The organism is Phormidesmis priestleyi BC1401, assembly GCF_001650195.1.
In the GTDB taxonomy this organism is placed as follows: Bacteria; Cyanobacteriota; Cyanobacteriia; order Leptolyngbyales; family Leptolyngbyaceae; genus Phormidesmis_A; species Phormidesmis_A priestleyi_B.
Map to the genome: position 1 here is coordinate 1 of NZ_LXYR01000014.1, position 108,525 is coordinate 108,525.

Annotated in this window: 107 protein-coding genes, 1 tRNA gene and 2 pseudogenes; 64 read left to right on the forward strand and 46 right to left on the reverse strand. The window is 49.3% G+C overall.

The window, feature by feature from the left end; all coding sequences use genetic code 11:
- Window positions 1–602: 602 nt before the first annotated feature.
- The gene (locus tag A8707_RS09745; protein WP_068816626.1) at window positions 603–1,205 is read right to left on the reverse strand and encodes a hypothetical protein; all 603 of its coding nucleotides are present in this window, start codon (window positions 1,203–1,205) and stop codon (window positions 603–605) included.
- Between the two features lie 210 nt (window positions 1,206–1,415).
- On the opposite strand from A8707_RS09745, the gene leuC reads away from it, so the two are divergent.
- Window positions 1,416–2,819 (forward strand): 3-isopropylmalate dehydratase large subunit, encoded by a 1,404-nt coding sequence (gene leuC, locus A8707_RS09750; protein WP_068816627.1) that lies wholly within the window; start codon window positions 1,416–1,418, stop codon window positions 2,817–2,819.
- An 89-nt stretch (window positions 2,820–2,908) separates the two neighbouring features.
- Here leuC and lipB read toward each other — a convergent pair whose 3' ends face one another.
- Window positions 2,909–3,583: a lipoyl(octanoyl) transferase LipB gene (gene lipB / locus A8707_RS09755; protein ID WP_068816628.1), complete on the reverse strand. Its 675-nt coding sequence runs from the start codon at window positions 3,581–3,583 to the stop codon at window positions 2,909–2,911.
- A 234-nt stretch (window positions 3,584–3,817) separates the two neighbouring features.
- On the opposite strand from lipB, the gene hpf reads away from it, so the two are divergent.
- Both hpf and A8707_RS09765 read left to right on the forward strand, forming a co-directional pair.
- A complete protein-coding gene (hpf, locus tag A8707_RS09760; RefSeq protein WP_068816629.1) occupies window positions 3,818–4,468 on the forward strand; it encodes a ribosome hibernation-promoting factor, HPF/YfiA family in 651 nt (216 codons plus the stop codon).
- A gap of 45 nt (window positions 4,469–4,513) precedes the next feature.
- Window positions 4,514–4,702 carry a hypothetical protein gene (locus A8707_RS09765; protein WP_068816630.1) on the forward strand — a complete coding sequence of 63 codons (189 nt, stop codon included), beginning with the start codon at window positions 4,514–4,516 and terminating at the stop codon, window positions 4,700–4,702.
- 203 nt (window positions 4,703–4,905) lie between these two features.
- Here the strand turns inward: A8707_RS09765 and A8707_RS09770 are convergent, their stop codons facing one another.
- The 4 genes from A8707_RS09770 to A8707_RS09785 all read right to left on the reverse strand — a co-directional run bounded on the left by A8707_RS09770 (window position 4,906) and on the right by A8707_RS09785 (window position 10,641).
- Window positions 4,906–6,009: a tetratricopeptide repeat protein gene (locus A8707_RS09770; protein ID WP_068816631.1), complete on the reverse strand. Its 1,104-nt coding sequence runs from the start codon at window positions 6,007–6,009 to the stop codon at window positions 4,906–4,908.
- A 114-nt stretch (window positions 6,010–6,123) separates the two neighbouring features.
- Window positions 6,124–7,701 carry an MDR family MFS transporter gene (locus A8707_RS09775; protein ID WP_231947999.1) on the reverse strand — a complete coding sequence of 526 codons (1,578 nt, stop codon included), beginning with the start codon at window positions 7,699–7,701 and terminating at the stop codon, window positions 6,124–6,126.
- Between the two features lie 12 nt (window positions 7,702–7,713).
- The gene (locus A8707_RS09780; protein WP_068816633.1) at window positions 7,714–8,991 is read right to left on the reverse strand and encodes an MFS transporter; all 1,278 of its coding nucleotides are present in this window, start codon (window positions 8,989–8,991) and stop codon (window positions 7,714–7,716) included.
- A 258-nt stretch (window positions 8,992–9,249) separates the two neighbouring features.
- Window positions 9,250–10,641, reverse strand: a complete 1,392-nt coding sequence (locus tag A8707_RS09785) for an HlyD family secretion protein (protein ID WP_068816634.1) — start codon at window positions 10,639–10,641, stop codon at window positions 9,250–9,252.
- A 447-nt stretch (window positions 10,642–11,088) separates the two neighbouring features.
- Here A8707_RS09785 and A8707_RS09790 point away from each other — a divergent pair, with 447 nt between their 5' ends.
- Together A8707_RS09790 and A8707_RS09795 are read left to right on the forward strand one after the other, a co-directional pair.
- Window positions 11,089–11,439: a histidine kinase dimerization/phosphoacceptor domain -containing protein gene (locus A8707_RS09790; protein ID WP_197484712.1), complete on the forward strand. Its 351-nt coding sequence runs from the start codon at window positions 11,089–11,091 to the stop codon at window positions 11,437–11,439.
- A 9-nt stretch (window positions 11,440–11,448) separates the two neighbouring features.
- The gene (locus A8707_RS09795; protein ID WP_068816636.1) at window positions 11,449–12,828 is read left to right on the forward strand and encodes a response regulator; all 1,380 of its coding nucleotides are present in this window, start codon (window positions 11,449–11,451) and stop codon (window positions 12,826–12,828) included.
- 92 nt (window positions 12,829–12,920) lie between these two features.
- Here the strand turns inward: A8707_RS09795 and moeB are convergent, their stop codons facing one another.
- Window positions 12,921–14,093, reverse strand: a complete 1,173-nt coding sequence (moeB, locus tag A8707_RS09800; protein WP_068816637.1) for a molybdopterin-synthase adenylyltransferase MoeB — start codon at window positions 14,091–14,093, stop codon at window positions 12,921–12,923.
- A 75-nt stretch (window positions 14,094–14,168) separates the two neighbouring features.
- Window positions 14,169–14,657, reverse strand: coding sequence for a M67 family metallopeptidase (locus A8707_RS09805; protein WP_068816638.1), 489 nt, complete (start codon window positions 14,655–14,657; stop codon window positions 14,169–14,171).
- 129 nt (window positions 14,658–14,786) lie between these two features.
- Here A8707_RS09805 and A8707_RS09810 point away from each other — a divergent pair, with 129 nt between their 5' ends.
- The 8 genes from A8707_RS09810 to A8707_RS09845 all read left to right on the forward strand — a co-directional run bounded on the left by A8707_RS09810 (window position 14,787) and on the right by A8707_RS09845 (window position 21,459).
- Complete coding sequence (locus tag A8707_RS09810; protein WP_082906312.1) at window positions 14,787–15,062, forward strand: hypothetical protein; 276 nt, start codon at window positions 14,787–14,789, stop codon at window positions 15,060–15,062.
- Window positions 15,063–15,127: 65 nt separating this feature from the next.
- Window positions 15,128–15,796, forward strand: coding sequence for a ribosomal protein L7/L12 (locus tag A8707_RS09815; protein ID WP_068816639.1), 669 nt, complete (start codon window positions 15,128–15,130; stop codon window positions 15,794–15,796).
- A 14-nt stretch (window positions 15,797–15,810) separates the two neighbouring features.
- On the forward strand, window positions 15,811–16,188 hold the full coding sequence (locus A8707_RS09820; RefSeq protein WP_068816640.1) for a DUF423 domain-containing protein: 378 nt from the start codon (window positions 15,811–15,813) through the stop codon (window positions 16,186–16,188).
- A gap of 184 nt (window positions 16,189–16,372) precedes the next feature.
- Entirely contained in the window at window positions 16,373–17,164 is a 792-nt protein-coding gene (gene egtC / locus A8707_RS09825) for an ergothioneine biosynthesis protein EgtC (protein WP_068816641.1), read from the forward strand.
- On the forward strand, window positions 17,133–18,383 hold the full coding sequence (locus A8707_RS09830; RefSeq protein ID WP_197484713.1) for an SUMF1/EgtB/PvdO family nonheme iron enzyme: 1,251 nt from the start codon (window positions 17,133–17,135) through the stop codon (window positions 18,381–18,383). The genes egtC and A8707_RS09830 overlap by 32 nt, the downstream gene beginning before the upstream one ends.
- A gap of 211 nt (window positions 18,384–18,594) precedes the next feature.
- Window positions 18,595–19,656, forward strand: coding sequence for an L-histidine N(alpha)-methyltransferase (gene egtD, locus A8707_RS09835; protein ID WP_068816642.1), 1,062 nt, complete (start codon window positions 18,595–18,597; stop codon window positions 19,654–19,656).
- Window positions 19,657–19,927: 271 nt separating this feature from the next.
- The gene (locus A8707_RS09840) at window positions 19,928–20,551 is read left to right on the forward strand and encodes a hypothetical protein (RefSeq protein ID WP_068816643.1); all 624 of its coding nucleotides are present in this window, start codon (window positions 19,928–19,930) and stop codon (window positions 20,549–20,551) included.
- Window positions 20,552–20,562: 11 nt separating this feature from the next.
- Window positions 20,563–21,459: a carbohydrate ABC transporter permease gene (locus A8707_RS09845; RefSeq protein ID WP_068816644.1), complete on the forward strand. Its 897-nt coding sequence runs from the start codon at window positions 20,563–20,565 to the stop codon at window positions 21,457–21,459.
- Window positions 21,460–21,507: 48 nt separating this feature from the next.
- Here A8707_RS09845 and A8707_RS09850 read toward each other — a convergent pair whose 3' ends face one another.
- On the reverse strand, window positions 21,508–22,404 hold the full coding sequence (locus A8707_RS09850) for an alpha/beta fold hydrolase (RefSeq protein WP_068816645.1): 897 nt from the start codon (window positions 22,402–22,404) through the stop codon (window positions 21,508–21,510).
- Between the two features lie 282 nt (window positions 22,405–22,686).
- Window positions 22,687–23,463: a rubrerythrin family protein gene (locus A8707_RS09855; RefSeq protein ID WP_068816646.1), complete on the reverse strand. Its 777-nt coding sequence runs from the start codon at window positions 23,461–23,463 to the stop codon at window positions 22,687–22,689.
- A gap of 142 nt (window positions 23,464–23,605) precedes the next feature.
- Between A8707_RS09855 and A8707_RS09860 the strand changes: the two genes are divergently transcribed.
- A complete protein-coding gene (locus A8707_RS09860; RefSeq protein ID WP_231948000.1) occupies window positions 23,606–25,210 on the forward strand; it encodes a bifunctional pantoate--beta-alanine ligase/(d)CMP kinase in 1,605 nt (534 codons plus the stop codon).
- An 8-nt stretch (window positions 25,211–25,218) separates the two neighbouring features.
- On the opposite strand, the gene A8707_RS09865 is transcribed toward A8707_RS09860, so the two are convergent.
- Both A8707_RS09865 and A8707_RS30595 read right to left on the reverse strand, forming a co-directional pair.
- A complete protein-coding gene (locus A8707_RS09865; protein ID WP_068816647.1) occupies window positions 25,219–25,485 on the reverse strand; it encodes a BrnA antitoxin family protein in 267 nt (88 codons plus the stop codon).
- Window positions 25,469–25,744, reverse strand: a complete 276-nt coding sequence (locus A8707_RS30595; protein ID WP_074382484.1) for a BrnT family toxin — start codon at window positions 25,742–25,744, stop codon at window positions 25,469–25,471. The genes A8707_RS09865 and A8707_RS30595 overlap by 17 nt, the downstream gene beginning before the upstream one ends.
- 87 nt (window positions 25,745–25,831) lie before the next feature.
- Between A8707_RS30595 and A8707_RS09870 the strand changes: the two genes are divergently transcribed.
- The 3 genes from A8707_RS09870 (at window position 25,832) to glcD (ending at window position 28,829) form a co-directional block, all read left to right on the forward strand.
- A complete protein-coding gene (locus A8707_RS09870) occupies window positions 25,832–26,431 on the forward strand; it encodes a cytochrome b/b6 domain-containing protein (RefSeq protein WP_068816648.1) in 600 nt (199 codons plus the stop codon).
- Window positions 26,432–26,439: 8 nt separating this feature from the next.
- The gene (locus A8707_RS09875) at window positions 26,440–27,138 is read left to right on the forward strand and encodes a molybdopterin-dependent oxidoreductase (RefSeq protein WP_068816710.1); all 699 of its coding nucleotides are present in this window, start codon (window positions 26,440–26,442) and stop codon (window positions 27,136–27,138) included.
- 221 nt (window positions 27,139–27,359) lie between these two features.
- Window positions 27,360–28,829: a glycolate oxidase subunit GlcD gene (glcD, locus tag A8707_RS09880; RefSeq protein WP_068816649.1), complete on the forward strand. Its 1,470-nt coding sequence runs from the start codon at window positions 27,360–27,362 to the stop codon at window positions 28,827–28,829.
- Between the two features lie 4 nt (window positions 28,830–28,833).
- Here glcD and A8707_RS09885 read toward each other — a convergent pair whose 3' ends face one another.
- On the reverse strand, window positions 28,834–29,097 hold the full coding sequence (locus A8707_RS09885; RefSeq protein WP_068816650.1) for a TIGR02450 family Trp-rich protein: 264 nt from the start codon (window positions 29,095–29,097) through the stop codon (window positions 28,834–28,836).
- A gap of 143 nt (window positions 29,098–29,240) precedes the next feature.
- Here A8707_RS09885 and A8707_RS09890 point away from each other — a divergent pair, with 143 nt between their 5' ends.
- Together A8707_RS09890 and A8707_RS09895 are read left to right on the forward strand one after the other, a co-directional pair.
- The gene (locus tag A8707_RS09890) at window positions 29,241–30,008 is read left to right on the forward strand and encodes a pentapeptide repeat-containing protein (RefSeq protein ID WP_068816651.1); all 768 of its coding nucleotides are present in this window, start codon (window positions 29,241–29,243) and stop codon (window positions 30,006–30,008) included.
- Window positions 29,977–30,201, forward strand: coding sequence for a DUF2283 domain-containing protein (locus A8707_RS09895; protein ID WP_068816652.1), 225 nt, complete (start codon window positions 29,977–29,979; stop codon window positions 30,199–30,201). Before A8707_RS09890 ends, A8707_RS09895 begins: the two co-directional genes overlap by 32 nt.
- Window positions 30,202–30,244: 43 nt before the next feature.
- Here A8707_RS09895 and A8707_RS09900 read toward each other — a convergent pair whose 3' ends face one another.
- Both A8707_RS09900 and A8707_RS09905 read right to left on the reverse strand, forming a co-directional pair.
- A complete protein-coding gene (locus tag A8707_RS09900; protein ID WP_068816653.1) occupies window positions 30,245–30,556 on the reverse strand; it encodes a hypothetical protein in 312 nt (103 codons plus the stop codon).
- A gap of 22 nt (window positions 30,557–30,578) precedes the next feature.
- A complete protein-coding gene (locus tag A8707_RS09905; protein ID WP_068816654.1) occupies window positions 30,579–31,262 on the reverse strand; it encodes a glutathione S-transferase family protein in 684 nt (227 codons plus the stop codon).
- A gap of 68 nt (window positions 31,263–31,330) precedes the next feature.
- On the opposite strand from A8707_RS09905, the gene A8707_RS09910 reads away from it, so the two are divergent.
- The 6 genes from A8707_RS09910 (at window position 31,331) to A8707_RS09930 (ending at window position 35,881) form a co-directional block, all read left to right on the forward strand.
- Window positions 31,331–32,080 carry a Uma2 family endonuclease gene (locus tag A8707_RS09910; protein WP_068816655.1) on the forward strand — a complete coding sequence of 250 codons (750 nt, stop codon included), beginning with the start codon at window positions 31,331–31,333 and terminating at the stop codon, window positions 32,078–32,080.
- Between the two features lie 237 nt (window positions 32,081–32,317).
- Window positions 32,318–33,034 (forward strand): hypothetical protein, encoded by a 717-nt coding sequence (locus A8707_RS09915; protein ID WP_068816656.1) that lies wholly within the window; start codon window positions 32,318–32,320, stop codon window positions 33,032–33,034.
- A 286-nt stretch (window positions 33,035–33,320) separates the two neighbouring features.
- On the forward strand, window positions 33,321–33,485 hold the full coding sequence (locus A8707_RS26780) for a type II toxin-antitoxin system HicB family antitoxin (protein ID WP_074382485.1): 165 nt from the start codon (window positions 33,321–33,323) through the stop codon (window positions 33,483–33,485).
- A 32-nt stretch (window positions 33,486–33,517) separates the two neighbouring features.
- Window positions 33,518–33,691 (forward strand): type II toxin-antitoxin system HicA family toxin, encoded by a 174-nt coding sequence (locus A8707_RS30600; RefSeq protein WP_414858396.1) that lies wholly within the window; start codon window positions 33,518–33,520, stop codon window positions 33,689–33,691.
- 357 nt (window positions 33,692–34,048) lie between these two features.
- Window positions 34,049–35,137 carry an alkene reductase gene (locus A8707_RS09925; RefSeq protein WP_068816657.1) on the forward strand — a complete coding sequence of 363 codons (1,089 nt, stop codon included), beginning with the start codon at window positions 34,049–34,051 and terminating at the stop codon, window positions 35,135–35,137.
- 45 nt (window positions 35,138–35,182) lie between these two features.
- Window positions 35,183–35,881: a glutathione S-transferase N-terminal domain-containing protein gene (locus tag A8707_RS09930; RefSeq protein WP_068816658.1), complete on the forward strand. Its 699-nt coding sequence runs from the start codon at window positions 35,183–35,185 to the stop codon at window positions 35,879–35,881.
- Window positions 35,882–35,957: 76 nt separating this feature from the next.
- Here A8707_RS09930 and A8707_RS09935 read toward each other — a convergent pair whose 3' ends face one another.
- From A8707_RS09935 to speA, 10 genes are all read right to left on the reverse strand, one after another.
- Window positions 35,958–37,289 carry a serine/threonine protein kinase gene (locus A8707_RS09935; RefSeq protein ID WP_068816659.1) on the reverse strand — a complete coding sequence of 444 codons (1,332 nt, stop codon included), beginning with the start codon at window positions 37,287–37,289 and terminating at the stop codon, window positions 35,958–35,960.
- A gap of 3 nt (window positions 37,290–37,292) precedes the next feature.
- On the reverse strand, window positions 37,293–38,093 hold the full coding sequence (locus A8707_RS09940) for a serine/threonine protein kinase (RefSeq protein ID WP_068816660.1): 801 nt from the start codon (window positions 38,091–38,093) through the stop codon (window positions 37,293–37,295).
- A gap of 231 nt (window positions 38,094–38,324) precedes the next feature.
- Window positions 38,325–39,254: an N-acetylmuramic acid 6-phosphate etherase gene (gene murQ / locus A8707_RS09945; RefSeq protein WP_068816661.1), complete on the reverse strand. Its 930-nt coding sequence runs from the start codon at window positions 39,252–39,254 to the stop codon at window positions 38,325–38,327.
- Between the two features lie 2 nt (window positions 39,255–39,256).
- Window positions 39,257–39,655 (reverse strand): DUF3110 domain-containing protein, encoded by a 399-nt coding sequence (locus tag A8707_RS09950; RefSeq protein ID WP_068816662.1) that lies wholly within the window; start codon window positions 39,653–39,655, stop codon window positions 39,257–39,259.
- A gap of 346 nt (window positions 39,656–40,001) precedes the next feature.
- Window positions 40,002–40,613: a phycobiliprotein lyase gene (locus tag A8707_RS09955; protein ID WP_068816663.1), complete on the reverse strand. Its 612-nt coding sequence runs from the start codon at window positions 40,611–40,613 to the stop codon at window positions 40,002–40,004.
- Between the two features lie 183 nt (window positions 40,614–40,796).
- Window positions 40,797–41,417, reverse strand: coding sequence for a hypothetical protein (locus A8707_RS09960; RefSeq protein ID WP_068816664.1), 621 nt, complete (start codon window positions 41,415–41,417; stop codon window positions 40,797–40,799).
- A 341-nt stretch (window positions 41,418–41,758) separates the two neighbouring features.
- Entirely contained in the window at window positions 41,759–41,965 is a 207-nt protein-coding gene (locus A8707_RS09970; RefSeq protein ID WP_068816665.1) for a DUF6887 family protein, read from the reverse strand.
- On the reverse strand, window positions 41,962–42,114 hold the full coding sequence (locus tag A8707_RS30605) for a DUF6888 family protein (protein WP_414858397.1): 153 nt from the start codon (window positions 42,112–42,114) through the stop codon (window positions 41,962–41,964). The genes A8707_RS09970 and A8707_RS30605 overlap by 4 nt, the downstream gene beginning before the upstream one ends.
- A 91-nt stretch (window positions 42,115–42,205) precedes the next feature.
- Window positions 42,206–43,132 (reverse strand): restriction endonuclease, encoded by a 927-nt coding sequence (locus A8707_RS09975; RefSeq protein ID WP_068816666.1) that lies wholly within the window; start codon window positions 43,130–43,132, stop codon window positions 42,206–42,208.
- A gap of 250 nt (window positions 43,133–43,382) precedes the next feature.
- On the reverse strand, window positions 43,383–45,422 hold the full coding sequence (gene speA, locus A8707_RS09980) for a biosynthetic arginine decarboxylase (RefSeq protein ID WP_331711696.1): 2,040 nt from the start codon (window positions 45,420–45,422) through the stop codon (window positions 43,383–43,385).
- 169 nt (window positions 45,423–45,591) lie between these two features.
- Here speA and ndk point away from each other — a divergent pair, with 169 nt between their 5' ends.
- Window positions 45,592–46,041: a nucleoside-diphosphate kinase gene (ndk, locus tag A8707_RS09985; RefSeq protein ID WP_068816667.1), complete on the forward strand. Its 450-nt coding sequence runs from the start codon at window positions 45,592–45,594 to the stop codon at window positions 46,039–46,041.
- Between the two features lie 66 nt (window positions 46,042–46,107).
- On the opposite strand, the gene A8707_RS09990 is transcribed toward ndk, so the two are convergent.
- Window positions 46,108–46,863, reverse strand: coding sequence for a TerC family protein (locus A8707_RS09990; RefSeq protein ID WP_068816668.1), 756 nt, complete (start codon window positions 46,861–46,863; stop codon window positions 46,108–46,110).
- A 246-nt stretch (window positions 46,864–47,109) separates the two neighbouring features.
- On the opposite strand from A8707_RS09990, the gene psaM reads away from it, so the two are divergent.
- The 3 genes from psaM (at window position 47,110) to A8707_RS10000 (ending at window position 48,880) form a co-directional block, all read left to right on the forward strand.
- Window positions 47,110–47,205: a photosystem I reaction center subunit XII gene (gene psaM, locus A8707_RS26790; RefSeq protein ID WP_074382486.1), complete on the forward strand. Its 96-nt coding sequence runs from the start codon at window positions 47,110–47,112 to the stop codon at window positions 47,203–47,205.
- 368 nt (window positions 47,206–47,573) lie between these two features.
- Entirely contained in the window at window positions 47,574–47,975 is a 402-nt protein-coding gene (locus A8707_RS09995; protein WP_068816669.1) for a slr1601 family putative cell division protein, read from the forward strand.
- A gap of 530 nt (window positions 47,976–48,505) precedes the next feature.
- On the forward strand, window positions 48,506–48,880 hold the full coding sequence (locus A8707_RS10000; protein WP_068816670.1) for a Mo-dependent nitrogenase C-terminal domain-containing protein: 375 nt from the start codon (window positions 48,506–48,508) through the stop codon (window positions 48,878–48,880).
- 119 nt (window positions 48,881–48,999) lie between these two features.
- Here A8707_RS10000 and A8707_RS10005 read toward each other — a convergent pair whose 3' ends face one another.
- Window positions 49,000–50,016 carry a branched-chain amino acid transaminase gene (locus A8707_RS10005; protein ID WP_331711697.1) on the reverse strand — a complete coding sequence of 339 codons (1,017 nt, stop codon included), beginning with the start codon at window positions 50,014–50,016 and terminating at the stop codon, window positions 49,000–49,002.
- Between the two features lie 66 nt (window positions 50,017–50,082).
- On the opposite strand from A8707_RS10005, the gene A8707_RS10010 reads away from it, so the two are divergent.
- The 4 genes from A8707_RS10010 to A8707_RS10025 all read left to right on the forward strand — a co-directional run bounded on the left by A8707_RS10010 (window position 50,083) and on the right by A8707_RS10025 (window position 54,163).
- Window positions 50,083–51,423, forward strand: coding sequence for an adenylosuccinate synthase (locus A8707_RS10010; RefSeq protein ID WP_068816671.1), 1,341 nt, complete (start codon window positions 50,083–50,085; stop codon window positions 51,421–51,423).
- A 69-nt stretch (window positions 51,424–51,492) separates the two neighbouring features.
- A complete protein-coding gene (locus A8707_RS10015; protein WP_068816672.1) occupies window positions 51,493–52,092 on the forward strand; it encodes a 50S ribosomal protein L25/general stress protein Ctc in 600 nt (199 codons plus the stop codon).
- Between the two features lie 81 nt (window positions 52,093–52,173).
- Window positions 52,174–53,700 (forward strand): bifunctional aminoglycoside phosphotransferase/ATP-binding protein, encoded by a 1,527-nt coding sequence (locus tag A8707_RS10020; protein WP_068816673.1) that lies wholly within the window; start codon window positions 52,174–52,176, stop codon window positions 53,698–53,700.
- Between the two features lie 202 nt (window positions 53,701–53,902).
- Entirely contained in the window at window positions 53,903–54,163 is a 261-nt protein-coding gene (locus A8707_RS10025; protein ID WP_197484714.1) for a hypothetical protein, read from the forward strand.
- A 176-nt stretch (window positions 54,164–54,339) separates the two neighbouring features.
- Here the strand turns inward: A8707_RS10025 and aroC are convergent, their stop codons facing one another.
- From aroC to A8707_RS10040, 3 genes and pseudogenes are all read right to left on the reverse strand, one after another.
- On the reverse strand, window positions 54,340–55,428 hold the full coding sequence (gene aroC / locus A8707_RS10030; RefSeq protein ID WP_068816675.1) for a chorismate synthase: 1,089 nt from the start codon (window positions 55,426–55,428) through the stop codon (window positions 54,340–54,342).
- Window positions 55,429–55,507: 79 nt separating this feature from the next.
- A tRNA-Lys gene (locus A8707_RS10035) sits at window positions 55,508–55,579 on the reverse strand.
- 45 nt (window positions 55,580–55,624) lie between these two features.
- A pseudogene (locus A8707_RS10040) lies at window positions 55,625–55,888 on the reverse strand (DUF2087 domain-containing protein); the annotation flags it as partial.
- Between the two features lie 127 nt (window positions 55,889–56,015).
- Here A8707_RS10040 and A8707_RS10045 point away from each other — a divergent pair.
- Window positions 56,016–56,897, forward strand: a complete 882-nt coding sequence (locus A8707_RS10045; protein WP_068816676.1) for a DMT family transporter — start codon at window positions 56,016–56,018, stop codon at window positions 56,895–56,897.
- A gap of 203 nt (window positions 56,898–57,100) precedes the next feature.
- The gene (locus tag A8707_RS10050; RefSeq protein WP_068816677.1) at window positions 57,101–58,243 is read left to right on the forward strand and encodes a glycosyltransferase; all 1,143 of its coding nucleotides are present in this window, start codon (window positions 57,101–57,103) and stop codon (window positions 58,241–58,243) included.
- 238 nt (window positions 58,244–58,481) lie between these two features.
- Here the strand turns inward: A8707_RS10050 and gcvP are convergent, their stop codons facing one another.
- The 3 genes from gcvP to A8707_RS10065 form a co-directional block, all read right to left on the reverse strand.
- Window positions 58,482–61,454, reverse strand: coding sequence for an aminomethyl-transferring glycine dehydrogenase (gcvP, locus tag A8707_RS10055; protein WP_082906314.1), 2,973 nt, complete (start codon window positions 61,452–61,454; stop codon window positions 58,482–58,484).
- A 114-nt stretch (window positions 61,455–61,568) separates the two neighbouring features.
- The gene (gene gcvH, locus A8707_RS10060; RefSeq protein WP_068816678.1) at window positions 61,569–61,952 is read right to left on the reverse strand and encodes a glycine cleavage system protein GcvH; all 384 of its coding nucleotides are present in this window, start codon (window positions 61,950–61,952) and stop codon (window positions 61,569–61,571) included.
- 114 nt (window positions 61,953–62,066) lie between these two features.
- Window positions 62,067–62,369 carry an RNA recognition motif domain-containing protein gene (locus A8707_RS10065; protein WP_068816679.1) on the reverse strand — a complete coding sequence of 101 codons (303 nt, stop codon included), beginning with the start codon at window positions 62,367–62,369 and terminating at the stop codon, window positions 62,067–62,069.
- A gap of 354 nt (window positions 62,370–62,723) precedes the next feature.
- On the opposite strand from A8707_RS10065, the gene A8707_RS10070 reads away from it, so the two are divergent.
- Window positions 62,724–63,722, forward strand: a complete 999-nt coding sequence (locus A8707_RS10070) for a Gfo/Idh/MocA family protein (RefSeq protein ID WP_068816680.1) — start codon at window positions 62,724–62,726, stop codon at window positions 63,720–63,722.
- On the opposite strand, the gene A8707_RS10075 is transcribed toward A8707_RS10070, so the two are convergent.
- Both A8707_RS10075 and A8707_RS29030 read right to left on the reverse strand, forming a co-directional pair.
- A complete protein-coding gene (locus tag A8707_RS10075; RefSeq protein WP_074382487.1) occupies window positions 63,723–65,027 on the reverse strand; it encodes a pentapeptide repeat-containing protein in 1,305 nt (434 codons plus the stop codon). It lies immediately after the preceding gene.
- 57 nt (window positions 65,028–65,084) lie between these two features.
- Complete coding sequence (locus A8707_RS29030) at window positions 65,085–65,234, reverse strand: hypothetical protein (RefSeq protein ID WP_197484716.1); 150 nt, start codon at window positions 65,232–65,234, stop codon at window positions 65,085–65,087.
- A gap of 278 nt (window positions 65,235–65,512) precedes the next feature.
- On the opposite strand from A8707_RS29030, the gene A8707_RS10080 reads away from it, so the two are divergent.
- Complete coding sequence (locus A8707_RS10080; RefSeq protein ID WP_068816681.1) at window positions 65,513–66,859, forward strand: UDP-N-acetylmuramoyl-tripeptide--D-alanyl-D-alanine ligase; 1,347 nt, start codon at window positions 65,513–65,515, stop codon at window positions 66,857–66,859.
- 320 nt (window positions 66,860–67,179) lie between these two features.
- Here the strand turns inward: A8707_RS10080 and A8707_RS10085 are convergent, their stop codons facing one another.
- On the reverse strand, window positions 67,180–67,569 hold the full coding sequence (locus tag A8707_RS10085) for a hypothetical protein (protein WP_068816682.1): 390 nt from the start codon (window positions 67,567–67,569) through the stop codon (window positions 67,180–67,182).
- A gap of 144 nt (window positions 67,570–67,713) precedes the next feature.
- Here A8707_RS10085 and A8707_RS30185 point away from each other — a divergent pair, with 144 nt between their 5' ends.
- The 4 genes from A8707_RS30185 to A8707_RS10100 all read left to right on the forward strand — a co-directional run bounded on the left by A8707_RS30185 (window position 67,714) and on the right by A8707_RS10100 (window position 71,948).
- Window positions 67,714–67,848 (forward strand): hypothetical protein, encoded by a 135-nt coding sequence (locus A8707_RS30185; RefSeq protein WP_269452698.1) that lies wholly within the window; start codon window positions 67,714–67,716, stop codon window positions 67,846–67,848.
- Window positions 67,849–68,002: 154 nt separating this feature from the next.
- On the forward strand, window positions 68,003–71,050 hold the full coding sequence (locus A8707_RS10090; protein ID WP_074382488.1) for a leucine-rich repeat domain-containing protein: 3,048 nt from the start codon (window positions 68,003–68,005) through the stop codon (window positions 71,048–71,050).
- Between the two features lie 178 nt (window positions 71,051–71,228).
- Window positions 71,229–71,552, forward strand: a complete 324-nt coding sequence (locus A8707_RS10095) for a hypothetical protein (protein WP_068816683.1) — start codon at window positions 71,229–71,231, stop codon at window positions 71,550–71,552.
- 3 nt (window positions 71,553–71,555) lie between these two features.
- Window positions 71,556–71,948 carry a hypothetical protein gene (locus A8707_RS10100; protein WP_068816684.1) on the forward strand — a complete coding sequence of 131 codons (393 nt, stop codon included), beginning with the start codon at window positions 71,556–71,558 and terminating at the stop codon, window positions 71,946–71,948.
- A gap of 182 nt (window positions 71,949–72,130) precedes the next feature.
- Here A8707_RS10100 and A8707_RS10105 read toward each other — a convergent pair whose 3' ends face one another.
- Window positions 72,131–72,490 (reverse strand): type II toxin-antitoxin system PemK/MazF family toxin, encoded by a 360-nt coding sequence (locus A8707_RS10105; protein ID WP_068816685.1) that lies wholly within the window; start codon window positions 72,488–72,490, stop codon window positions 72,131–72,133.
- Window positions 72,491–72,492: 2 nt separating this feature from the next.
- Entirely contained in the window at window positions 72,493–72,771 is a 279-nt protein-coding gene (locus A8707_RS10110; RefSeq protein ID WP_068816686.1) for a hypothetical protein, read from the reverse strand.
- Between A8707_RS10110 and A8707_RS29635 the strand changes: the two genes are divergently transcribed.
- From A8707_RS29635 to rnc, 9 genes are all read left to right on the forward strand, one after another.
- Window positions 72,770–73,282 carry a DUF6972 family protein gene (locus tag A8707_RS29635; RefSeq protein ID WP_231948002.1) on the forward strand — a complete coding sequence of 171 codons (513 nt, stop codon included), beginning with the start codon at window positions 72,770–72,772 and terminating at the stop codon, window positions 73,280–73,282. The two genes, A8707_RS10110 and A8707_RS29635, sit on opposite strands and share 2 nt — an antisense overlap.
- On the forward strand, window positions 73,251–73,499 hold the full coding sequence (locus A8707_RS26795) for a hypothetical protein (RefSeq protein ID WP_074382489.1): 249 nt from the start codon (window positions 73,251–73,253) through the stop codon (window positions 73,497–73,499). The genes A8707_RS29635 and A8707_RS26795 overlap by 32 nt, the downstream gene beginning before the upstream one ends.
- Window positions 73,500–73,959: 460 nt before the next feature.
- Entirely contained in the window at window positions 73,960–77,142 is a 3,183-nt protein-coding gene (locus tag A8707_RS10125) for an MFS transporter (RefSeq protein ID WP_068816688.1), read from the forward strand.
- Window positions 77,143–77,242: 100 nt separating this feature from the next.
- Window positions 77,243–78,073 carry a Uma2 family endonuclease gene (locus tag A8707_RS10130; protein WP_068816689.1) on the forward strand — a complete coding sequence of 277 codons (831 nt, stop codon included), beginning with the start codon at window positions 77,243–77,245 and terminating at the stop codon, window positions 78,071–78,073.
- A gap of 155 nt (window positions 78,074–78,228) precedes the next feature.
- The gene (locus tag A8707_RS10135; protein ID WP_068816690.1) at window positions 78,229–80,049 is read left to right on the forward strand and encodes an aspartate kinase; all 1,821 of its coding nucleotides are present in this window, start codon (window positions 78,229–78,231) and stop codon (window positions 80,047–80,049) included.
- Window positions 80,050–80,095: 46 nt separating this feature from the next.
- Entirely contained in the window at window positions 80,096–80,281 is a 186-nt protein-coding gene (locus A8707_RS10140) for a hypothetical protein (RefSeq protein ID WP_068816691.1), read from the forward strand.
- Window positions 80,266–80,562, forward strand: a complete 297-nt coding sequence (locus A8707_RS10145) for a type II toxin-antitoxin system RelE/ParE family toxin (protein ID WP_068816692.1) — start codon at window positions 80,266–80,268, stop codon at window positions 80,560–80,562. Before A8707_RS10140 ends, A8707_RS10145 begins: the two co-directional genes overlap by 16 nt.
- Before the next feature lie 357 nt (window positions 80,563–80,919).
- Entirely contained in the window at window positions 80,920–81,153 is a 234-nt protein-coding gene (locus A8707_RS26800; RefSeq protein ID WP_082906315.1) for an HNH endonuclease, read from the forward strand.
- Window positions 81,154–81,303: 150 nt separating this feature from the next.
- Window positions 81,304–81,987: a ribonuclease III gene (rnc, locus tag A8707_RS10150; protein WP_068816693.1), complete on the forward strand. Its 684-nt coding sequence runs from the start codon at window positions 81,304–81,306 to the stop codon at window positions 81,985–81,987.
- A gap of 142 nt (window positions 81,988–82,129) precedes the next feature.
- Here the strand turns inward: rnc and groL are convergent, their stop codons facing one another.
- Window positions 82,130–83,803: a chaperonin GroEL gene (groL, locus tag A8707_RS10155; protein ID WP_068816694.1), complete on the reverse strand. Its 1,674-nt coding sequence runs from the start codon at window positions 83,801–83,803 to the stop codon at window positions 82,130–82,132.
- Window positions 83,804–83,865: 62 nt separating this feature from the next.
- Window positions 83,866–84,030, reverse strand: coding sequence for a hypothetical protein (locus tag A8707_RS28030; protein ID WP_156518472.1), 165 nt, complete (start codon window positions 84,028–84,030; stop codon window positions 83,866–83,868).
- Window positions 84,031–84,090: 60 nt separating this feature from the next.
- On the opposite strand from A8707_RS28030, the gene A8707_RS10160 reads away from it, so the two are divergent.
- A complete protein-coding gene (locus A8707_RS10160) occupies window positions 84,091–84,996 on the forward strand; it encodes a DMT family transporter (RefSeq protein ID WP_068816695.1) in 906 nt (301 codons plus the stop codon).
- Window positions 84,997–85,001: 5 nt separating this feature from the next.
- Here A8707_RS10160 and A8707_RS10165 read toward each other — a convergent pair whose 3' ends face one another.
- Window positions 85,002–86,111: a DNA topoisomerase IB gene (locus tag A8707_RS10165; protein ID WP_068816696.1), complete on the reverse strand. Its 1,110-nt coding sequence runs from the start codon at window positions 86,109–86,111 to the stop codon at window positions 85,002–85,004.
- A 542-nt stretch (window positions 86,112–86,653) separates the two neighbouring features.
- Here A8707_RS10165 and hpxZ point away from each other — a divergent pair.
- From hpxZ to A8707_RS10195, 6 genes are all read left to right on the forward strand, one after another.
- Window positions 86,654–87,028, forward strand: a complete 375-nt coding sequence (gene hpxZ / locus A8707_RS10170; RefSeq protein WP_068816697.1) for an oxalurate catabolism protein HpxZ — start codon at window positions 86,654–86,656, stop codon at window positions 87,026–87,028.
- 182 nt (window positions 87,029–87,210) lie between these two features.
- Complete coding sequence (locus tag A8707_RS10175) at window positions 87,211–88,023, forward strand: carbon-nitrogen hydrolase family protein (protein ID WP_068816698.1); 813 nt, start codon at window positions 87,211–87,213, stop codon at window positions 88,021–88,023.
- A 76-nt stretch (window positions 88,024–88,099) separates the two neighbouring features.
- Window positions 88,100–89,563, forward strand: a complete 1,464-nt coding sequence (locus A8707_RS10180; RefSeq protein WP_197484719.1) for a cation:proton antiporter — start codon at window positions 88,100–88,102, stop codon at window positions 89,561–89,563.
- 557 nt (window positions 89,564–90,120) lie between these two features.
- Entirely contained in the window at window positions 90,121–92,052 is a 1,932-nt protein-coding gene (locus A8707_RS10185) for an N-acetylmuramoyl-L-alanine amidase (protein WP_231948003.1), read from the forward strand.
- A 126-nt stretch (window positions 92,053–92,178) separates the two neighbouring features.
- Window positions 92,179–93,078, forward strand: a complete 900-nt coding sequence (gene murI, locus A8707_RS10190) for a glutamate racemase (protein WP_074382491.1) — start codon at window positions 92,179–92,181, stop codon at window positions 93,076–93,078.
- Window positions 93,079–93,240: 162 nt separating this feature from the next.
- Window positions 93,241–93,657 carry an FHA domain-containing protein gene (locus tag A8707_RS10195; protein WP_068816700.1) on the forward strand — a complete coding sequence of 139 codons (417 nt, stop codon included), beginning with the start codon at window positions 93,241–93,243 and terminating at the stop codon, window positions 93,655–93,657.
- A 46-nt stretch (window positions 93,658–93,703) separates the two neighbouring features.
- On the opposite strand, the gene A8707_RS10200 is transcribed toward A8707_RS10195, so the two are convergent.
- From A8707_RS10200 to A8707_RS10210, 3 genes are all read right to left on the reverse strand, one after another.
- A complete protein-coding gene (locus tag A8707_RS10200; protein ID WP_331711698.1) occupies window positions 93,704–94,582 on the reverse strand; it encodes an aldose epimerase family protein in 879 nt (292 codons plus the stop codon).
- Window positions 94,583–94,643: 61 nt separating this feature from the next.
- Window positions 94,644–96,668, reverse strand: a complete 2,025-nt coding sequence (locus A8707_RS10205; RefSeq protein WP_068816701.1) for a CapA family protein — start codon at window positions 96,666–96,668, stop codon at window positions 94,644–94,646.
- A 253-nt stretch (window positions 96,669–96,921) separates the two neighbouring features.
- Window positions 96,922–97,803, reverse strand: a complete 882-nt coding sequence (locus A8707_RS10210; protein WP_156518474.1) for an alpha/beta hydrolase — start codon at window positions 97,801–97,803, stop codon at window positions 96,922–96,924.
- Between the two features lie 127 nt (window positions 97,804–97,930).
- Between A8707_RS10210 and A8707_RS10215 the strand changes: the two genes are divergently transcribed.
- The 4 genes from A8707_RS10215 (at window position 97,931) to cobA (ending at window position 104,839) form a co-directional block, all read left to right on the forward strand.
- The gene (locus A8707_RS10215; protein WP_082906317.1) at window positions 97,931–101,095 is read left to right on the forward strand and encodes a GAF domain-containing hybrid sensor histidine kinase/response regulator; all 3,165 of its coding nucleotides are present in this window, start codon (window positions 97,931–97,933) and stop codon (window positions 101,093–101,095) included.
- Window positions 101,096–101,267: 172 nt separating this feature from the next.
- A complete protein-coding gene (locus A8707_RS10220) occupies window positions 101,268–103,109 on the forward strand; it encodes a putative bifunctional diguanylate cyclase/phosphodiesterase (RefSeq protein ID WP_068816703.1) in 1,842 nt (613 codons plus the stop codon).
- 73 nt (window positions 103,110–103,182) lie between these two features.
- Entirely contained in the window at window positions 103,183–103,929 is a 747-nt protein-coding gene (locus tag A8707_RS10225; protein ID WP_231948004.1) for a sirohydrochlorin chelatase, read from the forward strand.
- Between the two features lie 49 nt (window positions 103,930–103,978).
- Window positions 103,979–104,839 (forward strand): uroporphyrinogen-III C-methyltransferase, encoded by an 861-nt coding sequence (gene cobA / locus A8707_RS10230; RefSeq protein WP_331711699.1) that lies wholly within the window; start codon window positions 103,979–103,981, stop codon window positions 104,837–104,839.
- A 76-nt stretch (window positions 104,840–104,915) separates the two neighbouring features.
- Here the strand turns inward: cobA and A8707_RS10235 are convergent, their stop codons facing one another.
- Entirely contained in the window at window positions 104,916–107,126 is a 2,211-nt protein-coding gene (locus tag A8707_RS10235; protein WP_068816705.1) for an NACHT domain-containing protein, read from the reverse strand.
- A gap of 9 nt (window positions 107,127–107,135) precedes the next feature.
- A complete protein-coding gene (locus A8707_RS30190; RefSeq protein ID WP_269452699.1) occupies window positions 107,136–107,261 on the reverse strand; it encodes a hypothetical protein in 126 nt (41 codons plus the stop codon).
- Window positions 107,262–107,276: 15 nt separating this feature from the next.
- Here A8707_RS30190 and A8707_RS28035 point away from each other — a divergent pair, with 15 nt between their 5' ends.
- From A8707_RS28035 to A8707_RS10245, 3 genes and pseudogenes are all read left to right on the forward strand, one after another.
- Window positions 107,277–107,432 carry a hypothetical protein gene (locus A8707_RS28035; RefSeq protein WP_156518475.1) on the forward strand — a complete coding sequence of 52 codons (156 nt, stop codon included), beginning with the start codon at window positions 107,277–107,279 and terminating at the stop codon, window positions 107,430–107,432.
- Window positions 107,433–107,441: 9 nt separating this feature from the next.
- A complete protein-coding gene (locus tag A8707_RS29640) occupies window positions 107,442–107,570 on the forward strand; it encodes a XisH family protein (RefSeq protein ID WP_231948005.1) in 129 nt (42 codons plus the stop codon).
- A 251-nt stretch (window positions 107,571–107,821) separates the two neighbouring features.
- Window positions 107,822–108,525 (forward strand): annotated as a pseudogene (locus A8707_RS10245) (ISKra4 family transposase); the annotation flags it as partial.

Here is a 108,525-nt window from a genome sequence, read left to right on the forward strand (position 1 = left end):
TCAAGCAAAGTTTATCGAAGAACTCTTTGGAATTAGCGCTTAACGGAACGCGAACGAGATACTTCGTTTGTCACTAAAAAGTATTTGCGACACAACCATCGATCGCGCGTTGACCCGACAGCCTAGAGACGTTCCATCGAAACGTCTCTACCTAATTTTGCGATGACCCACGATCGGGCGCATTCAAAAACAAAATTGGGATTGGTGAAGAGCGATCGCGGATTTTTCTAAAAAGCATCCGGGTTTGTCCCTCATTTTGGGAATAAAGGAATGGTAGATGCACCCTGATTATTCACCCCGGCTTCACGGCTGGGGTTTTTTGTTTTAAAGGCAGAGTCTTAGCGCGATCGCGGATTTTTCTAAAAAGCATCCGGGTTTGTCCCTCATTTTGGGAATAAAGGAATGGTAGATGCACCCTGATTATTCACCCCGGCTTCACGGCTGGGGTTTTTTGTTTTAAAGGCAGAGTCTTAGCGCGATCGCGGATTTTTCTAAAAAGCATCCGGGTTTGTCCCTCATTTTGGGAATAAAGGAATGGTAGATGCACCCTGATTATTCACCCCGGCTTCACGGCTGGGGTTTTTTGTTTTAAAGGCACTTGCCTATCGCATTGCGCCCATCGTGGTTTTCCATGCCAACTCTCGACAGAGCACGATAAGAGCGCGTTCTTCGGCATCTCGGAAGAGTTTTGACTCAATCAATTCTTGCAAAATCTGGTGAGTAAGCTGAGTTGAAAACGTGCCGCCACAGTGCAGAAGGTGACTGTAATAGCAGAACTGCGATCGGCGCTCCTGATTCAAATGAAACTGGTGAACTTCTGCGGATGTCATGGTTGACACAGGCGTATTGACCGGAACCACCACTCGCGGAATGCCCTGCACTCCATAGAATTCGCCATTGTGTTGGTCTAAACAGCCAACAAGAACGGTCCACAACAAAGTGCGAGTCTCGTTGATCAAATCTGGCGTGAAAAGCGGATCGGGTTCGCTCGATAGGCGAGGACCCATATTCATAAACATTGGGTTGAGCAATTGCGAATTGTAGACAATGCCGATCGCCCAATGACGTTCTTCGGTTTCGAGCTTAACGAAGGTGCCGAACCCATAGTCATCGGCTTTAGGGGCATCGATAAAATCCATCTCGTCATCCAACTGCACCACATAATCACAGTGGGAATTTGATTTGACTACTTTACCCAATCGCATAGTGGTTCCTCTCGCATTCACTGGAATTGTACAGTGGTAAGAGTTTTTGTACTACAAAATCTAATCATTGCTGCGTTGGAGTTTGTTGGAGAGCAATTTTGTTCTTTGGGCTTTCGATCGTCATTAATCCCTGACTAAGTGCCTCGAACCCCTTAACTTGTGCGGTAGAATCTAGGCTCAAGGATTCTGTATAAGTCACGACAAAACGCCATGAGTAAAGGGACGCTGTTTGATAAGGTTTGGGACGCGCACACTGTGAGCACTCTTCCATCGGGTCAGACCCAGCTTTTTATTGGGCTGCATCTGATTCACGAAGTCACCAGCCCTCAAGCGTTTGCGATGCTGAGAGAACGTGGACTTAAAGTGTCGTTTTCAGAACGGACGATCGCCACCGTTGATCACATCGTCCCAACTGAAGATCAGTCGCGTCCCTATGCTGACTCGCTGGCAGAAGAAATGATGCAAGCCTTAGAAAAGAACTGTCAAGAGAATGACATCACGTTCTACAACGTCGGGTCGGGCAGTCAGGGAATTGTGCACGTCATTGCCCCCGAACAGGGATTCACTCAGCCCGGAATGACGATCGCCTGTGGAGACAGCCACACGTCAACTCATGGCGCGTTTGGCGCGATCGCGTTTGGCATCGGCACCAGTCAAGTTCGAGATGTGCTTGCGTCGCAAACGCTCTCGCTCTCGAAGCTCAAAGTTCGCAAAATCGAGGTCAACGGTGCTTTAAAGCCCGGAGTCTACGCCAAGGACGTAATTCTGCACATCATCCGCAAATTAGGCGTGAAGGGCGGCGTGGGCTACGCTTACGAGTTCGCCGGGACAACATTCCAACAGATGAATATGGAAGAGCGAATGACCGTTTGCAATATGGCGATCGAGGGCGGCGCTCGCTGTGGATATGTGAACCCCGATCGAGTCACTTATGATTATCTTCAAGGTCGTGATTTTGCTCCTAAAGGCGACGATTGGGACAAAGCGATCGCGTGGTGGAATAATATCCGCAGTGATGTAGATGCCGTTTACGACGACGCGATCGTGTTTGATGCGGCTGACATTGCTCCGACCATTACTTGGGGCATTACTCCGGGTCAGGGCATTGCCGTTGATGAGTTTGTTCCTATGCAGGATGGCATCGCAGACGATGAGAGAGCGATCGCTGAAGAAGCGTATCTCTATATGGATTTAGCTCCGGGTCAACCGATCCGAGGCACAAAAGTCGATGTCTGTTTTGTTGGAAGCTGCACCAACGGCAGAATCAGCGATCTGCGAGAAGCTGCGAAGTTTGCCAAAGGGCGACACGTTGCCAATGGCGTAAAAGCCTTCATCGTCCCCGGCTCCGAGCGGGTGAAGAAACAGGCAGAAGCGGAAGGCTTACACGAAGTTTTCTTAACCGCAGGCTTTGAATGGCGAGAAGCCGGATGCTCAATGTGTTTGGCGATGAACCCTGATAAGCTGCAAGGTCGGCAGCTCAGTGCGTCTTCGTCAAACCGCAACTTTAAAGGTCGTCAAGGCTCATCGTCAGGGCGAACGCTGCTAATGAGTCCAGCGATGGTGGTGGCGGCGGCGGTGACAGGTCAAGTAACCGACGTGCGTGAGTTGATCTGAGATCAACCCTCACCCTAGCCCTCTCCTCAAGGAGAGGGGACAAGAGTTCCAGCTCCCTTCTCCTTGGGGATGAGGGCAATTCATAAACGTCAGGCGTTTACGAGCTTGACCCCAAACACTGCTGCGAACGCGATCGCGACCTCATGCCGCATTTCTTCTACCGTGATTGTGGGGACGAACTGCGCCAAACTGCCCACAGGTTGATCAGAAATGCCGCAGGGCACAATGCGATCGAACCCCTTCAAGTTGGGACAGACGTTTAGCGCGAAGCCGTGCATGGTGATCCAACGGCTGACCTTGATGCCGATCGCCGCCACTTTTTGCCCCTCAACCCAAACGCCCGTTAGACCGGGAATGCGCGTTCCTTCCAATCCGTAAACGCCGACAGCTCGAATGATCACGTCTTCTAACTGCCGCAGATACCAATGCAGATCTTTGCAGTAGTCATTTAAGTTGAGAATTGGGTAGCCGACCAGTTGACCGGGGCAATGATAAGTCACTTCGCCCCCGCGCTCAATGCGGTGTAGTTCATACTCACGTCGGGTCGGGTCAAACTTAAGAAATTCTGTCGTTGCCCCCTGTCCTAATGTGTAGACAGGCGGATGTTCTAACAAAATCAGAACGTCTTTTAGAGCGGGATTGAGCTTACGATCGCTGACTAAACGCTTCTGCCATTCCCAGGCTTCTAGATAAGGCATCAAGCCCCGGTTTTCGAGCAAGCAGCAGCGCGTAGAAGCAAAATCAGAAGATGCGGAGTTGTTCACAAATCGCGGTCAACCTTGCAAACAAACAGAATAAACATTGAGTTATTAGCCCGTTTTCTAGCTTGCGTTAGAGAGTTGCAAAAATCAAGTGGGAAGCACCGTAATTTTGGGATAAATCTGATCAGATTTAGTCAAGAATTATCAAGGGATGCAAAACATCTTGAAGACGAGTGTTTGCCCGAATACAAAGTGTTAATGTGAATCCATCACCCAAATCTTCAGGGGAGTAGCTTTATGAAGCTTGTCATTCACGGCAAAAACATCGAGATCACTGATGCGATTCGTGAGTATGTCAATCAAAAAATTGAGAAGGCGGTTAACCACTTTCAGACGCTTACCACTCAAGTAGATGTGCACTTGTCGGTCGCTCGTAACCCCCGCATCAATCCTCAACAAATCGCTGAGGTCACGATTTATGCCAATGGTTCAGTCGTTAGAGCTGAGGAGGGCAGCGACAGCCTCTACGCTAGCATTGACCTAGTTGCTGACAAGATTGCTCGCCAGCTCCGCAAATATAAAGAGAAGCGCTCTGACAAACGCTACGAGGACACCCTCAAGCTTGAAGAACCCCTCAGCGAAACGCTTGTCGTGTCAGAATTGGCGCTCGATCGCACTCCCGAACTCCCCGCCACAGTTGTGCGAACCAAATATTTCGCGATGCCGCCGATGACAGTTGAAGACGCGATGGAACAGCTAGAACTCGTTGACCACGATTTTTATATGTTTCGCAATGCTGAAACGGGTGAGATCAACGTGATCTACGATCGTAACCACGGAGGTTATGGGGTGATTCAACCTCGCAGCAATAACGGTCACACTCACTCCAACAGCAAAAACGGCAAAGCTAATCATTCTGCTTCAGAGCGAAAAAGCTCTGCGGTTTAGCGAGAGAGTCGGGGCGAGTGATGGAGTGAGAAAGACGATGACGTGATGGTGCTATTGCCTCAGGCTGAGATGCAAAATCTGATTGCGAAGCTACGATCGCTGTCCGTGGGCGTGGGTTATTTTCATTGGCAAGACGATCATCTGCAAGAAGTGCCTGATAAATTAGCGGAACAAGTTTTACACTTAACCGCTAACAGCAACGCGAATGGAAGTCACACCAGTAAATCACAGTAATTCTCACCTGCATTTGATTCCAGAATTATCCGTGAACCCGATCGAGGATGGATTCACCCGATACCGTAGAGACGTTTCGGTGGAACATCTCCCTAACGATTTTGCCACGACTACACATTTACCCGATGCCATAGAGACGTTACGGTTACCCGATGCCACAGAGACGTTCCACCGAAACGTCTCTACCCGATATTGCAATGACCTTAGATGCTCTTGGGATCTATTTTTCTCATGGCTACCGTGCGATTTTGTAGAGCGATCGCGTCGTCTGGTTTTAGGGCTAACACCTTGTCATAGCTGTCAACGGCTTCTGCAAATCGTTTGAGGCTTACTAAGAGACTGCCTCGATTATTCCAGCCGCGAAAATCGTTCGGCTTAAGTGCCAAAGCGCGATCGTAACTGGCGATCGCGTCTTCTAACCGATTCAGCGTTTTGAGAACGACTCCCCGGTTATACCAGGCTTCATAATAGTCGGCGTTGAGATGCACTGCTTGATCAAACTGAGCGAGTGCATCTTCATAGTCACCGAGTTTCATGCACGAGCAAGCCTGGTTATACCAGGTGACCGCGTGATCTGGCTGCAAGTTCAGCACTTTTTGATAGCTCTCGATCGCGGCTTCGTGCCGATTGAGTTGTTTGAACGCGATGCCTCGATAAAACCAAGAATCTGCATCGTCTTCCTCGATCGCCAGAGCTTTCTCGTAGCTAGCAATGGCTGCTTCATAATCTCCCAAACACAATAGCGCATTGCCTCGATTGATCAGCGCGTCTTGATAATCGGGGCGTATCTCTAGGGATCGATTGAAGTGAGTCACCGCCCCTTCATAGCGATGGGTGACATAGAGCGTCACGCCCTGCATACACCAGGCATCTGCAAAAGTGGGCATCTGCTCTAGTGCTTTGCCAAACTGAGAAACCGCCTCGTCGTAGCGTTTGAGCGCAAACAGCGTCAAGCCTTGACTGTAGTAAGCGTGAGGATAATCAGATTTCAGGGTTACTAACTGATTAAAGCTGGCGATCGCCGTCTCAAAATCTCTAGCGACATACGCTGCCCAACCTCTGCTGTATTGAAGATCAGGCGAATTGGGATAATAGACGATCGCACGCTCAAAGCAGGATATTGCGGCTTCGTGCTGCCCCAAGCTAATTAAGACGCTGCCTTTTTCGCTGAGAGCATCATAAAAATCGGGTTTGCGAGAAATTGCTTGGTCAAAGTAGCCGATCGCAGAGGCATAATCTCCGACCTGGCTAAAGTTTAATCCTTCTTGAAAAAGGCTTTCAGCAGTGGCGTGTTCGGTCTGCATCATAGAGCGTCGATCGGGTCTCCCGTCAGTAGAAATCTGGGTATGAGTGCTTTAAATAAAGTACCCGGATCGGTCTTGACGATTGATATCTATTCGATTTGGCAAACTTCTGGGAGTTTAATGCACAGGTGCCCCGCCCGTTGGCTTGACTTTCTTGAGAAAGAGAACTGCAATGCCACTCACCAGCAAAGCACACGCAATGAAATAAAAGCAGTCATTAAATGCCATCACCGATGCCTCGCGACGAACTGTGCTGGCAATCGCTGCGATCGCCTGGTTTTTAGCCGTTGCCAAGTCAGATCCCCGGCTGACAAAAAACTGCGTGTAGCGATTGATCGCTTCTTGAGTCGCAGGGCTGAAGACAGAGACGGCTTCTCCGAGACGGTTGGAATGAAATTGTTCTCGATTGGTGAGTAGTGTGGCGATCGTCGCGATGCCAAACGAGCCGCCCAAATTTCGCATCATGTTAAATAAACCAGATGCAGATCCGGCTTGAGAAGGCGGCAAGCCTGCTGTGGCGATCGAGGAAATCGGCACCATAATTAACGGTTGCCCCGCCGCCCGAACCAACTGCGACCAGCGTAATTGGTCGATTCCAGATAGGTTAGTCAACTCGGAGTTCATAAAGCAGCTAGCGGCAAATAGACTGATCCCAATGCCGATCAAGATTCGCACATCAATGCGCTGCATTAATTTGGGTACGAAGGGAATAATAAACAGTTGCGGAAAGCCAACCCACATCAAGACTTCACCGATCTGCATCGCGCTATAGTCCTGAATTTGACCCAAATAGAGGGGCAGAATATAGACTGATCCATAGAGTCCTAAACCCAACGACACGTTAATGACGCTGGCTAAACCAAAATTGCGTCCTTTGAGCAGTCGCAGATTGATAAACGGTTTTTTGCGCCTTAACTCAATCCAAAAAAAGATTGCTAGAAAAATAGATGACACGATAGCTAACTGGGCAATCAGATTTGAGCTAAACCAGTCTTTACGGCTGCCCTCTTCGAGCACGACTTGCAGAGAACCTAGCCCGATCGCCATCGCTGCAATTCCGCCCCAGTCTCCTTGTTTGAGCAGATTTAACTGCATCGGACGAGCATCGATCGCATACCAAACTGCCGCGACTAGCAAAGCGCCTGGAACGATGTTTAGATAGAAGACATAATGCCAGCTAAAGTTTTCGGTTAACCAACCGCCGAATGTCGGACCAATTGAAGGCGCAAACGTAGCTGTGATTGCAAATAGTGCCATTCCGATCGACTGTTTAGAGGGCGGCAATGTTGTCAACAATATCGTAAACGCCATTGGAATTAAGACACCCCCCGTAAATCCCTGCAATGCCCGAAACACAATCATCGATGGTAGATTCCAGGCTGATGCACAGCACACTGAGAAGAACACAAACAGGATTGCATTGACCAACAGATAGCGACGGGTTGAAAACACTTGAGAGAGCCAACCCGTTAACGGAATGACCACAATTTCAGCAACCAGGTAAGAAGTCGAGATCCACGAGCCTTCTTCGAGTGTTGCACCTAGAGCTGCCTGAATGTCGCGCAGAGAGGAATTGGTGATTTGAATATCCAACACTGCCATAAACGCACCCAGAACCGTACCAAGTACCCCAATCCAGGTTTTAAGAGAGACACGATCGGAGCTAGGTTGAGACATTGCAGAAGAACTGGTCACAAAAACCTCCTGTTAGTGATGCTCGGTTAATAAGCCCATGCGATCGTAGATGGGCAAAACAATCTCGCGCAGTGATGGAAACTGGCGAGAGAAGTAGATCGAAGCCGCAATGCAAATCACTCCACTAATCACGAGCGTATAAGGGGCACCAATACGACTCGCGAGACTTCCAGCAAACAAATTGCCAAACGTCGCCATGCTGATAAACGCGATCGTAAATAAACTCAAGACTCGTCCTCGCTTATCTTCTTCGACGATTGTTTGCAAAATCGTGTTGCTCGAAGTCGATTGCAAAATCAAGCTGCCTCCCAGCACAAACATGGCAATCAGAGACAGCCAGAGAACTTTAGAAAGCGCAAAGACAATCAGGGCGGCTCCAAAGACACTAGGAGCGATCGCGATAATTCTGCCTAGCCCCACGATCGTGCTGCGCGAACTTAGATAAACGGCACTGATCAATGCCCCTAACCCAGAGGATGCCATTAAAAAGCCCAGCGTTTGAGGTCCGCCGTGGAGAATATTAGTCGCAAAAATGGGCGCTAAGACGGTGTAGGGCATTCCCACCAGACTTACCAACCCAATCAGCAGCAGAATCGATCGAATCGGTGGAAACCCAAACGCATAGTCAAAACCCTCTTTGAGTCGATGCAAAATCGTGTCTGACGAGGCGATCGGGTCAATCTTTCGAGGACGGATTCGCATTGCCAGCAGTCCCGCAATCACCGCAATATAACTCACTCCATCGATCAAAAAGCACGTTGAAGCGCCGACTGATGCAATTACTAATCCCGCGATCGCAGGTCCAATCAACCGCGCCCCGCTAAACACTGAGGAATTGAGCGCGATCGCGTTACTTAAATTCTCTCGTCGCTCAACTAATTCGACCACAAACGTTTGACGGGTCGGCATATCGATCGCATTGACGCAGCCTTGAAAGATGCTCAACACAATGATGTGCCAAATGTGAATCGTACCGCTAAACGCCAATGCTGCCAATATCAGAGACTGGATCATTGACAGAATCTGAGTGACAATCAAAATTCGATGGCGATTTAAGCGATCGACTAACACCCCCGCAAATGGACTCAGCAAAAAATTGGGCAACTGTTGGGCGAATCCCACTACGCCCAGCAGCAGCGCCGAATTTGTCAGGCTATAAACTAGCCAAATCACCGCTGTCTGCGTCATCCAAGTCCCGATTAGGGAGATGCCCTGTCCAGCAAAAAACAGACGATAATTTCGAGACGAAAAAGCGCGAAAAACGGGGCTGATCTTCTCCCTGATGTGCATAACGATCGTGGCTTAGTGATGAATTAAGAGATGCCCTATTATTCAAGACTTTCTCAGAGATAAATACCCCCTGAAGAATGAGACCTTAAACGAGAAAGGATGAATTAGCCCTCACCATTAAGTAGACAGACTTAATTAAACACAAAATGCCGGAGATGCCCTCTCCCGCAGGAGAGGGGGTCAGAATCTAGTTCCTCTTCTCCTTGGGGAGAAGGGGTTAGGGGATGAGGGTCTTCAGTTTAATTGTGCCTACCCTACTTACTGCACCGCAACGGTGACTTCTGCCGACATCCCAGGCGTGATCAACGACTCATAGCCTCGAATGCTATCGGCATCTAACGTCACTCTCACCGGAACTCGCTGAACGACCTTTGTAAAGTTGCCCGTCGCATTATCAGGAGGCAGCAGCGCAAACGAGGCACCCGACGCAGGAGAGAGGCTCTCAATGCGACCTCTAAACGTCTGACTCGGAAACGCGTCAAGCTTTACCTCAGCCACTTGCCCCGGACGCATCTTCTCTAACTGCGTCTCTTTAAAGTTAGCAGTCACCCAATATTGGTCATCGACGATCGCCATCAACGGGTTACCAGGCTGAACCGATTGACCCACTTGAACGGTTTTGCGACCGACGCGACCTGCCACCGGAGCCGTAATATTCGTGTAAGAAAGCTGAAGGGCTGCATTTTTGAGAGCAACCTGCGCCTGGTTAATCGCTGACTGTGCGGTCTGATAGTCACTGCGGCTGACATCGGTTTGAACGCTTTTGGCTTGTGCCTCTTGCACATTGCCTTGAGAAGAATTCAACCCAGCTTGAGCAGTCGCAATCCCTTGTTGCGCTTGTGCCAATTTTGCCTGAGCTTGAGCAACGCCCTGATCAGCCCCAGCCTTTTGAGCGCGCGCTACCGCAGATGCCTGTTGAGCGGTATCGAGATCACGACGGGCGATCGCACCCTCCTTAAAGAGTTGCTGAAAACGAGCCAAGTCACTCTGAGCTTTTCTCAAGTTGGCATCGGCTTGAGCCACTTGCGCCTGAGCTTGAGGAATGCCTGACTGGGCTTCGGAGACTTGAGCTTGGGCACTGGCGATCGCGGCGACTGCCCCCCCGACTCCACCTTGAGCTTGAGTGCTGGCAGCCTGAGCGTTTTTAGAAGCGAGATCAATATTCACCTGAGCCGTGTTTGCCTTACGACGAGCCGATTCTAAGTCGGCTTGGGCTTGTTGAAGTTTGATCTGATAATCGCGAGGGTCAAGCTTTAAGAGAGGCTGTCCTACTGTGACTGTCTGGTTGTCATCGACTAAGACCTGATTAACCGTGCCCGAAATGCGCGAACTGATTTGGTGGATGTTGCCCGTCACCGTCGCGTTGTCGGTAGACTGGTGCGTCGAGGCAAACTGCCAGTAGTGATAGCCAAATGTGCCAGCGACGATCGCGCCCCCGATGCCAACACCTGCCAAAATTGCTTTAATCGGTTTTTTACGAGGAGTCTCAGCAGGAGGCTGTGTGTCAGGGGTGACGGGACGATCGGTGACGATCGGAGTCTCTTGAGCAGGCGTTTTGTCTAAAACAACTGTCGGTAAGTTTGAAAGATCGCGATCGTCTTGAACAACTGCCTTGTGACCATTGGTAGATCCAGTGCGAATGCCTTTCATGAAAATGACGTTCCTTGGTGTAGATGAGGATTGAAAGATTGGGATCTTAAAGAATTGAACCGTTAAAAAATTATTTAGTGCTCTAAATATTTCACTTCAATCAGAATATCATATTTTTATTTAGGGTGCGTAGTACTTTAGGAGGAAAGCCGATCTAACCCAGTAGTGTGTTCCATATAGATTCCAATCTTCTTCAAGATTCACCCGGCTAGACTATCCACCCAACTCTCTTTATCCATCTCGACAAAGAGGCACAATCCCAGCAATTTCAAGATAATTAGAAAATCCTCCTTTAGATCTAGCAACCAGAACACTGTAGATGGATTTAAATGAGCTGGCTCAACAAATCAGTGCAGACTTAACTAAAACAGTTGCAGCACACGATCGCCCCCTTGCCTCAGACAGAAACTCAGGCAACGCAGATCAGTCAGAAGTTTGAAGATTTGTTTGCTTGGATCAGAATTTGCGAGGGTGATTCAGTCTGAAGACCGCGATCGAGTCATACCTGAGTGGTTTGCTTTAGCCAAAGCTGGGCAGCAACACGCCGATGAGCTTCGAGTCGTCAATTGCGACGGGGCAGTCTGGGTGCAGGACGGCTCCAATTTGGGTGAGTTGTTGGGACACACAGGCACTGTTGAAGACATCACGAAACAAAAGCAAGCCGAAGCGCAAATCACAGCTTTGAGAGGAAAGGAAGTTCTGCCAAAAGAAGTCCATCACCGAGTTAAAAACAACTTGCAGATCATTAATGGGCAAGTTAATGGTGGAATCAAACGGTTAGAAACTGCTGCACAATAATCTGCGAACATGGCAAAAATATTAGTCGTTGAAGATGAAAGTGTGGTTGCGTGGCATGTTCAAGAGACATTGCAAAAACTAGGGCACGAAGTGACTAAAATTGCGGCAACAGGCAAAGAAGCGATTTTGATCACGGCTCAAACCAAACCGCATCTAGTGTTGATGGATATTGGCTTGCAGGGTGATGTCGATGGAGTTGCAGCCGCAAAGACGATTTACTTTGAATTAGACGTGCCTGTGGTTTATTTGACCGCTCATGCAGACGAACAAACCCTGCAACGAGCAACCGAAACGTCTCCATTTGGGTATCTCGTCAAGCCGTTTCAAGAGGCAGAACTGCACGCAACGATTAAGATCGCTCTTCAGCGACATCAGTTAGAAAAAGCGTTGAAAGAAACTCAGCAGTGGTATGCGACTACATTGATTAGCATTGGCGATGCCACGATCGCGACTGACATTGATGGGTGTGTCACCTTCATGAATCCGACGGCAGAGATTCTCACGGGCTGGAATCAAGAACAGGCACTTGGAGCCTTCATCACGCAAATTTTAGACCTTGTGGATGGAGAAACGAGAGACCTGATCGAGAATCCTCTACTCGCTGCGATGCGCCGAGGTGACACGATGACGCTGCCCCAAGGCGCTCTGCTGCGCGCCAGAGATGGAACTGAACGGGTGATCGGAGACAGTGCCTCCCCGATTCGTAACCGCGATGGACAGATCATTGGCGGGGTAATGGTGTTTCAAGACCTGAGCGATCGTCGCCGCGTTGAAGTCAGTCTCCAGCAGCAAAACCAGTGGCTAGAGCATCGTTACGACCAATTGATGCTTCAGCTACACCAGCGCAATGAACAGCTTCAGCAAGCGATTTCCTGCACTCAACTGCTGCAATGCGTCTTAGAACAGACTCGCGAGACCCCCGATCGACTCCAAATTCTGCAACTCACTTTAAAAGAGTTGGGGCAGACGTTAGAGGCAGATTATTGTTGGGCGACGCTGCACGATGAAGCCTACGAGATCGCGACGATCGTCTGCAATCACAGTCAAGGAGTCGAAACCCCGACTTCTCTGGTGGGCAACCAGATCGAGCTACAGGATTTTTCTCGGTTTTATCTGCGGTTATTTCAGCGTGACTGTTGGGTTGACCCCAGTTTAGATTTGCTGCCGCCCATCTATCAATCCTTGCTAGATTCGACGACTCAGATGTTGATTTGTCCGATCGCAGACGAGCGGCGCGTGATTGGCGAAGTGGGGATTTTGATTCAGGGCAAGCCTGTTTGGTCACGACTTCAGGCAGGATTGGTGGCTCAAGTGGTTAGCCAAGCGACGATCGTGCTGCGACAGGCACCACTCGATCAGATCACTCACACTCAGGTCGGAGATCTGTAGCTTCTCAACAGGTTGATCTGTCTTTTTGATAGGATGCAAAGCCTTCCCAGACTCCCAGCTTTTTTGAGAAGCCGGGAACCTGTTTAGAATCTCTAATACTCTGGCACCGAAGCATCGACTTCCTGGCTCCAGGCAGTGATGCCGCCCTTCACATTCGTTCCCTCGATTCCAGCGTCTTTGAGAATGGCTAGAGCTTTTGCCGATCGTCCGCCCAGTTTGCAGTGAGCGATCAGTTTGTGACCGTTCAGCAACTCTTTGACCTTGGCGACTCCGCTGCCGTTTTCGATATCGGGCAACGGCACCAACACAGAACCCGGAATCCGCGCGATCTCATACTCATTGGGGTTCCGCACATCTAGCAGCACATAATCGTCTGTGTTGCTGTCTAGCAGTTGCTTCAGTTCTTGCACCGTCATCTCTTTCATACCTGCACGCTCCTTTTCTTCGGCTGCTTTTGCTTGTGGAATGCCACAAAACTCTTCATAGTCAATCAACTTCTCAATCACAGGGCGCACCGGGTTGGGTCGCAGTTTTAACTCACGAAACTTCATTTCTAAAGCGTCATACAGCAACAGCCGTCCGCTTAAGGTGTTGCCCTGCCCCAAAATAATCTTGATCGCTTCGGTCGCTTGAATCGTGCCGATAATGCCGCACAGCACACCCAAAACGCCGCCTTCTGCACACGAGGGCACAAGTCCAGGGGGCGGCGGCTCTGGATAGAGATCGCGATAGTTGGGTCCTCCTTCATAGTTAAAGACGGTCGCCTGTCCTTCAAATCGAAAAATCGAGCCATAGACGTTGGGTTTGCCTAGCAAAACGCAAACATCGTTGACCAAATAGCGAGTCGGAAAGTTATCGGTGCCGTCAATCACGAGATCATAAGGTCGGGCAATCTCCAAGGCATTTTCAGCACTTAATCGCGTTTCATACAAATCAACCTGACAGGTCGGATTGATCTCTAGAATGCGATGTTTGGCAGATTCGATCTTCGGCTTATCGACCCAAGAGACTCCGTGAATAATTTGACGATGCAGGTTAGAGGTGTCTACCACGTCAAAATCGACGATGCCGATGCGCCCGATGCCTGCTGCGGCAAGGTAGAGCAACAGAGGTGAACCGAGTCCGCCTGTGCCGACGCAGAGCACACTGGCAGCTTTGAGGCGCTTTTGTCCGTCTAGCCCGACTTCTGGCAAGATAATATGCCGAGAATATCGTGCGTATTCGTCTTTTGATAACTGGATGTCATCCAGATTAGGGTTTAGCATGGCGATTGTGATTAAAACAGAGTTCGAGAGCGGACAGTTTAAACTCAAAATTTAAGCAGGGTAATGGGGAACCGTTCACCGTTGAATGAATCGCCCATTACCCTTGCTCATTCGCTCACCAGCGATCGGCGGCATCCAGATTTCTTCAGGCTGAAACTGATGGGTGTCATCTAAGCTCCAGCTTTGCCAGTCGATCGCGACTCCTTGCTCGACTGACATGATCACATAAGAATAGTGCTGCCAAGCCAGTTGACGATCGCACTCTGACGGCACCGCCGGATTGTCAGGATGCGAGTGATAAATGCCGACGATCGTTAGGTTGCGATCGCGACCTTCTCGCATGGCTGCCAGCATTGACTGGGGTGCAATCTCATAGCGACGAGTTTTGTCAAACGATTCGGCAGGTTCAGCACTCCAATTATTCTCAACGGGCTGCACCTCCACGACTGTATTGCTTGTGGAGTCAGCGATCCCCAACAGCAACCCACAGCACTCTTCGGGGTAGGTGCTTTCTGCGTGAGCGACGATCGCTTGAATCTGAAAAGGGTCGAGTTTGAGAACCACAACAAATGCTGGAGGGTGAGCCAGTAGTCTATTCTATGACACGATCGCGATATATAACCGTTACAAAGTTGTGAAGAGAGTCGCGATCGGGCGTTTGAGTCATCATAGAGAGGTCGCAATTTTCTAAGAATGATGACCATTACTTTGAAACTCAAACCAGAAATTGAACAGCAATTGCTTGAGCAAGCAGCCGCCAAAGGGTTAGCGATCGAACCATTTCTCGAACAGTGGATTGAGACTCAACTGGTTCAATCTCAGCCATCTAGCAAAATAACCTCTGATGACGAGCACGACTCAACCCAAGACGCGTTTATAAACAGCCCTTCTTTTGTAGATAAACCGCTTCTCGCTGAAGAAGAGACAAGCCGCGAAATCCTTTACACCAAAGAAGACGAGCAGCTATAACTCGCTTTCTAACATTCATCTCCAACCGCTAAGATCGCAATAGGACTAGTGTTTGAGTCGAAACCATGAGGCGAGTGAACACGATCGTAGCCGGAATGCTTTTAGGCATTGGATTGCCGATCAGTCTTGTGTGTGTTTTGGATTTGATTCAAGGTAATTTGAACGATTCGGTGCAATCAGACATGATTACAGCGCTAATCTTTTTGGGACTTTTGCCGCTTGCGATCGGAAGTTGGTTGGCGTTTAACAATACTCGTCAAAGCAAAAAATCAGAACGCGATCGTCTCCAGAGAGTATTCTTCAACCTGTTGCGCGACGGAGACGGAAATATTAACGTCTTACGCTTCTCAATGGAGGCAAATATTAGCGGGGCGGAAGCAAAAATCTATTTAGATGAGCGAGCCAAAGAGTTTAACGCAGCGTTTAACGTCAGTGAAGAAGGCAGAGTCTTCTATTACTTCGATGGAGAATTCAAAACGCCGATTTTGAACTCGATCGCGGGTGAAGAAACCTATGATGTCGTTTTAGAGTACGTTCCGCCTCGGACTCGACAAGACGTAATGCGCGTCATTCAGCAGCTTACCGGGTTGGATGAGAAACCTGTTAAACGGGTCATTAAAGGGAGTCGAGCCAGCCCGATTATGATTGCTGAAAACGTAACGCGATCGACGGCTGATCAGTTTCGTCGCCAATTAGAAGCCGTTGGCGCAAGCGTACTAATTGTTTTGAGATAGGATTGCAGAATTTTATGGTAAGAGTTTTCTTAACGATCGCCGCTCTACTCGGTGGGTCAGCCGTTGGGTTTGGGGCATTTGGGGCACACGCCTTAAAAGAGCGATTGAGTGAGCGATCGTTAGAGATCTTTGAAACCGCCGCCCGCTATCAGATGTATCACGCGTTGGCGTTGCTCTTAGTGGGCGTGCTGATGAGTCGATCACAAGTAGAAGAGACGTTTCTAACGGCTTCGGGTTGGGCGTTTATCGTCGGCGTTGTGCTGTTTTGCGGCAGTTTATACGCCCTGAGTTTTTCGGGCATCAACTGGCTGGGAGCCGTTGCACCTTTGGGCGGATTAGCGCTGATGGTGGGCTGGGCTGCGATCGCGGTTGCCGCCTGGAGTTATAAATAATTGTTGTGATGCCAATTTTATTTTTGAAGGTGAGAGATTGTGCGGCGCGATCGACGGGAGACGTTCCACCGGAACGTCTCTACGGTATTGGGTGAATCTGTGATGGGTCGCTATTAGAACCTGCAATGCCCCCTAAATTTAGATTCGTGTGGCAAGATCGGGAAACAAATCTTCATTGACTCAAATGTGCCGTCTTTTAGGCTATCTCGGTTCGCCCATTCAGCTCGATCGGCTTCTCTATAAGCCTGAGCATTCTCTCATCGAGCAAAGCTATCAGCCCCGCGAAATGACCGCAGGGTTAGTCAACGCAGACGGTTTTGGGGTCGGCTGGTATCATCCGCACCGTCAAACCGAACCCTTTATCTATAAAAACACGCTGCCGATTTGGAACGATGTCAATTTGCCCAATCTCAGCCGATATGTTGAGTCGGGCTGTGTGCTGGCAACGGTTCGCAGCGCCACGGCGGGGCTGTCGGTCGATTTGAGTAACTGTCAGCCGTTCCAGGATTCTCAGCTTCTAGGAATGCACAATGGCTTTGTCGAGGGCTTTCGGCAAACGCTCTATCGACCGATCTGCGATCGTCTCAGCGACACTGCTTATCAACTCATTCAAGGCTCGACCGACTCAGAGCATATTTTTGCATTGCTGATTGAGGAGTTGCTGTCTGATCCTAATCTGAGCCTGACAGAAGCGTTACGGCAAACTCTTAACATTCTGACAGAGCTGGGAGAGAAATATGAAACTCCGTTTTCTGCCAATTTGATCATCACCGATGGTCAACAGATAGTTGCCTCGCGGTTTGCCAGTCACACGCCTATTCCGACTCTTTATTGGCTGCGAGATGATCAGTCCGCTTTGCCTGGATCTGTTGTGATTGCCTCTGAGCCTTTGTTTCCAGGCGACTGGAATTTGATGCCCGATCGTAGTCTTCTCACCGTTCATAATGACCTCAATCTTCAAGTCGAGCCGTTCTAAAGACCTCACCCGCACCCAAATCGCTCAGTGGATGCACGACTGCCGCGCTTCAACGTTGGCACTTTTTGACGACATGAACTATGAAACGTTCTGCTGTCAACCACATTCTGATTTCAGTCCAGTAGGCTGGCATTTAGGACACACTGCCTACACCGAGGCGCTTTGGCTGCTTGAACGCAGTGCGGGAAATCGTCCTCTTTTCCCCGAATACCACCGATTGTTTGCTCAAGATGGGATGCCCAAAGGCGATCGGGTCAAACTTCCGCCACTTGCTGAGGTTTGTGACTATCTAGATGCTGTCAGAACAAACGTTTTGGACTATCTAAAAATCGCCCCGATCGAGCAACAAGAACGCCTCTGGCGATGGCTTTTACAACACGAAAGTCAACACTGCGAAACTATTACATTAATATTGGAATTACAGAAAACCACCACGAAACAGGAATCGGTTGGATTCCTCGATCGCACCTCCATTCTCAACATGGTTTGTATTCCTGCTGGATCGTTTGAGCAGGGAAATGAATCACTAGATGCGTTAGATAATGAACGTCCGGTGCATCAGGTTGATTTAGAAACTTATTGGATCGATCGCACACCCGTCACCTGCAAAGCGTATCGATCGTTTATTCAATCAAATGGCTATCAAAATTCGCAATGGTGGTCATCTGAAGGTTGGCAATGGTTACAAGCAAATCCTGTAGTGCAACCGCTTTATTGGAGAGAAGATCCCACTTACGCCAATCATCCGGTGTGTGGAGTCAACTACTACGAAGCAGAAGCGTATGCTCAATTTGTAGGAAAGCGACTCCCAACCGAATCGGAATGGGAAAAAGCCGCAAGTTGGAACCCGATCGCGCACGCTCGATCACTCTATTCGTGGGGCAATCAGTTTCCCGATGCGACTCGTTGCAATCACAATCACGAATGGGGCACGACTACACCTGTCGATCGCTACCCTTCTAATCCCGTTGGCTGCTACGATCTGTTAGGTAACGTCTGGGAATGGACATCCACCTGGTTTGATGGCTACTCAAAATTTGAGAGTTATCCTTATCCAGGCTATTCTCAAACGTATTTTGATGACCAACATCGAGTGCTTAAAGGGGGCAGTTGGGCAACGCGCCCGTGGGCAATACGATCTGCCTTTCGCAACTGGTATCACCCTCATATGCGGCAAATGCTGGCAGGTTTTCGCTGCGTCAGCGATGCCAAAGTCTGAAGATGCCCTCATCCCCCACCCCCTTCTCCCAGGCTTGGGAGAAGGGGAGCCAGATTTCAAAGTCCCTCTCCTAAGCTTGGGAGAGGGATTTAGGGTGAGGGCAGGGACTTTTGCAAGAGGTCTATTAAAGATTCTGCCTCGTGAGAGATTTACTTAACTCTCTCGATCGACCCTTAATTAGAGAAACGTGTGAGGAAGCGAGAAAACGAATATGTCAACATCTCAGTCCGCAGGGCAGAAGACTTCTGCGCGTCAGCCTAAACAGCCCATCTACTCGCCAGAAGCACGAGTGCAGATTGAGCATCTCATCAGCCAAACTGAACCCTCAGAAGAAGAATTGCATCCGGGCAGCGATGTGACTCGGGGGTTGAGCCAACAGCCCAAAACATTGCCGCCTCGCTACTTTTATGACGATCGTGGCTCTCAACTCTTTGAGAAAATCTGTGATCTCCCAGAATATTATCTGACCCGCACCGAAACAGAGATTCTGCAAACCTGTGCCAGCGAGATCGCCGACATCACAGGCACTTGCGAAATTGTGGAACTAGGAAGCGGCAGTTCGACGAAAACGAGACTCTTGCTCGATGCTTATCAGCAGGCGGGGCACGCTCTTTGCTATCGCCCGATCGACATCAGCGCAGGCATTCTCGAAAGCAGCGCTCACAGTTTGCTGCTTGACTATCCGACTCTGCACATTCACGGCTTAGTCGGCACCTACGAACTCGCTTTGCAGCGGTTGGCAACCAGCCATCTGCCTACTCGCATGATCTGCTTTATCGGCAGCACATTAGGCAATCTCAATCCCCAAGAGTGTGACGAGTTTCTTGACCAGATCAAAAACGCGCTGCAACCAGGCGAATATTTCTTATTAGGCATCGATTTGCAGAAGTCTAAAGCCCAACTAGAAGCCGCTTACAACGACAGCCAAGGCATCACTGCTGAGTTTAATCTAAATATGTTGCGGCATCTTAACCAACGATTCGAGGGCACATTTGATCTAACTCGATTTGAGCATTTTGCGTTCTATAACGAGTCTGATCACCAGATCGAGATGCACCTACAGAGTTTAGACGCTCAAACCGTTCAACTTAAAGCATTAGGGTTAACCGTCGAGCTTAGTCAAGGAGAGTCGATTTTGAGTGAAATCTCTCGTAAATTTAGCCTGACCACCCTTCAACAAGATCTTGAGAAAAAAGGACTAAAATCCCGTCAAGTCTGGACAGATGCCAATCAGTGGTTTGGATTAATCCTGTGTCAGTTGCCACTGATCTAAACCGAAAGACAGCTAAACCTCTGCGTGGAATCTGAATCATCTGCCTGCCTAAACCAACTATTTGGGATCAGTTTTGTGAATTCTAGATAAACTTGAGTGGATGTGGGCGTTTGTGTCATTGAATAGAACCAGGCATTTTATTGTCATTGTTCAAGGCAACTGATGTCATCATAGTAAAAGTTTTCCTGGATTGAGTCACCGATCGCTGAACAGACGTTCAGACCCAAGGTTTATCCGTTAAAATTCAATCCAGGTGTGAAGGTGTGAGGAGATGAGCGATACAACTTCGTTTTTAGGAGGAGCTGCGTTAGCAGGGCTAGCCGCCATTATCCTGTTGAAGGGTGGTGTCAGTGCGAACACGCCTATTTTTGCGCCGTCTCAGCCTCTCCCGATTCAGCCTTATCCCACTGCCACTATGCCGACGATCGGGATGCCTCCAACCGCCGCGCCCACAACCTATGATTTAGAGAAACAGAGGCTTGAGACCGATCAACTCAAGGCACAGTTTGAACAGCAGCGCGTTCAAACTGAGCAACTCAAGGCACAGATTCAAAGTCAGCAAACCCTGATAGAAACCTTGACGACTCAGACTAAAAATACGGGCGTGATGCCCATCCCGGCGAGAACTCCTCAAGGGCAACCCCAATCTTTAGATCCATCTAACAATCCTGTGATGACGGGCATTCTCTGGGCATTGGGCGGAATGCTGCTTGCCTTTGGGGGTGGCATTGCTCTCGTCGGAATCTTTGTTTTATTTGCTCGTCAGCAGCGACCGTCTCGCACGATCGAGGTGATTCACGACGACTATCCCAACTATTTGCCTGCTCGACGTAAATCGCAAGTGTTGCCCCAACGTCGCACCATCAAGCGCGTCGATGCAGACGACTGGGAATAGAAATTTTCGACATGGATAAGCAATTGCCCAAAAGCTGGCACATTGATCAACGACAGTTAACCCCTTATTTATTCTTGCTGCCTGCCCTGCTGATTTTGGGGCTGACGGTTTTTTATCCGGCGATCCAAGCGTTTTATCTCAGCTTTACGCGCTATGACTTAATTGATTCACCGCAGTGGATTGGGGTTGCCAACTTTCGCCGCCTGTGGGCTGATCCGATTTTCTGGCAGACGTTGCGAAATACGATTCTTTATTTGGTCTGCGTCGTTCCAATTCTAGTGATCGCTCCTCTAGGATTGGCGATTTTAGTCAATCAAAAACTGCGAGGAATTCGCTGGTTTCGGGTGGCGTACTATACGCCTGTGATTATCTCGATGGTTGTTGCGGGCATCGCCTGGAAATGGCTCTACGCCGATAATGGGTTACTCAATCAGTTTCTCAAGTTTTCTGGGCTGTCCACTGAGGGAATTCCGTGGTTGACAAGTCCTGATTGGTCGATCTTTAGCGTCATGGTCGTCACCATTTGGAAAGGATTAGGCTACTACATGGTGATTTATCTAGCGGGATTGCAGTCTATTCCAGAAGATCTCTATGAAGCGGCAGCGATCGACGGCTCTGACGGGTTCCGCAAACATTGGGACATCACTATTCCGCTGATGCATCCTTATCTCTTTTTGGTTGCTGTGATCTCTGCGATCTCTGCCACTAAAGTCTTTGAAGAGATTTACATCATGACGCAGGGCGGTCCGCTCAACAGTTCTAAGACGATCGTTTATTATGTCTATGAGCAGGCTTTCCAGAGTTTAGAAATTAGCTATGCGTGTACGATCGGGCTTGTGATGTTTATGATAATTCTCGCTCTCTCGGTGCTGCGATTAGGCGTACAGCGATGGGAGCAGAGAGCTTGAAATCGCAGAATCCCGACTTTTTGAAGCAGTCAGGATTCTGTCTGAGACTTATTTAGCCGTCATGACATCCAGTGCCCAATTTTGGATCAACTCATTGATCTGATCAGGAACTTCATCGTGAGGACAATGCCCCGCATCGAGATAATATTCTGTCAGTTGCGGATGATAACTGCGGAATTTTGCGCCTCGCTCTCGTGCATCAATCCAGGGATCGCCTTCACCCCAGAGCATTAAAAGCGGCTTCGTCAGTTGATTGAGCAGTACATCTACCTTTTCGCCTTGGGGTGTGCGAAAGACTGACGCAAACACTTTCTCAGCCCCGACATCACAAGACGGACGATAAATCTCGTCTACAAGCTGGTCTGTGATCGCACTTTGATCGAGATAAACCTTCTCTAACGTCTTGCGAATCACCGATTTTTGCTTAATGTATTGAAACAGCAAAAAGCTCGCCCAATCTTGCCGAAATAGTCCACTTACGATCTCTCCCATCACTTTGCGAATGGGGTCTGGCTTGGTCGTGCCCTGAAGATCGGTAAACGGACCTGCGCTGTTGATCAAAATCAGTCCCGCTGCCGATTCTGGACGCTGAGACGCAACGCACAGTGCAACATATCCTCCTAAAGAATTTCCGGCTATAACGGCGGGTCGCCCGATCACCTCGGTGATGAATTCGTTAATCTGGTCGCGCCAGAGATCGCCGCTATAGCTCCAGTCAGGTTTGCCCGATCGCCCGAACCCCAAAAGGTCGATCGCCCAAACCTCAAACTCTTGGCTCAAGCTGATAATATTTTTTCGCCAGTGATCAGTCGATGCCCCAAACCCGTGAATTAAGAGCAGGGGTGGACGCTGCGGATGCCGTCCCGCTTTGACGTAGTAGATGGACTGTTGCCGCCAACTCCAATATTGACCTGGCACAGAAGTCACTGTGGGCGCTACCTGCATGATGTAAAGATAAAAGTCACTTTTATTATTGTAGAGCTTGCAGAGGATGGACTGTAGATGGGCAAGGAGCAATCCGTAGAAATCCGGCGTTGCTGAATGCAGATATGAAATGCCCCCCTCACGAAGTGGGGCAAGCCCTCGCTAACCCTTCTCCCTGGGAACAGAATTCCTGTCCCCTCTCCTTTTGGGAGAGGGCTAGGGAGAGGGTAGAACCTGTGCTTCATGGATCGATTCAGCAACGTCGAAAATCCTACCTCGATCGCTCCTTGCCAATCTCACGAGTTAAGCCGCGTTCTCTAGAACCCGTTCACGCTGCGGAGTCAAAGATGCCTCCATCTCAACGGGTGCGCCTTCTTCAACCATCGATGCCATCTGACCGCCCTTTTGGACGAAATTTGTCACCATCGCAAGCATCGCATTGACCTTGCGAGTGCGCCATTCGTCGATCGCTTGCTCAGTTGCTGCGAGTCCTAGATGTCTCTCCATCGCGTCGTGCAGATAAGCGGCGTGACCCGTCTCATCTTGAGCAATGCTAGCCATACCTTTCTTGAGATTGGCGCTATGAGATTCATCCTCTGGCAGCGTATTCGCCATGCGAAGAAAATCCTTACTAGCATCTAATTCGAGAATATAGGTGCTGGCGAAAAAGACAGACCACTCCATATTTTCGGGCTTGAGTTGCTCTTGAGAATAGCCTTGAAAATAGGAACTAAAAAACGGACTCTGCTTGCGCTCATCGAGTCTGCCATCGACCATTTTTTGAGGCAGCTTTTTGAAATCAATGACTTGCTTGTTCAGTTGCTTCAACGCATGACCAAAGATTTGACCGTGCCGCTTCTCATCAGAGGCGTGTCGATCAAGCCGTTCAGCCAGCCAAACATTTCCTTCGGCTTGGGCACGATCGCGCAACGCTTCGAGAAATGGCACCGAGCCAGACTCAGCTAGTTGAAACGCAGCCAAAACATTAGGTCGGGTTTGCAAATCTCTCAAACTGCGGGCTGAGATAAACGCTGCCGCTCCAGACCCTGCCAAATGCATGATTTGAGTCAAAAAATTCATAAAGTTTCGTCAAGAATCAATTAAGTGCGATCGTAACGCGCTTTTTACGAGAAGGAAGGGCAAGAAAAAAGAGAATCCTGAATTCGTCCTTTATTATTTTTCCCTCACACGTCATGAAGATGATTCTATACACTGAAGTGAGGTGAAAAGCGAAATCGTTTTGGGGGTTCTGGTGCGCCTGTTTACGACCGTTGCAGCCGTGCGCTGCTATCTAGATCTCTGTAGAGGAAGCCGACCTCATTCAGATGATTCTGTCAGCCCAGGCTATTTAGAAGTCGGACTTGTGCCGACGATGGGTGCCCTACACGCGGGGCATCTCAGTTTGATTCGACGCGCCAGACAAGACAACAAGATTGTGGTCGTCACCATTTTCGTCAACCCTTTGCAGTTTGGACCCAACGAAGACTATCAGCGATATCCTCGACCCTTAGAGCGCGATCGAGCACTCTGCGAACAGGCAGGAGTCGATGCCCTATTTGCGCCATCGGTGAGCGAGCTAGGAGTCGATCGTCCGCACCCAATTCAGGTAATGCCTCCTGCGTCGATGATTTCTGGGCTGTGTGGTGCCTTTAGACCTGGACACTTTGATGGAGTTGCGACGATCGTCACCAAACTCTTAAACTTGATTCAGCCCGATCGCGCTTATTTTGGACGTAAAGATGCTCAACAGTTAGCGATCATTCAGCGTTTAGTGACCGATTTGAATCTACCCGTCGAAGTTGTGCCCTGCGCGATCGTGCGAGAGCCAAGCGGTTTGGCGTTGAGTTCGCGCAATCAATACTTGAGTGTCGAGGAGCGTCAGCAAGCGACAGCTCTCCATCAAGGACTTTCTCAAGCCGAGAAAGCTTTTCGATCGGGAGAGCGCTTGAGTGCTAACTTGATTCAGGCAGTAAAGACAGAACTGGAGAAGGTGCCAGCCATGAAGACCGAATATGTTGAGTTAGTCCATCCGATCACCCTTGCGCCATTAGAAGTGATTGAAGACGCGGGGTTGCTGGCGGTGGCTGCCCGCATCAGTTCCACTCGGTTAATCGACAATGGATTGCTTCGCACTCGCAAGCCGATTTTGGCGATCGACGGTCCGGCTGGAGCCGGAAAATCGACCGTTGCCCGTCAAGTTGCCGAAAAATTGAACCTGTTTTATCTCGATACCGGGGCGATGTATCGAGCGTTGACGTGGCTGGTTTTAGAATCTGGAGTCGCCGTTGATGATGAGCCTGCGATCGCAGAATTGGTGAGCCAATGTCACATTGAGTTTCAAGACCACGAATCCAATCAAGGCTCAAAGCATATTTTCATCAACGATCGCGATGTCACTCAAGAGATCCGCGATGTGGACGTGACGGCAAATGTCTCAGCAATCTCTGCTCATGCGATCGTGCGAAAAGTCTTAGTCAAACAGCAACAGCGCTATGGCAGCAGGGGCGGCATCGTGATCGAAGGTCGTGATATTGGAACGTGCGTCTTTCCCGATGCTGAACTGAAGATCTTTTTAACGGCTTCGGTGCAAGAACGAGCGCGACGCAGACAGCAAGATCTCAAAAATCAGGGCAAAGCTGAAGTCAGTTTAGACGAGCTAGAACAATCGATTTTTGAGCGCGATCGCAAAGACAGCACTCGCGTTATCTCTCCGCTTAGAAAAGCCGATGATGCGATCGAGCTTCAAACCGATCATCTCAGCATTGATGATGTCGTGAGAGCGATCGTTCGGCTCTATCAAGAAAAGACCGATCGGGCTTCTCTTTGACGAAACTGTTAGCTGATTTGCTCCAGTAGCACTTTATTGATCACCGTTTGATAGCCAATCTCTCGTTTCTTTGCCTCTTCTTTCGCCCAGGCTAGAATTTTAGGGTGGAGTCGAATGGAAATCGGCTCGTACTTTTCCTCTTCCTCTTTGGTGGGGCGACCTCGTTTCTTCAGTTTGATCTCGAATTGGTCGGCGATTGCCGCTCTAAATTCTTGGCTTTCTTCTGATGTGACTCGCCTTGCTCTTTCAAATGGAACCTCAGATTCCTGACTCATATCGCTGGCACTCCCTTTTTGTAGCCTTTCTTGCACTAATGATCCTGATCTGTTTAGCTCGCATCGTGAAAACAACGACAACAATCGAGCCGTTCTCTACTTCTCCGATCGCCCATTCTCTCGCCTCTCCCTGAGAATGGTTAGCGTCTTCTGTAAACTGAAGATAAGGATCAGCGAAAACGGTTACAGCTTCCTCAAACGTGATGCCATGCGCTAGAACGTTTAACTCAGCTTTGGTGTCGTTCCACTCAAATCGTATTTAAAGTATATACCAAAATTATCGCCTGAGTTATTCTACACTGCTGTCTGAGTTGCAAAGGATGAGACCCTTAAGATATCTATAACCATGACCACCGATTCTCCTCGCTTCAAGCCCGTTTTATTTCCCAAACAGGCGCTCCTCGCAAAAAGTTTTCACTGGGTGAATGTGGTGAGTTTATTCATCATGTTGGGCAGTGGATTGCAAATCTACAATGCGAATCCGGTATTTGGTGGACGACAAGGAATTCATCTGCCGCCTATTTTTATCGGCGGTTGGCTGGCTGGAGGGCGAGACTGGCACTTTGGCAGCATGTGGATTTTCTCGCTCAACCTTTTGTGGTACGGAGTCTACATTCTGGCTAGCCGCCGCTGGAAGCATCGATTTGTCGGGCAACCTGATCTTAAAGCGCTGCAAGTGGGCAAGAACCCCAAACGCAAAGCCTACTCTTGGCATCGAATTGTTTACACCGCGATCGTTCCAGTGTTGCTTTTAGCAATCTTGAGCGGCATCGGGATGTATAAACCCGCCCAGTTTTATTGGATTGTCGATTTATTTGGCGATTGGCAAGCGCTGCGAATTGTTCACTTTATGACGGTGCCGATCGTGGTTGGGTTCACGATCGTCCATTCACTGCTCGCCCTCAAAGTCGGTGGCTCTCGTCTACTCGAATCCATGTTTTGGTAATGCCGTTCATGCAGTCTTTTAATCGTCGTCAATTTCTTCAAATGGCAGGGTTATCTAGCACGCTGCTGCTTAGTGGCTGCGGCTCAGACTTATTTGCGGGTGTGGTTGGACAGGTAACTGAACCGCTCAATCAACGTCTTGATGAACTCTTGCTCAATCCGCAAAAACCTGTGCCAGAGATGCCGATTAGCTCGATCGAGCCAGACAAACTGATTGTGAATACGTTCGACTTTACTCCAGTCATCGATCCCAAACTGTATCGGTTGACGATCGACGGCGAGGTCAACAATCCCATGCAGCTAGGCGTAAAAGAACTCTACAAACTGCCGCTCACGTCCGTGGTGATGCGTCATGTTTGCGTGGAGGGTTGGGCAGCGATCGTGCAGTGGGGCGGCGTGCGGTTGCGCGATTTAATTCAGCTCGCACAGCCTAAAGAAACGGTGCGCTATGTCTATTTTCAGTCGGCTGATGGCTATTACGAAAGTTGGGATCTGCGATCGTGTCTGCATCCCCAAACGCTAATGGCATATCAAAAAAATGGCGAACCACTGCCGATCGAGAATGGTGCCCCTTTACGATTAGCGGCTCCAATTAAACTCGGCTATAAGCACAGCAAATGGGTGACGCGAATTATGCTCACGAGCAATCTGCTGCCCCAAAGAGGCTATTGGGAAGATCGCGGCTATGAGTGGTTTGCGGGACTCTAGCCAGGATTAACGGTAAACTTTAAACATCGCTTACGACAGTGCTGCTGGATTGATCAATGATTTGCCCTCATCCCCAACCCTTCTCCCCAAGGAGAAGAGAGCCAGAGTTCATGTTCCCTCTCCTTTTGGGAGAGGGCTAGGGTGAGGGCGGAGTTTGCAATTCATACTACGATTCAGCAATATTGCCGACGACTTCTCATTCTTTTGTAGAAGATCTAATTATGGTTGCGCTCACGACTGGACTAGATTGGCAGACGATCGCCAAAGAATTTGAAGCTGTGGTCGGTAAAAATGGAGTCATTCGCAAGCGAGAAGAACTGCTCGTTTATGAATGTGATGGCTTAACCAGCTATCGAGAACGCCCCGAAATCGTTGTGTTGCCGCGGACGACTGAAGACGTTGCTGCCGTGGTGAAGATCTGCGATCGCCATCAAGTCCCCTTTATCGCCAGAGGCTCAGGAACCGGATTATCGGGCGGAGCGTTGCCAATCAAAAACTGCGTTCTGATCGTCACGGCACTGATGAAACGCATTATCAGCGTTGACTTAGACAACCATCGAGTCGTTGTGCAACCTGGCGTAATTAACAATTGGGTAACTCAAGCTGTGAGCGGTGCAGGGTTTTATTATGCACCTGACCCATCGAGTCAGATTATTTGCTCGATCGGAGGCAACGTTGCCGAAAATTCTGGCGGCGTTCACTGTCTGAAATATGGAGTCACCACCAATCACGTTTTGGGGTTAAAACTGGTGTTGCCCGATGGCTCGATCGCCGATGTTGGCGGCGAGATTCCTGAAATGCCGGGTTACGATCTCACGGGCGTTTTTGTTGGATCGGAGGGCACGTTAGGCATCGCGACGGAGATTACGCTAAAAATTCTCAAAACGCCTGAATCGATTCGCGTCTTGTTGGCGGATTTTACGAGCGTTGAAGCAGCCGGAGCGACCGTCTCAGATATCATCAGTTCGGGCATCATTCCGGGCGGCATGGAGATGATGGATAACTTCAGCATCAACGCGGTTGAAGATGTGGTCTGCACCAACTGTTATCCGCGCGATGCCGAAGCGATTTTGCTGATCGAAGTCGATGGGCTAGAAGTCGAAGCGGAGGCAAACAGCAAACGCATCGAAGCTATTTGTCACCAGAATGGGGCGCGAAACGTGACGATCGCTACCGAACCCGATGAGCGGCTAAGACTGTGGAAAGGACGCAAAGCTGCCTTTGCTGCGATGGGTAGAATCAGTCCTGATTACTATGTTCAGGATGGCGTGATTCCTCGCACAAAATTAGAAGAAGTGCTGCACGAAATCTCTGTGTTGGGCGAGAAGTTTGGCTATCACGTCGCCAATGTGTTTCACGCCGGAGACGGCAATTTACATCCTCTGATTCTTTACGATAATGCGGTTCCCGGTGCGCTTGAGAAAGTCGAAGAATTGGGCGGAGCTATTCTTAAACTGTGCGTAAAAGTCGGCGGCAGCATTTCGGGAGAACACGGCATTGGCGCAGATAAACGCTGCTATATGCCAGAGATGTTTTCACCCGCAGATCTAGAGACGATGCAATATGTGCGTCACGCATTCAACCCCAAAGGCATTGCTAACCCGACTAAGATTTTTCCGACTCCTCGAACCTGCGGCGAAGGAGCCAAAGCAGGAGTCGCGAAGGAATTTGCGGGAGTCGAACTATTTTAGATTTCTACTCGACTTCAAGCTGAAAACTTTCGTCAATCTTAATTTCTTGCAGCGATCGCCAGCCTGCTTGCCACTGCGATCGGTTGTTTAACAATTTTGCATTCATCCAAAATCGCACCGTGGGGTCACAGGCGGCGACCATTTCAGCAAACACCCACTGCCCTTCGTTTTTGCGATTGACGACTTGAAAATGTCTCCATCCCCAAGCGGTTTGCTGTGCCGTCCATTTAGAACCAACCAGATAGGGAAACTTTTGCTTTTTAGACATGATGCAGATATCTGGTTTTTAAGGGAACCTAAATCGATCGTGCCACAAATTACAAACAAACGTAGTATGGGTTATCGCGATCGACCCGTTGTGAAACACCCAAAATAAACCGTATTTAACCAGCGAAATTCGGCTGATAATTTATGAACCTTAAATCTTTTACGATGTCTGCGCTGCTGTTGACGATCGCCATTCCTGCCCAAGCCGAAAACCTTGATCACGTTCAGCAGTTGATTTCGACAAAACAATGTCAACGCTGTGACCTGAGCCGAGCCGGATTAGTGTTAGCGCAGTTAACCGGGGCAAATCTAGGTCAAGCAAATTTGGCAGGAGCCAATCTCAGTCGAGCCGTCTTAGCCGGAGCCGATTTGAGTGGCGCAAAACTAGCCGGAGCCAGCCTCAACGGCGCAGATTTGAGCGGCGCAAAATTAGTCGGCGCAGACTTGAGCGGCGCAGACTTGAGAGGAGCCTTCTTATCAGGAGCCGATCTCACCGATGCTCGACTAGACAACGCTGCTCTGCAAGGCGCGATCGGGCTATCTCCCACCGCAGGTAACCCCGAAGATTTTTATCGTTGGGCAGTCGAAGCCGGAAAACAGCACAACTATGAAAAAGCGATCGAGCAGTTCAATCAGGTTTTAATTCGCAAGCCTGATCATGCGCTGGCTTATTTTGGTCGAGCGGTTTCACGACTAGAATTAGGTGACAAAGAAGGAGCCATTCAAGACACCGAATTCGCATCTACTCTGTTTTCACAACAAGGGCAAAAAGAGAACGCTGACACGGCTCGATCGTTAGCGCAAACGATTAAGAATCCGCCCAAAGAACGCAAAGAAAAAGAGGGTGGCGGATTCGGACAAAGTATTATTAGCGTAGTGGGTGGGTTACTTCAACTGCTGCTGTTTAGGTAATGAAAAGATTAGCTATAGCAAAGACGTTGATGCTCTGTTGATCGAACTTTCTGATGAGCCAATTGCCTACGCTGAAGAGGAAGGACAAGTGATTTTGCATTATTCTCAAGATATCAAACTTGTTTTAGTTGAAGTTCTAGACTTCCGGCATTTGATATCAGACGAAGCAATTGCTGCATTGATGGCTTCTTGAGAAAACAACTTGATGCTTTGAAAGCAACCCCGATCGTCGCTGCCTACTTGATTGGAATAAATGGAAAAAGGGTTTTAATAAATCTTCTCAGCCGTAAAAGCCCGATCGTCTTTCTCACTTTGGGCGAGAGTTGAGGTTGAATGGGTTGACCTTTTTGAATGTCAGCTTGCAGTTCAGCATATTCAGCCGCCGTCAGGGGTTTGCCGTCGATCGGCGATCGAGCATCGGTAATAATCTCCGATCGCAACACTTCTTCGGGCGGGTCATCAGCCGGAGGAAGGGCGAGAACGGCTAACGGATGAAGAATGAGAGATGAAGTGAGGAAGAATCCTGCGGTTACTCTACGTCGCGTCATAGCGGTTCATTGCGATCGGTCTTCAAATTTTACTCTCAAATCCGGGTGGTAACGGTTCGTTGCACTGTTGATGAACGTCAATTAGACGATCGAACAACCACGGATAGCTGTCTCGATAACTAGGAATTCGTGCCAGTGGACTGAGCAACGCGGCGGCTGCAATATCTGCCACACTCAAGCGATCGCCGACTAAAAAAGGCTGATCTTGCCAACGCAGTCTCAACGCTTCTAAGCCAGTCTCCAAGCGCTTCTCGGCTAACTCGACACTGGCGGAATTAATACGATATTGCCGCTTTACGACTTGGATCACCATCTGACTCATCAGTGACGCATCCAGTGACTTGCCCTCTCTCGATCGAAACTGATAATAGACAAATCGAGACGCAATTCCAAGACTTTCATCGAGCCAATCTTCAAGCAGCCAAGCCTGCGATCGCTCACACGCATCAACCGGGACGAGTGGAGGATCGGGACAATAACCTTCGAGAAAGTGAAAGATTTGAGTCGAGTCTGCGATCGCCACGGGCTGTCCTTCAAGCTGCGGCATTAAAACCGGGAGCGTGGTCAATCCTCCGGTGAGCGGCTTGAGTTTGAGGGCGTGCAGTCCGGGGGTAAGGTTTTCGACCTGATAGGAAACTTGCTTATAGCCCAACGCTAATCGAGCTTTTCGACAATAATGAGAGGTGCTGAATTGCAGAAGCAGCATAGTGACCAACGCGTTATTTTCTCGAAATGTTATTTTAGACGAGTGCCATTGAGTTGAGGGTTTTTGACATGACTCTTTCAATTGATCAACTCGATATAGAAAATCTTTATCCCGACTCTGATGGTTTACCGATGGCAGAGAGCGACCCCGCACGCGATTATCTCCTCTACAGCGTTGAAGCTCTGAGCCTTTATTTTCAAGCCCGATCGGATGTCTATGTCTCTGGCAATCTCTTCATTTATTACAAACGTGGCGTGCCCGATGCAGTCGTTGCGCCTGATGTGTTTGTCATCTTTGGAGTCGAAAACAAAAAACGCAGAAGTTATAAAGTTTGGGAAGAAGATGGCAAACTTCCTGCCTTTGTTTTAGAAATTACTTCCAAGACGACTCAGGAAAACGACGAAGAAGATAAGCCCAAAAAATATCAAAGTCTGGGAGTTTTAGAATATTTTCAATACGATCCGACGGGGGATTATTTGCGACCTCATCTCAAAGGGGTGCGTCTGATTGAGAATCGGTATGTCCCGATCGCCAGTCACTTCTCAAATAATACGTTCTCGCTGCACAGTCAAACTCTCGGATTAGATTTGCGACTCATCGACGGAGAACTCCGATTTTATGAGCCTGAGACTGATAAACGGCTCCTGAGTCACGCTGAGTTAGACGCAGCCCGACAGCAAGCCGAAGAAGCCCGACAACAAGCAGAACAAGCTCAACAACAAGCCGTTCCGCGATTATTGAGATTAGGGCTAACCGAGGAACAGGTCGCAGAGGCGTTGAGTTTGTCTGTTGAGGAGGTCGATCGCTTCAAAAATTGAGTGCAGCAGTCAAAGTGTGGGTGATGTGTGGGGGCGATCGCTGCCAGCCACAGGAATCTGTAAATATGTAGAAAGATTCTGCCCATTCATCTAAATGAGTAGTATATTATGCAGAAAGATTACACCTATCTACCTAATTTAGAATAATATGCGGAAACTATTTGCCTATCCACCCGTTTTGGAGTGATATGCGGAAATTTTCTCTCTAAAAAGAAGTTAGGCTTATGAGAATTTGTGATGACTCCATATCTTTATGAAGGGCTTATTCTTCCAGAGCGAGCGCAACTCTCGCTCCAATTTCAAGTTCATTTCAAGCATCTTACGTCAAGTGTTAGTGCTATAGCACATGTTAGCGTCGTGCTGAATCAGGTTGCGGTGTGGCTCTACTCTGATGTGGAATGGGACATTTTCGATTTAAGAAATGTTGTCAAAACCATACTTCAAAATCAAGTTGCTGCTATAGGATATTTGAAAGGATATGCTTACGAGGTCGAAATACGACGTGTGCTTCATCCTGAACTAGGCATAGACTGTGTTTTTGGAATTGATATTCCATGTATTGCAGAACGCAATGAGTCTATTGATCTCGATGCAAGAATTGCATTGATCCGGGAGAAAACTACTGGTGTAGAGGGTGTTTTATTGAATCGATGTTTCAATGATCTCGTGATGGCTATGAAAAGTCCTGACGACACTGGGTTCTATTGTTACAGAGCGATTGAGTCATTGCGTCAACACTGCATTATAAAATTCAAGCTCAACCCAGAAAATAAATCGATGCAATGGGAGAAGCTCAGAGAAATTGCCCAGTGCGACGAAAGCACTACTAGATATATAAAAAAGTCAGCCGATCCTGTACGACACGGCGATGTCATGTCAATAACGTCAGAAGACAGGAAAACTCTTTTTTTAAAGACGTGGGATATAGTTGATAGCTATATCGAAAATGCCTGAAAACCACGCTGCACCAGAACCCCCCAAAATAGTCCTCTGAGTTGCAAAGGTAATCTGCGTCCAGTGAGCGTGACCGTTATCGCGTCAGACTCAAAAGCCAACGTTAAGGTTTAGATACGATCGCCCTGTTCCCGTTCACGATCGAAGTCTCTTTGATTTTTCCGTCTGGCAAACCTCGTGCATATTAGAGGAAAGTAGTTATGGAGCCATTTTGAATGTCAGTCCTATTTGACGGACAAGCAGACATGGCTGTTACCCTACTCTCAGCAATTAGCTCAACAGGTGTATGAAAATCAGAGCGATCGTTCATTCAGCAGAAGAAGGGGGTTATTGGGCAGAGGTTCCCGCACTTCCCGGTTGTGTGACTGAAGGGGACAAGATCGAGGGAGTAGTGGCTAACTTGCAAGATGCGATCGAGTCAACTGATCAAGTTGTCGAAATTGCGGTATGAAGTCTATTTCTGGCAAGTGACTGTGCAAGATTGTGGAGCAAAAAGGATGGGTTTTGCGAAGAGTTACGGGCAGTCATCACATCTACGAAAACTCTGAAGTAGAGCAAATTCCGTCAATTCCTATTCACCGTAATCAAGATCTGAAGATCGGCACCTTGAGAGCTTTGATGAAAATAGCCCAGCTATCTGAGGAAGATTTACTTTGAGTGTAAATTGTTGAGGTAATGAGTAGGTGTCAGCGGATGTCTGCGGCTCAGCTTGGTTATTAGTGCATCAGACTCAAAAGCCGACGTTAAGGATTAGATGCAATCGCCCTCATCTGTTGAAGAAGTCAGGCAATTTTTTGAAGCTCGATCGCTCAATAGTTGCATTCCAAACAATCTAGCGCTATAGTCTAATCATTCGAGAATGTCGAACTATCGAATGAGTAATTCTTTCATCCGTTGATTAACGCTGTAACACACGCTGAAAAAACATTTGTAGACTGCTAGTCTGAATGCGATCGTGACAGATTTATATCGCGACTACGACTTCTTGTATTCACTCATTCCCACAGTTTTTTTATGGATCTCTTCACTCCAATTCAAGTCGGATGCTACACCCTTCCTAATCGTATTGTCATGGCACCTTTAACGCGCCGTCGTGCTGGAGAAGGAAATGTCCCCACGCTTTTGAACGTGAATTATTATGTTCAGCGGGCATCGGCTGGGCTAATTATTAGCGAGGCAAGTCAGGTTTCTCAGCAGGGAATGGGCTATCCGGCGACTCCTGGCATTTACTCGTCTGAGCAGATTGCAGGGTGGCGACTGGTGACGGATGCGGTGCATCAACAGGGCGGACTTATTTTTCTGCAACTGTGGCACGTCGGCAGAAGTTCGCACTCTTCGTTTCAGCCCGATCGAGCTTTGCCCGTTGCCCCTAGCGCGATCTCCATTGAGGGCGAGTTGCTCACCTACGAGGGCATGAAGCCTTATGAGACTCCTCGTGCTTTAGAGTTGTCTGAGATTCCGGGCATTGTCGAGCAGTTTCGTCAGGGTGCTAAAAATGCGCTGGAGGCTGGCTTCGATGGGGTTGAGATTCATGGGGCAAATGGCTATTTGTTGGATCAGTTTTTGCGAGATGGGGCAAACAAACGGACGGATGAGTATGGCGGCTCGATCGAAAACCGTGCCCGTCTGCATCTAGAAGTCACTGAGGCGGTTGTTGAAGTTTGGGGCAGCGACCGGGTGGGCATTCGTCTCTCGCCCAGCAGCACGTTTAACAGTATGTCTGACTCAAATCCTGAAGCCACTTTTGGCTATTTGGTCGAGCAACTGAATCGCTTTAACCTGGCGTATTTGCACTTGTTAGAGCCAAGCGAATCGGATCTGAGACACGGAGGACATGCCGTTCCGACTGCTTATTTTCGTCCTATCTATCAGGGCAATCTGATGGCAAATTGGGACTATGATCAGGTAAAAGCCAACGCCGTGATCGCGAGTGGCAACGCTGATCTGATCTCGTTTGGCAAAGCGTTTATTGCCAATCCAGATTTGCCAGAGCGATTTAAGCTCAACGCGCCGTTAAATTCGCCCGATCCCGACACGTTTTATGGCGGCGGTGAACACGGTTACACGGATTATCCAACGCTGAAAGAATTGCAGCTTGCCTGAGCCAGCTAAACTTTATTCAACTTGAAAATCAGGAGAATCTTATCCATGATTGAGCTTTATTATTGGACAACGCCCAACGGTCACAAAGTCACGATGGCTTTAGAAGAGGTCGAACTGCCTTATACGATCGTGCCCATCAACATCGGAACGGGCGATCAGTTTAAGCCAGAGTTTCTCAAAATCTCGCCTAACAATCGCATTCCGGCGATCGTCGATCACGATCCTGTGGGCGGAGGCGATCCGATTTCGGTGTTTGAGTCGGGCGCAATCTTGCTCTACTTGGCAGAAAAAACGGGGAAGCTGATTCCGACTGATGTGCGGGGTCGAGTTGAAGCCTTGCAGTGGTTGTTTTGGCAGATGGGCGGGTTAGGTCCGATGGCAGGACAAAACCATCACTTCAGTCAATATGCACCTGAGAAAATCCCTTATGCGATCGACCGCTATGTCAACGAGACAGGACGGCTGTATGCAGTGCTAAACAAGCGATTAGCCGATCGCGAGTTTGTCGCAGGGGAGTATTCGATCGCGGACATCGCTGCTTATCCGTGGATTGTTCCTTACGATCTTCAAGGACAAAAATTAGACGATTTTCCCCATCTCAAGCGATGGTTTGAGGCGATTCAGTCTCGCCCTGCGACGATTCGCGCTTACGAAAAAGCCGAGGCATTTAAGAGTCAGCAAGTCGATATGGAGAAGTCTCGATCGCTGTTATTTAATCAATCGGCAACCACCATTCAAAAATAAACTTTAGGAGCGAATATTATTTGCCCCTACCAAAAAACCAAGGCTTTGCCTTCGGAGGCGTTTTTGCCAAGATTGACTATTCACGCTCGATCGGTAGCTCTAGCCAGTTACTCAACTCCTGCGCTAACCAAGCTATTTCCTCTCTAGTTCCAAAAAATTCAAAGGTTTCTGTACCTGCCCAAAGGCGTAAATGTTTTCCAAGATCTAGTAAGGTTAATTTCCAGAGATATCTTCGCTTGACCGAGAAAGGTCGGGCATAGTTAAGTCCAAACAGTTTACAACTGAAGAAAACCATTTGTTCGGCGATGACTACTTTAGCTATGGCAAAGCTCAAGAGAGTCCTGATAGCAGGTATCAGAAGAAGGTTAGCGAACACCAGAAACGGCAAGGGTAAGATAAGGAGCGAACTTAAGTAATAAATACAGACCGTCACGCAGACTGCTGAAGCGATCGAACGAACCCTTAAGATGTGTCCTACAGACTTATTTAACATGAGTCTTGGAGAGGGAAGCGTGATTTCCAACGCGCCTGCCTCCTCAACGATTGAAATTTTGCTGTAGGACGGCTTTATCTTGACAACAGATATCTCAGGAGCAATGGTACAGTCCTGCGATCGCTCCAACTTCAACAACGCCGCTTGAATCGAATCTGGGCGTTTGCTCACGCTCGGCTCAGTCAACCACTTTAACCAACGGGTGAAACCTGGACTAATGTTCGCAAGATGCTCGAACTGAAGCCGCAAATCGTCTTGAGGCAGATCGGCAGGATGTTGACCCGTAACCAAATAAATCAGCGTCGCCCCCAAACTATAGAGATCGGATGCCGAAGTCGTCCGTCCGCCAAACTGTTCGGGAGGCATATAGCCGTAAGTGCCGACGATCGTCATCGTGCCTCCGTCTCTCGCCGCCAGCGTTTGCACCGACCCAAAATCAACTAGATAAACCTGCCCCGCGCTGTTGCCCGATCGATTCGTCAACAGCACGTTACTCGGCTTGATGTCGCGATGAATTACCGGAGGCTGACGATCGTGCAAATAACCCAAAATTTCCAATAACTCTTTGGCAAGCTGCTTCACCTCTAACTCGCTAAACGTCCGTCCCGATTTGAGATGCTGCTCTAGCGATTGCGCCTCAATGTAAGTTTGAACAAGCGCGAACCCTTTGCGATCGTCCGAGTCGAATTCAAAAAAATCTAGATATTGAGGAATCGCAGGATGAGACAGCGATCGCAGCGTCGCGGCTTCCCGTTCAAAGAGTTTCAGGTCATCCCACTCAAAATCGTGGCTAAACGTCAGCAGTTTGACCACAACGAGTTCCTGCGTGTGAAGATCTCGCGCCAGCCAGGTTTGCCGCCCTGCCTTCTTGCCAAGTGACTGTTGAGGTTGATATCGGTCAGCCAGCAACTGCATCGGTTATGCCCTTTGAATCTGTCCTGACTCTAAAACTTGCAGCGCTTCTTTGGCAGATTGAATGCGGCGATCGAGACTCGTCTCAGTCAACCAACTCAACCAATCGCCAAACGCCGGACTGAGATCAACGACTTGCTGAAAGTCTAGTTTAGTTCCCTTATGGGGCAGTTGAGATGGCGATTTGCCTGTGATGATGGCGATCAGCGTCGCGCCTAAACTATAGAGATCAGAAACCGTCAACGCCCGTCCAGCAAACTGTTCGGGTGGCGTATAATCGTGCGCCTTCATCTGAGTGAAAGCTGAACGATCGGAACTCAGCAGCATCTTCACCGACCCAAAGTTAATCAAATGGGTGCGACGCTGTGCCAGCACAATGTTGCTGGGTTTAATATCGCGATGCACCGTCGTCGGCTGTCGTCCGTGCAGATAAATCAGAATGTAGAGCAGCGATTTGGCGATTTGCTTCGCCTCTTCCTCGGTGAACGTGCGTCCAATCTGCATACATTCCTCAAGCGACTTTCCGGGCACGTAGGTTTGCACCAATGCTAACGCCTTGCCCGTAGGAAGCTGATGCTCAAAATAGTCTAAATATTGTGGCACACAGGGATGAGAGAGGGCTTTCAGCGTTTCCGCCTCACGTTCAAACAGCTTCAAGTCGTCTGATCGCAGGGTTTCATCTGGGCACAAAAGCTTAATCACAACTTGCTCATGAGTGTCGAGACTACGCGCTAGCAGTGTCCAGCGCCCTGACTGTCGCCCCAACTCTCGCTCGATCTCATAGTGTCCTAATATCTGCCCTGCCATAGTCGATGTAAGGTTTACAGTAATTTTTAATTTCTTGCACGAGTCGATCGCCTTTGCATTGCTTTTGTTGAGTATAGGACGTTGCTGATGACCCTCACCCCCAACCCCTCTCCCACAGGAGAGGAGAGCTAGAAATCTTGTCCCCTCTCCTGTGGGAGAGGGCTAGGGTGAGGGCGAATTCATTGGTTTATGCCCAGATTCAGCAACACCGAGCACAGATTCAACCGTCAATCAGTCGTTAGTATTTAATGGAATGATACCTAAAACGGCTTGCCGCAAATTTCCCTGATGAGTCGCTAAGAGTCGCTCGCTCTCTGCCTTTTCTAATCCTGTCCAGTGCATCAAGAGCGCGAGTTTCGCCGATCGTCCGCTTTGCTCTAATAATGATCGGGCATCTTCACGGCTTAACTCAGTCAGGTCTTGCAGAATCCCGATCGCGCGATCGTGCAGTTTTTGATTTGTCACCGCAACATCAATCATGCGATTGCCGTAGACTTTGCCGAGCTTCACCATTACGCTCGTTGAGAGAATATTCAGCGCCAGTTTTGTGACCGTCCCGGCTTTAAGGCGAGTCGAGCCTGCCACCACTTCTGCACCGACCAGCAACCGAATGTTGACATCCACCTCAGCGCTCACCTGCTCGATCGGAACACAGGTTATAAAAATCGTGGCTGCGCCTCGCTGTCGTGCGGCTCGAAGTGCGCCGTGAACATAAGGAGTTGTGCCCCCAGCGGCAATGCCGACCACGACATCTAGTTGAGTGATGTGATGATGAGCGATCGCGGCGGCTCCATCGTCCGATCGGTCTTCTAACCCTTCAGAACTTCGCACCAAAGCACTTGCGCCCCCGGCGATGATGCCCTGCACCAGATCAGGCGGGGTGCAAAACGTGGGTGGACATTCTGCCGCATCAAGCACGCCTAACCGTCCGCTAGTTCCGGCACCGACGTAAAAGAGCCGTCCGCCTCGACGGAGAGCGGTTGCAGTCAGATCGATCGCGTCTGCCAGCGATGATTTTGCCTCAGCAATCGCAGCGATCGTTTTGGCATCTTCACGATTGAATAGCTCGACCAGCTCGATCGAGGACAATTGATCGAGATTCAAACTGTCGGGATTCACCTGCTCGGTTAGCAAATGACTCCGCATTTCGAGTGGTTGCATGATTATAGCAGTCCTTCTAGCTTGCGTCGCATCCGCTCAATTTCGGGGTCTGGAGCCTCAGCGTCTTCGACCTCAATGCTGCCTTCGGGCTTCCAGTCAGTGTTTTCGAGGTTCGCTTCGGGCGGAGAAAGCAAGATACGATCGAACTCGTCTTGAGGCACAAATCCTTGAGGAATCAGTTTGCACTCATAGCCTGCGCCACTGCAAAAGTCTTCGACTTCATCCTGGTCGAGCGCTTCAACGGCGGGTTCAGGAAAGTCTTGGGCTTCGAGCAGCAGAGCATAGCGAGTCGCATCGTCTTCTTCGGCAAACATTAACACCACGTTGCGATCGCCAATGCTAATCGTATGAATTCCCTCGTTTTCAGTTCGGGCATTAAATAAGAGAACAAAAACTCGCATGGTTAAGACAGGTTAGTGAATCGTTTCTACTCAGGTTACTGCAAGATCAGTCTCAATACACTTAGCTTGACGGTCTAGTAACCCCTTTTGCAGCGGGACTCAGCGACTTGCCCACAAAATAGGAGCCTCAAGACTGACCCTGCTTGCCAACCTCAAGACGTTCCCTTAATAACGCGGATTTATTAGACCTCCTGCACGAATACTTCGCCCTCACCCTAGCCCTCTCCCTAAGGAGAGGGAACCGGAACTCTAGCCCCCCCTCTCCTTAGGGAGAGGGGCTGGGGGTGAGGGCAAACCCACTTTGCAATGACCGATCTTATTCAATTCACGATCCTCAGATGAAGCGTCACCAGCCAAAATTAGACGAAAAGGCTCTCGAATCAGGGACATTTTTGACCTGTTGGGAAGCCAAATCTGCCTCTCCCGGTGCCGTCTCCTGAATCCGCGTCTCGGTGCAGAATGAGGCGGTGCTAAACCCTCCAAATCGTTTGACGGTTCCACTGCGAATTCGCACATCGGGGCTGGCAAACCAGAAGTGTTCTTTAGAACTCATCGTGTCATATTCGGTAATCAGCACCAGTCCGTCTTCGTCGTCCATTTCATAGCGACCGATGACGGGCACGATTTCGGCATATCCGACTTCTCGCAGCAGTCTGCCGTTGCGCGGATTGTCTTCGTCAGGCACCAAGACAAACACCGTCGAGCCTTCGTGGTTTTCTTCACTGGATCGATCCCACGCCATTGTGCCCATCCACTGCACTTGAGCGCCGCCGATCGCCAGGCTAGGATCAACGTTGTGCAGTTTGCAAATCTCAAGAATCTTCGGATCTTCAACAGTCAGCGCCTCGACTGAGATTTCTGATTCTCCGCCCTCCGATCGCTTGAATGCCAAATGATGGGTTGTGCGCTGAGACAGCCACTTGCCTGCACTCTGCTGAAAGAACTCCATGACGTTCATTTTAAGTCTGACTCCTAAAGGGCAATAAATCCGTCTCTTTCATAATAAAACCCCGGTTCCCTTTAGGGTGAAGCCGCCTCAAAAAGACGATCGAGGCTGAGAATTTTTGTAGGGTAGTGGATTGGAGACGATCGGCTCAAAGTCTCCAGAGACTATTCTCAAGGTGGAGTTGAAAGCTTAGATTTATTTTGACGGTTTTACTGACACCTGTTTGAACGGTTGCGATAATATCCCCAAAATTTGAGGTAACTGAGAAATTGAATATTCGCTCAAGTCCACTTCGAGGTCTCGACCACCCCGCAGTCTCAAAAACCGCCAATTACTTCCCGTGGTAACGACACCCCAAATCACGCGATCGGGGCAACCTTGGCGATCGTTAAAGATCCAAGCAGCAACCATTTCCGCAGCGCACTGACCCAAGCCAGAGCGAATGTCATTGTCTTTTGCTTCTACGATCGCCACGACGGGCGCATCGATAACAACCTGATTTGCGCTGGCGGTCAACAAGAAATCACACACTCCGGTCAGGCTCTTCGATTCGTCTACGTTGAATGTGTTTCCCGAAAAGTATCCAACCTGGAACAATGCCCGGATTTCAAGCAGAATGGGCGTGATGATTAGCTCAGACCGCGCTTTTTCGGTGCTAATGGTTGTAGCCAAATCCACTGTATTCGATAGCCAATCCACCAACCATTTAGACGGTTCAACTGACTCGATCGAGGCGAACAGATGGTAATCATTTTTGATCGTAAGATCAAATGCGGCGATCGCCTGCTCTAATGTTTTGAAGTCGCTGTAACTCATGGTAGAAATTCAACAAGTTGACTCAAAAATAGCGAGTTATGCCAACCGCTGGTACAGTTCGGCATTTTTGTGCAACACGTAATCGGCAGCTTGAGCAAACTCGTTTTCTGAATTATTCAACTAGCTCTTGATACTAATTTGCAGCAATTCTTCAGGGGTTAGTCCAAGCTGTTTTGCAAGATTTTGCACTGCCTGAAGTTGCTGGTCAGAAAGGTCGATCGTAATAGAAGCCACAGCCATTCCTCTCTATCTGCTGTCAGCGCTACATTCTCCAGCATTTTAGCATCTACCCTAGCTTGGCGATGGTTGCCTCGGAACTACCTCAGAATCACTACAGAAGGTTATTCAGACTGACTCAGCTTGTCTCTAAAAATGGCTTCGACTTCATTCGGATCAGCTAAGTCGAAGGGATAAGGTTGGCGATTGGCTGGGTTGCGACGACTCATCAGAACCTCTAGCCCTGCTCGAAACGCGTCTTGATCGTTCCGATGCTCGGAGAGATAGCGTTTTAGTTCGACGTTCGTCATCTCAGGTAAATTTGGTGTCATAAAACAAACTCCCAACTTCCATCTTCATCAATGATAAGGGCACGCTCATCGGCTATGCCAGCTTGAATGTAGATTGTCTTGAGTCTCCGATCGTAGCGAAAAACCTGGACTGGCTGGTAAAGATTAGAAAGTAGTTGACAAACAAATATCGCGGTGTCTGATTATTCTCGCGTAGGCAACCGTAAGACCTCTTGACGTGCTCTGATTGTAGAGTGTCAGGTGCTTTGCGCGGTTTCTACCTTAGTGCTCTCGGAGATACTGTTCAATCTCTGCGGGAGTTAGCTGGATAACATTGTAATCACCGATCCAATTCAGGATATCGTTGCAATCCTTGAGGTCAAGCTCAATAGATATATTAGGATTCATTTTCAGTTCTTTTGCATCTTCAGTGAAAGTGCTTGTTGTTGCTAAAATAACACCTGTCGGCAGTTCGTCTTGAGTTACAGCGACTCCTATAAGGTTACGAATTGGTTTAACATCAATTTTTGCTTGCCAATGCTTACACTCAATTAGTAATCGCTCTGTAACTTTGTCGCCATTTTTACGCAGTGCAATAATGTCCTTGCCTCCATCTCTAGTTTTCTTGGTTAATTCTATTTCATATCCAAACTTTCTAAACATCTCAGCAACCATCTCCTCAAAGACTCTCCAACCTGTTTTAGTAGGAATGTCTTGAAGAATCGCTGAATTTGCCGACATTTTGTTGATGAGTAAACCTATGGCTTCTTTAGAATCAATTGGATTTGAATATATTCCGTTACTTAAGTAAAACTGATTTGACCAATATTCATAGCTATTCTGCTTGACAAAAGCCTCACGACTTGTAACACATGGTTCACATACGACGATGTATCCCCCGTAGAAGAGTTTCTGTGAGCTTCCAACCACTCTATATATTCTAGGTATTTTTTTACCCCGCCTCTTCTGGTTAATATGTATAATATTGAACCTTTTCCAGAAAGCATCTGCGATTTCTTCTACATATAAATCTCTATTAATGCTCAATTGAAGTAAATGATATTGTCTGCTACGATACCTACCTCTTGATTCACCGAATTGAGCAAGAATGCCCGGCAAGATTTCAACTTCAAACTTCGATTGTGGGTGAGCATTATAGTAGCGAGAACGCCTAAAGATGTAATGTTTTCTACTTTTGATGAAGTTCATTCTCAAGCAGCACTATTAAAGTGTTGTCCTATTGATGATTCTAATGAAACTTAGTCTGGAGCAGCAACGGAAAAGCTTTAAGTACAGATTCAATCTAGGATTAGAGTAAAGCCGCATAGCAATTAACCCAAGTATGGACATTCCCATACTCTGCTTGTCGCCTCATCTCACTCGGCTCATAAGATCGCTCCCACACACCCAATCAAGGGCAATGAATTAAGTCTAATTACTCATCACCCCGATCGCTCCATTAAGGCGACAAATACGTATACCCGCTCAAACTGCGCTCATAGTTTTGCAGCAAAATCTGAGACTCCTCTAGCGTGATCCGATGCTCTTCTAGCGCTTGCTCAGTTTGGCGGCGAATGCTCTCAATCATATCCTCCGCGTCATACTGCACATAGCCCAAGACTTCCTTCATCGTGTCGCCTCGCACCACATGCTCAATCTGGTAGCCCTTCGGCGTGAGTTGAATATGCACCGTATTGGTGTCACCAAACAGATTGTGCAGGTTGCCCATAATCTCCTGATAGGCACCGTTGAGAAACATTCCCAGATAATAAGACTCACCGGGCTTCAGTTTGTGCAGCTCCAGCACCGACTTGACATCGCGCAGATCGATAAATTGGTCAATCTTGCCATCACTGTCACAGGTCAAATCAGACAGCGTTGCCCGTTGCGTCGGCTCCTCATCTAATCGATGAATCGGCATGATTGGGAACAGTTGATCGATCGCCCACGCATCCGGCGCAGATTGAAACACCGAGAGATTCATGTAATACATCGAAGCCATGATTTTCTCAAGGTCTTCTAAATCGTCGGGCACATAGTCGAGTTGACGCACGATCGCCAAAATTTTGTGACAACACGCCCAATACAATCGCTCTGCCCGTGCGCGTTCTGGCAGACTCAGATAGCCAAAGCCAAACAGACTTACCGCTTCTTCTTTAAACTGAGTCGCGTCGTGATAAGTCTCCTGGAAGTTATCTGGCTTAATCGAGTCGTAGACTTCGTAGAGATTGCGAATGATCAGATGCTCGTTTTCCTGCAACGGTTCGGGTTTGTCAGACGGAACCTCACTCGTGCCCAGCACATCAAAGACTAAGACAGATTGGTGAGACGCGATCGCCCGTCCGCTTTCACTCACCAACGTCGGCACCGGAATCTTCGCTCCTGTACACGCATCTTTGACCGCCGCGACGACATCATTCGCATAGTTCTGCGTGTTGTAATTTTTGGAGGCGTGAAAATTGGTTTGCGACCCGTCATAATCCACACCCAACCCGCCGCCGCAGTCAAAATACTGCATATTTGCGCCCAGTTTTACGAGTTCGACGTAAATCTGACCCGCCTCACGCAACGCATCTTTAATGACGCTAATGGCAGAAATCTGTGAGCCGATGTGGAAGTGCAGCAGTTGCAGCGAATCCAGCATATTGGCTTCGCGCAGTTGCTCGATCGCCCGAATAATCTCAGGAATCGTCAAGCCGAATTTTGCTCGATCGCCCGCCGAGGTTCCCCAACGTCCGATGCCTTTGGCGCTCAGTTTTGCCCGAACTCCGAGAATCGGCTGCACTCCAAGTTTTTTACTGGCTGCGATCGCCAGATCCACTTCTTCGACTTGCTCTAAAACGATGATCGGAGTTTGTCCTAACCGTCTCGATAGCATTGCCGTTTCAATATATTCACGGTCTTTATAACCGTTGCAGATTAGTAATGCTCCCGGTGTTTTTAGCGATGCTAATGCAATCATCAGTTCTGGTTTAGATCCCGCTTCTAACCCAAACTGATGCGGTTCACCAAAACGAACAAGATCTTCGATCAAGTGGCGTTGTTGATTGCACTTCGTCGGAAAAACGCCCTTGTAAACCCCGGTGTAGTTATAGCGAGCGATCGCTTTCGCAAATGCCGCATTCAGTCGCTCGATCCGATCTTCTAAAATATCTGAAAATCGGATCAGTAATGGCAACCCTAAATTACGCTGCTTGAGCGCATTGGTGAGTTCATACAAATCTAACGAGCCGCCGCGATCGCCCTTGGGTGAAACCGTCACATGCCCAGCCGCATTGATCGAAAAATAAGGAGCGCCCCAGCCTTGAATGCGATAGAGTTCTTCGCTGTCTTCGATCGTCCAACCTTTCTTAGCGTCAGTCGCGGACGATGAGCTAGACGACTGCGATCGCCCTTCAGGAAGCTCGCTTTTTATTGCCTTCCCATTCGGTTCTGGCTGCACGCTAACCAGTGCTTTTTCCGCCTCTGCTTTCGCTGAAGTGTGGCGTTCCCCCATCATTGCTTACCCCTTAAAACATCTAGATCGAGATGTCAGTCTACCGCATCCGTCCCTACTCTGTGAGTTCAGCAGAACACCTCGACTTACTCAGACTTCATCCATTCCCGATCGTCTCCGTTCTGGGCTAACCTTGTCTTGTAAAAAGGCGTAAATTTCTTGGGAGCGACTCGTGGAAAGGACATTTTTGGCAATCAAACCAGATGGTGTGCAGCGCAAGCTGATTAGTGAGATTATTGGACGCTTTGAGACGAAAGGATTTACCCTCGTGGGCTTGAAATTCATGAACGTCAGCCGCGAACTTGCCGAACAGCACTATGGCGTTCACAAAGAACGTCCTTTTTTCGGCAGCTTGGTTGAGTTCATCACCTCCGGTCCCGTTGTGGCGATGGTCTGGGAAGGCGATGGCGTGATTGCGGCAGCGAGAAAAGTGATTGGAGCCACCAATCCCCTCACCGCAGAACCCGGCACCATTCGCGGAGATTTGGGCGCAAATATTGGACGCAATCTGATTCACGGATCAGATGCCCCCGAAACGGCTCAAAGCGAAATTTCTCTGTGGTTTAAAGCAGAAGAACTCGTTAGCTGGCAACCGACTATTCTTTCCTGGATCTACGAATAACGGTTTATAGTTCTAAAAAAAGAGGGGACGTTCCGTAGAATGTCCCCTCTTTTTAATCGTGATTCCTCAGACTTCTATTTTCTTCTCGTCAGATTCAACCAGCGTTTCTGTCTCAGGTTCAGCCAATACCTCAGCAGCCTCTTCACCATCGGGATTGCGCTTAGAAAAACCCCAGACAAATATCAGGGCAACGGCGGTCACCATCATCCATTCGGGCGGCACCAGACTATCGTTAATTACCCGCATCAAAAGACGCAATCCGACCAGGGCAACGGTGATATAACCCGCGTCTTCTAAGTGAGTAAACTCGTCTAACCAGCGAATAAACAACCCTGCCATAAACCGCAGCACAATGATCCCGATCGTCGCTCCAACTAAAATCAGCCAGGTTTCTTTAGAAATCGCGATCGCTGTCGTCACGCTGTCTAGAGAGAACGCTAAATCGGTGATTGCCAGAACGGGGATCGCCTGCCACAGCGACGTAAATCGCGGTCCGTGATGCTCGTCTTCATCGTCTGAGTCGGACGAAAAATATTGAAAGACTAGCCACAGTAAATAGATTGCCCCTGCCAACTCAAACTGCCAATATTTGCTCACCCACGAGGCTGTCAAAATCAGGCTCATCCGCAGAATGTAGGCAAACACTAGCCCGATGTTGAGGGCGCGCCGTTCGAGTTCAGGTTTTTGCAAACCTTGAGCGATCGTCGCCAGCGCGATCGCGTTGTCTGCCGACAGCACTGCTTCTAATGCCACCAAAACCAGCAGCAATAAAAGGGTTTGAACATCAAAGGTGACAGGTAAGTCTGAAAATTGGTCTAGCATCAATGATTTCTAGTTAAGCGTTATGGACAGGTCTTGACACTAATCCTGATTTAGGAAAAAGCTTTGCTTACTAATCAGCCTACCGTAAGTAGGAGTTCTGAGGCAGGCAAAGAGCTAGGAGACAGCCAAAATATCGACCTCCTGAGTGTTCTCTTGTGTTGAATCTTGTAACAAAATCTTCCGAAAGCGGATAGTTTGATCGACATTGAGAAACGATAACCCTGAGATTAAGGAGTTTCAAACCCAATGCCTCTGTCAGATACTCAAGTTTTAGTTGCCCTGGTGGTTGCCCTCATTCCTGGCATTCTTGCCTTCCGGCTATCCACCGAGCTATATAAGTAACCCTTTACTTATGGGGCAGGAACGCTGCTTTGTCTGATTCCCGCAGCCATAAATGATGCCCTTCACAAGTTGGGTGATCGTTTTTTAGGAAGCGGGGTAAACTGACAGGACAGTTTTCCTGCCAGCCAGTCGGATCGCTGACCCAGACGGGTTCTTCGGAAACACTGCTTAGTTCGCACGTACTTCTTGATTTTGGTGCTGATATTTGCGATTTTGGGCTAACTCTTCCATAGAGATTAGTTAAAGCGTCAAAGTCAGTCTGGCTTGATTCATTCAGAAACGATCGAGCCAAAATCAATCGCTCAAGGCAGTTACTCTTCCATCAAGGCTGTTAAAGTCTTCCGTCTGCACTCGCATCCGTTGAACTCATGAACGCACTTCAATCGCCCACTACGCCCCTCCAGCCTGTTAGAACGCCTCGATCACATCCTCGATTAGGTCAGCAGAAAAAACGCCAGCACAACCGAGCGATCGCCATTGAGACCTCCATCAAGCTTGGGGTCAATCTCGCTTTATCAGGAGTCGCGATCGCTGCACTCGTTCAACTTCTGCCCTACAGCATCGCTCAACATACAAAGCTGCAAGAAATCAAGTCTGAAGTCAAGACGACCGAAGGGCGAGTTGAAAAAGTCAAAGTAGAGTTTAATCGCTACTTTGATCCCCGTCAGGCAAAAGCCATTATGCAAGAGCAGACAAATCGCAGCGACCCCAATCAGCGTCAGATCGTTTGGGGTGATGCAACGTCCGAAACTGCCGCGCAACTCCCTTAAAGAGCTTTTAAAATCATTGATTTTGAGGCGCTCGATCGAGCGTCTTTTTGCTGTATCTAAAAGCTTTACTATCTTTCTGGCTCAAGTGTGGAGAATCCACCTTCTATATGCGGAGATCACGCCTTCTTCATTCAGAATTTGCATCACTGACACCCGTTTGTAGCGTAGGTAACCCAACGATCGCTTCAGGACTGCCTAGAATGATGGCTGAACCGTTTCCTTAACGCTACGGATATAGCTGATATGTTTACCTAGAACGCACCTTTCCTCACCCGACGCATTCACCAACCAGCCACACTCTACAAAGTTCAGTAATTCTTCGCATTTGCCCTGCTGAAACTTTAGGCAAGATGGTCACGTCAGATAGAATTATGTAACAATAAGTTTACAATCGTGAACCATTCACCCTTGAGAATTTTACTGTAACGGTCTCACCATTCGAGACTATTGCTTCTAGTTCGATCGGGATTCCACCACAGCTTTGCTCCTCTCCCTTTACGCACTTCAATAGAGTCGAGGAAACGATAGACATGAAATTGCAAGCCACCCAACGCCGGATCGCTCTCGCAAGTTGGGTAAAACTCTCTCCAGAAGCACACTCTACCCAAGCTGCTTCAACTGCCCAGTCTCCTAACCGTGTTCAAAAGTTTGATCTACTGCGCCCACTCCGCGCCGCAGTCGATCGCACTCAAGTTCGCAGCCCTGAGTTAGCTCACCGTCTTTGTAAGCTAATTCCGTCTCAGTGCCCGTTTGAGCGCGATGTCAAAGTTTTTGGGAAGACCTTGTTTCACATTCCGCCAATGTGCAAGCTTAACCCTCTTTATGACGAAGTAGTTGCACTGCGATTTCGAGCAATGTGCTATCTAGCAGATGAGTGCGGTGAAGACGTTAGCTGTTATTGCTAACGATCCATCCCTATCCAAAGAGGGATATCCTTCATCTGATCCCCAGAGTAGACTCCTCTCCTAAAAAATTAGTTTAGATTCATAAAAAAGAGATGTCCTTGATGGGCATCTCTTTTGGTTTAAGTGAGGGCGATCGGAAACACCCAACCCCGATAATCTGGCTCTAGGTTTTCGGTGATTGCGGTCAGTTTTGCCTTTAAGCGATCGGTGATCGGATGAGTTTCAGGAGTCTGATAAGTCTCGATTTTTTTAACTGGCGTAATCTTGGCAGCCGTGCCGCTCAAAAAGACTTCATCGGCGATAAACAATTCTGACTTGTCTACAGGTCTTTCGACCGTCTTGATGCCCAAATCGCGAGCGATCGTCAAAATGCTGTCCCTGGTGATTCCTTCGAGAATGTCTTGCTCATAGCCTGGGGTAATTAATTCTCCATTGCGAATTAAGAAGATATTCATTCCCGATGCTTCGCTAACTTTGCCTTGAGTATTCAGCAAAATTGCCTCATCAAAGCCAGATTCGACCGCTTCAGTTTTGGCGAGAGAGGACGTAATATATGCGCCGCTAATCTTTCCTCTGAGCGGTAAACTGCGGTCTTCTTGACGACACCAAGAACTGATGCGGCAGGTCACGCCATCCGCCGAGAGATAGTCTCCTAGCTCAAGCCCGTAGACAAAAAAGTCCTTCTCAATGTTGTGAAGTCGCGGCGCAATGCCTAGCCCCGAAGTGTAGACAAACGGACGAATATAGAATGACTGAGTGGGTTTATTCTTCTGGACAAATTCAGTAATAATCGCCTGAATTTTATCGGCAGGTAACTCGTAGTTGATCAGCTTGGCACTGTTGCTTAGTCGCTGACAGTGACGATCGAGCCGAAACAACAAAATCTGATTGGCGTTCTTAGGGTCAGGAATGCCTCGCAGCCCCCCAAATGCCCCGGTGCCATAGTGAAGGGCGTGAGTCGCGATCGAAAGATTTGCCTCCGCAAAAGGGACAAACTGATTTTTGAAATAAGCGATCGGCAGAAAGTTATGCATAGCAGCAGTTGAGGAGGATTGAACGAAGAAAACTTTTTGCCACCAGGCACCGTTCATCAGGTCGTTTTTGACGAATCCAACAAACCCATGACAACTTGCCATTGACACCCGTAGCATTCACTGATGATAATGGGAGTTTGTTGAAAACTCTAGCACTGTTTAAAACCCTTGGCTAACGTAGTTGTAATTGGTGCCCAGTGGGGCGATGAAGGGAAAGGGAAGATCACGGATCTGCTCAGTAAATCAGCGGATGTCGTAGTCCGTTACCAGGGTGGGGTCAACGCTGGGCACACCGTCGTTGTAAAAGATCAGACATTTAAACTGCACCTTATTCCTTCTGGCATTTTATATCCTGAAACCGAGTGCATTATCGGTTGCGGCACAGTAATCGATCCAAAAGTTCTGATTGAAGAATTAGATCAGTTGATCAAGTTGAATATCTCGGTCGATAACCTCCTGATTTCTGAGACGGCTCACGTCACGATGCCCTATCACCGACTGATCGATCGTGCCTCTGAAGAACATCGCGGCACCCACAAAATCGGCACCACTGGGCGAGGAATCGGTCCGACTTACGCCGACAAGTCTGAGCGGACTGGGATTCGAGTCGTTGACCTGATGGACCCGGACACACTGCGAAAGCAGCTTCACTGGACGATCAACTACAAGAATGGCATTCTTGACAAACTCTATGGGTTGCCTCCGCTCGATGTTGAGGCGGTAACAGCAGAATATTTAGAGTATGCCGATCGATTGCGTCCTCACGTCGTGGATAGCTCCTTAAAAATCTATGATGCAATCCGTCGCAAACGGAATATCCTCTTTGAGGGCGCACAGGGCACACTGCTCGACCTCGATCACGGCACTTACCCTTATGTGACTTCCTCAAATCCGATAGCGGGTGGGGCGTGTGTGGGCACGGGGATTGGTCCGACGGTGATCGATCGGGTGATTGGTGTTGCCAAAGCTTACACAACCCGCGTCGGCGAAGGTCCCTTTCCAACCGAGCTGCACGGCGATGTCGGGGCGCTGCTGTGCGATCGCGGCGCAGAATTTGGCACTACGACCGGGCGGCAACGACGCTGCGGCTGGTTTGATGCCGTGATCGGTCGCTATGCAGTGCGGATCAATGGTCTAGATTGCCTCGCCATCACCAAGCTTGATGTCCTAGACGAGATGGAGGAAATTCAAGTCTGTGTCGCCTACGAACTTGATGGGCAACGCTGCGAAGATTTCCCTAGCAATTCTCGGCTGTTTGCTCGCTGCAAGCCGATTTATACAACAATGCCAGGTTGGAAACGATCGACTGAGGAGTGCAGATCTCTCGAAGATTTGCCGACTCAGGCACTCGATTATCTCAAATTCCTGGCAGAATTGATGGATGTGCCGATCGCGATCGTCTCTCTGGGCGCAAGCCGTGACCAGACAATCATCGTCGAAGACCCCATTCATGGACCCAAACGAGCGCTGCTGTATACCAACGGCACGCCGCAAGCAGTGGTCAACTAACCAAATTTTGGATTGAACCTGCTTGAAATCCAAAGTCCACCGTCCCTCTCTCACATTTTCAAGGTCATTATGCAAATCACGATCGACTGTCACAAACGCGCCGCCGGAAGTAAGCCCAATGCCCTACGCCGCTCAGGACAAATTCCGGCAGTGCTCTATGGTCACAAAGGCACCGAGTCTCTTGAGTTGACCATTGATGCCAAAAAAGCTGAACTTTTGGTGCGCGATGCCTCAGTGAACAACACGCTGATCGATGTCAGCATTCCTGAGTTGCCCTGGACTGGGAAAGCCCTGCTGCGTGAAATTCAGGTGCATCCCTGGAAGCGTTACCTCTATCACCTCAGCTTTTTCTCAGTGTCGGCTGAGAGCGTTCTTGAAATCACCGTGCCTCTGCACTTTGTGGGCGAAGCCTATGGAGTCAAGCAAGAAAGCGGCGTAATGGAATCTGAACTGACGGAATTAACGGTGAAGTGTCTGCCCGATCGCATTCCCGAAAGCATCGAAATCGATGTGACGGATCTCAAAGTTGGTGATGCCCTCCACGTTCACGAGTTGCCTTTGCCTGAAGGCGTAACCGCTCAGGGTGAAGCCAGTCGAGTCGTGGTGATGATCTCTGCCACTCGTGCCGGAACCGGAGAAACTGCCGCAGAAGCAGCCGCAGCCGTATAGCTCGGTTCGTGTCAATCTAAAGTGTATACAGAACCAGGGAGGAACCATTCCCTGGCTTTTTTATGAGCGTCTCAACGAACTATGACCCAAACAAATCTGCCTCCCTTAATTCAGCAAATGCTGCGATCGGAGTTTTATCCTCATCCAGTGACAGAGCCAATCGAACTGATTCAGACTCACATTTCTTATGTGTTGCTCACGGGTGAGGTGGTTTATAAACTTAAGAAGCCTGTGAACTTTGGCTTTCTAGATTTCTCGACGCTGGAGAAACGGGAGCATTTTTGTCATGAAGAGTTTCGTCTCAATCAACGAGGAGCCGCTGAACTTTATTTGGGCGTTGAGCCAGTCACGCAGAACGGAGAAACCTTTCAGCTTGGCGGTACCGGGGAACCTGTTGAGTATGTCGTCAAGATGGTGCAGTTTCCGCAAGAGACGTTGCTGAGTGCGATGTTCGATCGCGGCGAACTCACTGAACAACACTTAGAAGATTTGGCGCGAGAACTGGCGGCGTTCCACTTAAAGGCACCGACTAGCGATTACATCCTCAGCTTTGGGGAAGCCTCGCAAATTCGTCAAGCGATCGACGAAAACTACGATCAAACGGTGGGTTATGTTGGACGATCGCAAACCCAAGTCCAATTTGATGAGACTCGCGCTTACACAGACAAGCTATTTGATCAGCAGCAAGAACTTTTTGCTAATCGAGTTCAAAATAAATGGATTCGCGAATGTCATGGCGACGTTCATCTGAGAAATATCTGCTTTTGGCACGACAAAATTTTGCTGTTCGACTGCATCGAATTCAATGAGCCGTTTCGCTTTGTCGATGTGATGTTCGATGTTGCCTACATTGTGATGGATCTCGATGCTCGCGATCGTCCTGACTTGAGCAATCTATTTCTGAATGCTTACATCGAGCAAACAGGCGACTGGGAAGGCTTACAGGTGTTGCCGCTCTACCTCAGCCGTCAGTCTTATGTCCGAGCTAAGGTGACTTCGTTCTTATTAGATGATCCGACCATTCCAGAATCGGTGAAGCAGGAAGCCAGTGAAACCGCCTCTCGCTACTATCGGTTAGCGTGGGAATACACTCGTCACAGATCGGGACGATTGACGATGATGTCCGGGTTGTCGGGTTCTGGAAAAAGCACTGTGGCGCGTCAGTTAGCTCGCCAGACAGGGGCAATTCATCTGCGATCGGATGCCGTTCGCAAACATCTCGGTGGTGTTGCGCTAGATGCCAAAGGAGACGCTGATCTCTATACATCTGAGATGACTGAGAAGACTTACGATCATCTCCTCAATCTCGGCATCATGTTAGCGTCGCAGGGTTATTCTGTAATTTTGGATGCCAAGTACGATCGTCAAGCGCTGCGATCGCCCGTCATCGCCCAAGCCGTTGCTCATCAGATTCCTTTAGACATTCTCTATTGTGATGCGCCAATGTCGGTGTTGAACGATCGAGTGCAGCAGCGTCAAGGCGATATCTCAGATGCCACGGCTGATCTACTCAAAACCCAACACATGGAAGCCTTTAGCAAAGCCGAAAAGCCTTATCTAAAGACGCTAGATGCCACTCAAACTTTAGAAGGACAACTACCCCAATAGTTCTAAATTGTTCGTCATTAAGTTTGCTTTACAGATTGGTTTCTTCTTCAAGAGTAATTCAAAAGTGACGAATGATCTACGATGAATGAGGTATCCTTTGTAGTGACTATCAAGGGTTGAGCCAGTGAGAAGACAACCGATCTCAAAGGGATTTTCGACAGGACTGAAGATTTGGCTGCTGTTCCTGATTGGACTATTTGGGATGGGATACCCCGCACTATTGAGTATTTCGCTGGGTGCGATCGGCGGTCTAGCGAGCAGCTTAATTGTCGGTTGGTGGCTGTCAAAAGACGAGAAAACCGAGCCAGATAAAAAAGAACTTCCAGACGATGGGTTAGCCGAAGAAACCAAAGTCCGAAGACGGCGCAGCCAATACTCTAGCTTGAGACAGCGAAGTCAGAAACGCAAACAGCAGCACGAAAAAGCGGGGAAATGGTGGCAGCAGATGGGGCGACGATCGTAGTCTGGCGTTGCTGGCTGCAGATATGCAATGCCCTCCTCACGAAGTGGGGCAAGCCCTCGCCAACCCTTCTCCCTGGGGAGAAGGGAGCCAGAACTCCTGTCCCCTCTCCCTAGGGAGAGGGCTAGGGTGAGGGTAGAATCCGTGCTTTATAGATCGATTCAGCAACGATCGTAATTTTAACGATCGCCACACTGTCCGCGCTGACGCAGTAGATGATCACATAAGACGAGCGCCACCATTGCTTCAACCATCGGCACTGCCCTCGGCAACACACAGGGATCATGACGACCTTTTGCGGCTAACGTCACTTCTTCTCCGTCGTTGGTGACGGTGCGCTGCTCTTTGCGAATCGTCGCCGTTGGCTTGAAGGCAACCCGAATCAGAATGTTCTCCCCATTTGAGATGCCGCCTTGAACCCCGCCCGATCGATTCGTTACGGTGCGAATCTCGCCATTCTCATCGGTATAGAATTCGTCGTTGTGTTCGCTGCCTGTCATCACGGTGCCTGCAAAGCCAGAGCCAATCTCAAAGCCTTTCGTCGCGGGAAGAGACATCACGGCTTTAGCCAGATCCGCTTCGAGTTTGTCAAACACCGGGTCGCCTAACCCGCGTGGCACTCGTCGCGCTACACATTCCACCACGCCTCCGATCGAGTCGCCCTGATTGCGAACGCTCTCGATCAAATCCACCATTTGCTCGGCGCATTCAGAGTCGGGACAGCGCACAATATTGCTCTCAACCGCCTCAAGCGTCACAGTGTTGGGATCGATCACGCCTTCTAGATCTTTGATGCGCTTCACATAGGCAATAATTTCAACGCCTGCGAGGTCGTGCAGAATTTTTTTAGCGATCGCGCCTGCTGCCACCCGTCCAATGGTTTCTCGTGCAGACGATCGTCCGCCACCCTGCCAGTTGCGAATGCCATACTTCGCGTCATAAGTTGCGTCGGCGTGAGAAGGACGATATTTCACCGCCATCTCGTCATAGTCTTGCGATCGCTGATCTTGGTTGCGAACCAGAATCGCGATCGGCGTTCCTAATGTTTTGCCCTCAAACAGCCCAGACAGAATTTCGCAGCGATCGGCTTCATTGCGAGGAGTCGTGATTTTGCTCTGCCCCGGTCTTCGTCGATCTAACTCAAACTGAATCTCATCGACCGAAATCTCAATTTGGGGAGGGCACCCATCAATCACCACGCCTACACCGCCCCCGTGAGATTCGCCAAATGTAGAGATGCGAAACAAATGACCGAAGTTGCTGCCCATGATGTTTGAAGGAATAGAAGGGTGCGATCGTACCTGAAAAAATGAATAGGGAGCCAGCGTTTGCTAACTCCCTACTTTATGGGTTGCCCGGGATTCGAACCCGGGACCAGTCGGTTAAAAGCCGAATGCTCTACCACTGAGCTAGCAACCCTTATTTGCGCGCATTGAACGTGCGTATGCAAATATAGCACGAATTCTAATAGACTTGGCAACAAATTGACGGCTTTTGGCTTAAAGCACTCACTCCTCGCGCCATTGGCTCTCTGGCACTCGCCAATAAACCCCATTTTCTCGCTGCATCATCTAGCCAGCCGATCACTTCTCGTCGCAGAGTTGCGGTATCGGAGTGACTGCGTTTAATGATCTCATTCAGCGATCGTTCGGGATAGAGTTCATCGATCTCAAATTGATTCACAAGCCATCTGAGAATCACCCAGCGTTTTCTGCGACTTGCGGGAAGTTTTTTGAGCCGATCGCCTTCAAAAAAAGGTTCTCAACACTCTCTAGTTCGACGAACATCTAATTAGAAGTGTATCAATTTAGTTAGCTTGATATGATTTTTTGATTGCCCTTTCTAAAACGTTCCTGTGACCAAACCAGAGAATAAAACCGCGATCGCTGCCCTCCTCGTTCTTGCCGTGCTCTGGGGCTATAACTGGGTGCAAATGAAAATTGCGGTGCAGTATGCCTCACCCTTCGTCTTTGCTGGATTGCGAATCGTCTTAGGGGCGGCGAGTCTGTTGCTGAGTCTGGCACTGTTGCGAAAGCCGATCGTGCCTAAAGAAATTCCGGGCACGCTGCTGACAGGATTGCTGCAAATCTCTGGAATGTATGGCTTTGCAACGTGGGCGCTAGTGAGTGGCGGAGCCGGAAAAACGGCAGTTTTGGTGTATGTGATGCCGTTTTGGGTGTTGATTTTAGCGTGGTTATTTTTGGGCGAACGGGTGAAAGGAATGCAGTGGGTGGCGATCGCGATCAGCGTCTGCGGATTGCTCTTCATTTTGGAACCCACAAATCTCAACGGCACAATTCTCAGTAAGGTGCTGGCACTGCTCTCTGGGCTGAGTTGGGCAGGCGGCGTGATTGTAGCAAAAAAACTGCGTCAAACCGTGGAATTAGATTTACTCTCGTTCACTGCTTGGCAAACAGTGTTCGGTGCAATTCCGTTAGTGTTAGCGGCTGTGTTGGTGCCTTCGACTCCGATCGTGTGGTCTACTCCATTCATCATCGCATTGATCTATGCTGTCATTCCTGGAACCGCGATCGCGACTCTGCTCTGGCTTTATGTTCTCAACTGTCTCCCCGCAGGAATCGCCGGATTAGGGCTGTTAATGAATCCTGTTGTTGGTGTATTAGCCGCTTGGGCACAACTGGGCGAACAGCCAGGATTCATGGAAGTGATTGGAATGGGATTGATTGCGATCGCGCTTCTGCTCAACACCCTGCAAGCGATGCAATCCCAGACTTAACGGCACTTTACTCAACCGTGATTCTTGGACTGTAGCCGCCTTGTGTTCTTTTGGCTGGAGTGAGTTCTGTGGCATAAACTAAATTCATAATTTTCTGGAGAGCTATACTTTCTTTAGCCTAAAGCTAGAGAGCTTTATTCTCTAGGCATAGTGTTTAATGACACTTTCCCAATGTCCTCTGACGGGTTTTAAAATAAAAGGTAATGAAAAAAATTAAAGAAGTTTCAGTATTTACGAATGGAGATTCGTGCAAATTAAGCACTTGGTCGAATGTTCCATATTTTTTTACGCAGGCTTTGACCGCAAAAGGGATAAAAGTAAATAGAATCGATTTGAGTCCAGATCCATCTCTTGAAAAAAGATGGAATAAATTCATGGGTCGTGTTATGCGCAGAATATTCAAGGGAACTTCATATTGTTATTTCCGATCTTTCACTCACTTTAAGAATATTAGATCTAGGCTAAAAAAAGCATTAGATTCGTATCCTGAAGCGGACGCAAATATATTTTTAACCTTTAGCTTCTCATCTACAGGTTTAACTCAAAAGCCTACTATTTTGTTTTGTGACTGGACGTATGAACATTATTTTAATTATCACGCAAATAGAAAGCCTGATTTTTTAGAGAAGCAATGTATTAAGCGCGAAAATACACAAGTAGAAGTCGCAGATTTAGTGTTGCCGCTTTTTCCAAGTATTGCAGAGCATATGCAAAAGCACTACAGAAACAAAAATATTAAGTATTTAGGGAACGTCATTAATTCAGTATATGATGTCTCAGAAACGGACATAATAAAAGAAAAGGAGAACTCATGGGATCTAATATTTGTTGGCAGATCAGCCTACAAAGAAGGTGCTTTAGCATTGATAAATGCCCTCCAGAATTTAAAAGATGATTACCCACAATTAAAACTTCACATCATAGGAATGAATAAAGATGATTTTGCTATACCATCTAAAGATATCTATTGCTATGGTTATTTGGATAAAGGTAAAGACGAGGATAGAAAAACTTATTACGATCTATTTAGAAGAGCAAAAATTTTCATCAATACAACGCCAAAATGGGGTGCATTTTCGGCAACAATTGAAGCAATGTATTTTTACACTCCCGTAATTGTAGCTCCATACAATGAATTCGTAAAAACGTTTGGTGGCGACATCCAATTCGGTGCTTATTGCGATCAAAACTTACCTGACGAAATAGAGAAAAATATTAGAAGTGTCTTAAATAATTCGTCTTATAGCTCTTTTTGTCTTAATGCTCACAACTCGGTAAGAGAATATACTTGGAGTTCTTATATTGATAAAGTGATTAAAGAAATTGAACTCATCGACAATGATTAACAAAACCGTTTAACTCTATCAAGTGGTTTTGAACTGAATGAAAGTCGGAAAGAAAGAAGCAACTGGCGCTAATTCAATAGCTTCAGCTTCACTCCAAGATCAAGAGTAAAAACAGAAGTGATATTAGTTTTTGCGGTTGTTCTGTCATGATTAGCTATTTTTGGTGCTAATTAGTCTTGATTACGGCTAATTAGCACCAAAAATAGTCGCGTTGCTGAAATTTGGAATAAAACCCCTCTTAACTCTCGTAAGCCTCCATCGGTAGACAAGAACAGACGAGATTCCGATCGCCATAGGCATTATCAATCCGTCCGGTAGCTGCCCAAAATTTGTTCTCTCGCGTCCAAGCAGTCGGATAGGCGGCACGTTGGCGAGAATAGGGACGACTCCACTCATCAGCCGTTAAATCTGCGGCAGTGTGAGGGGCATTTTTGAGGAGATTATTGTCTCGATCGACCTTCCCTTCCTCAACTTCCCGAATCTCTTCTCGAATCGCAATCATCGCATCACAAAAGCGATCGAGTTCTGCTTTCGATTCGCTCTCGGTAGGTTCGACCATCACCGTTCCTGCCACGGGCCAAGACACGGTAGGCGGATGAAACCCGTAATCGATCAGTCGTTTGGCAATGTCATCAACTTCAACTTCGGCGGTCTTTTTAAACTGCCGCAAATCGAGAATACACTCGTGAGCCACCCAACCATTTTTGCCTTTATAAAGAACGGGGTAGTGATTTTCGAGCCGTTTTGCAATGTAGTTGGCGTTGAGAATCGCGACCTCAGTAGCTTTGGTCAAGCCAGCCCCGCCCATCAGCGCGATATACATCCAGGAGATGGGCAAAATGCTCGAACTGCCCCACGGAGCAGCAGAGACGGCTCCGATCGCGTCCTGATTTTTAGCATGAGGAGGAATGACGGAATGACCGGGTAAGAACGGCACGAGATGAGAGGCGACTCCGATCGGACCCATCCCCGGACCGCCGCCCCCGTGAGGAATGCAGAACGTTTTGTGCAGGTTCAGGTGACAGACATCCGCCCCAAAGTCACCCGGACGGCACAGACCGACTTGAGCGTTGAGATTTGCCCCATCCATGTAGACTTGCCCGCCGTGGTGATGCACGATCGTACAAATCTCCTGAATGCCCTCTTCAAAAACACCGTGAGTTGATGGATACGTGACCATCAGCGCCGCTAAGTTGCTTTGATGCTTTTCGGCTTTTGACTTCAGATCAGCAATGTCGATATTGCCATCGGGGTCACAGGCGACAGGCACGACTTTCATGCCTGCCATGACTGCACTAGCAGGGTTTGTACCGTGCGCCGATTGGGGAATTAAACAGATATTGCGATGCCCTTCGCCACGCTGTTGGTGATATTGCCGAATCACAAGCAGCCCCGTGTACTCGCCCTGAGAGCCTGCATTTGGCTGAAGCGAGATGCCTGCAAATCCGGTGATTTCTGCCAGCCAGTCTTCTAGCTGTTGAAACAGAATTTGATAGCCCTGAGTTTGCTCGACGGGCGCAAAGGGGTGAATCTGCCCAAACTCAGCCCAGGTGACGGGTACCATTTCAGAGGTGCCGTTGAGCTTCATGGTGCAAGAGCCAAGGGGAATCATCGCCGTCGTCAACGACAAATCTTTTGACTGGAGGCGATACATATAACGCAGCAGTTCGGTCTCGGAGTGGCAACGGGTGAAGACGGGGTGAGTGAGGTAGAGGGTGGTGCGGGAGAGGGAAGCAGGAAGGACGGAGGACGGAGCACAGAGGACGGAGATAGAGTGACCGGAGAAGATTTCTAAGAGGTCGAGGAGATCTTGTTTTGAGGTGGTTTCGTCGATCGCCACTCCGATCGCACTGTCTCCGATTTTGCGTAAATTGATTTGATGGACGATTGCGCGGTCTAAAATTTCGGTTTGTTTATCCCCAACTTCGATTCGCAGGGTGTCGAAGAATGGCTCTAACCCAAGCGTATAGCCGAGTTTTTGTAACTCCGCAGCTAAGGTCGCGGTCATGTTGTGAATGCGTTCTGCAATCCGTTTGAGTCCTTGAGCACCATGATAGACGGCATACGTCCCGGCGATGATCGCTAATAGAACTTGTGCCGTACAAATGTTGCTCGTCGCTTTGTCTCGACGGATGTGTTGCTCACGAGTTTGCAAGGCGAGTCGCAGGGCAGGCTGCCCGTTGACATCTTTAGAGACTCCCACCAAACGACCGGGAATCTGACGCTTATAGACTTCTTTAGTCGCAAAGTATGCGGCGTGAGGTCCGCCATAGCCAAGTGGCACTCCAAAGCGTTGAGTGTTGCCCACTGCAATGTCTGCCCCAAACTCTCCGGGTGGTTTTAACAAGGTGAGACTGAGCAGATCAGCCGCAACGGTGACCAACGCGCCTGCGGTGTGGGCACGATCGACAAATTCTTGATAGTCATAAATCGCGCCATCGGTTGCCGGATACTGTAATAGCGCCCCAAAGATGGGTATTTCAAACTGAAATGTGCGGTGATCGCCGACGATCACCGCAATCTCTAACGGCAGTGCCCGTGTGCGAATCACGTCGATCGTTTGGGGGTGACACGCTTCTGACACCCAAAAGACTTTTGCGCCCGTTTTGCACAATCCGTAGCTCATTGCCATTGCCTCAGCCGCCGCCGTGCCTTCATCTAACAGCGATGCATTGGCGATTTCTAGCCCAGTCAGGTCAATCACCATCGTCTGAAAGTTGAGCAGCGCTTCTAGACGACCCTGAGCGATTTCGGGCTGATAGGGCGTGTATTGCGTATACCAACCCGGATTTTCGAGAATGTTGCGCTGAATCACCGGAGGCGTGATGCAGTTGTGATAGCCCATGCCGATAAAGGAGCGGAAAATTTGATTCTTCTGCGCGATCGCTTTCAGGTCTGCCAATAGCTCATATTCACCCCGGCTCTCCCCTAACTTCAACGGACGCTTGATCCGAATTCCTGGCGGAACTGCGTGGTCAATCAAAGCATCCAATGAAGACAGTCCCAGTGTTTGCAGCATTTGCTGCACGTCGAGATCTCTCGGTCCGATGTGACGATCGAGGAAGCGATCGGGATGATCAAACGAGTCAGTCGTCGAACCGTTGCGAGAAGAATCAGATCCAGTGGCGAAATCGCGTTCAGACTCGGTTGTCTCATGCTCGTCGTGACTCAGTTCAGCCGTTGATTGCGCTTGAGTAATAAGCTCTGACATAGGGGAGTTTTTAGAGGGAGTAAGCTGCCTGTAAATATTCTGCAACAATTAACCCGATCGCAGCGCGACTGAGCGTAAAAGAACGATGAAGTTGGGCAACAAACTCGAAATTCTCTAATCGCCTTCTACCTGTTCGCGATATTCAGCCGCCGTGAGCGCGTCATCCAGGTCGTCAAAATCATTCACCCTGACTTTGAGCAACCAGCCTTCAAGGTAAGGATCGTCTGCCAGTTGTTCGGGTGCGTCAACCATTGCAGCATTGCTCTCAATCACGGTGCCCGTCACCGGAGACTTCAAATCCTCCACCGCTTTAACTGATTCGATCGTGCCAAAGCTTTCTCCTTTTTCGACCGCAGTGCCCACATCAGGCAACTCTAAAAATACAACGTCGCCGAGTTGGTCGATCGCAAAGGCACTGATGCCCACGGTGGCAATTTCGCCTTCAAGCCGCACATATTCGTGAGTGTCGAGATACTTTAGGTCTTCGGGATATTCCATTGCTGTGTAATTTTGGGTCGATCGCTAAGTTCACTCTGCCTCAGAAATCTTACAAGAAAACAGAAAGGGTAGACGCTTTGCCTACCCTTCGCAAATTGCAGTGTGTGTCAGGGCTTAATAACGGCGAGAAGACCGATTGTCGTTTGACCAGTTGCCGCCCGAAGACCCTCTCTCTTCACGGGGTCTAGCCTTATTGACCTTCAGGTCGCGACCCATCCATGCGGCACCGTCAAGGGCTTCGATCGCGGCTGTTTCTTCTGCCTCGGTTCCCATTTCAACAAAGGCAAACCCACGCATCCGACCTGTTTCTCGATCAGTCGGGAGTTGCACTCGCTTCACCGTTCCGTGTGCAGCAAATGCTTGATTTAAATCATCTTCTTTTACGTCGTAAGACAGATTGCCAACGTAGAGTGACATAGAGTTTCTCCAGAATCAAAGAGTGTGGGGAGCTACATTCGGAGAAACGTCTATTCAACGAATTCACGACCGAAAATAAACCTTGTTACTAACGCTAGCACAGGACAAGGATCTTGACGATGACGGGATAATTCGAGCCAATAAATCCAGCCATCAATCCTAGTTTCAACCTTGTGTAACGTTGAGTAAATAACTGAATAGACGAGCAGACTTCCTATTTGAGTTAAGACATTTTGTGCGATCGTTCCTGCTAGCAAATCATCGCTTTAAAGTTTTCTTGAATGCGGTGCTATGGACAGAGTGGAGTGATTAATTTAGGGTAGATTGATCAATGGCTCTTATTCTCCAAGCGCAATGACTTCTTCTTTTTCGGTTAGTCTCCCCATTCGAGTCGGGTTGGTAGGCACCGGGTATGCCGCTAAACTGCGGGCTGAAACGGTGAACGCAGATTCTAGAGCAAAACTGATGGGCGTAGCGGGGCATACCCCAGAAAAAACGCAGGAGTTTGGTCACGTTTATCAGACTCAATCGTTTAGCGTCTGGGCGGAGTTGGTCGAAAACCCTCACATTGATCTGGTGATTGTGTCTGGCGTAAATCGGGATCATGGGACGATCGTTCAAGCTGCCCTCTCAGCCGGAAAGCATGTTGTCGTCGAATATCCTCTCGCGCTTACCGTTGAGAAAGCAGAAACCGCGATCGCGCTGGCACACTCTCGCCATTTATTGCTGCACGTCGAGCATATTGAACTGTTGGGCGGAGTGCATCAGGCGCTAATTAAGACGTTGCCTCAGATTGGCACTCCTTTTTATGCGAGGTATGTCACGATGACTCCTCAAAATCCGGCTCCGCAAAAGTGGACGTACCAGCCAGAACTATTTGGCTTTCCGTTCGTCGGCGCGTTGTCTCGTCTCCATCGTCTGACTCACGCATTTGGTGAGGTTGCCACCGTGAGTTGTCAAAATCGCTACTGGAAGTCAACGTCCGATTCTAGTCATTATTCTGCCTGTGTTTGTGTCGCCCAGCTTCGATTCAAAAGCGGGCTGATTGCTGAAGCGGTCTATGGCAAAGGCGAAGCGGTTTGGCAACCAGAACGCAAGTTTGAAGTGCAGGGCGACACTGGAGGACTGATCTTTGATGGCGATGGCGGGGTGTTGATCAATCGTGAAGGAGGTCACTCGATCGAGGTCGGAGGTCGTCGCGGTATCTTCGCGAGAGACACCACTGCGGTGCTAGATTGTTTAATCGACGGCACTCCTTTGTATGTCACGCCAGAAGACAGTTTGTATGCGCTGAGAGTGGCAGAGGCAGCGCGGCGATCGGCAGAAACGGGAGACGTAATTCACGTAGTATAATCAGCGCCCCAACTTATTGGGAATGCCTTCACATCCGCCGGGAATCGTTGCCCTCGTTTTTGAGCCGCCCCAGGCACAGCAGTAGTAGTGTTGCTCTGGAGACATATCTTCAGCGTCGGTGAAATCGGCGTTTTCGACAACAGACCCGGTGCAGGCACCTGTTTTATAGTTGGGTGGCTCAGTGCGGCTGCGAGGTGAGGCGGTTTCGGCAGTGCCATAGAAGAGACGCAGCCCATTGAAGTCTGCTCCTCGAAGGCTGGCGCTAAATAAAATGGTTCTGGCGAAATTGGATTTGACTAAATCACAGCGATCGAGGTTTGCCCGAATCAAATTTGCCTCGCTCAAATCGGTCCAGCGCAGATCGGTGCCCGATAGGTCAGAAGCCGCTAACATTACGCCGATATCAATGACTCGTGTGCCATGACTGCGGTCTTCTGCATAGCCGCCAGAGCCATCGAGAATGGCGCGTCCTAATCGGCGATCGCGCTTTAGAGGGGTCAGCAGTTTAGCCCGAGAGAGAAATCTGAGAATCTTGGCTTTGCCTGCTCCATCCACGCTGCTGAGAATGGCAGCGGTGCGACCTTCCGCGATCGCGCGTTCTTGAGGCCAATCTTCGAGCAACCCTTCTTCGTCGAGAACCAGATCCGAAATTCCTTGGAAATAAGTATCGATCGTTTGCTGCTGAGTGATCGTGTTTTGTTGAATCGTCAGATCTTTAGAAATGATGTATTGTCGCCATGCGATATACACCGCCAAAATCGCGATCAAGATTTGCCCTAACGCGCCAAAGACTTCGCCCAGTGCTCCGATCGCGTTCCAGTCAAGTTGCTTATACCAGGTCATCAGGGTGTTGCCAAATCCCACAACTTTGAGTAGGCCAATCACAGCTAACGTCAACCCCGCTGAGGCAATTAAGACAGATTGTTCTTGTCCCGCACCAAGTTCTGCCAAAATCGGTTGCAGCACCGGAAACAGGACACGCAAGGACAACAGCAACGCGACGATCGAGCCGGATAACACCAGCCAAAAACTATTAACAAATAGCCCGACGATCACGATGACGATCGCGACGAGCACGATCAGAGAAATCGCAGGGCGAATGGTAGACAATCTAGACGTGTCGCTTGAAGGAATGCCAACGCCCGGAAACGCGGCGGCATTTCTCTCTCTCGAAATCTCGGCTTTAGAGGGAGGCTTAGAAATCACAGAATGGTCGGCTGCACCCGTGTTGCCCAACCCACTATTGGCGTGAGGAGTCGATGAGTCAGGCGAAGAGGGGAGAGGCGAGTTTGGATCGAGGGTCATGCCTAATCTAGAAAACCGCAGACTTACAGGGAATATATGTCTTAATCGTACCCGCTTCTAATGATTACTGATGAATGCTTTGACGGGAAACTTGACGAATGTTGGAGCCGTGTAGCGATCGGAGATATTGATCCCCATTGCGGTTTTCGCCAAGTAGAGGACGTAGAGACTGAGAAAAATTTGTAGCGATCGCTTGACCCACCTCATCGTTTTTTCACTTGCTAATAGTATTGACGATCGTAATTGAGTATGGCTGCTGATTGATGAATAAGCAATGTCAAAGATATGTCAGAGCGATTTATTTTGGCAGACGACCCCTTGCTAGTCATGGCGACGTTGGCTAGAGACGTTCCACCGAAGCGTCTCTGCGATATCGGGTAATTGCACAATTCGGCGCATTCCTTTGGTTAAATCAATCAAATTACTTGCTAAGTCAGGTGACTTGACGTTCAATAAGCTAGTTTCTTGTTCCCATCATTTCTTTTATGCCGTTCCATGCCACACTGACCCAACTGGTTGACGTTTTGGGTGCCACTGCTAACTACTTGACCGATCGCACCCTAACAGCAACGGGCATCACAACCGACAGCCGCCACATTAAGCCGGGGGATGTCTTTTTAGCGCTGCGGGGCAAAACGTTTGATGGGCACGAGTTTGTGAGTCAGGCATTAGAGCAAGGCGCGATCGCCGCGGTCGTAGATGCTCAATTTCAATCGTCGGATCTGCCGCTGCTCATAGTAGAAGACACGCTTCGGGCTTATCAATCGATCGCTCACTGGTGGCGACATCAATTTAAGATTCCGGTGATTGCCATTACGGGATCGGTCGGCAAAACCACGACGAAAGAATTGATTGCCGGAGTGCTGTCTCGATTTGGGAACGTCCTCAAAACTCAGGCAAACTACAACAACGAGATTGGGGTTCCTAAGACGCTGCTGGAGTTGAGTCAAGAGCATGATTATGCCGTCGTTGAAATGGGGATGCGGGCGCAGGGCGAGATTGCGCTGCTGAGTCAAACTGCGAGTCCGACGATCGCGCTGATTACAAATGTAGGCACGGCGCATATTGGGCGACTGGGATCACGAGAGGCGATCGCAGAAGCCAAATGTGAACTTCTGGCAGAAATGCCCAAGGATGCGATCGCGATTCTCAACCACGACAATCCATTACTGATTCAAATGGCTCGGACGGTGTGGAACGGCAAAACACTGACCTATGGACTAGAAGGTGGCGACCTGCACGGGCACCTTTCCTCAGCAGAGACGCTGACTGTTGACGGTCGATCGTTTCCGCTGCCGCTGCCGGGACAACACAATGCGCTGAATTATTTAGCGGCTCTTGCGGTTGTCAAGGCGTTGAACTTGGATGAATCAACGCTGACCGCTCCGATCGACGTGGAGCTACCCGGCGGACGATCGCGCAAGTTTGAACTCGCGAACGATATCGTGATTCTCGATGAGACCTACAACGCCGGATTAGAGTCAATGCTGGCGGCGCTGCAATTGTTGGCAGACACACCCGGAACGCGTCACATCGCGGTTCTCGGCACGATGAAGGAGTTAGGAGACTGGTCTGTGCCCTTTCATCAACAAGTTGGGGCAATGGCAAAGCAGCTTAAACTCGACGGACTTTTGATATTGGCAGATGACGCCGAGGCAGAGGCGTTGGCGATCGGAGCCGATTCGCTCCCGTCCGAACGATTTTCAACTCACGAAGCAGTGGTGACTCGACTGAAAGAGATGGTGCGATCGGGCGATCGGCTCTTGTTCAAAGCCTCTCGATCGGTGGGACTCGATCGCGCTGTCGAACAATTCCGATCTCAATTTCAATAAGCTGAGATCTGGCACCAGAGGCAACATCCCCCGCTTCGATCGGGTCGGTCATCGCATTCACCCGCCCCGGATTGCAGGTAGCTTCGCAATTGCCTCCGGCAACGGGGCTAACCTTGCGAAGTCCACTAAAGGGACTGAATGCTAATCAGTACAACATCTTCAGTCTGTTTCAACAGACTTCGCAAGGCTAGCCCGGAATTCCATTCACGGGCGGGCGAGTGCAATGAATGACGGAATTCCATTCACGGGCGGGTGAGTGCAATGAACGAACCGTCTCAAACACCCTCTCAGGCAGCCGGGTAGAAAGTCCGATCGTGCGTCTAATGGCTTCCCACAGTCGCGAGTTTGACACCGCCGTTTTTTGTCCGGCTTTGGGCACTCTTGCGAACGCGATCGCTCTTGCGGGTTCCGCCTGCCATTTCATATTCGCGGCTGTCGTTGCCATATTTGCCGCTTACGCCGTTGAGTAGTTGGTCGAGCAGGTCGCCCATGTCGTGTTCCATCTGGTCGATTTCTTGTTTGGCGATGTCGAGTGTGGCGATCGTGTCGTTGTAGTCGTTTAGTTTAGCGTTTAGCTGATCGATTTGCATAGCAAGGGTCGAAAGACTGCGATCGTTGCCAAAGTTAAGCTGAGGATCGATGGCTTTGAGCTTCAAGATTCGCAGTTGTCCTTTGTCGAGAATGCGAGAGGTTCGCTGTGGGCGTGGCATAGTAGAAGGTTCCTTTCTAGGGTTCTGTACTGTTCTAGTTTGCCCTTAGCTGCTAGAGAATTGGCTGAGTAATTCGCGCAGAGATTGTGTGGTTTGTGAGGAGTTTGACGATCGCGTCTCGTGGTTTTCCGCAATGAGGTGACGATGACGAGTAGGTTTACTGAGAAAATCGCGACGTTTGGGATGAATGTCGTAAGGTTTGCGGCAAATGTCGGAATATTCGTGGCAAATGCTGCGGTTTTCACAAATAATGTTGTAGCGATCGCGGTGACTGGTTAAACAGATACGATGACAGGCTAAATAGATAGGTTGACAGATTGGGTGAATGCAGCGACAAGTTGAACGGATAGGGTGCTGCCTCCCTACTTCTTGTATCCCTCTGTCAAAATAGAAACAACTTTCTGACTTCTCAATCCCCCCATTCCCAATTCCTATGACTTCCCGCTCTATCCTTGAACTCATCGATCGTGCCTACACCGAAAATTGGAAAGAGCTTGATTTATCGAGGCAGAGACTAACGGAAATACCACCAGGGATCGGACGGTTGACCCAGTTGGAAACGCTTAATCTCCATAACAACCAAATCACGGTTATCCCAGATGCGATCACTCAACTGATCAATCTCAAAAACATTAACCTCTATAGCAACCGAATCACGGTTATCCCGGACGCAATCACTCAACTCACCAATCTCAAAAACCTTAACCTCAATGACAACCAACTCACGGTTATCCCGGACACGATCGCTCAACTGACCAATCTCACAGCACTTGACTTCGATCACAACCAAATCACCGTTATCCCGGACGCGATCGCTCAACTGACCAATCTCACAACGCTTAACCTCTATAACAATCAAATCACCGTTATCCCAGACGTGATTGCTCAACTCAATCTCAAAAACCTTAACCTCGCTGGCAACCAAATTACCGTTATCCCAGAGGCGATCGCTCAACCGACCAATCTCACAACTCTTGACCTTGCTGGCAACCAAATTACCGTTATCCCAGAGGCGATCGCTCAACTGACCAATCTCACAACTCTTGACCTCACTAACAACCAAATTACCGTTATCCCAGAGGCGATCGCTCAACTGACCAATCTCACAACTCTTGACCTCACTAACAACCAAATTACTGTCATCCCAGAGGCGATTGCCCAACTGACCAATCTCGCAAACCTTTACCTCCGTGGTAACCAAATCACCGTTATCCCGGACGCGATTGCTCAACTCACCAATCTCACAAGCCTCAACCTCCGTAGTAACCAAATCACCGTTATCCCGAACGCGATCGCTCAACTAACCAATCTCGCAAACCTTTACCTCCGTAGTAACCAAATCACCGTTATCCCGGACACGATCGCTCAACTGACCAATCTCATAGAGCTTGACCTCTCTCTCAACCAAATCACCGTTATCCCGGACACGATCGCTCAACTGACTAATCTCACAGAGCTTGACCTCTCTTTCAACCAAATCACCGTTATCCCAGACACGATCGCTCAACTGACCAATCTCACAAGGCTTGTCTTGAAAGATAATCCTATCCAGAATGTGCCGCCTGAAATTATTCGTAAAGGTTGGGGTAGGGATGAAATTGAAGACGGTGAACCGCAGGTAGTTTTTGCCTACCTTAAATCTGTTACCAAATCCTTCGACAAACGCTCCTTGAACGAATTAAAGGTTCTCCTGGTGGGCGAAGGTGATGTCGGCAAGACCTCACTCCTTAAACGGCTTACTCAAAACACCTTCAACCCTAACGAAGCTAAAACCCCCGGCATCAACATTCAACCCTGGCGACTGCCCAACGGCGACCAAACTATTCAGCTCAACCTCTGGGACTTTGGCGGGCAGCGCGTCATGCACAGCACCCATCAATTCTTTCTCACCAAACGCAGCCTCTATCTCCTCGTTCTCGACAACCGCAAAAATGAACCGCAAAACCGCGTCGAATATTGGCTCAAGCTCATCGAAACCTACGGCGGCAACTCCCCCGTCATCATCGTCGGCAACTGCTCAGACGAACACCCCCTAGAACTCAAAGCCCGCACCCTCAAAAAGAAATATCCCCAAATCAAACAAGTCCTCTCCACCTCCTGCAAAACAGGCGACGGCATCGACAAACTCTGGCAAGCGATCGCCGCCCAAATCGACGAAATCCCACACATCCGCGATCTCTTCGACCAAGCCTGGTTTGACATCAAAACACAACTCGAACAAATGCGAACCAGCTACGACTTCATCTCCTACGAAAGATACCAAACCCTCTGCACCGCCGCCGAAATCACCACCCCTCAAGACCAAGAAATCCTCGTCGAAGTCCTCCACGATCTCGGCATCGTTCTCAACTACCGCAACGACCCCCGCCTCAGCGAAACCCACGTCCTCAACCCCGAATGGGTCACCAGCGGCGTATACGACATCCTCAACAACCACGATCTGATGGTCAACAAAAAAGGCATCCTCGCCCTCCCCGACCTCAGCACTATTCTCAAACAACCCGATCGCTATCCCCAAAACAAACGCCCCTTCCTCATGGGATTGATGGAGAAGTTTGAACTCTGCTTCCCCCTCGACGGCTACAACGGCGATCGCTACCTCATCTCTGATCTATTACCGATCGACGAACCCGACGTAGACAGCTACGAATTCGCCCCGCTCCACTTCCAATACCACTACGACATCCTCCCCAGCAGCATCATTTCCCGCTTCATCGTCCGCAACCACACCCTCATTTACAAAACCATGCGCTGGCGCAGTGGAGCCGTTCTCACCCGTGACAACAGCAAAGCTCTCGTCCGCGCCGACGAAGAAGACAACTTCATCAGCATCAAAGCCCAAGGCTCCCGCGCCAGTGACCTCCTCAGCATTATCCGCGCCGACTTCACCAAACTCCACACCAACCTCGCCGTCCAAGAATTCCTAGTCATTCGAGAAGTCGTCAACGACCAACCCACCGGACGAGAAGTGCCCGTCGATTACACCTATCTCTGCGACCTCGAACACCAACGCACAGTAGAAGCCTCTCTCCCCCGACTCAAAGGAACCTACAATCTCCGCAACCTCCTCGAAGGCGTAGAATCTCACTCCCAACGCCAAGACAACCTCGACGATCGCCTCGATCGCAGTCGCAAAACCCGCCTCGATCGCCCCCTCCGTCCTCTACCTCAATCCCCGCAACGTCCCGGTCTAGTCAAAACGAGCGTCTTAATGCTCATTGTTTTAGCCGTTGTCGCCGCGATCTTTGCAGCGATCGCCCATTACATTCCTGGATTGAATCTGCTTGTGATTGTGACGGCGATTCTCATTGCCTTCGCTGTAGGCAGCATCTTCATCCTAAGAACCACAGGCATCATTGATAACAGTACCTTTCAAGGAACCTTAGATGGTTTCTGGAAAGCCGTTTCCTTGCAGAAAGGTCAAGACCCGGAAGATAAGCCCGATCGTAAGCTGCCACCAGAAGCAGATGGGAAAAAATAATGAACCTCTCGATCGCTTTCGCCACCACCCCACCTTCACTGACCCCCACAACCCCGCCGCCGTCGAAGCCTGCGAAGTCTGCCGCAAGCACGTCTGGGACGCATGAGCAACCCAACTAGCGAATCATCCAAAATCGGCTCATGGCTTCAACCTCTAAACACCTGGCTATAATCACAGCATGACCGACCCGCCCAACTTCACTGATCCCTATGAAGCCATTCTCTACGATCGCTACACCGCAGAAGAAATCGCTGAAGTCCAGCAGCTCATAGCAGCCTGGGATCAGGCGACCTATCCCACCTTACCTTCAAGCATCGTCAAACATGCCCAAAAGCATGGATTCACTGAAGACTACCTTCGCTATCTCCGCAAAGCGAACAACTTCAACAAGAAAGGTGCCCGCAAAAAGTCTCTTCCAGATGGCGCAACCCGTTGGAACAAAGGGCGCGAATTTCTCATCGAACGCAACAGCAAAATCGTAACCTACGGAGAAAATGACTAACTCATGGAAACTCAACCCCTCGACCCAGCGATCGCTCATATCCAACTGCTCTCCCAACAGCTAGACGACCTCTATCAAGCAATGAAAACCGAACGGCAAGCGATCGCCCAATGGGAGGAAGACCAAGACTTTTCGATTCTTGGTGTCTTAGAACTCTTCTCAGGCGACGTTCAAGGCTATGTGGAGAAGATTCTCACTCCAAGCGCCTCATCTCATCCAGAAGAGCATCTAGCCCATCTTCGCAAGCTCAACGTATTCGAGATTAACTACTTCGCCACTTGGTATTTTGCCAACCTCAACACCTATCCTCACATCAAACAATACACCGAACATCTTGACCATCTCCGGTTACTGCTCATGGAGCATTTTGGTGTAAGATTCGCGATCGCTGCATAAGCAAACTTCGCATAAACTTATTGGGAAGCTCTCAATCTATCGTGGAATAGACTGATTCAAAGAGCGATCGCTTCCGCCACCATCCAAGCCTCAACGACCCCCACAACCCCGCCGCCGTCGAAGCCTGCGAAGTCTGCCGTAAGCACGTCTGGAACCGAGAAGAGTAAGAATTCTAGATTGACTTACGCATCCGAGTCGTATTCAACGCAGATCGCCAGACCTGCTAACAATTCTTTAAGTCGATCGATTTCAATCCTTCCAATCCGGTTCACAAAGCGTTCAGTCGAAACACTCCGAACCTGTAAAACATTGCCAGCAGAATCAAGATCGAGTCCATTCTCTGGTGTTGCAGGAACCTTGACCATGAAAGGACGGGTGTTGAACTTGTCTTGCCAAGTTGCGATCGGAATCACAATTCGCATCAAGATCGACCCATAAAGATTCGAGCTAATCACCACCGCAGGACGAGTTTTCTGGATTTCTTGTCCTCTGGTCGGGTTGAGATTAACTAGCCAAATTTCACCCCGTTTTGCAATCGACAAAACTAATCCTCCCAATCTTCCGTATCCAATACTGAGAATTCAGTCAGTTCTGGATCAGTTTGAAAATCTTCCGCCATTGCCACAATGTAAGGCGCAAGCAAGCGATCGCGATCGCAAATCGGCAGCTTCGCGATCTGTTGCAGCGAAAGGGGCAGCGGTTCAAGCGGGGAACGGTTACTAGACAGCGATCGGGCAAAGTTCAGAACAGCTTCCTGTTGAGGGAGAGGCAGCGATCTAACCGTTTCCAGTAACGTTTGTTCAAGGGTTGCCGGATCTGCCATGCGTTGTATTCCTCAATCCTCATTCCACTGTATCAGCCAAGACTCGCTCCATCAAACGCTATCATCACAGCTAGAAGCCATCATGATTGCCGCCGCCAAACTACCCTACAACGTCAGATATCCAGCGAGGGACTCATGCAAACGATCGCCTCCTCATCCTCAGGCAAAGCAGAGATGCAACAACAGCATGATCGATCGTGAACTGACTCTCGACTCAAGACACCTTGCCAAACACCTGCCCAACACCCCACAAATGCAAAAGCTCCTACGAGAAGGCAGCGTCCATCTCTTCCACGATCGCGCCACCCTCAAAACCGTCGCCGCAGCCATTTTACAGAACGGCGAATTTACAGGAACCCTGCGGGGACACGATCGCTACGGACTATACTTCACAGAACCTATTGGCTATCGACTCGATGCAGACGGCAACCAAACCCCGCTCTATTATGGAGAAATGAAGATCAAAGGAGACAAATATCATGTTATCCCCCGCACTCGCCCTAGCCGATAACTGGGACTTCACAGAACTCTGGCTCGATCCAACCGCCTCTCCCCCCTACGTTCTGATCCTGCTCTGCGGCGAACAGGAGAACTGTAGCATCTACGATCCAGCCAAAAACTATCAAGTTGTCTTTACTGGATCTTCCTACCAAGCCGCAAAACTCTGGCTCCTCGAAGATGAATACGAGCGAGTTGAAGGACAACTCAAAGCCGAAAAAGTTGCCTAACCCCACCTCGCTGCAAACCAGAATATATTTAAGCACCTGTTCAGGGTTCACCGCGATCGCTTCCGCCACCATCCAAGCCTCAACGACCCCCACAACCCCGCCGAGATCGAAGCCTGCGAAGTCTGCCGCAAGCACGTCTGGAACCGCGAAGAGTAAGAATTCTAGATTGACTTACGCATCCGAGTCGTATTCAACGCAGATCGCCAGACCTGCTAACAATTCTTTAAGTCGATCGATTTCAATCCTTATTTAAAGCATCTCGATCGCGCTGTCGAGCAATTCCGATCCCAACTTCTATAAGCCGTATCCCTCCAGACATATTCCTCCTTATAACTTGTGGAGGATGTTAGAAGCCCCTTAACTCAGCCATTCTGGCTACAAGCGTTGTTTTACACAATTACCGGGCTTGGCTGACGCAATAGTTTGATTGCGAGGGTTTGGCGATGGAGAGGAAATTTCTATGTTTCAACTTTCAAATGTTAATTGGGAACTCAGTCAGATTCCCTGGCTAATGCAGATTCCCGTCGATCGGGGACTCAACACTCCCGAACAGGCATCATTAGTATTTTCAGGTCCAAGATTCTTTGTGGCGCTAATCGCAGGATTAGTATTAGCGTTTGCGTTCCAAATTTTGTTAACAAACCTGTCCGTTGCGGCAGGTATTTCTTATTTAGGGCGTTCTTCTAATTCTGATCATGACGACTCTCATGAATCAGGCAGCGTTGGCGGAACGGTTCGCAAAATCGAGTTTGCCGTGGGCTTATGGACTCTGGTTACCGTGACCATTGCGTTATTTGTCGCGTGTTTGTTGGCGGTCAAACTAAGTCTGCTGTCTAGTGCAGGGTTAGGCGCGATCGTCGGTCTAGTGATTTGGGGCGCTTATTTTGTTCTGTTAGTCTGGTTTAGCTCAACCACCGTTGGCTCTCTCGTTGGCTCATTGGTAAACAGCGCTACGTCCGGCTTTCAAGCGATTTTAGGCACGGCAACGGCGGCTGTCGGCGCAAAAGCGATCAACCAACAAGTGGTGTCTACGGCTGAAGCAGCAGCGGCGGCAGTTCGGCGCGAGTTGGGCAGCGCGATCGATCCAACTCACATCCGCGACTCGATCGAAGACTATCTCGAAAAAGTGCGTCCGCCTCAGTTGGACATGAAACACATTCGCGGCGAGTTTGAGAAGCTGATCAATGACCCAGAATTGCAGTCGATCGCGGGAAGCACGTCTCCCACTGAGGTTATCGAGCGTCTGCGGCACATCGATCGCAGCACCTTCTCAAATCTGATTAGCAATCGCACTGATCTCTCTAAAAAAGATGCCAGTCGATTAGTGGATCAGTTGGAATCGGTTTGGCAAAAAACTCTGGGTCAGTTTCAGCAACGCAAAGACCCCAATGCCGAACTGATGGACTATCTGAAAACGGTTCAGTCTGGCTCAGTCAACACCAATGAGTTGAATGCAAAGCTCGATCGTCTGACCGAAGAAGTTCGTCGCCAGGGTCAAACGATGCAAAACCCGCAGCAGTCTGGAATGGCTGCAATGGGTCAGCCTTCTCAACCAGGGCAGTCCAGCATGATCGACCAAGCGATGCAGTTTGGATTTGGCACGCTCATGAGCACTGTCATGGGACGCACTGACCTCTCTGACATTGATGTCGAAAAGATTTTAGGACAATTCAAAACCGCGAAAGACAAAGTAACTCAAGGCGCAAAGCAAGTCGGGAGCCAGATCTCTGAAAAGACTTCGGGCTTCAGCCCAGTGAAAGCAGATGTCGAAAACTATCTGCTCAACACCTACTCCTGGCATCTAAATCGGGAGACGCTAGAAACTGAGTTTAGAGACGTTCTCTACGATCCTGAAGCCAACCCAGCTTTGGTGCGTCGTCAGCTAGAGCAGCTAAATCGCGGCGACTTTGTAGCCCTGCTGAATCAGCGCGGCGATTTGCCTGCTGCCAGAGTTGCAGAGGTTGCAGACCAGCTAGAGACGATTCGGACTGCTATTTTAGGCTCAGTGCAAACGGCTGATGAGCAAGGTCAGTCTCAAGATCTGCGGAGTCGCCTTGAGAACTATCTGCGATCGACCGACAAATCCGAACTTAACCCCGACGGAATCGAGCGAGATCTGTCTCTGCTGCTGCACGACCCTGAAGCGGGCTTTGATGCTTTACAGGGTCGTCTAGGTCAATTCGATCGAGATACGATTGTGCAGCTATTGGCGCAGCGCCCTGATATGTCTCAAGAAGAAGCCGATCGCATCGTCAGCCAAGTTGAAGGCGTGCGCGATCGCGTTCTCAACTCGGCAAAGACGACTCAAGATCGCGTCAAATCTGAAGCCGATGCCCTGCGGATCAGAGTCGAGTCTTATCTGCAAAACACCAACAAAGAGGAACTCAATCCTGACGGCATCAAGCGCGATTTCAAACTGCTGTTAGACGATCCGCAAGCGGGTGCGTCTGCGTTGCGCGGTCGGTTGAGTCAGTTCGATCGAGACACGCTCGTGCAGCTACTGGGTCAACGCAAAGACATGACCCCCGAAGAAGCCGATCGGGTCGTCAGTCAGCTTGAAGACGTGCGTCACAACATTCTTCACGCGCCACAAATCGCAGCAGGTAAGGCAAAAGAACAGGTTGATCAGGTCACCACTAAAGTCTCCGACTATCTGCGAAACACCAACCTGCAAGAACTCGACCCCGATGGCATCAAGCAAGACTTGAACACGCTCTTGCACGACCCCAAAGCAGGAGCCTATGCCCTGGGATCACGGCTTTCTCAGGTCGATCGAGAGACGCTGGTTAAACTTCTTAGCCAACGTCAAGACTTGAGCGAAGAGCAGGTCAATCAAATCATCGATCAAGTTCAAGGATCGCTGCGCAGCATTGCTCGTGCGCCTCGTCGTCTAGCCGCCCGGACTCAACAGCGAGTCATGAACTTTGAATCGGCGCTAGAAGGCTATCTCCGCAACACTCACAAAGCGGCACTCAACCCTGAGGGCATCAAGCACGACCTGCAAATCATGCTGCGTGACCCTCGCCTAGGCTTGAGCAACTTGGGAACTCGCGTTACAGAAATCGATCGCCCGACGATCGTGGCTCTGCTTGCCCAACGTCAAGACATGACCGAAGAAGAAGCCAATCGCGTCGTCGATCAAGTTCTCTCGGTGCGTGACCAATTTATGGCGCAAATTCAGGGCATCCAAGACCGTCTTCAGTCGGTGGTTGACGGCATCTTTGCCAGAATCCGCGACTACTTGAATGGTCTCGATCGCCCTGAACTCAACTATGAAGGCATTCGTCAAGACGTGCGGACGATGTTCCACGATCCCCAAGCTGGCTTTGATGCCATGCGCGATCGTCTAGGCAGCTTCAATCGCGAAACGCTAGTGGCGCTTCTTAGCTCTCGTGAAGACATCTCAGAAGCCGATGCCAACCGCGTCATCGATCAAATTGAAGGCGCACGAAATACTGTTCTGCAACGGGCAGAGCGCGTTCAAGAAGAGGCACAGCGTCGTCTAGAAGCGGTCAAACGTCAGGCAAAGAAGCAAGCAGAAGAAACACGTAAAGCCGCTGAGACTGCCGCATGGTGGTTGTTTGGCACTGCCATCGTATCGGCTGCGGCTTCTGCAATTGCCGGAGCGATCGCCGTTTCCTAACAGCGGTTCACCGGAATCACAACACAGCCTCCCAAATGGGGGGCTTTTTTAATCGCGGTCAATGTCAGAATAGAGCCAAGAAGTCTCAGAGGACATCGTTATGGTGCAATACAACCCGTTGCAGTCTCTGCCGACCGAAGACGATCTGCCCGACAGTGACGACACGCCCGTGGATAACGAACTTCAAATCCTGATTCCGAGCTTACTGCGAGCCATTCTCGCCCTCCTGTGGGCAGACCGAATGGACTGGTTTTTAGGATTCAACATGGGCGTTTATTATGAAGTTGGGCAACCCGCGATCGTGCCCGATGGCTTTCTCAGTGTGGGTGTTCCTCGGCAAAAACGAGCCAACGGCAGACGCAGTTATGTGATCTGGCAAGAACAAGTTGTTCCTCAGTTTGTCTTGGAGTGCGTCTCTCATGCTTACGGCGGCGAGTATGACACCAAAGTCGCAAAGTACGCGCAAATCGGTGTACTTTACTATGTCATCTACAATCCTGAATTCTATCGGCGCAACAAACACGACTCCTTTGAGGTCTATCGTCTCGTCAATGGGCGCTATATACAGCAGCCCGGAAATCCGGTCTGGATGCCCGAATTAGGACTAGGCATCGGGGTTGAGCAAGGAACCTTTGAAGGCTGGACGCAGAACTGGCTGTATTGGTATGACTCTCAGGGTCAGCGTCTAGCCAGCCCTGACACGATGATTACACAGGAGCGACAACGGGCAGACCAGGAGCAACAACGGGCAGACCAGGAGCAACGACGCGCAGATGAAGAACGACAACGGGCAGACCAGGAGCAACAACGCGCGGATGAAGGACGACAACTAGCAGACGAAGAACGACAACGGGCAGACGAAGAGCGACGGCTAAGAGAAGACTTGCTGAATCGACTGCGCGATCGAGGAATCAACCTTGACGATCTCTAATCGCGCTCCGATCGGGCAAGTTTAGTTTTGCAGAACAGCTCGCCTCGCTATCATTCAAGTAATTGACAAAACTCAATGACCTAAGCGCGATAAAATCAAAACCTTAAAAGAGCTTCGGAGGTTAAGACCCTTCGATCGTGGGGAAAGCAACAGTCATGGCGCTAATTGTTCAGAAATACGGGGGCACCTCTGTTGGGTCGGTCGATCGCATTCAAGCCGTCGCCCAGCGAGTTGTCAAAACCGTCAACGCTGGAAACTCAGTCGTTGTTGTGGTTTCGGCAATGGGCAAAACGACCGATGGATTGGTCAAACTCGCCCATGAGATATCGAGCAATCCGAGTCGGCGCGAGATGGATATGCTGCTTTCGACCGGAGAACAGGTGACGATCGCGCTTCTCAGCATGGCACTGCAAGAGCTTGGACAGCCCGCCGTTTCGCTCACAGGTGCCCAAGTCGGCATCGTTACCGAAGCGCACCACACCCGCGCCCGGATTTTGAACATCGCTACCGATCGCTTAGAGCGCCACCTCAAAAAGGGCGAAGTGATCGTCGTCGCCGGGTTTCAAGGAGTCAGCCGCACCGAGGATCTAGAAATCACAACCCTAGGTCGAGGCGGCTCCGACACGTCTGCTGTCGCGCTTGCCGCCGCCCTCAAAGCTGACTTTTGCGAGATTTATACCGATGTTCCAGGCATTCTCACGGCTGACCCGCGACTGGTCGAAGATGCCCAGTTAATGACCGATATCACCTGCGACGAGATGCTTGAACTCGCCAGCTTAGGGGCAAAAGTGCTGCATCCCCGAGCGGTTGAGATTGCCCGTAATTATGGAATGCCCTTGGTTGTGCGATCGAGTTGGACAGACGATCCCGGAACTTGGGTCACGTCGCCAATGCCGCAGCCTCGATCGCTCGAAGGACTCGAAATCGCCCGTCCCGTCGATGCCGTAGAATTTGACACCGATCAAGCCAAAGTTGCCTTACTGCGAGTGCCCGATCGTCCGGGAATTGCCTCGCGCTTGTTTGGTGAAATCGCGACTCAGAGTTTAGATGTTGATCTCGTGATTCAATCCATTCACGAAGGTAATACCAACGACATTGCGTTTACCGTTACCAAAAATTCTCTCAATCGTGCAGAAGCCGTTGCCAATGCCATCATTCCCGCATTAACTGCCCATCAGCCTTCCAGTTTAGAAAAAGCGCCCGAAGTGATGGTAGAACCGCAGATCGCCAAAGTCACGATCGCCGGAGCCGGAATGATTGGTCGTCCAGGAGTTGCCGCTCGAATGTTCTCCACTCTGGCAAACGCTGGCATCAACATTCAAATGATTTCGACTTCTGAAGTGAAAGTCAGTTGTGTGATTGATCAACGCGACTATGAGAACGCGATCGTGACCCTGTGCCACGCGTTTGACATCACTCAGTCAGCCATCGATCGTCAACCCAAACCCCAAGAAACCCTCACGGCTCAAAACCCCGTTCGTGGTGTTGCCCTCGATCTCAAGCAAGCCCAATTAGCGATTCGTCATGTGCCCGATCGTCCTGGCATGGCGGCAAAGATCTTCCAACTTCTTGCAGACAACAATGTCAGCGTCGATATGATTATTCAATCTCAGCGCTGCCGAGTGCTCAACGGCGTGATGACTCGCGATATTGCCTTTACCGTCGCCCAAATGGATGCAGAAACCGCTCGGACTGTTTTAGAAACGGCGGCTCCTGAGTTGGGCTGTGGTGAAATCGTTGTGGATATGGCGATCGCCAAAGTCAGCATTGTTGGCTCAGAGATGGTCGGTCAACCTGGGGTCGCTGCCCGAATGTTTGACGCGCTGTATCAGCAAAAAATCAACATCCAAATGATCGCAACATCTGAGATCAAGGTCAGTTGTGTCGTCGCAGAAGATCAGGGAGTGATGGCTCTACGGGCAATTCATCACGCTTTTGGTTTAGCAGGAACCCAAACAATTCAGGTTTCAGCATAAATATCTGTACAATTGGCATATCCACCTAGACAAGCTGTAATTTGCAATGAGTGACAAAGAAGCAGTGCTTGAACTTATAAAGCGTTTACCTGCCACCGTATCTTTACGCGAAATTCTGCGAGAAATTGAGTTTATTGCGGCGGTCAAAGAGGGCTTGGATGAAATTGATCAAGGACAGGGGATATCTGTTGAATCAGTAGAGCAGATGATTGCAGTATGGACTACACCGTAGTCTTATCTCCAAAGGCAGTTAGAGATTTGGAGACGATCGTTCGATATATCGCCTTAAACAATTCAGAAGCAGCCAGCAAGATCGGTCAAAATCTCCTCAACAAGACTAAGGAACTGCGTCAATTCCCATTCAAGGGTCAGCAGGTGCCAGAATTCAGCAGTCCTGATATTCGGCAGATCATCCTTAAACCGTACCGCATCGTATATCGAGTCGAAGAGGATAAAAGGCGCATTAGTGTTGCTCGGTTCTGGCATTCATCTCAAGAAAACCTAGAACTTTGAGGATGTAATGGCAAACAACTGAGAGTCCTCGACACTTGACAATCAAATCTAGCTGTGTCTATATTTAGCTATGCAGATGAATATCAATACCTAGATGTTCGTCTCATGGGCACTATCTCTGATCCTTAGGTCAATGCACACCCAGTATTCTGGTCTAGCGTTTATCTGAGAGGGGAGATTCTATTTTAGGTAAACGCTGGTTCAGCATGTTGGGTATGCGCTGGTGTGAGGCTTAGAGATAGTGCGTTTGAGACGTTTACCAATAGGTGACAAATTAGTAGTTTCCCTAACCAGTGGGAGTCTTGCTGATTATGTCCAATATTCCTCTGTTAATAAACTTATTGGCAAGGCAAATTCATGATGACTTCCAAGCAAAAACGCGCTAAGACGGCTCAACTGCTCCGCGAGTTTGGTCCTCAATGTTTTTGGTGTGGGTGTGACCTACCTCCAGGAACGCAAACCCTCGACCACCTGAAACCCAAGAGTCGAGGCGGCTCTAATTCACTAGAAAACCTGAGACTCGCCTGTTTTTCATGCAACAACTTTCGCGGAGATAGTCTCTTTCCACCTCGAAAGCCGTTCAAACGTTAATCAATTTTTAGGGACGTGGATTAAATAACATAGACAATCACAAAGTCTCGGATCATCCTCATTCCGACCTTTTCCTACCAAGAAAGTTGGAATGAGGGGACATCTCTGGAGTTATTTAATCCACGATCTTTAGTTAACAGTGAGGAAAAAATGCACGAACTTTTGATATTCAATGATGAGAAACTTTTGCGTCGATCGCTCACCCATCGCTCCTACGTCAACGAAAATCCTGGAGAAAATGGAGACAACGAGCGCCTAGAGTTTTTGGGTGATGCAATCCTCAACTTCATTAGTGGCGAGTATCTTTATCGGATTCATCCTGAACTGGGAGAAGATCAAATGACACGGCGACGTTCTGCACTTGTAGACGAACGACAACTAGCTAGATTTGCTACGGAGGTAGGTCTAGATTTCAGAATGCGATTAGGGCAAGGTGCAATCCGCGATGGTGGATATCAAAATCCTAATCTTCTCAGCAGTACTTTCGAGGCAGTCGTTGGAGCTTATTATTTAGACCACGATCGAGACATCGAGACACTACGTCCTTTAGTAGAACAGCTCTTTGACTCTGTACCTCAAGGTGTTACGGTAGCTCGATCAAGTGTAGATTCAAAAAACAAGTTTCAGGAATTCGCACAGGCAAATGGTGCACTAACCCCTCCAAAGTACGTTACAGAAAAACTAGGTGGAGAAGATCATGCGCCGGAGTTTGTCTCTAAGGTTTATATAGGCGACAAACATTACGGTGAAGGGAAAGGTCGTAGCAAGAAAGATGCAGAAAAACAGGCTGCTGAAGATGCTATATCCAAGTTGAAGAAACGAGGCTTGATTTGATGCAGCATAATCGACGAGGGCGTAACTGAAGGTTTATCCGTCAACGTTGAACAAATGGAAGTAGCCGGGTTCGCCTTCGGGCACTAAAAAACAGTCGATCGTGTGATGCGATCGACTGCTTTCAAATTAATTCAGGTGTGGACTACATCATGCCCATGCCGCCCATGCCGCCCATGCCGCCCATACCACCCATACCACCCATGCCGCCCATGTCAGGCGCACCGCCGCCAGCAGACTTCGGCTCAGGCTTCTCGACAACGAGCGCTTCGGTGGTGAGCACCATACCCGCGATCGAGGCAGCATCTTGCAGCGCCGATCTCACCACCTTTGCCGGATCGACAATTCCAGAAGCGATTAAGTCTTCGTAGGTGTCAGTCAGCGCGTTATAGCCGACGTTGAAGTCTAGACCCCGGACTTTCTCGACGACTACAGAACCTTCAACACCCGCATTATCAGCGATTTGCTTCAGAGGCGCTTCAAGCGCTTTCATTACAATGTTTGCGCCGATTTTCTCTTCATCGTTGAGGGTTTCCTTGAACGCTTCGAGTTTGACAGCTAGGTGAATCAGCGTGGTGCCACCACCCGGAACAATGCCTTCTTGAACGGCTGCTTTCGTCGCGTTGAGGGCATCTTCGATGCGGTTTTTGCGATCTTTAAGTTCGGTTTCGGTTGCAGCACCGACTTTGATGACGGCAACGCCACCCGCCAGTTTCGCAATCCGCTCTTGAATTTTCTCTTGATCGTAGTCAGAGTCAGAGCGCTCTAGTTCACTTCGCAGTTGAGCAACGCGCTTTTGAATGTCGCTCGAATTGTCACCACCTGCCACGATCGTGGTCGTATCTTTAGTGATCGTCACTTTGCGGGCAGAACCCAGCATTTCTAACGTCACAGTGTCGAGGCTCAAGCCCATGTCTTCAGAGATGACCTGACCGCTGGTGAGAACGGCAATATCTTGCAGCATTGCTCGACGACGTTCGCCAAAGCCAGGAGCTTTAATCGCTGCCACGCTAAGGACACCGCGTAAACGGTTGACTACCAGCGTTGCAAGTGCCTCTCCTTCGATATCTTCAGCGATGATCAGCAGTGGTTGTCCCCCACGAGCGATCTTCTCCAAAACCGGAATCAGGTCTTGAATCGAGCTGATTTTCTTGTCAGCAAGCAAAATCGCAACGTTCTCAAATTCTGTGATCAGACGCTCAGTGTCGGTGATGAAATAAGGCGAGAGATAGCCGCGATCGATTTGCATCCCTTCGACCAGATCCATCTCAGTGGCGAGAGACTTTGATTCTTCGACCGAGATCACGCCATCTTTACCGACTTTATCCATCGCTTCAGAAATCATTGCGCCGACTTCTTCATCACCACCAGAGGAGACGGTTGCGACTTGCGCGATCGCGTTGCCTTCAACGGGCTTGGCGACAGCGGCGATTTCTTCCACGATTTTGGCGACGGCTTTCTCAATGCCGCGTCGTAAACTGACCGGATTGGCACCTGCTGCCACGTTCTTCATGCCTTCACGGATCAGCGCTTGGGCAAGGACTGTTGCAGTCGTGGTGCCGTCTCCAGCCAAATCTTTGGTTTTAGAAGCCACTTCGCGAATCAGAGCCGCGCCTGTGTTTTCGAGCGGGTCTTCGAGTTCGATTTCTCTGGCGATCGTCACCCCATCATTAACAATTTGAGGGATGCCAAATTTCTTTTCGAGCAATACGTTGCGCCCCTTGGGACCTAGCGTAACTCTCACGGCATCCGCAAGAGCATTGACACCTCGCTCAAGCGCCTGCCGAGCTTCGTCTTTAAAGACCACAAACTTTGCCATATCAATTCCCCAGTTCTCTACCTAGAAATTTAGCACTCGATCGGGCAGAGTGCTAATTAAGATTAGATCGGAAAACCGAACGAGTAAGGACGAAAGCTGAAAATTGGGTTTTCTCCACCGAGGGAATGAACCGTCCCATCAAATTGATTCCTAAAGGCGATCGACAACAAATCCACCCGATGATGCCGTAGAGACGTTTCGGTGGAACGTCTCCTCGATTCCGCCATGACCCAAGATCCATCACACGATCGTTCGCGGCATTCGTCGCATCTCAGCCTCTACGCAAAATGAAATCTTTTACTCAACAACCGACAAGATGGCAAACGGCTCTCATCCTCACCGTAGGAATTTTGGCAGTTTCAACCGCAGCGATTTTAGTCCGGTTGGCGACTCGCGAGGCAAATCTATCGACCGTCGGATTTAGCTTAGTGTTAGCTGCGTCTCGGTTAATCATTGCCTCGCTGGTGCTGCTTCCCAATTGGCAAACGATTCGCCGCAGCAATCTAAGTTTTTCTGCGCTGCGATATTCAGGACTTGCCGGAGTTGCACTTGCTGCTCACTTTGCCACCTGGATTACTTCATTGTCGTATACGTCAATCGCTGCCTCAACGACGATCGTCACGACTACTCCGATTTGGGTCGCTCTTCTCTCGTGGCTGTGGTTTGGTGAGAAGCCCAATCGCGTCATGGGGCTAGGCATCCTCGTCGCGTTGATTGGAGGAGTCACGATCGGCTGGGAGACGGGCAATTCCACAGGTGCAAATCCACTTTTAGGAAACGCACTGGCGCTGATTGGAGCCTGGACAGCCAGCCTATATCTATTATTGGGACGAGAGGCACAGCGACGGAATTTAAGTGTAGGCAGCTACAGCACGATCGCTTACAGTGTGGCAGCAGTTGTGCTGTTGCCGTTGCCCTTAATCGCTGGAACCGCTTACACAGGCTATTCTTCGCTCACCTATGGGTTAATGGTGCTGATGGCGATCGTTCCTCAACTCATCGGGCATACGAGCTTAAATTGGGCAGTCCGTTGGGTGTCACCGACGCTGATAACGCTGCTCAATCTATTTGAGCCAGTCGCCTCTAGCGGACTGGCGCTTGTGATGTTTGGAGAAGTGCCCGGAATGCAGGTTCTGATCGGCGCAATCATTTTGTTGATTGGGGTAGGAGTCGCGATCGCCGCTAAACGGTAGTGGGATTAAAAATTTACCTTTTCTAGCAAGGCAATCACGGCTAACTCATCCGATCGCAGCGCATAGTTATCTTCTGCGACCACACCGACAAATTTTTGCATCGCCTCCTGCAATGACTCATCTAAATAAGCCTCTAAAACGGCAGGATGCACATAATATTTCCGGCATGTTGCCGGACGGTTGCCCAAATGAGCAGCGACGGTTTTGAGTACCTGCGTGATGTTTTTCTTAGCGGCAGTTTGGGAGGTGAAAACGCCAATCTCAACTAAGTGGGATGCCGCTAAAACGGTGCCTGCCCAGGTGCGAAAGTCTTTTGCGGTGAAGTCATGACCTGTAATTTCTCTCAGATAATCGTTGACATCAGTAGAGGTGACATCGTGCGGCTGTCCGTCTTCAGCAATGTATTGAAATAACTCTTGACCCGGAATCTCTTGGCAGCGTTTGACAATGTTGGCGAGCCGACGATCGCGCACCTCAATCTCGTGATCCACGCCACTTTTGCCGCGAAACTGAAACTGAATTTTAGAGCCAGAAATCTGCACATGCTCATCGTGCAGCGTCGTCATGCCATAAGAGTGATTGGTCTTAGCATATTCTTCATTGCCCACGCGAATGCGAGTTATCTCCATCAGTTTGACGATCGCTGCCAGCACTTTTTGTTTGGGCAACCCTGACGCTGACAAATCGCGATCAAGTCGCCTGCGAATATCGGGTAACGATTGACTAAACGCAATCATGCGCGTAAATTTTGTCTGGTCGCGAATCGATCGCCAGAGCGGATGATAGCGATATTGTTTGCGTCCTTTTGCGTCGCGTCCAGTCGCCTGCAAGTGACCATTGGCAAACGGGCAGATCCAGACATGATGATAGGCGGGAGGAATCGCCAACGACTCAATGCGACGAATTTCTTCAGCACTGCGAATCGTCTTGCCGTCAACCCCTACATAGGTGAACGTTCTTTTGCTCGATCGATGCCGCTTAATGCCCGGAATGTCATCCGTGACATATCGCAAACCGACTGCCTCAGCCGATTCTACCGGACTGGTCGGAGCCTCAGCAGACATTGCTGCCTCAATTTCGTCCTTCAGAATCTGCGGTTCAACATTAAGCGTCATTGATGTTTAGGTTGAAGATTATGTTGCTCTATAACAACCACCCTAAGCAATTCGAGATAATCTGAAATCTGCCCAGTAGCAATACTCCGGACATTTTTTTGAACGGTTCCACAAGGCTTTCAGAGTTTATGGTTCAAGGATCGAGCTATTTTTTCAAAGTTAGCTCTGCCTCTGACTTGGAAAAAAAGATCTTGTCCACGGCAGAATAAGGGTTTGAGCCTTAAAATCTGCTCAAATTTTGTCCGGAGTATTGCAGTAGACTACGCAAAAAGAATGACTGGGAATAACTCTGATCGTTGACCACACCTTTAATGATGGCAAAACGGATGCTGATATGACGTTAGACCTCCTGCACGAATCCTTCGCCCTCACCCTAGCCCTCTCCCTAAGGAGAGGGAACAAGAGGTTCTAGCTCCCTTCTCCCTGGGGAGAAGGGTTGGCGAGGGCTTGCCCCACTTCGTGAGGAGGGCTGTCCAGGTTCACGCAGGAGGTCTATTGATCTAAATAGCAGTGCAACCCACAAACTTATTTGATGAAACACGATGCAAATCAATCTTCCTGACGTTTTAGCAGACGTGACCGCAGCCTTTAAGCGCTATGAATCCGCTCTAATCAACAACGATGTCACAATGCTGCACGAATCATTTTTAAACAGTTCCCAGACGATTCGCTATGGCGTGACTGAAAATTTGTATGGTTATGACGCGATCGCTGCCTTTCGCGATGCCCGTTCTCCACTCAACCTCGATCGCATCCTCCGCAACACTGTGATTACTACCTATGGAGAAGACTTTGCGACCGCAAACACCGAGTTTCAGCGTAAAGGCTCTGGGCTAATCGGTCGGCAAAGCCAAACCTGGGTCAAGACTCCTGACGGTTGGCGGGTCGCCTGTGCTCACGTTTCACTGTTGGCATAAGCTGAGGTGGTGATCGATTGGGTTTCGACTGGCTTTAAACTATTCGGTATAGAGAGGCATAATCAACCTCTGCCTGTCATTCTGGCGTGCAGTCACCTAAACTGCTCTTAGTAATCGTCAGATAGTCTGCATTCGATCGAGACCTCTATTTTCCGACTCCTCTCAATTTTTAAGCTAAACCCATGAAGTCTTACCTGGCTGCCGCAATTCAAATGAATAGTCTGCCCGACTTGTCTAAAAATCTAGCTCAGGCAGAAGAACTGATCGACCTGGCAGTTCGCCAAGGCGCAGAGCTAGTTGGCTTGCCAGAAAACTTCTCGTTTTTAGGAGATGAAGACGCAAAACTCGCCCAATCAGAGACGATCGCTCAAGAAAGCGAGAAGTTTATCAGAACGATGGCGCAGCGCTTCCAAGTGTCGATCTTGGGCGGTGGCTTCCCGGTTCCGGTTGAGGGTGGCAAGGTTTACAACACGGCTCTACTCGTTGATCGCAGTGGGCAAGAAGTGGCTCGCTATGAGAAAGTCCACTTATTTGATGTCAATCTGCCAGATGGCAACACCTATCACGAATCTCAGACGGTCGTGGCAGGGCTGCGAGTTCCGCCCGTTCACCCCTCTAAAGACTTGGGCAATATTGGCATCTCGGTCTGCTACGATGTGCGGTTTCCAGAGCTTTATCGCCAACTGTCGCTGATGGGTGCCGAGGTGCTGTTTATCCCGGCGGCGTTTACCGCCTACACCGGGAAAGATCACTGGCAGGTGCTGCTGCAAGCGAGAGCGATCGAAAACACCTGTTATGTGATTGCCCCCGCCCAAACCGGACGACATAACTCGATTCGGCAATCGCACGGGCACGCAATGATCATTGATCCGTGGGGCGTGATTTTAGCCGACGCTGGAGACGAGCCGGGGGTGGCGATCGCCGCGATCGAGCCTGCTCGCTTAGAGCAAGTTCGTCGTCAAATGCCCTCGCTGCACCATCGCGTCTTTGTTTGAAGCAAAAATCGTCAAGAAATCAGTACCATTAAAAGCGACGAATAGGGCGTGACGCATGGTTGTTTCTCTTCCGTGGATGAACTTTTTAAGTGGGACTCAGTTCCTAATCAGCCAGACCGCGCCCGTTTTAGCGGCAGCGACCGAATCAGAAAATAGCCCGATCGTGCTAGCCAGCGTTTTGCTGAGTCTAGTCATCGTTTATTTTGCCAGCAAGCTAGGCGGCGAACTGTGCGCCCGAATTGATTTACCGCCCGTCTTAGGCGAATTAGTGGGAGGCGTTGCGGTCGGCGTGTCTGCGCTGCATCTGCTGGTGTTTCCAATGAGCGGAATCGATGCCAGCAGTTCTCTGATGATGCAGATGATTCAGATGAGCGCTCATCTAAGTCCAGAAAGCCTGACAGCAGTTTTTCAGTCACAGAGCGAAGTGATCTCGGTTTTGGCAGAAATCGGGGTCGTGATTTTGCTGTTTGAGATTGGGCTAGAGTCGGATCTCAAAGAACTGATTCGAGTCGGACCGCAAGCCGCGATCGTCGCTGTGGTCGGTGTCGTCGCTCCGTTTGCCCTGGGCACTGCGGGGCTAATGCTGCTCTTTCATGTCGCTGTCGTCCCCGCAATTTTCGCCGGGGCTGCTCTGACCGCAACCAGCATCGGCATCACGGCGAGAGTTTTAGCAGAGATTCAGCAGCTTGCGTCTAAAGAGGGACAAATCATCGTTGGGGCAGCCGTGCTGGATGATGTGTTGGGCATTATTGTGCTGGCGGTAGTGGCAGGGCTGGCAAAAACAGGCGAAGTGCAGGTTGGCAATGTCATTTATCTGGTGGTTAGTGCCGGAGTCTTTTTAGTAGGTTCAATCTGGTTAGGACGGTTGCTCAATCCGTTTTTTGTTGCCCTCGTCAATGAGTTGAGAACGAGAGGTCAAGTGCTAATCACGGCATTGATTTTTGTCTTTCTGCTTTCTTATATAGCCGCCGTGATTCAGCTAGAGGCGATTTTGGGAGCCTTTGCCGCTGGATTGATTTTGGCGGAAACCGAAAAACGCAAGGAACTCAAAGATCAAGTGGTGCCGATCGCAGATATGCTGGTGCCCATTTTCTTTGTGGTGGTCGGTGCCAAAACGGATATCAGCGTCCTCAACCCGTTTGTGCCCGAAAATCGGGAAGGGCTAATCACGGCGGCGTTTTTGGTGGTGGTGGCGATCGTCGGTAAGGTAGTGACGGGCTTCACATTGGTCGGGCAACCATCTTTGAATCGATGGGCGATCGGCATCGGCATGATTCCACGCGGCGAGGTCGGGCTGGTATTTGCTGCCATTGGTGCCTCTAGCGGAGTGTTGCCCGACTCGCTGCAAGCGGCGATCGTCGTTATGGTGATTTTGACGACGTTTGTTGCCCCTCCTCTGCTGCGGGTAGCGTTCTCAAATCAGGTGGCGCAGACTTCCCTGTCTGAGGAGGCTGAGATTCTCAACGAGTCTGCCCTACTCGATGATGAATTGATTGCAGAGACAACCTTGCGAGAAGATAAGCAGGCAGCAAACGAATGATTCTTCGGAATATCTGTTCATAGATAAGGCGCGATCGTTCGCTTCAACTCGTTCAAAATCCTCGAAAAATAGTTTGAGCGGAAAGCAAGTGTATTAGAATGCTGTAGCCTAAATCTAATTTTCATCGATTGGATAAATCTGGCAACAATGCTCTCCTCTAAAACACGTTGCTTTCTCACTCATTTCTCTTATGCAACCAAACTCTTTGAATAAAAATCTTATAGAACCTTTCCGAAACTTGAACGCCAATCTCTACGTCTCCAAAATTCGAGGGTGCATCAAATTTCTGTGATTTTCGCAGATTGTCCAGAAAGACCTGATCAGTTTGAGAATACTAAAGGGCAAAGATTAGATTACCGATCGCTTGAGATTTGCTGGCTCTATCAACAAAAATTGTCTTTGCCGTTGATGAATTTCCCTCACTGTAGGGAAGGCTCTACGATATTCAGTCTGTAAACCTGGAAATCTTTAGAATTTGGCATCAAGATACTATCTAACTCAGCCTTATATCTGGTCGAAAATGCGATCGATCGCAGGAATTCACCTCTTAGATTCAGATGACTTTCGATTTGTCAAACCCGTCAGAGATGCGAGGCACACCAGGAGAAATTGCTTTGAAACGCAACGGATTATTGTCTCAATTAGTTGGAAGAAAGCCAGAAAAAGTTAATGGAAACGTCGTGAAAGGAGCGGCTAATTTCTGCTTTTTTCTGTTACCTTTTGCCCTTTTTCTGATTACACTGCCCGCTCAAGCAGCCAGACTGCAATTTTGGCGGTTTGATGCCAACCAAAACAGTTTAGAGTTCACCACTGATCAAGGAGTGCAGCCTAGAGCGCAACTGATTGCCAATCCGACTCGGTTGGTGATTGACCTGCCGGGAATTCAACTCGGTCGCCCTGCTGTAACTCAACCTGGGAATGGCAGCTCGATTCAATCGCTGCGAGTGGGGCAGTTCGATCGAGACACCGCGCGCATTGTGGTGGAGTTGGCACCGGGTTACACGATCGATCCCAATCAAGTGCGGTTTCGAGGGGCATCTCCCCAAAATTGGACGGTGCAACTCCCGACTCCTCAATTGACCTCGGCTCCGAGTCCTGTCACGTCGGGCGATCCATCATCGGTGACAGTGCCAACGATCGGCTCCACCAATCCGGGGACGGCGACTTCGACTACGCAGATTCAAAGCATTCAGCCGACACCCGACGGATTTTTTATTCGTACGAGTGGCGGTCAGCCAGAGATTCGAGTGCAGCGCACGGGCGATCGTCGTCAGATGCTCGTCGATCTCTACGGAGCGTCGATTTCGCCAAATCTGTCATCTCGTGACTTTCTCGTCAACCGCAACGGAGTCAATCGGGTGCAGGTGACGCAACTGCAATCGTCTCCTCCGGTAGTGCGCTTGACGCTGTTGATGTCGTCGCCCAGTAGTGGTGACTGGCAGGCGAGTGCAAGCGGCTCAAATGGCATTGTGCTGCTGCCTCAAGCTGGGACGGCAAGCAATCCCGTCAGCAATCAACCTCCGCTGCTTCGCACAGGGTTAGCCACCGTGCGATCGGTCGAGTTAGATGAAGGCAGCCGACAACTATTGATTCGCTCTGATCGTCCGATCCTCTATACCTCTGGTTGGGATCGAGCGTCGGGAGCCTATCGAATTACGATTCCGTCTGCGCTATTGGATCGATCAGTGCAAGGACCCCGACTCACGGCGAGTAGTCCGTTGCTGCAAGTGCGTTTGCGACAAGAAGATCCCAGTACGGTAGCGATTTTGCTTCAGCCCGCGTCAGGGACTCAAATTGGGGAAATTAATCAACCCACTCAGCAGCTTCTTGCCCTGCAACTGCGGCGATCGTCTCTCTTCCCGGTGCCGCCATTGTCAGGGTCTCCAGGCTCTAATATTCCGGTGCCACCTGCGACAAATGTGCCGCCTATCTCTCTACCGCGCGTTCCAAATGGCAAAATCGTGGTGGTTGTCGATCCAGGGCACGGCGGACCAGACCCCGGAGCCGTGGGAATTAGCGGTCTGCAAGAAAAAGAAATTGTCATGGATATCAGTCGTCAAGTTGCAGCCGCTCTAGAGCAGCAGGGCATTCAGTCGGTGTTGACTCGCACCACCAACGATGTTGATGTCGATTTAGAACCTCGCGTCAGCCTCGCAGAGCGAATCAACGCCACGCTGTTTGTCAGCATTCATGCCAACTCGATCAGCCTTAGCCGTCCAGATATTAGTGGCTTAGAAACCTATTATTATCAGAGCGGAGCAGGGCTAGCCCGATCGATTCACAACAGCGTCCTGCAAGGAACGGGGATTCAAGACCGGGGCGTTCGGACGGCACGATTTTATGTGTTGAGAAAAACTACAATGCCATCAGTTCTGGTTGAAGTGGGGTTTGTCACAGGGCGAGACGATGCCTCTAAACTCTCGACGGCTGCTTATCGCAAACAGATGGCAGACTCGATCGCTCGCGGAATTTTGCAGTACCTTCGCTAACAGTCTGCACTCGTATAGATTGAGCCGATCGGCGTTAGCGTTTAGACTTAAAATCGTTTAGGCTTCTGCCTCGTTGGGGGTTTAAAGCCTTTGGATAGAGTGTGTGTGAGGAGTTAGCGTTCATTCATGAAAAATCAACCATCCGATTTTGGTCGGCAAACTGAGTTTTCGCTCAATCAATTTCCGTCTAGTCAAGCCTCGATCGGAGTGTTTGACAGTGGTGTTGGAGGGCTAACGGTTTTACGAGAGCTTTATCGTCAACTGCCTAACGAGTCGATCCTCTATTTTGGAGACACGGCTCGTTTGCCCTATGGAACAAAATCCCAAAGCGAAATCCTCCAGTATGTGCGAGAGATTCTCGCCTGGATGGTGCAGCGTGGGGTCAAGATGGTGATCATGGCGTGCAACACAAGTTCGGCACTGGCGATCGAGACGGTTCGCTCTGAGTTTCCGACGTTGCCGATTTTGGGCGTGATTTTGCCAGGGGCACGAGCCGCTGTGCAGGTAGGCAAGCGCATCGGCGTGATTTCGACCCCTGCAACAGCCGCCAGTAATGCCTATCGGGACGCAATTTTAGAAGTTGATCCCACCGCAGAGGTTTGGCAGGTTGGCTGTCCTGAGTTTGTGCCGATCATCGAAGCAAACCGCATTGATGAACCTTACACCTACCAGGCTGCGCGAGACTACTTAGAGCCGCTGCTTGAGCAGCAAATTGATACGCTCGTCTATGGCTGCACTCACTATCCGCACCTTGCTCCAGTGTTGAAATCGCTGCTGCCCCGGTCGGTGCAGCTTATCGACCCCGCTGTGCATGTCGTTGCGGCAGCGTCTCAAGAACTCGATCTGTTGGGCTTAAAACAAAGTCGATCGCCCAGACCCACTGAGTTTTGTGTCAGCGGCAATCCCCAACCGTTTATCAAAATTTCTCGACAATGGTTAGGCTGCACTCCTCTCGTTCAGCAGGTGAGCTTGCCAAGCGTAATTTGGAAGTCGATCGCCCTAGAGTCAGAATCAACGTCGTTTTGAGAATTGAGTCGGCTAGAATTTGACCGCTTAAATAAATTCTGGGTGCGACCTTTATGAAGATTTTGTGCTCAAGTCTCTAACGTGATTTGCATTGCATTCTGTGGAACTCTTTTAAAGACTGTAGCGACTGCTCAGATTTGTTCCACCCTAATTTCTATCTCAATGGCTTTAGAATCCTTTCAAAATCATGTGTTTGTGATTGAAGACGATCGTGGGCGACGAGAGTTGAGGCTAGAAGAAGTCACTTACTCGATCGGGCGTGATCCTAAGTGCGATATTCGGTTGGAATCTCAATTTGTGTCTCGTCGTCACGCAACGCTGTTGCAGTTGCCCAATGATGATGGTACCCACTATTACCGGATTGTAGATGGCACACTCAGAGGCAACCCCAGTGCAAATGGGCTGCTGATTAATAGTCGTAAGTTAGGCACCCGCGATTTGCAAAATGGGGATGAAGTGATTTTTGGTCCGCAAGTGCGCGCAATTTACTATTTGCTTAAAGGAGACATTACTCTACCGACGTTATCGGATGACTTTAACACCCTGATTGGCTCGGCTGGTGACGAGCTATCTGCTTAATTTAAGGAAGTTCCCTTAATGTCTGAAGTGCCTTCTGAGTGCGAGATTAGGTGAAATCTACGGTCAAATTTACCTCGGTGTCTAACGTGGCTCCTGGGTCGAGATAGAAAAGCCGATCGCCCGTGTTCAACGCATTCCGAAGGGCGCTCCAGGGTTCTAAACAATAAAAGTCTTTGCCTTTGAGCGTCCAAAAAACCAGCGCCGAAAATTGAGGACTATAGTTGAGCGTGATGTGAGTGTGACGACTGAGATCAGAAACACTGGCAACCTGGCTGTTTAATTGAGGAAATGCCCAATCAATCTCAGCCCGATCGAAGTCAAAGACATTCAAAAATGGCTGCACCGCTTGGGACGGTTGATCCAACGCTTCAGTCGATGGAATCTCAAACTGCAATTGAGGTTTGTCCAACACCAGAAAGTAGGGATGAAACCCGATCGAGAACGGCATCGCCTCGCTAGAGTGATTGATATAGCGCTGCTGAAGAGACAACGTTTGACCTTTCAGCGTGTAGGTAAACTCAAGCTGAAAATTAAACGGATACACGGCACGGGTCTGATCGCTACTAGAGAGTCCTAGCGTCAGGCTAACCTTATCGTGAGTGACCCGATCGAGCACGTCCCACGGCAAATCTCGCGCAAACCCATGCTGTTTGAGCGTATAAGATTGCCCGTCGTGAGTGTAGGTGTTGTCTGGCAGATTGCCGCAGATCGGAAACAGAATGGGAATGCCGCCGCGCACCGACAAACTTGGGTCGGCAAATCGTGCTGTATCCATGTAGAGCAATTCTCGCCCCTGCACCTGCCAGCTTGTAATAATGCCACCTCGATCGGGCACCACTTCTAGCCGTGACTGGGCAGTCTGGTCAGTCAGAATATAAGTGTCATATTGCTGACGGCGAAACGCGATCGCAAACACAGGCATCATCCCAAGTGAATTAATAGGCTATAGAGTAACAGGTCACTGGATCACAAAGGAGTATTCTGCTCTACTCTCTGGGTGTCACACTCGCCGCAGCAACCTCAACCGAGCCAGAATCGGCATATCGCTTCTTCATCGGCTCTAAGCTATTGGCGGGGCTAGGAGCGATCGACGCAGGCTCAACTCCCGGCGCAGACGCATCTCCCTGCTGATTAGGAGGCATCGAAGGACTCGGCGTAGAATCGGGGGTCGGACTCTCTAGCGGCAGTGTAGACGGGCTAGGGCTAGGAGTCGAGATAAAAGAGTCGTCTTTCCAAGGTGCGGCGGGGGTTTTGTCGGAGGGCGACCTCGGCGATGTGATCGGCGTACCAGAATTGGGAGCCACTGGAGTCAGACTCGATGAATTGGCAGGACTGGGGGAGTCGCTTGGCTGAATTGCTTCTGGGCTTGCAGGTTGGGGAGACTGAACAGCAGCAGGGTTTGCGGTAGGAGCAGTCACCGTCGTGTTTGTTTTGGCATCTAACACCACAGATGACTTCATCGGCTCATGGAAAATGTCTGAGACGTTCTCGATTTGGTGCAAAATCTCGGTGCCGCGATCGCCACTCACGACTTTAGGCTGAAATCCTCTCACCTCGACGGGCAAAAATTCCACCTTCATCTGGTTGTCTTTGAGTGCCACTTTGAGAACAGCGGTGTCATAATCGCTCACCGATTTGCCGCCAAAGATGAAATTGCCGAGTGAATAAACGATCGGACGACCTTTATAAATCTCTGCTCCTTGCAGCACATGGGGATGATGCCCAACCACCAGATCGGCACCCTGGTCGATCGTAAAGTGCGCCAGATCCATCTGATAATCGCCGGGATACTTCGCTAACTCTTCGCCCCAGTGATAGTTCACAACAATCCAATCGACCTGACTGCGAATCGCTTTGATGTCAGCCGCGACTCGATCGTTCTGGCGAGAATTCGTCCCAGCAATGCCTTCTCCCGCCGCCTGAAAGTCTCCGTCATAGTAGCCGAGGTAGGCGATGCGCTGCCCTTTGACATCCAAAATTTCTGGGCGACGGGCTTCCTCGATCGTGCGCCCTGCCCCAACGTGACGAATGCCAGCTTGATCTAATGTTTTGATCGTGTCTTCTAACCCAGCCGCCTGATAGTCCATCGCGTGGTTGTTTGCCAGGGTTACAAGGTCGATGCCGCCATTTTTCAACACTTGCACATTTTCAGGCTCGACTTTGAAGTTAAACTGCTTGTCGGGTAAGGGCGTAGCTGACGTAGTAAAAGGCGCTTCTAAATTCACCATTGCCACATCTGCCTGACGCGCTTCGCCCATTGCCGAAAATGCCCACTGACGATCGCTGCCCACTGAATCTGTGTAAGCATCGGTGAGCGTTACGTCTCCGCCAAACATCAGCGTCACGGTTGGATCATTGGCATTCTGCACGCCGTCAGGAGTCTCAACGGGGACATTGCCCATCGCAGTCAGAACCGTATTCGGACGGGTTGAAGGCGTGATCGCCGCAGGAGATGCTGATGCAGTCGTTTGGTCGGTCGGCGCATCGCTGTAGCCCAGCCAGCAGCCCATGATGAATGCGGCGGCGGTGGTGCCTGTGAGGAGCAGCGATCGCAGCGCCCGAAACTGCACTTTCTGACGAGTCGCTTGCCGGACTCGCGATTTAATCTGACTCGTTCTGCGAATAGAAGTCGCTTGTTTGGCAGGAAGCCCAAGTTTGGCGCGTCTTGCAGGAGACAGCACCCGCGCCGACTGCCGCCAGATCATTTGCGGCTTTCCTACAAATCGCGCTGTGATCTGCACCCCTTCGATCACATCTGAGTTGAGCTTCCAGAGGTGATGACAGATAAACCGCACCAAACTACTGCGATCGGGGGACTTAGCGGTGCGATCGGGCGATGGATGACAGTCAACGAGCACCTGCAAACAGCCCGATTGAGGGGCTGATTCGACCCGTGCAGATAGGTTGTGAGGCAAGAGAAACACGTTTAGCCAATAGGCAATGGCTCGAAAATTGCCCGATCGGGCTAGTTCCAACACAGAGGGGTGATTAGACTCGCCCGTGTAACTCATACTTCAAAACTCCCACACGCAACTCGAAACAACAAGGAGATGCCCCCAACGACCGCGATCACTAAATATTTATCGCGTTTATGATGCAAATCACAGAACATTAAACTCTATATCTCTTCGTTTGCACTAAGATTCTTTTTTCGATTTTCGCCGGGGATGCGATCGAGCCTGACCTTGAAAAGGCTGCTTTCTTAGAAGATTTCTGTTAACGGTGATCTTGAGCCAGTCTGCACCTCACAGTGCGCCCATAATTTTAATTGGTTGCTTGGTCAATAAATTGTTTCACACGCTGCTTATAAGGCTCTGATAGATGGTTATCGTGTCCGCCTCCCTGAATGATGATTAGCTGCTTAGATCCAGGAGCCGCCGCATAGAGCCTTTCTCCCATTTCAACCGGGATTTGGATATCTTCAGTCCCCGTCATGATCAGAACGGGCATTTTAATCGACTTCATCTTCTCTAATGACTCAAACCGTTGTCGCAGAACCAGTTCGATCGGCAAAAACCAATACACCCCAAATCGCTTTGTCATGTCGCGCATACTGGTGAACGAACTCTGCACGATTAGCGCGGCGGCTTCTGGATGTTTGGCAGCGAGATCAATCGCGATCGCGCCCCCTACTGAATGCCCATAAATAACAATCCGATTGGGTGAAAGCTTACGCTCCTGAGTCAAATAATTCCAAGCGGCTTGAGCATCTTCGTACAGGTGAGATTCCGTCGAAAATGCTCCTTCACTTTGACCAAACCCTCGGTAGTCAAATAAGAAGATTGAGTATCCCAATTTGTGAAACTGAAGGGCTTGACTCACATTTGCGCCAATGTTGATCGCATTATGATGAAGATAGAGCATCACAGGTGCATCAGGCTTTTCAGCAGGAATCCACCAGCCATGTATCCGATCGCTTTGCCCTCCTGATTTTGAAACGGGAATCCAAACGTCTTGATAGTTGAGTTGATATAAAGAGGGCGTATGCTCAAGTTTGTGCATCGGAAAGAACATGAGCCGCTGCTGTTGGAAGTAAAGCGCGACGCACAGCAAACTGTATCCGATCGCAAATCTTTTTAGAAAGGATCGCGATCGCACCCAGGTTAGCTTGTTGTTAACCATTTTGCTGGTAGTTTTTGGAGCCACGGGTTAGTGCTAGAGAGAACACAATTGGGAATACTGTACTGAATGCCTCGCCTCCTACTATAGAGGCTCGATCGCCCTCGTTCCCTTGATTATCTTTGCTACCAACGAGTTCGTTTTCTATAAGAATATGCTTGAACTGGTTAAGCGCCTTCTGTCACCGAGCCAATCCCTTTCTGATGGGCGTTGCTATTTATGGCAGATTCCTTTAGCTTGGATGTACTTTATTAGCGATGTGCTCATTGTCACCGCCTACCTCTCTATTTCAGCTATGCTCATTTACTGCGTGCGGAAGCGAAGAGACCTCTCGTCTTTCAAAGAATTTAAGCTGCTTGGAGCAATTATCGTCCTCTGTGGCGCTGGGCACCTGCTAAATGTTTGGACGTGGCATCCGGCTCGCTGGGTTTCTAGCGGAGAGTGGGCAATCACCGCGCTAGTCTCTTGCTATGCCGCCCTGCGGCTATTTAAACAGTTGCCTCAATTTTTGGCACTGCAAGCGCCAAAGCCCCTAGAAGCCATCAACCCAAACCCAGAGAAGCCGGAGACAGAGCGGCAGCGCATCGAAGAAGTCTTGCGGATGATTGTCACCGAGCGAAAGCAGCTAGAAGCAGACCAGTTGCAGCAGATAAAGCTGGTGGCGCTGCGGGCAGATATTGGCATCGCTTTGACCGAAGGTGAAACTTTGCAAGACATGTTGAACTGTTGCGCGATCGCTCTCCATAGACATCTCGACGCTGCCTTTGCCCGAATCTGGACGCTCAACGAATCTGAGCAAATGCTGATTTTGCAAGCCAGTGCCGGAATGTATACCCATCTCAATGGCGATCACAGCCGCATTGCCGTGGGTCAGTTCAAAATTGGTTGGATCGCCCAACAGCGCCAGCCTCATTTGACTAACCAGGTGATGACCGACCCGCACATCGGTGGTCACGACTGGGCAGAACGTGAGGGCATGGTTGCTTTTGCGGGCTATCCTTTAACCATCAAAAATCGGCTTTTAGGGGTCATGGCGATCTTTGCCCATCAACCCTTAGAGGAACAAGCCCTTAAAGAGATGGCATCGGTTGCTAGCGCGATCGCGGTCGGCATCGATCGCAAACTGTCAGAAGAGATACTCCGTCAAACCGCAGAGCGAGAGCGGGCAGCCGCCCAAGTGATACAGCGAATGCGCGAAACCCTGGAACTGGAAACCATTTTTCGCGCCACAACCGGAGAATTGCGGCAGGCGATCGGGTGCGATCGTACCTTGGTCTATCAATTCAATGCCGACTGGAGTGGGCAAGTCGTTGCCGAGTCAGTTGGCGCTGGATGGAATGCAATTATTCCCATTCCTGTCGCAAGTTCTGACCTAAACAAGGTGGCAGTTGATCAAACAAACTGTGTTATGAAGCGATTAAACGGCACAGAGGTTTTAATTCGAGACACCTACTTACAAGAGAATGCGGGAGGACTCTATCGCCAAAAAACGAATTACTGCTGTGTGACTGACATCTATCAGCAAGGGTTTGATGCCTGCTACCTAGACTTGCTTGAATCGCTTCAGGCGCGAGCTTATATTACCGTTCCAATCTTCTGTGGAAATCAACTGTGGGGGTTACTGGCTACCTACCAAAACGCCGAACCTCGCCATTGGCAGTTAGCCGAAATTCAAATGATGTCGAAGATTGGCGTTCAGTTGGGGGTTGCTGTGCAGCAGGCAGAGCTGTTTGCCCAAACGCAGCGCCAAGCCAAGGAGCTAAAACAGGCAAAAGAAGCCGCCGATGCTGCAAATGTAGCTAAAAGCGAATTTTTGGCAAACATGAGTCATGAACTCCGCACCCCACTCAACGCGATTCTGGGCTTTACGCAGTTGATGCAGCTAGATCCGTCTCTGCCAGTAGACCATCAACGATCGGTTGAGATTGTCAACCACAGTGGTGAGCATTTGCTGGGGTTGATCAACGATGTGTTGGAAATGTCTAAAATCGAAGCTGGACGGGTCACTCTAAACGAAACAGAGTGCGATCTGCACAAACTGCTGCGTAGCCTAGAAGAAATGCTGCAACTCAAGGCACGTTCTAAAGGGTTGGAACTCATTTTCAACTGCGACTTAACCGTACCGCGCTATGTCAAAACCGATGAAAACAAACTGCGTCAGGTATTAATCAACCTATTGGGTAACGCCGTTAAGTTTACCGATCGGGGCAGTGTAATTCTGCGTGTGAAAGCGAAGCCAGTCGAAAATGAACAAAACGCAGTCAAACCAGACTGTTTAGTTGTTAACTCTCAGCAGTTAATGTTTGAGGTCGAAGACACGGGATCGGGCATTGCGGTAGATGAGTTAGGTCATTTGTTTAAAGCATTTCAACAAACCCGATCGGGGCAGAAATCCCAAGAAGGAACAGGACTGGGGCTGCGAATCAGTCAACGGTTTGTGCAGTTGATGGGCGGTGAAATTACGGTTTGCAGTGAGCCGGGTAGAGGCAGTTGCTTTGCCTTTCATACTCAAGTTGGTCTGGCTAAAGCTGCAGCGATCGCAACCGCAATAAAACTACCGACTGGCAGAACTGCACCAAAACAAGGCAGTCACCGCATTCTGATCGTAGAAGACGATGCGGTCAATCGGTTGTTATTAAACAAAATCTTAAGTAGCTTGGGGTTTGAACTCCAAGAAGCTGAAAACGGGCAAGCCGCGATCGCGCTCTGGCAACAGTGGCAACCCCATCTAATTTTCATGGACATGCACATGCCAATTCTCAATGGCTATAGAGCCACTCAGAAGATTCGAGAATTAGAGCAGAGCCGCGAACAGGGAGAAGCCGAGGACACGAGGATGCCGCGACCCAAGAACGTTGGAAATAATCCTCCACTGGTTACCCATCACCCCCCGACTGATCTACTGTCTCATCCTTCTACCAAAATTATTGCTCTAACAGCTAGTACCTTTGCTGAACAGCGGCAGGAAAGCCTGACAGCAGGCTGTGACGATTTTATCAGCAAGCCATTCCGTCGAGAAGAACTGCTTGACGTGTTATTTAGACATCTAGACGCGCAGTATCTCTATAAAGCTGTGGGCACGATCGCGCCATTAACGCCTCGTGAGCCAACCTATCGCTTTGATGCGGCTACCTTAACGATCATGCCAGCAGAATGGATCGCCCAACTGCACTTTACCGCTGCTCAAGGCAACGATGTCGAGAGCCTCAAGCTGATTGCTCAAATCCCTCCTGAGCGAACCTCACTGATTAAAGCCTTAAACAAGTTGGTTGAAAACTACCAGTTCGATCGGTTAATAATGCTCACTCAACCCACTTAGAACCATGGATGAAACAAACCCGAATTCTCCCTCACCCCAACCCTCTCCCTAGGGAGAGGGAGCAAACGTCTAGTTCCCCTTCTCCCTAGGGAGAAGAGGGGATGAGGGCAACCGCTTTGCAATGACTAACCTTATTTAATTTACGAACCTTAGAAGATTTTAGGACAGACCAATGAACAGCGAAATCAACCTTAGCCATTCCTCAGCATCCGTAGCTCAAGCAGACATCCTAATCGTGGATGACGTACTAGAAAATATTCGCCTTTTGTCTACCATGTTGGATTTTAGTGGCTACCAAACCCGTAAAGCAACCAATGGTGCAATGGCGCTGACTGCTATTAAAGCAACGTTACCCAGTTTGATTCTGCTAGATGTCAGAATGCCTAATATGAATGGCTATGAGGTGTGTCAACAACTTAAATCAGACCCTAAAACTGTTCACATACCCGTTATCTTCTTGAGTGCAGCAGATGACATCACCAATAAGATAGAAGCGTTTAGAGTAGGGGGTGCAGACTACATTACTAAACCCTTCCATGTAGAAGAGGTCTTGGCGAGAGTTCAAAATCAGCTCGCTATCATCGCGGCTCAACAAACGATTCATCAGCTTAATGCTCAGTTAGAGGAACGGGTCAAAGAGCGAACCCAGCAGTTAGAAACTGCAAATTCTCAACTGTCAGAAATGGCATTCCGTGATCCGCTCACTTGGCTACCCAATCGAGCGTTACTCATGGAGTGCCTCCGCAAGGCATTGAGTCAGCAGCAGACAAACCCCGAAGATCAGTTTGCTGTGCTTTATCTAGACTGCGATCGATTCAAGCCTGTTAACGACTCTCTTGGGCATCAAGCAGGCGACGATCTGCTGATCGCCATCTCTCAGCGACTGGGTTCTGTTCTGCGGCAGGAAGATCTCCTCGTTCGTCTAGGAGGGGATGAGTTTGTCATCTTACTTGACAACTTGGTAGACTCTTGGTCTGCAACTCAAGTCGCCGATCGAATTCTCAAGAGCTTTACCCTTCCCTTTAACTTAAGAGAGCGAGATGTATCTGTCTCGTTTAGCATTGGGATTGTCTTAGACTGTTCAACTTACTGCGACCCTGAAGAACTGCTGCGAGATGCCGATGCCGCGATGTATCAGGCAAAGGCTTCCGGGAAAGACCAATACCAGATTTTTGAGCCTTCTCTATATCAAACAGTATGCCGTCGGCTACAGCTTGAAATGGATCTGCGGCAAGCCATTCAGCGTCAAGAACTAGCTCTGCACTATCAACCCATTGTTGAGTTGGCAACAGGCAATATTGTCGGGGTTGAGGCGTTAATCCGCTGGCATCATCCCACTCAGGGACTCATTCCGCCCGATCGATTTATTCCAATTGCTGAGGAGACAGGGTTTATACTAAAGCTGGGTAACTGGGCACTTAGAGAAGCCTGCCGCCACCTTCGTCAATGGCAAAAACAGCATATTGTAACCTCATCATTTTCGGTCAGTGTCAATGTATCAGCCCACCAGTTTGCTCAACCTGATTTTGTTAAACAAATTGATGAAATCTTAGCAGAAACCCAGATAGATCCTCAGTGTTTAAAGCTAGAAATCACTGAAACAGTGATTATGCAAGACACTGCCTTTGTTACAGATAACATCAGCGGTTTACAGCAGCGATCGATTCAATTAAGCATCGATGATTTTGGTACAGGCTACTCGTCTCTTAGTTACCTTCATTCATTCTCGGTTGAAAATCTCAAAATTGACCGATCGTTCATCCATAGAATGCATAAGAGTAAAAATAATTTTGGAGTAGTCACTGCAATCGTTCAAATTGCCAAAGCGATGAGGATGAATTTGATCGCGGAAGGCATTGAAACAAGTGAACAGCTCGCTCAGTTAAAGGTGTTGGGCTGTCAGTTTGGTCAGGGCTACTTGTTCTCTAAGCCTTTGCCTTCAGAAGATATGGTTGATCTCCTTGCCGCTACTTTTCAAAAGCATTTAGAATCCCCAAACAACTCACCTATCTAAAAATCTCAAGAGCCACAGCGATGGCTCCACCACTTGCAGGAGTAACCCAGTAGAATTTACATAACTTCAAGTTTTGTCTCCACGTATGGGTTTGTCTCAATCTTCTGCCTATCTACTGGTGGCTCACGGGAGCCGAGATCCACGTCCTCAAGTGGCGATCGCTCAACTCGCTCAACAAGTGCAGCAAAAGATGCCAGCCTCTGAATCACAGTCTTCTCTCGTTGGGGCGGCTGTTTTAGAATGTGCTCCGCTGCCTCTACACGAGCAGATTCAGCAGTTTAGTCAAACGGCGATCGCTCAACGAATTCGTCACATTCAACTCGTGCCGCTCTTTTTGATTCCGGGCGTTCATGTGATGGAAGATATTCCAGAACAGGTGACGATCGCTCAGCAAGCGTTAGGCGAAACGATGACGATCGCGTTGTCTTCTCACATCGGCACTCATCCCGGTTTAGAAAAGCTTCTCGCAAATCGTCTGGCTCAACTCTCTGCGGATGCCTACATTTTGATGTCTCACGGCAGTCGGCGATCGGGAGGAAACCAGCCTGTTGAGGCATTAGCATCGAAAATAGGAGCGGTTTCGGCATATTGGTCAGTGGCTCCTAAACTGGAAGACCGTCTGCAAGAATTGGCTCAGTCAGGATGTCGAAAAATCGCGATTTTGCCTTATTTTCTGTTTAGTGGAGGGATTACAGACGCGATCGCTCAAACGGTGGCTCAACTGTCTCACCAGTTTCCAGACCTCGACCTTGATCTGACGAACCCGTTAGAAGTCGGTGATGATCTCGCTCAATTGGTTCTAGATTTGATTTCTGCTTAACTTATTTTTTCTGAGTCGGTATCTGATAGTGCAGCATTTGAGTGATCAGATGTCTAGCGTTGATAGTGATATCCATCTTGTCCATTCTCTAACTGCCTTCCCGATGATTTTTAACTCTGATGCTGCTGTTCTATCCAATCAGCCGAGGTGCTTGGGCAAAGTTTACCTAGTTGGTGCAGGACCGGGCGACCCCGGCTTGATGACGCTCAAGGGCAAAACCCTGTTAGAGTGCGCGGATGTTGTTATTTACGATGCTCTCGTGAGTGCGCCGATTTTGGCGATGATCAATCCCAATGCTGAGCAAATCAATGCAGGCAAGCGGCGAGGACGGCACTCAATGGTGCAAGAAAACACCACTCAAGTGCTGATTGATAAAGCTCAAACTGCGGCGATCGTAGTCCGCTTAAAAGGGGGCGACCCGTTTGTGTTTGGTCGCGGCGGCGAAGAGATGCAAGACCTCGTAAAAGCTGGGGTGCCCGTCGAGGTAGTTCCGGGGGTGACTTCTGGCATTGCTGCCCCGGCTTATGCGGGGATTCCGTTGACACATCGAGCTTATAGTTCGTCAGTGACGTTTGTAACGGGGCACGAAGAAGCTGGGAAGTATCGCCCTGCGGTGAATTGGCAAGCGATCGCCCACGGGTCTGAAACGATCGTCATCTACATGGGCATTCACAATTTGCCCTACATCACGGGTCAGCTTCAACAAGCAGGGTTGAGTGCCAAAACGCCGATCGCCTTAGTTCGTTGGGGCACCCGACCCGAACAAGAAGAATTAATTGGCACCTTGGAGACGATCGCCGCCCAAGTCGAAGCGAAGGGATTTGGGGCACCTGCGATCGCGGTGATTGGTAATGTCGTCAACCTACACGAAACTCTCTCTGGCTGTCGCCCACAGTTCTTAGGTGGATGAAATTAGGACAATTTACGCAGGGTGATTTCATAGACCAGAAAAAAACTAGAAGGCTGATTTCTTGATTACTACTCAATCAGGTTGGGGATGTTCGATCGCGAACTGTTTCACTCATCGGCAACAACAGGGTATCTTCGATTTCTTGCCGCACGTCTCGATCGACATAGCAATCGCTGTTCAAACAATCGACCAGTAGCTTATTGGCATCACAATACTGCCGTAACAGTCGCCTTTGTTTCTCGCTAAATTGCCAGTTATCTTTTGCATAACCATGTTGAGACATCGCATTCTGAAATTTACTGATGACAACCTGATTATTCAGTTGCCACCATAGGTAGTCTTCATGTGTGGGTCTTTCTTCTCCAGAAATGGGGATCGCAGTCATAGAAGAATGTAATACATTAACGAGTTCAGGTTCAAGATTGTGATTAAGATTATGATCAACATCTTTAGCGAAAGCAGTTTCCTTTTCATGCATCACTAGAAGAAGTGAAATAGAGAAACGAGCTTGCATTGTATTCTCAAGTTTATCAAAAAAGGGGAAATAAGTTGTGAGTGTCAACTCGTGGGCAAAGTAAAAAGCTCTAACAGCGGCAGCTTTATAAAACACCTTCAAACAACTAGATTTTTGATTGAGCCACTTGAGAAACTGCTGTAGCTCTTCTTCATCAGCCAGAATTTCATCAATGCTCTGCTTCATCAGCTTCAGTAGGTCGCCAGCGTTTCGCATCATACTTGCGGTTAGTAGAAAGACTTCACGCCAGCGTTTTTCGGCAAGGTGTTTTACTAAATTTGCATAAGTAGAGTTGGCAACGATCTCTTTAGCAGCAAAATACTCCTGAAAGGTCAGGTGAGAAAAAGAATAGATGCTTTTTGCGCGTTCTATAAACAGTCCATGTTGAGCTTCAATAGACTTCAAAACCGCTTCACTATCCATCCGCAAAATCTCTGGGTCTGAATCAACATTGGGTAAATTGCAAATGAAATCAGAGATGTATGCTTCTAGCGTTTTTTGTTTGAAAAAGTAATCTTTCTGCTTAAAAGTTGTGAGAGCAATTTGACTCAGGAGATCTTCTTTGCGCTTCAGAGATAGATTCTTGTAAAGCTGGTCTCGTTGAATGTTGCGCTTTCCATCCCATTTCTTGAGCAAGACATCTAAGCCTTCTCTGTAAAGCTCAGACCGATTCGCTGGAAAGTCTGCGCTTTCGCCAAACACAAGACAGAGCAAAGTTAACAGCAAAGGACTGCTTGCTAATTCTTGAATCGGTTTGTTTTCTTCTAGTTTTTGGATGAAGCGTTTTGCTTTCATCGGATCACTCAATCGAAACCAGTTTTGAGCAAAAATAGCGATTTGTTCTTTGTCAAAATCTGCCACTTCGACTTCAGTAAATCGCTCAAACGTATATTCTTTTGCGGCAATTCGACAAGTCATCACAAACTGATTGAGATGAAACTGATCAGAAAACTCTAGAATCTGCTGTAAAACTCGTTTAGTATCTTCTTCTCGAACTTCATCTAATCCATCCAACAAAACCAACATTTGACCCTGCTGCAAAATCTTTCGCAAAGCGTCTGAAGTTGGCAACTCAATAAGCTGACTAATGTAGGTGAACAAATTAGGGTTTCCTTTTTCAGCAAAATCTTTGAGCGTAATGAAAACGGGGATGCGGGTTGCCTGAAAGTTGCCTTCAATGCACTGCATCGCCAAATATTTTAGAAATGTAGACTTTCCCGCGCCTGGTTTGCCCAACACCATTAGTTTGCGATGCTGTTCTACGGCTTCCAGTCCCGGCACTCGTTCCTCAGTAACTTGGCTCAGTCCAGCACGAGCGAACTCCTCAACCCCACAGTTCTGCAAGATTTCTGCAATCTCTAAGCGATTCCGCCCTGTAATTCGCTCCAGAATATTGACGTTGGTGTAAATGCCTCGCTCTCCGGTTAGCTCGATCGGTTGCTCCATATCCAACACGCGCATCGTGCCGCATTTTTCATGAACGATCGGCTTAATCTGTTCACGGATTGTTTGGACGATCGCATCCACATCAAAATTGTCAGACTGCGGTTTCTCGATCGCTGGAGGTTGCCAATCGAACTTCAGTTTTTTGCAGATCGCGTGAAATTGTTTGCGCTGAACAGGGTCGCCTTTAAAAAAGTTGTTGAGCGTCGTGCGGGACATCTTCAAACTCGCCGCTAAATCCGCCTTACTCCCAAATTTTGATAACGCAGTGTTCGCCTTCTCTAGTTCCTCAGCCGATAGTTTGAGCGATCGTCCCGTTTGCGCTGTCATAGATTCGTTTCAGAGTTTCCCTGATTGTAGCCACGCGATCGCAACTTGGACAAAGTTGAACACAACTTGAGTGTTGAGCGATCGTTTGCTGCACCAGGCTCTAGCGCTAGTTTTGGCAGATTGTTGAGAGTTCAAAAAGGTAACTTTCCAATGAAATATTCCAACAAAAAGAAATGGCTGAAAGTAATCGAATTCGCGATCGTTGGCTTTGCGCTTTGGCTCAATCCTAGTGCGAGTCTTCTGATCTTTCTGCTGAAACTCTGCTTTCAAATTCTGTACGCCCTGCAAAAGGACGAAAAGAAGTAGACAAAATGGTTGGCGGTTCCTTCGATGAGTGAAGCGATCGCCAACCCACTGATTGAGAAGTTTGGCGATCGCATTCTGTATTTAGCAGTGCCGATCGTGGCTTATCAGACTTTTTTCAACTTGAGTTTCCAAAGATGATGGTTGAGGAAAATCAAGTCAAAATGATTGTGTACGATGTGGAACGCGAGGTGATTGCGGACTGGAAGAGAAACTAGCGCAGTTTACCCATCATGCAGTGGGTTAGAAATAGTTCTTTAGCGATCGCCCGTTCGTCGCCATGCAAATTAGAAAAGCCACTCAACAAGATGCCTCTGAAAGGGTGCGACCTCTACTTGATTTAGTAGGTCAAGCATGATATCACTGAGTGAGGCAACCAAGAGGTGGTGAGTATGAGCGCTCAATTGCTGAGTCAAGAAGGGACGCAAGTCAGGATAGAAGTGACGATAGACCTGAGTCATTCGCTGCTGACCAGTGAAGAAGCGATTCAGGAAAGCCTCAACGAGGCGGGTCGTATTGCCACTACAGCCGCTCTTGAGTATCTGGACACCGACGGTTCAGCCATTGAGATTGCCGGAGAGGTGATGCGAACCAAAGGCAAGCAGCCCAAAGCGTATCAAACGCCCTACGGAGAAGTCGTGATTGAACGCCATGTCTATCAGCGCTCTGGAGGCGGGAAAACGGATTGTCCGCTAGAGCGAGCGTCTCGCATCATCATCACCTCCACGCCTCTGTTTGCGAAACAAGTGTCCTCGAAACTGGCGTATGGTTCCGCCCGAGACGTGCAGCGAGACTTGGCTGAGAATCATCAACGCCCGGTCGCCGTGTCCTACATCCAGCGTCTCAGTGAAGCGGTGGCCACGATCATTGAGGTGAAAGAAGAAAGTTGGGACTATGTGCCCCCTCAACTAGACGCTGAAATTGCCAGTGTTGCCATTGGCTTAGATGGCACCTGTATGCTGTTGTGCGACACCGGATGGAGAGAAGCCATGGTCGGCACCATCAGTCTGTATGACGCGTTTGGAGACCGACAACACACCATTTATATGGGAGCCACCCCCGAATATGGCAAGGCGACGTTTCTGGAACGGCTAGA

What these genes read in the sequence shown, in the direction of transcription:
- A8707_RS09745 (WP_068816626.1), bottom strand. Translation starts at nt 1,205, where the DNA reads ATGCGATTGGGTAAAGTAGTCAAATCAAATTCCCACTGTGATTATGTG.
- leuC (WP_068816627.1), top strand. Translation starts at nt 1,416, where the DNA reads ATGAGTAAAGGGACGCTGTTTGATAAGGTTTGGGACGCGCACACTGTG.
- hpf (WP_068816629.1), top strand. Translation starts at nt 3,818, where the DNA reads ATGAAGCTTGTCATTCACGGCAAAAACATCGAGATCACTGATGCGATT.
- A8707_RS09765 (WP_068816630.1), top strand. Translation starts at nt 4,514, where the DNA reads ATGGTGCTATTGCCTCAGGCTGAGATGCAAAATCTGATTGCGAAGCTA.
- A8707_RS09770 (WP_068816631.1), bottom strand. Translation starts at nt 6,009, where the DNA reads ATGATGCAGACCGAACACGCCACTGCTGAAAGCCTTTTTCAAGAAGGA.
- A8707_RS09780 (WP_068816633.1), bottom strand. Translation starts at nt 8,991, where the DNA reads ATGCACATCAGGGAGAAGATCAGCCCCGTTTTTCGCGCTTTTTCGTCT.
- A8707_RS09785 (WP_068816634.1), bottom strand. Translation starts at nt 10,641, where the DNA reads ATGAAAGGCATTCGCACTGGATCTACCAATGGTCACAAGGCAGTTGTT.
- A8707_RS09795 (WP_068816636.1), top strand. Translation starts at nt 11,449, where the DNA reads ATGGCAAAAATATTAGTCGTTGAAGATGAAAGTGTGGTTGCGTGGCAT.
- moeB (WP_068816637.1), bottom strand. Translation starts at nt 14,093, where the DNA reads ATGCTAAACCCTAATCTGGATGACATCCAGTTATCAAAAGACGAATAC.
- A8707_RS09810 (WP_082906312.1), top strand. Translation starts at nt 14,787, where the DNA reads ATGATGACCATTACTTTGAAACTCAAACCAGAAATTGAACAGCAATTG.
- A8707_RS09815 (WP_068816639.1), top strand. Translation starts at nt 15,128, where the DNA reads ATGAGGCGAGTGAACACGATCGTAGCCGGAATGCTTTTAGGCATTGGA.
- A8707_RS09820 (WP_068816640.1), top strand. Translation starts at nt 15,811, where the DNA reads ATGGTAAGAGTTTTCTTAACGATCGCCGCTCTACTCGGTGGGTCAGCC.
- egtC (WP_068816641.1), top strand. Translation starts at nt 16,373, where the DNA reads ATGTGCCGTCTTTTAGGCTATCTCGGTTCGCCCATTCAGCTCGATCGG.
- A8707_RS09830 (WP_197484713.1), top strand. Translation starts at nt 17,133, where the DNA reads ATGACCTCAATCTTCAAGTCGAGCCGTTCTAAAGACCTCACCCGCACC.
- egtD (WP_068816642.1), top strand. Translation starts at nt 18,595, where the DNA reads ATGTCAACATCTCAGTCCGCAGGGCAGAAGACTTCTGCGCGTCAGCCT.
- A8707_RS09840 (WP_068816643.1), top strand. Translation starts at nt 19,928, where the DNA reads ATGAGCGATACAACTTCGTTTTTAGGAGGAGCTGCGTTAGCAGGGCTA.
- A8707_RS09845 (WP_068816644.1), top strand. Translation starts at nt 20,563, where the DNA reads ATGGATAAGCAATTGCCCAAAAGCTGGCACATTGATCAACGACAGTTA.
- A8707_RS09850 (WP_068816645.1), bottom strand. Translation starts at nt 22,404, where the DNA reads ATGCAGGTAGCGCCCACAGTGACTTCTGTGCCAGGTCAATATTGGAGT.
- A8707_RS09855 (WP_068816646.1), bottom strand. Translation starts at nt 23,463, where the DNA reads ATGAATTTTTTGACTCAAATCATGCATTTGGCAGGGTCTGGAGCGGCA.
- A8707_RS09865 (WP_068816647.1), bottom strand. Translation starts at nt 25,485, where the DNA reads ATGAGTCAGGAATCTGAGGTTCCATTTGAAAGAGCAAGGCGAGTCACA.
- A8707_RS09870 (WP_068816648.1), top strand. Translation starts at nt 25,832, where the DNA reads ATGACCACCGATTCTCCTCGCTTCAAGCCCGTTTTATTTCCCAAACAG.
- A8707_RS09875 (WP_068816710.1), top strand. Translation starts at nt 26,440, where the DNA reads ATGCAGTCTTTTAATCGTCGTCAATTTCTTCAAATGGCAGGGTTATCT.
- glcD (WP_068816649.1), top strand. Translation starts at nt 27,360, where the DNA reads ATGGTTGCGCTCACGACTGGACTAGATTGGCAGACGATCGCCAAAGAA.
- A8707_RS09885 (WP_068816650.1), bottom strand. Translation starts at nt 29,097, where the DNA reads ATGTCTAAAAAGCAAAAGTTTCCCTATCTGGTTGGTTCTAAATGGACG.
- A8707_RS09890 (WP_068816651.1), top strand. Translation starts at nt 29,241, where the DNA reads ATGAACCTTAAATCTTTTACGATGTCTGCGCTGCTGTTGACGATCGCC.
- A8707_RS09900 (WP_068816653.1), bottom strand. Translation starts at nt 30,556, where the DNA reads ATGACGCGACGTAGAGTAACCGCAGGATTCTTCCTCACTTCATCTCTC.
- A8707_RS09905 (WP_068816654.1), bottom strand. Translation starts at nt 31,262, where the DNA reads ATGCTGCTTCTGCAATTCAGCACCTCTCATTATTGTCGAAAAGCTCGA.
- A8707_RS09910 (WP_068816655.1), top strand. Translation starts at nt 31,331, where the DNA reads ATGACTCTTTCAATTGATCAACTCGATATAGAAAATCTTTATCCCGAC.
- A8707_RS09915 (WP_068816656.1), top strand. Translation starts at nt 32,318, where the DNA reads ATGACTCCATATCTTTATGAAGGGCTTATTCTTCCAGAGCGAGCGCAA.
- A8707_RS26780 (WP_074382485.1), top strand. Translation starts at nt 33,321, where the DNA reads ATGAAAATCAGAGCGATCGTTCATTCAGCAGAAGAAGGGGGTTATTGG.
- A8707_RS09925 (WP_068816657.1), top strand. Translation starts at nt 34,049, where the DNA reads ATGGATCTCTTCACTCCAATTCAAGTCGGATGCTACACCCTTCCTAAT.
- A8707_RS09930 (WP_068816658.1), top strand. Translation starts at nt 35,183, where the DNA reads ATGATTGAGCTTTATTATTGGACAACGCCCAACGGTCACAAAGTCACG.
- A8707_RS09935 (WP_068816659.1), bottom strand. Translation starts at nt 37,289, where the DNA reads ATGCAGTTGCTGGCTGACCGATATCAACCTCAACAGTCACTTGGCAAG.
- A8707_RS09940 (WP_068816660.1), bottom strand. Translation starts at nt 38,093, where the DNA reads ATGGCAGGGCAGATATTAGGACACTATGAGATCGAGCGAGAGTTGGGG.
- murQ (WP_068816661.1), bottom strand. Translation starts at nt 39,254, where the DNA reads ATGCAACCACTCGAAATGCGGAGTCATTTGCTAACCGAGCAGGTGAAT.
- A8707_RS09950 (WP_068816662.1), bottom strand. Translation starts at nt 39,655, where the DNA reads ATGCGAGTTTTTGTTCTCTTATTTAATGCCCGAACTGAAAACGAGGGA.
- A8707_RS09955 (WP_068816663.1), bottom strand. Translation starts at nt 40,613, where the DNA reads ATGAACGTCATGGAGTTCTTTCAGCAGAGTGCAGGCAAGTGGCTGTCT.
- A8707_RS09960 (WP_068816664.1), bottom strand. Translation starts at nt 41,417, where the DNA reads ATGAGTTACAGCGACTTCAAAACATTAGAGCAGGCGATCGCCGCATTT.
- A8707_RS09970 (WP_068816665.1), bottom strand. Translation starts at nt 41,965, where the DNA reads ATGACACCAAATTTACCTGAGATGACGAACGTCGAACTAAAACGCTAT.
- A8707_RS09975 (WP_068816666.1), bottom strand. Translation starts at nt 43,132, where the DNA reads ATGAACTTCATCAAAAGTAGAAAACATTACATCTTTAGGCGTTCTCGC.
- speA (WP_331711696.1), bottom strand. Translation starts at nt 45,422, where the DNA reads ATGATGGGGGAACGCCACACTTCAGCGAAAGCAGAGGCGGAAAAAGCA.
- A8707_RS09990 (WP_068816668.1), bottom strand. Translation starts at nt 46,863, where the DNA reads ATGCTAGACCAATTTTCAGACTTACCTGTCACCTTTGATGTTCAAACC.
- psaM (WP_074382486.1), top strand. Translation starts at nt 47,110, where the DNA reads ATGCCTCTGTCAGATACTCAAGTTTTAGTTGCCCTGGTGGTTGCCCTC.
- A8707_RS09995 (WP_068816669.1), top strand. Translation starts at nt 47,574, where the DNA reads ATGAACGCACTTCAATCGCCCACTACGCCCCTCCAGCCTGTTAGAACG.
- A8707_RS10000 (WP_068816670.1), top strand. Translation starts at nt 48,506, where the DNA reads ATGAAATTGCAAGCCACCCAACGCCGGATCGCTCTCGCAAGTTGGGTA.
- A8707_RS10005 (WP_331711697.1), bottom strand. Translation starts at nt 50,016, where the DNA reads ATGGCAAGTTGTCATGGGTTTGTTGGATTCGTCAAAAACGACCTGATG.
- A8707_RS10015 (WP_068816672.1), top strand. Translation starts at nt 51,493, where the DNA reads ATGCAAATCACGATCGACTGTCACAAACGCGCCGCCGGAAGTAAGCCC.
- A8707_RS10020 (WP_068816673.1), top strand. Translation starts at nt 52,174, where the DNA reads ATGACCCAAACAAATCTGCCTCCCTTAATTCAGCAAATGCTGCGATCG.
- A8707_RS10025 (WP_197484714.1), top strand. Translation starts at nt 53,903, where the DNA reads ATGGGATACCCCGCACTATTGAGTATTTCGCTGGGTGCGATCGGCGGT.
- aroC (WP_068816675.1), bottom strand. Translation starts at nt 55,428, where the DNA reads ATGGGCAGCAACTTCGGTCATTTGTTTCGCATCTCTACATTTGGCGAA.
- A8707_RS10050 (WP_068816677.1), top strand. Translation starts at nt 57,101, where the DNA reads ATGAAAAAAATTAAAGAAGTTTCAGTATTTACGAATGGAGATTCGTGC.
- gcvP (WP_082906314.1), bottom strand. Translation starts at nt 61,454, where the DNA reads ATGTCAGAGCTTATTACTCAAGCGCAATCAACGGCTGAACTGAGTCAC.
- gcvH (WP_068816678.1), bottom strand. Translation starts at nt 61,952, where the DNA reads ATGGAATATCCCGAAGACCTAAAGTATCTCGACACTCACGAATATGTG.
- A8707_RS10065 (WP_068816679.1), bottom strand. Translation starts at nt 62,369, where the DNA reads ATGTCACTCTACGTTGGCAATCTGTCTTACGACGTAAAAGAAGATGAT.
- A8707_RS10070 (WP_068816680.1), top strand. Translation starts at nt 62,724, where the DNA reads ATGACTTCTTCTTTTTCGGTTAGTCTCCCCATTCGAGTCGGGTTGGTA.
- A8707_RS10075 (WP_074382487.1), bottom strand. Translation starts at nt 65,027, where the DNA reads ATGACCCTCGATCCAAACTCGCCTCTCCCCTCTTCGCCTGACTCATCG.
- A8707_RS29030 (WP_197484716.1), bottom strand. Translation starts at nt 65,234, where the DNA reads ATGAGGTGGGTCAAGCGATCGCTACAAATTTTTCTCAGTCTCTACGTC.
- A8707_RS10080 (WP_068816681.1), top strand. Translation starts at nt 65,513, where the DNA reads ATGCCGTTCCATGCCACACTGACCCAACTGGTTGACGTTTTGGGTGCC.
- A8707_RS10085 (WP_068816682.1), bottom strand. Translation starts at nt 67,569, where the DNA reads ATGCCACGCCCACAGCGAACCTCTCGCATTCTCGACAAAGGACAACTG.
- A8707_RS30185 (WP_269452698.1), top strand. Translation starts at nt 67,714, where the DNA reads ATGACGAGTAGGTTTACTGAGAAAATCGCGACGTTTGGGATGAATGTC.
- A8707_RS10090 (WP_074382488.1), top strand. Translation starts at nt 68,003, where the DNA reads ATGACTTCCCGCTCTATCCTTGAACTCATCGATCGTGCCTACACCGAA.
- A8707_RS10095 (WP_068816683.1), top strand. Translation starts at nt 71,229, where the DNA reads ATGACCGACCCGCCCAACTTCACTGATCCCTATGAAGCCATTCTCTAC.
- A8707_RS10100 (WP_068816684.1), top strand. Translation starts at nt 71,556, where the DNA reads ATGGAAACTCAACCCCTCGACCCAGCGATCGCTCATATCCAACTGCTC.
- A8707_RS29635 (WP_231948002.1), top strand. Translation starts at nt 72,770, where the DNA reads ATGCGTTGTATTCCTCAATCCTCATTCCACTGTATCAGCCAAGACTCG.
- A8707_RS10110 (WP_068816686.1), bottom strand. Translation starts at nt 72,771, where the DNA reads ATGGCAGATCCGGCAACCCTTGAACAAACGTTACTGGAAACGGTTAGA.
- A8707_RS26795 (WP_074382489.1), top strand. Translation starts at nt 73,251, where the DNA reads ATGTTATCCCCCGCACTCGCCCTAGCCGATAACTGGGACTTCACAGAA.
- A8707_RS10125 (WP_068816688.1), top strand. Translation starts at nt 73,960, where the DNA reads ATGTTTCAACTTTCAAATGTTAATTGGGAACTCAGTCAGATTCCCTGG.
- A8707_RS10130 (WP_068816689.1), top strand. Translation starts at nt 77,243, where the DNA reads ATGGTGCAATACAACCCGTTGCAGTCTCTGCCGACCGAAGACGATCTG.
- A8707_RS10135 (WP_068816690.1), top strand. Translation starts at nt 78,229, where the DNA reads ATGGCGCTAATTGTTCAGAAATACGGGGGCACCTCTGTTGGGTCGGTC.
- A8707_RS10140 (WP_068816691.1), top strand. Translation starts at nt 80,096, where the DNA reads ATGAGTGACAAAGAAGCAGTGCTTGAACTTATAAAGCGTTTACCTGCC.
- A8707_RS10145 (WP_068816692.1), top strand. Translation starts at nt 80,266, where the DNA reads ATGGACTACACCGTAGTCTTATCTCCAAAGGCAGTTAGAGATTTGGAG.
- A8707_RS26800 (WP_082906315.1), top strand. Translation starts at nt 80,920, where the DNA reads ATGATGACTTCCAAGCAAAAACGCGCTAAGACGGCTCAACTGCTCCGC.
- rnc (WP_068816693.1), top strand. Translation starts at nt 81,304, where the DNA reads ATGCACGAACTTTTGATATTCAATGATGAGAAACTTTTGCGTCGATCG.
- groL (WP_068816694.1), bottom strand. Translation starts at nt 83,803, where the DNA reads ATGGCAAAGTTTGTGGTCTTTAAAGACGAAGCTCGGCAGGCGCTTGAG.
- A8707_RS28030 (WP_156518472.1), bottom strand. Translation starts at nt 84,030, where the DNA reads ATGGCGGAATCGAGGAGACGTTCCACCGAAACGTCTCTACGGCATCAT.
- A8707_RS10160 (WP_068816695.1), top strand. Translation starts at nt 84,091, where the DNA reads ATGAAATCTTTTACTCAACAACCGACAAGATGGCAAACGGCTCTCATC.
- A8707_RS10165 (WP_068816696.1), bottom strand. Translation starts at nt 86,111, where the DNA reads ATGACGCTTAATGTTGAACCGCAGATTCTGAAGGACGAAATTGAGGCA.
- hpxZ (WP_068816697.1), top strand. Translation starts at nt 86,654, where the DNA reads ATGCAAATCAATCTTCCTGACGTTTTAGCAGACGTGACCGCAGCCTTT.
- A8707_RS10175 (WP_068816698.1), top strand. Translation starts at nt 87,211, where the DNA reads ATGAAGTCTTACCTGGCTGCCGCAATTCAAATGAATAGTCTGCCCGAC.
- A8707_RS10180 (WP_197484719.1), top strand. Translation starts at nt 88,100, where the DNA reads ATGAACTTTTTAAGTGGGACTCAGTTCCTAATCAGCCAGACCGCGCCC.
- A8707_RS10185 (WP_231948003.1), top strand. Translation starts at nt 90,121, where the DNA reads ATGACTTTCGATTTGTCAAACCCGTCAGAGATGCGAGGCACACCAGGA.
- murI (WP_074382491.1), top strand. Translation starts at nt 92,179, where the DNA reads ATGAAAAATCAACCATCCGATTTTGGTCGGCAAACTGAGTTTTCGCTC.
- A8707_RS10195 (WP_068816700.1), top strand. Translation starts at nt 93,241, where the DNA reads ATGGCTTTAGAATCCTTTCAAAATCATGTGTTTGTGATTGAAGACGAT.
- A8707_RS10200 (WP_331711698.1), bottom strand. Translation starts at nt 94,582, where the DNA reads ATGATGCCTGTGTTTGCGATCGCGTTTCGCCGTCAGCAATATGACACT.
- A8707_RS10205 (WP_068816701.1), bottom strand. Translation starts at nt 96,668, where the DNA reads ATGAGTTACACGGGCGAGTCTAATCACCCCTCTGTGTTGGAACTAGCC.
- A8707_RS10215 (WP_082906317.1), top strand. Translation starts at nt 97,931, where the DNA reads ATGCTTGAACTGGTTAAGCGCCTTCTGTCACCGAGCCAATCCCTTTCT.
- A8707_RS10220 (WP_068816703.1), top strand. Translation starts at nt 101,268, where the DNA reads ATGAACAGCGAAATCAACCTTAGCCATTCCTCAGCATCCGTAGCTCAA.
- cobA (WP_331711699.1), top strand. Translation starts at nt 103,979, where the DNA reads ATGTCTAGCGTTGATAGTGATATCCATCTTGTCCATTCTCTAACTGCC.
- A8707_RS10235 (WP_068816705.1), bottom strand. Translation starts at nt 107,126, where the DNA reads ATGACAGCGCAAACGGGACGATCGCTCAAACTATCGGCTGAGGAACTA.
- A8707_RS28035 (WP_156518475.1), top strand. Translation starts at nt 107,277, where the DNA reads ATGAAATATTCCAACAAAAAGAAATGGCTGAAAGTAATCGAATTCGCG.